At 62.7% G+C, this 113400-nt stretch carries 109 protein-coding genes, 4 tRNA genes, 2 pseudogenes and 1 riboswitch (2 of these 116 only partly in view); of the genes and pseudogenes, 86 read left to right on the forward strand and 29 right to left on the reverse strand.

The features are described 5' to 3' along the window. Positions 1-495 carry the 5' portion of a type I methionyl aminopeptidase gene (map, locus tag C4Q27_RS17780; protein WP_003252286.1) on the reverse strand. It extends 288 nt beyond the left edge of the window, so the window shows 495 of its 783 coding nt (coding positions 1-495); the start codon lies at positions 493-495; its stop codon lies off the left edge, out of view. 346 nt (positions 496-841) lie between these two features. Here map and rpsB point away from each other — a divergent pair, with 346 nt between their 5' ends. From rpsB to ispD, 23 genes are all read left to right on the forward strand, one after another. Further along, a complete protein-coding gene (gene rpsB / locus C4Q27_RS17785; RefSeq protein WP_003252287.1) occupies positions 842-1579 on the forward strand; it encodes a 30S ribosomal protein S2 in 738 nt (245 codons plus the stop codon). Positions 1580-1764: 185 nt separating this feature from the next. Beyond that, complete coding sequence (tsf, locus tag C4Q27_RS17790; RefSeq protein WP_010952674.1) at positions 1765-2628, forward strand: translation elongation factor Ts; 864 nt, start codon at positions 1765-1767, stop codon at positions 2626-2628. A 181-nt stretch (positions 2629-2809) separates the two neighbouring features. After that, entirely contained in the window at positions 2810-3553 is a 744-nt protein-coding gene (gene pyrH, locus C4Q27_RS17795; RefSeq protein WP_003252294.1) for a UMP kinase, read from the forward strand. Continuing rightward, positions 3550-4107, forward strand: a complete 558-nt coding sequence (gene frr, locus C4Q27_RS17800) for a ribosome recycling factor (protein ID WP_003252296.1) — start codon at positions 3550-3552, stop codon at positions 4105-4107. Before pyrH ends, frr begins: the two co-directional genes overlap by 4 nt. 15 nt (positions 4108-4122) lie before the next feature. Next, positions 4123-4878, forward strand: a complete 756-nt coding sequence (uppS, locus tag C4Q27_RS17805) for a polyprenyl diphosphate synthase (RefSeq protein ID WP_003252299.1) — start codon at positions 4123-4125, stop codon at positions 4876-4878. Continuing rightward, positions 4878-5693, forward strand: coding sequence for a phosphatidate cytidylyltransferase (locus C4Q27_RS17810; RefSeq protein WP_104887134.1), 816 nt, complete (start codon positions 4878-4880; stop codon positions 5691-5693). Before uppS ends, C4Q27_RS17810 begins: the two co-directional genes overlap by 1 nt. Then, a complete protein-coding gene (gene ispC, locus C4Q27_RS17815) occupies positions 5690-6880 on the forward strand; it encodes a 1-deoxy-D-xylulose-5-phosphate reductoisomerase (RefSeq protein WP_049587431.1) in 1191 nt (396 codons plus the stop codon). The genes C4Q27_RS17810 and ispC overlap by 4 nt, the downstream gene beginning before the upstream one ends. Before the next feature lie 71 nt (positions 6881-6951). Then, positions 6952-8304: an RIP metalloprotease RseP gene (rseP, locus tag C4Q27_RS17820; RefSeq protein ID WP_064493154.1), complete on the forward strand. Its 1353-nt coding sequence runs from the start codon at positions 6952-6954 to the stop codon at positions 8302-8304. 73 nt (positions 8305-8377) lie between these two features. After that, positions 8378-10738: an outer membrane protein assembly factor BamA gene (gene bamA, locus C4Q27_RS17825; protein ID WP_003252308.1), complete on the forward strand. Its 2361-nt coding sequence runs from the start codon at positions 8378-8380 to the stop codon at positions 10736-10738. Between the two features lie 44 nt (positions 10739-10782). Further along, positions 10783-11286, forward strand: coding sequence for an OmpH family outer membrane protein (locus tag C4Q27_RS17830; protein WP_003252311.1), 504 nt, complete (start codon positions 10783-10785; stop codon positions 11284-11286). Between the two features lies 1 nt (position 11287). Beyond that, positions 11288-12343 (forward strand): UDP-3-O-(3-hydroxymyristoyl)glucosamine N-acyltransferase, encoded by a 1056-nt coding sequence (gene lpxD / locus C4Q27_RS17835; protein WP_104887135.1) that lies wholly within the window; start codon positions 11288-11290, stop codon positions 12341-12343. Positions 12344-12457: 114 nt separating this feature from the next. Then, positions 12458-12898, forward strand: a complete 441-nt coding sequence (gene fabZ, locus C4Q27_RS17840; protein WP_003252314.1) for a 3-hydroxyacyl-ACP dehydratase FabZ — start codon at positions 12458-12460, stop codon at positions 12896-12898. Next, positions 12895-13671 (forward strand): acyl-ACP--UDP-N-acetylglucosamine O-acyltransferase, encoded by a 777-nt coding sequence (lpxA, locus tag C4Q27_RS17845; RefSeq protein WP_104887136.1) that lies wholly within the window; start codon positions 12895-12897, stop codon positions 13669-13671. Before fabZ ends, lpxA begins: the two co-directional genes overlap by 4 nt. A gap of 1 nt (position 13672) precedes the next feature. Beyond that, complete coding sequence (gene lpxB, locus C4Q27_RS17850; RefSeq protein WP_064490981.1) at positions 13673-14800, forward strand: lipid-A-disaccharide synthase; 1128 nt, start codon at positions 13673-13675, stop codon at positions 14798-14800. Position 14801: 1 nt separating this feature from the next. Next, on the forward strand, positions 14802-15425 hold the full coding sequence (rnhB, locus tag C4Q27_RS17855) for a ribonuclease HII (RefSeq protein WP_104887137.1): 624 nt from the start codon (positions 14802-14804) through the stop codon (positions 15423-15425). A gap of 186 nt (positions 15426-15611) precedes the next feature. Further along, entirely contained in the window at positions 15612-19136 is a 3525-nt protein-coding gene (dnaE, locus tag C4Q27_RS17860; protein ID WP_010952683.1) for a DNA polymerase III subunit alpha, read from the forward strand. Positions 19137-19242: 106 nt separating this feature from the next. After that, positions 19243-20190: an acetyl-CoA carboxylase carboxyltransferase subunit alpha gene (locus tag C4Q27_RS17865; RefSeq protein WP_003252323.1), complete on the forward strand. Its 948-nt coding sequence runs from the start codon at positions 19243-19245 to the stop codon at positions 20188-20190. Between the two features lie 172 nt (positions 20191-20362). Next, on the forward strand, positions 20363-21646 hold the full coding sequence (tilS, locus tag C4Q27_RS17875; RefSeq protein WP_104887138.1) for a tRNA lysidine(34) synthetase TilS: 1284 nt from the start codon (positions 20363-20365) through the stop codon (positions 21644-21646). Between the two features lie 267 nt (positions 21647-21913). Continuing rightward, positions 21914-23542: a CTP synthase gene (locus C4Q27_RS17880; RefSeq protein WP_012270851.1), complete on the forward strand. Its 1629-nt coding sequence runs from the start codon at positions 21914-21916 to the stop codon at positions 23540-23542. A 3-nt stretch (positions 23543-23545) separates the two neighbouring features. After that, complete coding sequence (kdsA, locus tag C4Q27_RS17885) at positions 23546-24391, forward strand: 3-deoxy-8-phosphooctulonate synthase (RefSeq protein WP_010952685.1); 846 nt, start codon at positions 23546-23548, stop codon at positions 24389-24391. Positions 24392-24545: 154 nt separating this feature from the next. Further along, on the forward strand, positions 24546-25835 hold the full coding sequence (gene eno / locus C4Q27_RS17890) for a phosphopyruvate hydratase (RefSeq protein WP_064490979.1): 1290 nt from the start codon (positions 24546-24548) through the stop codon (positions 25833-25835). Between the two features lie 168 nt (positions 25836-26003). Beyond that, the gene (gene ftsB, locus C4Q27_RS17895) at positions 26004-26285 is read left to right on the forward strand and encodes a cell division protein FtsB (RefSeq protein WP_004576849.1); all 282 of its coding nucleotides are present in this window, start codon (positions 26004-26006) and stop codon (positions 26283-26285) included. Then, positions 26282-26989 (forward strand): 2-C-methyl-D-erythritol 4-phosphate cytidylyltransferase, encoded by a 708-nt coding sequence (gene ispD / locus C4Q27_RS17900; RefSeq protein WP_064490978.1) that lies wholly within the window; start codon positions 26282-26284, stop codon positions 26987-26989. The genes ftsB and ispD overlap by 4 nt, the downstream gene beginning before the upstream one ends. Positions 26990-27394: 405 nt before the next feature. Here the strand turns inward: ispD and C4Q27_RS17915 are convergent, their stop codons facing one another. After that, on the reverse strand, positions 27395-28291 hold the full coding sequence (locus C4Q27_RS17915; RefSeq protein ID WP_064493437.1) for a LysR substrate-binding domain-containing protein: 897 nt from the start codon (positions 28289-28291) through the stop codon (positions 27395-27397). 107 nt (positions 28292-28398) lie between these two features. Between C4Q27_RS17915 and C4Q27_RS17920 the strand changes: the two genes are divergently transcribed. The 8 genes from C4Q27_RS17920 (at position 28399) to rpoS (ending at position 35637) form a co-directional block, all read left to right on the forward strand. Next, positions 28399-29511 (forward strand): S-(hydroxymethyl)glutathione dehydrogenase/class III alcohol dehydrogenase, encoded by a 1113-nt coding sequence (locus C4Q27_RS17920; protein ID WP_014592131.1) that lies wholly within the window; start codon positions 28399-28401, stop codon positions 29509-29511. Between the two features lie 8 nt (positions 29512-29519). After that, positions 29520-30374 carry an S-formylglutathione hydrolase gene (gene fghA / locus C4Q27_RS17925; RefSeq protein ID WP_104887140.1) on the forward strand — a complete coding sequence of 285 codons (855 nt, stop codon included), beginning with the start codon at positions 29520-29522 and terminating at the stop codon, positions 30372-30374. A 112-nt stretch (positions 30375-30486) separates the two neighbouring features. Then, positions 30487-30960: a 2-C-methyl-D-erythritol 2,4-cyclodiphosphate synthase gene (ispF, locus tag C4Q27_RS17930; protein ID WP_016501146.1), complete on the forward strand. Its 474-nt coding sequence runs from the start codon at positions 30487-30489 to the stop codon at positions 30958-30960. Then, positions 30957-32015 (forward strand): tRNA pseudouridine(13) synthase TruD, encoded by a 1059-nt coding sequence (gene truD, locus C4Q27_RS17935; protein ID WP_064493438.1) that lies wholly within the window; start codon positions 30957-30959, stop codon positions 32013-32015. Before ispF ends, truD begins: the two co-directional genes overlap by 4 nt. Then, positions 32003-32752, forward strand: a complete 750-nt coding sequence (gene surE / locus C4Q27_RS17940; protein WP_010952690.1) for a 5'/3'-nucleotidase SurE — start codon at positions 32003-32005, stop codon at positions 32750-32752. Before truD ends, surE begins: the two co-directional genes overlap by 13 nt. Positions 32753-32787: 35 nt before the next feature. Then, positions 32788-33426: a protein-L-isoaspartate(D-aspartate) O-methyltransferase gene (locus C4Q27_RS17945; RefSeq protein WP_003252348.1), complete on the forward strand. Its 639-nt coding sequence runs from the start codon at positions 32788-32790 to the stop codon at positions 33424-33426. A 237-nt stretch (positions 33427-33663) separates the two neighbouring features. After that, positions 33664-34521 (forward strand): peptidoglycan DD-metalloendopeptidase family protein, encoded by an 858-nt coding sequence (locus C4Q27_RS17950; protein ID WP_049588177.1) that lies wholly within the window; start codon positions 33664-33666, stop codon positions 34519-34521. A 108-nt stretch (positions 34522-34629) separates the two neighbouring features. Next, the gene (rpoS, locus tag C4Q27_RS17955) at positions 34630-35637 is read left to right on the forward strand and encodes an RNA polymerase sigma factor RpoS (protein ID WP_003252351.1); all 1008 of its coding nucleotides are present in this window, start codon (positions 34630-34632) and stop codon (positions 35635-35637) included. A 535-nt stretch (positions 35638-36172) separates the two neighbouring features. Here rpoS and fdxA read toward each other — a convergent pair. Then, positions 36173-36496, reverse strand: coding sequence for a ferredoxin FdxA (fdxA, locus tag C4Q27_RS17960; RefSeq protein ID WP_003252355.1), 324 nt, complete (start codon positions 36494-36496; stop codon positions 36173-36175). A gap of 140 nt (positions 36497-36636) precedes the next feature. Then, entirely contained in the window at positions 36637-39210 is a 2574-nt protein-coding gene (mutS, locus tag C4Q27_RS17965) for a DNA mismatch repair protein MutS (RefSeq protein WP_010952693.1), read from the reverse strand. Between the two features lie 184 nt (positions 39211-39394). Between mutS and C4Q27_RS17970 the strand changes: the two genes are divergently transcribed. The 4 genes from C4Q27_RS17970 (at position 39395) to recX (ending at position 42663) form a co-directional block, all read left to right on the forward strand. Beyond that, positions 39395-40462, forward strand: coding sequence for a hypothetical protein (locus tag C4Q27_RS17970; RefSeq protein WP_064493440.1), 1068 nt, complete (start codon positions 39395-39397; stop codon positions 40460-40462). Between the two features lie 55 nt (positions 40463-40517). Then, positions 40518-41000, forward strand: coding sequence for a CinA family protein (locus C4Q27_RS17975; RefSeq protein WP_010952695.1), 483 nt, complete (start codon positions 40518-40520; stop codon positions 40998-41000). A gap of 103 nt (positions 41001-41103) precedes the next feature. Next, the gene (gene recA / locus C4Q27_RS17980; RefSeq protein WP_003252365.1) at positions 41104-42171 is read left to right on the forward strand and encodes a recombinase RecA; all 1068 of its coding nucleotides are present in this window, start codon (positions 41104-41106) and stop codon (positions 42169-42171) included. 21 nt (positions 42172-42192) lie between these two features. Then, positions 42193-42663, forward strand: coding sequence for a recombination regulator RecX (recX, locus tag C4Q27_RS17985; protein ID WP_064493441.1), 471 nt, complete (start codon positions 42193-42195; stop codon positions 42661-42663). A 521-nt stretch (positions 42664-43184) separates the two neighbouring features. Here the strand turns inward: recX and C4Q27_RS17990 are convergent. Next, positions 43185-44303 carry an LOG family protein gene (locus tag C4Q27_RS17990; RefSeq protein WP_019436650.1) on the reverse strand — a complete coding sequence of 373 codons (1119 nt, stop codon included), beginning with the start codon at positions 44301-44303 and terminating at the stop codon, positions 43185-43187. Positions 44304-44463: 160 nt separating this feature from the next. On the opposite strand from C4Q27_RS17990, the gene C4Q27_RS17995 reads away from it, so the two are divergent. Continuing rightward, positions 44464-44673 (forward strand): hypothetical protein, encoded by a 210-nt coding sequence (locus C4Q27_RS17995; RefSeq protein WP_064493442.1) that lies wholly within the window; start codon positions 44464-44466, stop codon positions 44671-44673. A gap of 14 nt (positions 44674-44687) precedes the next feature. On the opposite strand, the gene C4Q27_RS18000 is transcribed toward C4Q27_RS17995, so the two are convergent. Then, entirely contained in the window at positions 44688-45107 is a 420-nt protein-coding gene (locus tag C4Q27_RS18000; protein WP_003252372.1) for a quorum-sensing-regulated virulence factor family protein, read from the reverse strand. Positions 45108-45323: 216 nt separating this feature from the next. Between C4Q27_RS18000 and C4Q27_RS18010 the strand changes: the two genes are divergently transcribed. From C4Q27_RS18010 to C4Q27_RS18020, 3 genes are all read left to right on the forward strand, one after another. Then, positions 45324-46034, forward strand: a complete 711-nt coding sequence (locus tag C4Q27_RS18010) for a tRNA-uridine aminocarboxypropyltransferase (RefSeq protein ID WP_004574842.1) — start codon at positions 45324-45326, stop codon at positions 46032-46034. A 179-nt stretch (positions 46035-46213) separates the two neighbouring features. Continuing rightward, positions 46214-46864 carry a response regulator transcription factor ErdR gene (gene erdR / locus C4Q27_RS18015; RefSeq protein WP_010952699.1) on the forward strand — a complete coding sequence of 217 codons (651 nt, stop codon included), beginning with the start codon at positions 46214-46216 and terminating at the stop codon, positions 46862-46864. A gap of 73 nt (positions 46865-46937) precedes the next feature. Beyond that, positions 46938-47303 (forward strand): diacylglycerol kinase, encoded by a 366-nt coding sequence (locus C4Q27_RS18020; protein WP_010952700.1) that lies wholly within the window; start codon positions 46938-46940, stop codon positions 47301-47303. On the opposite strand, the gene finR is transcribed toward C4Q27_RS18020, so the two are convergent. Then, complete coding sequence (finR, locus tag C4Q27_RS18025) at positions 47300-48226, reverse strand: LysR family transcriptional regulator FinR (protein ID WP_004574844.1); 927 nt, start codon at positions 48224-48226, stop codon at positions 47300-47302. The two genes, C4Q27_RS18020 and finR, sit on opposite strands and share 4 nt — an antisense overlap. Positions 48227-48343: 117 nt before the next feature. Between finR and fpr the strand changes: the two genes are divergently transcribed. Then, positions 48344-49123: a ferredoxin-NADP reductase gene (fpr, locus tag C4Q27_RS18030; protein WP_003252381.1), complete on the forward strand. Its 780-nt coding sequence runs from the start codon at positions 48344-48346 to the stop codon at positions 49121-49123. A gap of 186 nt (positions 49124-49309) precedes the next feature. Here the strand turns inward: fpr and C4Q27_RS18035 are convergent, their stop codons facing one another. Both C4Q27_RS18035 and C4Q27_RS18040 read right to left on the reverse strand, forming a co-directional pair. Continuing rightward, the gene (locus C4Q27_RS18035) at positions 49310-49804 is read right to left on the reverse strand and encodes a SprT family zinc-dependent metalloprotease (RefSeq protein WP_003252383.1); all 495 of its coding nucleotides are present in this window, start codon (positions 49802-49804) and stop codon (positions 49310-49312) included. A 131-nt stretch (positions 49805-49935) separates the two neighbouring features. Further along, the gene (locus C4Q27_RS18040) at positions 49936-50535 is read right to left on the reverse strand and encodes a Yip1 family protein (protein ID WP_003252385.1); all 600 of its coding nucleotides are present in this window, start codon (positions 50533-50535) and stop codon (positions 49936-49938) included. A gap of 263 nt (positions 50536-50798) precedes the next feature. Here C4Q27_RS18040 and ttcA point away from each other — a divergent pair, with 263 nt between their 5' ends. The 3 genes and pseudogenes from ttcA to C4Q27_RS30050 form a co-directional block, all read left to right on the forward strand. Beyond that, a complete protein-coding gene (ttcA, locus tag C4Q27_RS18045) occupies positions 50799-51623 on the forward strand; it encodes a tRNA 2-thiocytidine(32) synthetase TtcA (protein WP_014592121.1) in 825 nt (274 codons plus the stop codon). Between the two features lie 4 nt (positions 51624-51627). Further along, positions 51628-52299, forward strand: a complete 672-nt coding sequence (locus tag C4Q27_RS18050) for a DNA-3-methyladenine glycosylase I (protein ID WP_010952703.1) — start codon at positions 51628-51630, stop codon at positions 52297-52299. A 149-nt stretch (positions 52300-52448) separates the two neighbouring features. Beyond that, a pseudogene (locus tag C4Q27_RS30050) lies at positions 52449-52529 on the forward strand (DNA-3-methyladenine glycosylase I); the annotation flags it as partial. Between the two features lie 103 nt (positions 52530-52632). On the opposite strand, the gene C4Q27_RS18065 reads toward C4Q27_RS30050, so the two are convergent. From C4Q27_RS18065 to arsC, 3 genes are read right to left on the reverse strand one after another with little or no spacing between them, the layout of a single operon-like run. Then, positions 52633-53046 carry a DUF2069 domain-containing protein gene (locus C4Q27_RS18065; protein WP_104887141.1) on the reverse strand — a complete coding sequence of 138 codons (414 nt, stop codon included), beginning with the start codon at positions 53044-53046 and terminating at the stop codon, positions 52633-52635. Next, a complete protein-coding gene (gene wrbA, locus C4Q27_RS18070) occupies positions 53039-53644 on the reverse strand; it encodes an NAD(P)H:quinone oxidoreductase (RefSeq protein WP_003252400.1) in 606 nt (201 codons plus the stop codon). The genes C4Q27_RS18065 and wrbA overlap by 8 nt, the downstream gene beginning before the upstream one ends. Then, positions 53641-53994, reverse strand: a complete 354-nt coding sequence (arsC, locus tag C4Q27_RS18075) for an arsenate reductase (glutaredoxin) (protein ID WP_014592117.1) — start codon at positions 53992-53994, stop codon at positions 53641-53643. The genes wrbA and arsC overlap by 4 nt, the downstream gene beginning before the upstream one ends. Before the next feature lie 85 nt (positions 53995-54079). Here arsC and C4Q27_RS18080 point away from each other — a divergent pair, with 85 nt between their 5' ends. After that, complete coding sequence (locus C4Q27_RS18080; RefSeq protein ID WP_003252403.1) at positions 54080-54544, forward strand: peroxiredoxin family protein; 465 nt, start codon at positions 54080-54082, stop codon at positions 54542-54544. A 112-nt stretch (positions 54545-54656) separates the two neighbouring features. On the opposite strand, the gene C4Q27_RS18085 is transcribed toward C4Q27_RS18080, so the two are convergent. The 4 genes from C4Q27_RS18085 to C4Q27_RS18100 form a co-directional block, all read right to left on the reverse strand. Then, positions 54657-55061: an META domain-containing protein gene (locus tag C4Q27_RS18085; protein ID WP_104887142.1), complete on the reverse strand. Its 405-nt coding sequence runs from the start codon at positions 55059-55061 to the stop codon at positions 54657-54659. Continuing rightward, positions 55058-55495 carry a hypothetical protein gene (locus tag C4Q27_RS18090; protein ID WP_014592115.1) on the reverse strand — a complete coding sequence of 146 codons (438 nt, stop codon included), beginning with the start codon at positions 55493-55495 and terminating at the stop codon, positions 55058-55060. The genes C4Q27_RS18085 and C4Q27_RS18090 overlap by 4 nt, the downstream gene beginning before the upstream one ends. A gap of 31 nt (positions 55496-55526) precedes the next feature. Then, positions 55527-56516 carry a 2-hydroxyacid dehydrogenase gene (locus C4Q27_RS18095; protein WP_104887143.1) on the reverse strand — a complete coding sequence of 330 codons (990 nt, stop codon included), beginning with the start codon at positions 56514-56516 and terminating at the stop codon, positions 55527-55529. A gap of 76 nt (positions 56517-56592) precedes the next feature. After that, positions 56593-59346, reverse strand: coding sequence for a response regulator (locus C4Q27_RS18100; RefSeq protein WP_104887144.1), 2754 nt, complete (start codon positions 59344-59346; stop codon positions 56593-56595). A gap of 193 nt (positions 59347-59539) precedes the next feature. Between C4Q27_RS18100 and C4Q27_RS18105 the strand changes: the two genes are divergently transcribed. The 10 genes from C4Q27_RS18105 to C4Q27_RS18150 all read left to right on the forward strand — a co-directional run bounded on the left by C4Q27_RS18105 (position 59540) and on the right by C4Q27_RS18150 (position 72317). Then, positions 59540-60259 carry a response regulator transcription factor gene (locus C4Q27_RS18105; protein ID WP_104887145.1) on the forward strand — a complete coding sequence of 240 codons (720 nt, stop codon included), beginning with the start codon at positions 59540-59542 and terminating at the stop codon, positions 60257-60259. 3 nt (positions 60260-60262) lie between these two features. Continuing rightward, complete coding sequence (locus C4Q27_RS18110; RefSeq protein ID WP_104887146.1) at positions 60263-61702, forward strand: cell wall metabolism sensor histidine kinase WalK; 1440 nt, start codon at positions 60263-60265, stop codon at positions 61700-61702. A gap of 94 nt (positions 61703-61796) precedes the next feature. Further along, positions 61797-62696 carry a cysteine synthase CysM gene (gene cysM, locus C4Q27_RS18115; protein WP_010952713.1) on the forward strand — a complete coding sequence of 300 codons (900 nt, stop codon included), beginning with the start codon at positions 61797-61799 and terminating at the stop codon, positions 62694-62696. Then, a complete protein-coding gene (gene rlmD / locus C4Q27_RS18120; RefSeq protein WP_104887147.1) occupies positions 62697-64055 on the forward strand; it encodes a 23S rRNA (uracil(1939)-C(5))-methyltransferase RlmD in 1359 nt (452 codons plus the stop codon). It abuts the gene before it with no gap. A 96-nt stretch (positions 64056-64151) separates the two neighbouring features. Further along, the gene (gene relA, locus C4Q27_RS18125; RefSeq protein ID WP_010952715.1) at positions 64152-66392 is read left to right on the forward strand and encodes a GTP diphosphokinase; all 2241 of its coding nucleotides are present in this window, start codon (positions 64152-64154) and stop codon (positions 66390-66392) included. A 123-nt stretch (positions 66393-66515) separates the two neighbouring features. Then, positions 66516-67349, forward strand: a complete 834-nt coding sequence (mazG, locus tag C4Q27_RS18130; RefSeq protein ID WP_003252422.1) for a nucleoside triphosphate pyrophosphohydrolase — start codon at positions 66516-66518, stop codon at positions 67347-67349. A 26-nt stretch (positions 67350-67375) separates the two neighbouring features. Next, the gene (locus tag C4Q27_RS18135) at positions 67376-67915 is read left to right on the forward strand and encodes a DUF2058 domain-containing protein (RefSeq protein ID WP_003252424.1); all 540 of its coding nucleotides are present in this window, start codon (positions 67376-67378) and stop codon (positions 67913-67915) included. A gap of 310 nt (positions 67916-68225) precedes the next feature. Then, a complete protein-coding gene (locus C4Q27_RS18140; RefSeq protein ID WP_104887148.1) occupies positions 68226-69566 on the forward strand; it encodes a cytochrome C in 1341 nt (446 codons plus the stop codon). Between the two features lie 4 nt (positions 69567-69570). After that, positions 69571-70062, forward strand: coding sequence for a sorbitol dehydrogenase (locus C4Q27_RS18145; RefSeq protein WP_020192005.1), 492 nt, complete (start codon positions 69571-69573; stop codon positions 70060-70062). Then, positions 70059-72317 carry a GMC oxidoreductase gene (locus C4Q27_RS18150; protein WP_104887149.1) on the forward strand — a complete coding sequence of 753 codons (2259 nt, stop codon included), beginning with the start codon at positions 70059-70061 and terminating at the stop codon, positions 72315-72317. Before C4Q27_RS18145 ends, C4Q27_RS18150 begins: the two co-directional genes overlap by 4 nt. A gap of 100 nt (positions 72318-72417) precedes the next feature. Here C4Q27_RS18150 and C4Q27_RS18155 read toward each other — a convergent pair whose 3' ends face one another. The 4 genes from C4Q27_RS18155 to purM all read right to left on the reverse strand — a co-directional run bounded on the left by C4Q27_RS18155 (position 72418) and on the right by purM (position 75230). Continuing rightward, positions 72418-72600 carry a hypothetical protein gene (locus C4Q27_RS18155; RefSeq protein WP_003252431.1) on the reverse strand — a complete coding sequence of 61 codons (183 nt, stop codon included), beginning with the start codon at positions 72598-72600 and terminating at the stop codon, positions 72418-72420. A gap of 199 nt (positions 72601-72799) precedes the next feature. Next, positions 72800-73510, reverse strand: coding sequence for a DUF3108 domain-containing protein (locus tag C4Q27_RS18160; protein WP_104887150.1), 711 nt, complete (start codon positions 73508-73510; stop codon positions 72800-72802). 8 nt (positions 73511-73518) lie between these two features. Next, positions 73519-74172 (reverse strand): phosphoribosylglycinamide formyltransferase, encoded by a 654-nt coding sequence (gene purN, locus C4Q27_RS18165; protein WP_014754253.1) that lies wholly within the window; start codon positions 74170-74172, stop codon positions 73519-73521. Then, positions 74172-75230, reverse strand: a complete 1059-nt coding sequence (gene purM / locus C4Q27_RS18170; RefSeq protein ID WP_003252437.1) for a phosphoribosylformylglycinamidine cyclo-ligase — start codon at positions 75228-75230, stop codon at positions 74172-74174. Before purM ends, purN begins: the two co-directional genes overlap by 1 nt. Positions 75231-75550: 320 nt before the next feature. Between purM and C4Q27_RS18180 the strand changes: the two genes are divergently transcribed. The 20 genes from C4Q27_RS18180 to C4Q27_RS18270 all read left to right on the forward strand — a co-directional run bounded on the left by C4Q27_RS18180 (position 75551) and on the right by C4Q27_RS18270 (position 93100). Then, entirely contained in the window at positions 75551-76618 is a 1068-nt protein-coding gene (locus tag C4Q27_RS18180; protein ID WP_104887152.1) for a DUF2066 domain-containing protein, read from the forward strand. Between the two features lie 12 nt (positions 76619-76630). Then, on the forward strand, positions 76631-77704 hold the full coding sequence (locus tag C4Q27_RS18185) for an AI-2E family transporter (RefSeq protein WP_104887153.1): 1074 nt from the start codon (positions 76631-76633) through the stop codon (positions 77702-77704). A 239-nt stretch (positions 77705-77943) separates the two neighbouring features. Then, positions 77944-78651 (forward strand): DnaA regulatory inactivator Hda, encoded by a 708-nt coding sequence (hda, locus tag C4Q27_RS18190; protein ID WP_003252443.1) that lies wholly within the window; start codon positions 77944-77946, stop codon positions 78649-78651. A 127-nt stretch (positions 78652-78778) separates the two neighbouring features. Then, positions 78779-79417 (forward strand): C40 family peptidase, encoded by a 639-nt coding sequence (locus C4Q27_RS18195; RefSeq protein ID WP_020193409.1) that lies wholly within the window; start codon positions 78779-78781, stop codon positions 79415-79417. Between the two features lie 140 nt (positions 79418-79557). Beyond that, positions 79558-80091 carry a C40 family peptidase gene (locus C4Q27_RS18200; RefSeq protein WP_014592098.1) on the forward strand — a complete coding sequence of 178 codons (534 nt, stop codon included), beginning with the start codon at positions 79558-79560 and terminating at the stop codon, positions 80089-80091. A gap of 122 nt (positions 80092-80213) precedes the next feature. Further along, positions 80214-80435, forward strand: a riboswitch (cobalamin riboswitch). A gap of 119 nt (positions 80436-80554) precedes the next feature. After that, entirely contained in the window at positions 80555-81166 is a 612-nt protein-coding gene (gene cobO, locus C4Q27_RS18205) for a cob(I)yrinic acid a,c-diamide adenosyltransferase (protein WP_003252448.1), read from the forward strand. Then, positions 81163-82458 carry a cobyrinate a,c-diamide synthase gene (locus C4Q27_RS18210; protein WP_104887154.1) on the forward strand — a complete coding sequence of 432 codons (1296 nt, stop codon included), beginning with the start codon at positions 81163-81165 and terminating at the stop codon, positions 82456-82458. Before cobO ends, C4Q27_RS18210 begins: the two co-directional genes overlap by 4 nt. Next, a complete protein-coding gene (gene bluB, locus C4Q27_RS18215) occupies positions 82455-83105 on the forward strand; it encodes a 5,6-dimethylbenzimidazole synthase (protein WP_064491177.1) in 651 nt (216 codons plus the stop codon). Before C4Q27_RS18210 ends, bluB begins: the two co-directional genes overlap by 4 nt. Next, positions 83102-84010 carry an adenosylcobinamide-phosphate synthase CbiB gene (gene cbiB / locus C4Q27_RS18220; RefSeq protein ID WP_064491176.1) on the forward strand — a complete coding sequence of 303 codons (909 nt, stop codon included), beginning with the start codon at positions 83102-83104 and terminating at the stop codon, positions 84008-84010. The genes bluB and cbiB overlap by 4 nt, the downstream gene beginning before the upstream one ends. Next, positions 84003-84995, forward strand: a complete 993-nt coding sequence (cobD, locus tag C4Q27_RS18225; RefSeq protein WP_064491175.1) for a threonine-phosphate decarboxylase CobD — start codon at positions 84003-84005, stop codon at positions 84993-84995. The genes cbiB and cobD overlap by 8 nt, the downstream gene beginning before the upstream one ends. Continuing rightward, positions 84992-86446: a cobyric acid synthase gene (locus C4Q27_RS18230; RefSeq protein WP_104887155.1), complete on the forward strand. Its 1455-nt coding sequence runs from the start codon at positions 84992-84994 to the stop codon at positions 86444-86446. Before cobD ends, C4Q27_RS18230 begins: the two co-directional genes overlap by 4 nt. Position 86447: 1 nt before the next feature. Beyond that, complete coding sequence (gene cobU, locus C4Q27_RS18235; RefSeq protein WP_003252463.1) at positions 86448-86969, forward strand: bifunctional adenosylcobinamide kinase/adenosylcobinamide-phosphate guanylyltransferase; 522 nt, start codon at positions 86448-86450, stop codon at positions 86967-86969. Then, complete coding sequence (gene cobT / locus C4Q27_RS18240; protein WP_104887156.1) at positions 86966-88021, forward strand: nicotinate-nucleotide--dimethylbenzimidazole phosphoribosyltransferase; 1056 nt, start codon at positions 86966-86968, stop codon at positions 88019-88021. Before cobU ends, cobT begins: the two co-directional genes overlap by 4 nt. Continuing rightward, positions 88018-88584 carry a histidine phosphatase family protein gene (locus C4Q27_RS18245; RefSeq protein ID WP_104887157.1) on the forward strand — a complete coding sequence of 189 codons (567 nt, stop codon included), beginning with the start codon at positions 88018-88020 and terminating at the stop codon, positions 88582-88584. Before cobT ends, C4Q27_RS18245 begins: the two co-directional genes overlap by 4 nt. A 1-nt stretch (position 88585) precedes the next feature. Beyond that, complete coding sequence (locus C4Q27_RS18250; RefSeq protein ID WP_104887158.1) at positions 88586-89308, forward strand: adenosylcobinamide-GDP ribazoletransferase; 723 nt, start codon at positions 88586-88588, stop codon at positions 89306-89308. 227 nt (positions 89309-89535) lie between these two features. Beyond that, a complete protein-coding gene (locus tag C4Q27_RS18255; RefSeq protein ID WP_104887159.1) occupies positions 89536-90651 on the forward strand; it encodes a glycoside hydrolase family 5 protein in 1116 nt (371 codons plus the stop codon). Between the two features lie 62 nt (positions 90652-90713). After that, positions 90714-91118, forward strand: coding sequence for a MarR family winged helix-turn-helix transcriptional regulator (locus tag C4Q27_RS18260; protein WP_104887160.1), 405 nt, complete (start codon positions 90714-90716; stop codon positions 91116-91118). A gap of 62 nt (positions 91119-91180) precedes the next feature. Then, on the forward strand, positions 91181-92383 hold the full coding sequence (locus C4Q27_RS18265) for an MFS transporter (protein WP_064491169.1): 1203 nt from the start codon (positions 91181-91183) through the stop codon (positions 92381-92383). Continuing rightward, entirely contained in the window at positions 92380-92502 is a 123-nt protein-coding gene (locus tag C4Q27_RS29835) for a hypothetical protein (protein ID WP_010952738.1), read from the forward strand. Before C4Q27_RS18265 ends, C4Q27_RS29835 begins: the two co-directional genes overlap by 4 nt. Positions 92503-92548: 46 nt before the next feature. Further along, positions 92549-93100, forward strand: a complete 552-nt coding sequence (locus C4Q27_RS18270) for a glutathione peroxidase (protein ID WP_014860995.1) — start codon at positions 92549-92551, stop codon at positions 93098-93100. A gap of 143 nt (positions 93101-93243) precedes the next feature. Here C4Q27_RS18270 and C4Q27_RS18275 read toward each other — a convergent pair whose 3' ends face one another. Continuing rightward, entirely contained in the window at positions 93244-93504 is a 261-nt protein-coding gene (locus C4Q27_RS18275) for a DUF2798 domain-containing protein (protein ID WP_020189978.1), read from the reverse strand. A 113-nt stretch (positions 93505-93617) separates the two neighbouring features. Here C4Q27_RS18275 and C4Q27_RS18280 point away from each other — a divergent pair, with 113 nt between their 5' ends. Further along, complete coding sequence (locus C4Q27_RS18280; protein ID WP_064491166.1) at positions 93618-94547, forward strand: LysR family transcriptional regulator; 930 nt, start codon at positions 93618-93620, stop codon at positions 94545-94547. 42 nt (positions 94548-94589) lie between these two features. On the opposite strand, the gene C4Q27_RS18285 is transcribed toward C4Q27_RS18280, so the two are convergent. The 3 genes from C4Q27_RS18285 to C4Q27_RS18295 form a co-directional block, all read right to left on the reverse strand. Next, positions 94590-95870 (reverse strand): OmpP1/FadL family transporter, encoded by a 1281-nt coding sequence (locus C4Q27_RS18285; RefSeq protein WP_014592083.1) that lies wholly within the window; start codon positions 95868-95870, stop codon positions 94590-94592. Between the two features lie 146 nt (positions 95871-96016). After that, positions 96017-96499: a hypothetical protein gene (locus C4Q27_RS18290; protein ID WP_003252489.1), complete on the reverse strand. Its 483-nt coding sequence runs from the start codon at positions 96497-96499 to the stop codon at positions 96017-96019. 249 nt (positions 96500-96748) lie between these two features. Next, the gene (locus C4Q27_RS18295; RefSeq protein ID WP_010952743.1) at positions 96749-96973 is read right to left on the reverse strand and encodes a hypothetical protein; all 225 of its coding nucleotides are present in this window, start codon (positions 96971-96973) and stop codon (positions 96749-96751) included. A 950-nt stretch (positions 96974-97923) separates the two neighbouring features. Between C4Q27_RS18295 and C4Q27_RS18300 the strand changes: the two genes are divergently transcribed. Together C4Q27_RS18300 and rmuC are read left to right on the forward strand one after the other, a co-directional pair. Then, positions 97924-98343 carry a tetratricopeptide repeat protein gene (locus C4Q27_RS18300; RefSeq protein WP_014592081.1) on the forward strand — a complete coding sequence of 140 codons (420 nt, stop codon included), beginning with the start codon at positions 97924-97926 and terminating at the stop codon, positions 98341-98343. A 672-nt stretch (positions 98344-99015) separates the two neighbouring features. Next, complete coding sequence (gene rmuC, locus C4Q27_RS18315) at positions 99016-100389, forward strand: DNA recombination protein RmuC (RefSeq protein WP_177410041.1); 1374 nt, start codon at positions 99016-99018, stop codon at positions 100387-100389. Here the strand turns inward: rmuC and C4Q27_RS18320 are convergent. Both C4Q27_RS18320 and C4Q27_RS18325 read right to left on the reverse strand, forming a co-directional pair. Then, positions 100361-103840: a PAS domain-containing hybrid sensor histidine kinase/response regulator gene (locus C4Q27_RS18320; RefSeq protein WP_064491466.1), complete on the reverse strand. Its 3480-nt coding sequence runs from the start codon at positions 103838-103840 to the stop codon at positions 100361-100363. The two genes, rmuC and C4Q27_RS18320, sit on opposite strands and share 29 nt — an antisense overlap. Positions 103841-103966: 126 nt before the next feature. Further along, positions 103967-105145, reverse strand: coding sequence for an MFS transporter (locus C4Q27_RS18325; RefSeq protein WP_010952748.1), 1179 nt, complete (start codon positions 105143-105145; stop codon positions 103967-103969). A 181-nt stretch (positions 105146-105326) separates the two neighbouring features. Between C4Q27_RS18325 and C4Q27_RS18330 the strand changes: the two genes are divergently transcribed. The 4 genes from C4Q27_RS18330 (at position 105327) to C4Q27_RS18345 (ending at position 110321) form a co-directional block, all read left to right on the forward strand. Further along, positions 105327-106058 carry a GntR family transcriptional regulator gene (locus C4Q27_RS18330; protein WP_020189988.1) on the forward strand — a complete coding sequence of 244 codons (732 nt, stop codon included), beginning with the start codon at positions 105327-105329 and terminating at the stop codon, positions 106056-106058. 95 nt (positions 106059-106153) lie between these two features. Then, a complete protein-coding gene (locus C4Q27_RS18335) occupies positions 106154-107428 on the forward strand; it encodes an MFS transporter (protein ID WP_014754228.1) in 1275 nt (424 codons plus the stop codon). Positions 107429-107452: 24 nt separating this feature from the next. After that, positions 107453-108286 carry an amidohydrolase gene (locus C4Q27_RS18340; protein ID WP_064491467.1) on the forward strand — a complete coding sequence of 278 codons (834 nt, stop codon included), beginning with the start codon at positions 107453-107455 and terminating at the stop codon, positions 108284-108286. Between the two features lie 157 nt (positions 108287-108443). After that, a complete protein-coding gene (locus C4Q27_RS18345) occupies positions 108444-110321 on the forward strand; it encodes an MFS transporter (protein WP_064491468.1) in 1878 nt (625 codons plus the stop codon). 3 nt (positions 110322-110324) lie between these two features. On the opposite strand, the gene sugE is transcribed toward C4Q27_RS18345, so the two are convergent. Continuing rightward, entirely contained in the window at positions 110325-110642 is a 318-nt protein-coding gene (gene sugE, locus C4Q27_RS18350; RefSeq protein ID WP_010952753.1) for a quaternary ammonium compound efflux SMR transporter SugE, read from the reverse strand. Between the two features lie 311 nt (positions 110643-110953). Beyond that, positions 110954-111874: a recombination-associated protein RdgC gene (gene rdgC / locus C4Q27_RS18360; protein WP_003252510.1), complete on the reverse strand. Its 921-nt coding sequence runs from the start codon at positions 111872-111874 to the stop codon at positions 110954-110956. A 216-nt stretch (positions 111875-112090) separates the two neighbouring features. Between rdgC and C4Q27_RS18365 the strand changes: the two genes are divergently transcribed. The 4 genes from C4Q27_RS18365 (at position 112091) to C4Q27_RS18380 (ending at position 112592) form a co-directional block, all read left to right on the forward strand. Next, positions 112091-112166 (forward strand) — tRNA-Val (locus tag C4Q27_RS18365). A 13-nt stretch (positions 112167-112179) separates the two neighbouring features. Continuing rightward, positions 112180-112256 (forward strand) — tRNA-Asp (locus C4Q27_RS18370). Positions 112257-112426: 170 nt separating this feature from the next. Further along, positions 112427-112502 (forward strand) — tRNA-Val (locus C4Q27_RS18375). Between the two features lie 13 nt (positions 112503-112515). After that, positions 112516-112592: transfer RNA gene (locus C4Q27_RS18380), tRNA-Asp, on the forward strand. Between the two features lie 161 nt (positions 112593-112753). Here C4Q27_RS18380 and C4Q27_RS18385 read toward each other — a convergent pair. Beyond that, positions 112754-112935: pseudogene (locus C4Q27_RS18385) on the reverse strand (type I methionyl aminopeptidase); the annotation flags it as partial. 341 nt (positions 112936-113276) lie between these two features. Between C4Q27_RS18385 and C4Q27_RS18390 the strand changes: the two are divergent. Next, a protein-coding gene (locus tag C4Q27_RS18390) for a bifunctional nitrate reductase/sulfite reductase flavoprotein subunit alpha (RefSeq protein ID WP_104887162.1) crosses the window boundary here: on the forward strand, positions 113277-113400 show its 5' portion. The gene runs 3902 nt beyond the window's last position; 124 of the gene's 4026 nt are visible here — the first part of the coding sequence; the start codon lies at positions 113277-113279; its stop codon lies off the right edge, out of view.

Raw genomic sequence — 113400 nt, forward strand, 5'->3', positions numbered from 1 at the left:
GCGTACCACCGAGAAACCGTTCTTTTCCGCGTGCTTCTGGATCACTTCACCGATGTCGCCCAGGCGGCAGCCCGGCTTGACCAGCTCGATGGCCTTGTACATGCATTCCTGGGTGACCTTGGACAGGCGCTCGGCCCAGACCGGCACGTTACCGACGTGGAACATGCGGCTGGTGTCGCCGTGGTAGCCGTCCTTGATCACGGTGACGTCGATATTGAGCGTGTCACCGTCCTTGAGCGGCTTGTCGTTGGGGATGCCGTGGCAGACCACATGGTTGATCGAGGTGCAGATCGACTTCGGGTAGCCCTTGTAGTTGAGCGGTGCCGGGATGGCCTGCTGAACGTTGACGATATAATCGTGGCACAGGCGGTCGAGCTCTTCGGTGGTGACACCGGGCTTGACGTGTTCTTCGATCATTTCCAGCACTTCGGCGGCCAGGCGGCCAGCGATGCGCATCTTCTCGATGTCTTCTGCGGTCTTGATGGTGACGGTCATTACAGGCTCTCTACGGCGCCGTGCACGGCGCGAACAAACGGGAAAGGCCGGATTCTAGCAGAGCAGGGCGCCGATCGGTCGGGATAAAGGCGGTCATGCTGTTGTCTACAGCTCGCATTCTGGCGCGAAAGCCGGGGTGCTGCAAAAAGTGCTGACAGACGCAACAGTATCCGGGTTCCGTTCGCTCGCGGTCTGTGGTATAAAATGCGCCGCTTTCGGGGACGACCCCGTCAGCACTTAACCCACACACGTGTCGACACGATGACCTGGGTGCCCCGAGTTGCAGAATTCGCGGGTTGGTCATTGGGATACGTGGAGGCCCAACCCGACTTATCAAGGAACTATCATGTCCCAAGTCAACATGCGCGATATGCTGAAGGCCGGTGTGCACTTCGGCCACCAGACCCGTTACTGGAACCCGAAAATGGGCAAGTACATTTTCGGCGCGCGTAACAAGATCCACATCGTCAACCTGGAAAAAACCCTGCCAATGTTCAACGACGCTCTGTCGTTCGTAGAGCGCCTGGCCCAGGGCAAGAACAAGATCCTGTTCGTCGGCACCAAGCGTTCCGCCGGCAAGATCGTCGCCGAGCAAGCCGCTCGTTGCGGTTCGCCGTACGTTGACCACCGTTGGTTGGGCGGCATGCTGACCAACTACAAGACCATCCGCGCTTCGATCAAGCGTCTGCGCGACCTGGAAACCCAGGCCGAAGACGGCACTTTCGCCAAGCTGACCAAGAAAGAAGCCCTGATGCGCTCCCGCGACCTGGAAAAACTGGATCGCAGCCTGGGTGGCATCAAGGACATGGGCGGTCTGCCAGACGCTCTGTTCGTTATCGACGTTGATCACGAGCGCATCGCGATCACCGAAGCCAACAAACTGGGTATCCCGGTCATCGGCGTTGTCGATACCAACAGCAGCCCGGAAGGTGTTGACTACATCATCCCAGGTAACGATGACGCCATTCGCGCTATCGAGCTGTACATGACTTCGATGGCTGACGCAGTCATCCGCGGCCGCAACAACGTTGCCGGCGGCACCGAAGTTTACGCTGAAGAAGCGGCTGCACCTGCTGCTGAGTAATAGGCGCTAGCGTCTACTTGGCACGCAAAAAGGGGGCTTTGCCCCCTTTTTGCCACCTTGAAATCCTGCTGTCAGCATCGGCCCCGCATCATGGGCCTGCTGAAATGAAAACAGCGGATTAGCAGAATTGAACGCCCGTGATTGACGGGTGGAATGGTTGAAAAACTTTCCAAGAGGATTTTGAAATGGCAGCAATTACTGCAGCGCTGGTAAAAGAACTGCGCGAGCGTACCGGCGAAGGCATGATGGATTGCAAAAAGGCCCTGGAAAAGGCCGGCGGCGACATCGAGAAAGCCATTGACGACATGCGTGCCTCGGGCGCCATCAAGGCCGCCAAGAAGGCTGGCAACGTCGCTGCTGAAGGCGCTATCGCCGTCAAGACCGACGGTACTTCCGCCGTCCTGCTGGAAGTGAACTCGCAGACCGACTTCCTGGCCCTGCAAGACGACTTCAAGAACTTCGTGGCCGAAAGCCTCGAAGAAGCCTTCGCCCAGAAGCTGACCGACGCCGCTCCGCTGATCGCCTCGCGTGAAGCTGCTCGTGAAGCCCTGGTTGCCAAGTGCGGCGAGAACGTCAACATCCGTCGCCTGGTGCGCGTTGAGGGTGACGTTGTCGGTGCCTACCTGCACGGCAACAAGATCGGCGCTGTCGTCGTTCTGAAAGGCGGTGACGTGGAGCTGGCGAAGAACATCGCCATGCACGTTGCAGCTTCGAACCCTGAGTTCCTGGATTCGTCGGAAATCTCCGCCGAGGCCATCGAGCGCGAGAAGAATGTCTTCCTGCAGCTGAACGCCGACAAGATCGCCGGCAAGCCGGAAAACATCGTTGAGAACATGATCAACGGTCGTATCACCAAGTTCAAGGCCGAAGCCTCGCTGAAAGAGCAAGCCTTCGTCATGAACCCGGAAATCAAGGTTGGCGAGCTGGCCAAGAAAGCCGGTGCTGAAATCGTTTCCTTCACCTACTTCAAAGTAGGCGAAGGCATCGAGAAGCCAGTCGACGACTTCGCTGCTGAAGTTGCCGCTCAGGTCGCTGCTGCCAAGCAGTAAGACAGCCCCGTCTGTCGCCCCAAAGAGGCTGCCCGCTCACGCGCGCAGCCTCTTTGTCAAAACGGGGAGGGGTTTATACGACTCCCTCTTCGCTGGCACCGAAGCGGTGCCACGCTACAGTTAGCAGGCTGCAAACAGCCCGCACGAATTTTCTAAAAGTACGCCGCAGGAGAGACTCGCAATGGCTCAGCAGGTGAGTGGTCGCCAACCTCGCTATAAACGCATTTTGCTCAAACTTAGCGGCGAGGCCCTGATGGGCTCGGAAGACTTCGGGATCGACCCGAAAGTGCTGGATCGCATGGCGCTTGAAGTTGGCCAGCTGGTAGGGATCGGTGTCCAGGTCGGCCTGGTGATCGGTGGTGGCAACCTGTTCCGCGGCGCCGCGCTCAGCGCAGCCGGCATGGACCGCGTCACGGGTGACCACATGGGGATGCTGGCTACCGTGATGAACGGCCTGGCCATGCGCGATGCGCTGGAGCGCTCGAACATCCCGGCCCTGGTCATGTCGGCCATTTCCATGGTGGGTGTCACCGATCATTACGATCGCCGCAAAGCTATTCGTCACCTCAACTCCGGGGATGTGGTAATTTTCTCCGCCGGTACCGGCAACCCGTTCTTCACCACCGACTCCGCGGCCTGCCTGCGCGCCATCGAAATCGATGCTGACGTGGTGCTGAAGGCGACCAAGGTCGATGGCGTGTACACTGCCGATCCATTCAAGGACCCGCATGCCGAGAAATTCGATCACCTGACCTACGATGAGGTTCTGGATCGCAAGCTGGGTGTGATGGACCTGACCGCAATCTGCCTGTGCCGTGACCACAAGATGCCATTGCGGGTATTCAACATGAACAAGCCTGGCGCCCTGCTGAACATCGTGGTGGGTGGCGCTGAAGGCACACTGATCGAGGAAGGCCAAGCATGATCAACGACATCAAGAAAGACGCGCAGGAGCGCATGGGCAAGTCCATCGAAGCCCTGTCCCGCAACCTGGCTGCAATCCGCACCGGTCGCGCTCACCCAAGCATCCTGGACAGCGTCAAGGTTACCGCCTGGGGTAGCGAAATGCCGCTGAACCAGGTCGCCGCGATCACCGTCGAAGATGCCCGCACCCTGAAGATCGTCGCTCACGACAAGAACCTCAGCGCTGCCATCGAAAAGGCCATCCTCACCTCCGATCTGGGCCTTAACCCGTCCAGCGCCGGTACCACCATCCGTGTGCCGATGCCGGCCCTGACCGAGGAAACCCGCAAGGGCTACACCAAGCAGGCCAGCGGTGTTGCCGAGGATGCCAAGGTAGCCGTGCGCAACGTGCGCCGCGACGCCCTGGCTGACCTGAAAAAGCTGACCAAGGACAAGGAAATCAGCGAAGACGAAGAGCGTCGCGCCGCGGACGAGATCCAGAAGCTGACCGACAAGTTCGTCGCCGAAGTGGATGCTGCCTTCAAAGCCAAGGAAAAGGACCTGATGGCCGTCTAAGGCCGGGGTTTTTTAATGGAAAAGACCAAGCCAGCGGCGCCGTCCTCGGTGCCGCGTCATGTCGCGATCATCATGGATGGCAACAATCGCTGGGCGAAAAAACGCCTGCTGCCCGGCGTGGCCGGGCACAAGGCGGGTGTGGACGCCGTTCGCGCGGTCATCGAAGTCTGTGCCAAATCCGGGGTCGAGGTACTGACCCTGTTCGCCTTCTCCAGCGAGAACTGGCAGCGCCCTGCCGAAGAGGTCGGTGCGCTGATGGAGCTGTTCTTCTCGGCGCTGCGCCGTGAGGCCAAGCGCCTTGACGAGAACAATATCAGCCTGCGCATCATCGGCGACCGATCGCGTTTCCATCCTGAGCTGCAGGCCGCCATGCGCGAAGCCGAGGCAGTGACCGCCGGCAACAACCGCTTCATTCTGCAGATAGCAGCCAACTACGGTGGCCAGTGGGACATCGCCCAGGCTGCCCAGCGGCTGGCGCGGGAAGTGCAAGCCGGGCACCTGCGCCCCGAAGACATCACCCCGGGCCTGCTGCAGACCTGTCTGGCAACCGGCGAGCTGCCGTTACCAGACCTTTGTATTCGCACCGGTGGCGAGCACCGCATCAGCAATTTCCTGTTGTGGCAGCTGGCCTATGCCGAGTTGTACTTCTCCGACCTCTACTGGCCGGACTTCAAACACGAGGCCATGCGCAATGCCCTGGCCGATTTCGCTTCGCGCCAGCGCCGCTTCGGTAAGACCAGCGAGCAGGTCGAGGCTGGAGCTCGTGCTTAATGCTTAAACAACGCATCATTACTGCGCTGATCCTGCTGCCGGTCGCGCTGGGTGGTTTCTTCCTGCTCAATGGCGGGGATTTCGCCCTGTTCATCGGCTTCGTAGTGACCCTCGGTGCCTGGGAGTGGGCGCGCCTTGCAGGGCTGATGGCCCAGCCGCTGCGCATTGCCTATGCAGCGGTGGTCGCGGGGGCGCTGATGCTGCTGTACATCCTTCCGGAACTGGCGCCCTGGGTGCTGGGCGCTGCCGTGATCTGGTGGGGGTTGGCCACCTGGCTGGTGCTTACCTACCCGCGCAGCAGCGACCTGTGGGCCAGTGCTGCCTGTCGGTTGTTGATCGGCCTGCTGGTCTTGCTGCCCGCCTGGCAAGGGCTGGTGCTGCTCAAGCACTGGCCCTTGGGAAACTGGCTGATCCTGTCGGTCATGGTGCTGGTGTGGGCCGCCGACATCGGTGCGTACTTCTCTGGCCGGGCATTCGGCAAGCGCAAGCTGGCTCCGCAGGTCAGCCCGGGCAAGAGTTGGGAAGGCGTGTACGGTGGCCTGGCGGTCAGCCTGTTGATTACCCTGGGTGTCGGCATCAGTCGCGACTGGGGCTTTGGTCAGATCCTGCTGGGCCTGTTGGGCGCTACGTTGCTGGTGATGTCCTCGGTGGTCGGTGACCTGACCGAGAGCATGTTCAAGCGTCGCTCCGGCATCAAGGACAGCAGCAATCTGCTGCCCGGGCATGGGGGTGTGCTCGATCGCATTGACAGCCTGACTGCCGCAATCCCGGTCTTCGCCGTGCTGTTGTGGGCTGCCGAATGGGGTGTGATGTGAGTCGCCCGCAACGTATTACCGTGCTCGGGGCCACCGGCTCCATTGGCCTGAGCACGCTGGATGTGATTGCGCGTCATCCTGACCGTTATCAAGCGTTCGCCCTCACTGGCTATTCGCGCATCGACGAGCTGTTGGCGCTATGCGTGCGTCATCGTCCGGCCTTCGCTGTGGTGCCGAGCACTGAGGCGGCGGTGAGGTTGCGTGCGAGTCTGGCTGCGGCCGGTTGCACCACCGAGGTGCTGGAAGGTGAGGCCGGGCTTTGCCAGGTGGCGTCGGCCGCTGAAGTGGATGCAGTGATGGCAGCCATTGTCGGTGCTGCCGGCCTGCGCCCCACGCTGGCGGCGGTCGAGGCGGGCAAGAAGGTGTTGCTGGCCAACAAGGAAGCACTTGTGATGTCCGGCGCACTGTTCATGGAGGCGGTGCGGCAAAAGGGTGCCGTGCTGCTGCCGATCGACAGCGAACACAACGCTATCTTCCAGTGCATGCCAGGCGACTACGCCCGTGGCCTGAGTGCCGTCGGTGTGCGCCGGATCCTGCTTACCGCGTCCGGCGGGCCGTTCCGCGAAACGCCGGTCGAGGCGCTGCTGGACGTGACTCCGGAGCAAGCCTGTGCGCACCCCAACTGGTCCATGGGGCGCAAGATCTCCGTGGATTCGGCCAGCATGATGAACAAAGGCCTCGAGTTGATCGAAGCCTGCTGGTTGTTCGATGCCGTGCCGTCCAAGGTTGAGGTGGTGGTGCACCCGCAGAGCGTGATCCACTCGCTGGTCGACTACGTGGACGGTTCGGTACTCGCGCAGTTGGGCAACCCGGACATGCGTACGCCAATCGCCAACGCGTTGGCCTGGCCGGAACGGATCGATTCCGGGGTTGCCCCTCTGGACCTGTTCGCCATCGCCCGTCTGGATTTCCAGGCGCCCGACGAACAACGCTTCCCTTGCCTGCGCCTTGCGCGGCAGGCTGCCGAGGCCGGCAACAGCGCGCCTGCCGTGCTCAATGCGGCCAACGAAGTCGCGGTCCAGGCATTTCTTGAACGGCGCATCCGCTTCCCGGAGATCGCGGGTATGATCGAACAGGTACTCGACCAGGAACCCGTCGTACCGCTGCCGTCGCTGGATGCGGTATTTGCCGCCGATCAGCGTGCCCGGGAGCTTTCCCGTGAGTGGCTGAGGCGTCACGGCCGCTGATGCAGGCCCGCCAAGGTTCGTGAGGGGGCTGGGCAGGATGCCGGCCCGCTGAACATCATTCGGAGATGGACATGACAGCGCTCTACATGATTATCGGCACCCTCGTGGCTCTGGGTGTGCTGGTCACTTTCCACGAATTCGGTCACTTCTGGGTGGCGCGCCGCTGCGGCGTCAAGGTGCTGCGTTTCTCGGTGGGGTTCGGTACACCGCTGCTGCGGTGGCATGACCGCCACGGCACCGAGTTCGTTGTTGCGGCCATTCCTCTGGGTGGCTACGTCAAGATGCTCGACGAGCGCGAAGGCGATGTGCCGCCGGCGCTGGCCGGGCAGTCGTTCAACCGCAAGTCGGTGCGCCAGCGGATTGCGATTGTCGCGGCAGGCCCGATCGCCAATTTTCTGCTGGCTATCCTGTTTTTCTGGGTGCTGGCGATGCTGGGTACCCAGCAAGTCCGCCCGGTTATCGGCGTGGTCGACAGTGGCAGCCTGGCAGCATCTGCAGGGCTGACCGCAGGTCAGGAAATTGTTTCTGTAGATGGCAAGCCGACCAACGGTTGGTCGGCGGTCAATTTGCAGCTGGTTCGTCGTCTGGGCGAGAGCGGTACCTTGCAGATTGGCGTGCGCGATGAGGGCGCCAGCGCCGAGCGCCAGCTGCAGGTCAAGCTGGACAATTGGCTCAAGGGCGCCGACGAGCCGGACCCGATTCAATCCCTGGGGCTGCGCCCTTGGCGCCCGGCGATCACCCCGGTGCTGGCCGAGATCGATCCGAAGGGGCCGGCTGCCGCTGCGGGCTTGAAAACCGGTGACAAGCTGCTGGCTCTGGATGATGTGGCAGTGACCGAATGGCAGCAGGTAGTCGACCGCGTGCGCGCCCGTCCGGATGCCAAGGTCATGGTGCGAGTGGAGCGCGACGGCGCTGCCCTGGAGCTGCCGGTGACCTTGGCCCGCAAGGGGGAGGGCAAGGCAGTCGGTGGCTATCTTGGCGCTGGTGTCAAAGGTGGCGAATGGCCTGCCAACATGCTCCGCGAAATCAGCTACGGCCCGCTGGATGCGGTGGGTGAGAGCTTGTCGCGTACCTGGAACATGAGCGTCCTGACCCTTGAATCGCTGAAGAAAATGCTGTTCGGGGAGCTCTCGGTAAAAAACTTGAGTGGACCGATAACCATTGCTAAAGTGGCGGGCGCTTCAGCCCAGTCCGGCGTGGGGGATTTCCTGAATTTCCTGGCCTACCTGAGCATAAGCCTGGGGGTTCTTAACCTGCTGCCCATTCCAGTACTGGATGGGGGGCATTTGCTGTTTTACCTGGTCGAGTGGGCGCGCGGTCGTCCGCTGTCGGATCGGGTGCAAGGTTGGGGGGTTCAGATCGGTATCAGTTTGGTCATAGGGGTGATGTTGCTCGCCCTGATCAACGATCTGGGTCGACTATAAAGCTTCGCTCAATTGCGAACCTGCCGTTCTGTGACGGCAGGTTGTTTATTGCCAGTTGGAATAAAAGGACTTCATGAAACGTCTGCTGCTAACTGCGGTCATGTCCGCACTGATGATCGCTGAAGTTCACGCCGAGTCCTTCACCATCTCCGATATTCGCGTCAACGGCCTGCAGCGGGTTTCCGCCGGCAGTGTGTTCGGTGCCTTGCCACTGAACGTTGGCGACCAGGCTGACGACCGCCGCCTGGTGGACTCGACTCGTTCCCTGTTCAAGACCGGGTTCTTCCAGGACATCCAGTTGAGCCGCGATGGCAATGTGCTGATCATCAACGTGGTCGAGCGCCCGTCGGTGTCGAGCATCGAGATTGAAGGCAACAAGGCGATCAGCACCGAAGACCTGATGAAGGGCCTGAAGCAATCGGGCCTGGCCGAAGGCGAGATCTTCCAGCGTGCCACCCTCGAAGGTGTGCGTAACGAACTGCAACGCCAGTACGTGGCCCAGGGGCGCTACTCGGCCGAGGTCGACGCCGAAGTGGTGCCGCAGCCGCGCAACCGTGTGGCGCTGAAGATCAAGATCAACGAAGGCACCGTCGCCGCCATCCAGCACATCAACATCGTGGGCAACAACGTATTCGATGATGAGACCCTGGGTCAGCTGTTCGAGCTGAAGACCACCAACTGGCTGTCGTTCTTCAAGAACGACGACAAGTACGCCCGTGAAAAACTCTCCGGTGACCTGGAGCGCCTGCGTTCCTACTACCTGGACCGCGGCTACATCAACATGGACATCGCCTCCACCCAGGTGTCCATCACGCCGGACAAGAAGCACGTCTACATCACCGTCAACATCAACGAAGGCGAGAAATACACCGTTCGCGACGTGAAGCTGTCCGGTGACCTCAAGGTGCCGGAAGACCAGGTCAAGTCGCTGCTGCTGGTGCAGCCGGGGCAGGTATTCTCGCGCAAGGTGATGACCACCACGTCCGAGCTGATCACCCGCCGGCTGGGTAACGAAGGCTACACCTTCGCCAACGTCAACGGCGTGCCGCAACCAAACGACCAGGACCACACGGTCGACATCATGTTCGTGGTCGACCCGGGCAAGCGTGCCTACGTCAACCGCATCAACTACCGCGGCAACACCAAGACCGAAGACGAAGTGCTGCGTCGCGAAATGCGCCAGATGGAAGGCGGCTGGGCGTCGACCTACCTGATCGACCAGTCCAAGACCCGTCTTGAGCGCCTGGGCTTCTTCAAGGAAGTCAACGTCGAGACCCCGCAGGTGCCTGGCACCGACGACCAGGTCGACGTCAACTACAGCGTCGAAGAGCAGGCCTCCGGCTCGATCACCGCCAGCGTCGGTTTCGCCCAGAGCGCCGGCCTGATCCTGGGTGGTTCGATCAGCCAGAGCAACTTCCTCGGTACCGGTAACAAGGTATCCATCGGCCTGACCCGTTCGGAATACCAGACCCGTTACAACTTCGGTTTCGTTGATCCCTACTTCACCGCCGATGGCGTCAGCCTGGGCTACAACGCCTTCTACCGCAGCACCGATTACGACGACCTCGACGTCGACGTTGCCAGCTATGCGGTGGACAGCTACGGTGCCGGCGTCAGCCTGGGCTACCCGATCAGCGAAACCTCGCGCCTGACCTACGGCCTGAGCGTGCAGCAGGACAAGATCAAGACCGGCAAATACACCGTCGACGAGATCTTCGATTTCCTCGAGCAGGAGGGTGACAACTTCCTGAACTTCAAGGCCTCGATCGGTTGGTCCGAGTCGACCCTGAACAAAGGCGTACTGGCCACCCGTGGTCACTCGCAAAGCCTGACCCTGGAGTCCACCGTTCCGGGCAGCGACCTGTCGTTCTTCAAGCTTGACTACCGTGGCCAGCTGTTCAAGCCGATCACCAGCGACTACACCCTGCGCCTGCATACCGAGCTGGGCTATGGTGATGGTTACGGCAGCACCTCCGGCCTGCCGTTCTACGAGAACTATTTCGCGGGTGGTTTCAACTCCGTCCGTGGCTTCAAGGACAGCAGCCTGGGCCCGCGCAGTACCCCGAGCATCGGCGAGGCCGCAGGTGGCAAGCCAGGCACCATCGCCGACCCGGATCAGGATCCGTTGCCGTTTGGTGGTAACGTGCTGGTGCAAGGCGGTGCCGAACTGCTGTTCCCGCTGCCGTTCGTCAAGGATCAGCGTTCACTGCGCACCTCTGTGTTCTGGGACGTGGGTAACGTGTTCGACACCAATTGCGGCAACAAACCTGATTGCGAGAAGGTCGGGTTCTCGGGCATGGCCAGTTCGGTCGGCCTGGGCGTGACCTGGATTACCGCACTGGGCCCGCTGAGCTTCAGCCTGGCAATGCCGGTCAAGAAGCCGGACGATGCCGATACCCAGGTGTTCCAATTCTCTCTGGGCCAGACCTTCTAAGGTCGGCCCTTGCTTAATGACAACGGTTTATCCAGGAGTGCATCGTGCGTAAATTGGCTCAATTGGCCGTAGTGGCCGCGGCGCTGGTCGCCACCCCGGCTTTCGCCGAAATGAAGGTTGCCGTCCTGAACTACCAGATGGCCCTGCTCGAGTCGGATGCCGCCAAGAAGTATGCGGTTGATGCCGAGAAGAAATTCGGTCCGCAACTGACCAAGCTGAAAAGCCTGGAAAGCAGTGCCAAGGGCATCCAGGACCGCCTGATCAAGGGCGGCGACAAGATGCAGCAGCAGGAGCGTGAGCGCCTGGAGCTCGAGTTCAAGCAAAAGGCCCGCGATTTCCAGTTCCAGTCCAAGGAACTGAACGAAGCCAAGGCCGTTGCTGATCGCGACATGCTCAAGCAACTGAAGCCGAAGCTGGATGGTGCTGTCGAGGAAGTGATCAAGAAGGGCGGCTACGACCTGGTCCTCGAGCGTGGTGCGGTCATCGATGTCAAACCTCAGTACGACATCACCCGCCAAGTCATCGAGCGCATGAACCAAGCCCGTTGATATGAGTGTGACCATGACGCTAGGCCAGCTGGCCGAGGTGCTCGGAGCTACCCTCAAGGGGCCCGAGGCGCTGCAGATTACCGGGTTGGCCACCTTGCAGGAGGCTGGCCCGACGCAGTTGAGCTTCCTCGCCAACCCGCAGTACCGCAAGTACCTGGATAACAGCCAGGCCGGCGCGGTGCTGCTCAAGGCTGCGGATGCCGAAAGCTTTGCCGGCAATACCCTGATCGTGGCGGACCCGTACCTGGCTTACGCGCGGATTTCCCACCTGTTCGATCCCAAACCCAAGGCTGAGGCGGGAATACATCCCAGCGCCGTGGTGGCGGAAGATGCCCAGGTGGACGCCAGCGCCAGCATCGGGCCGTTCGCGGTCATCGAAAGTGGTGCGCGCATCGGCGCCAACGTCAGCATCGGCGCACACTGCTTCATCGGTGCCCGCAGTGTGGTCGGTGAAGGTGGTTGGCTGGCACCGCGGGTCACGCTGTATCACGACGTGACCATCGGTAAGCGTGTGGTCATCCAGTCGGGTGCCGTGATCGGCGGCGAGGGCTTCGGCTTTGCCAACGAGAAGGGCGTCTGGCGCAAGATTGCGCAGATCGGCGGTGTCACCATTGGTGATGACGTGGAGATCGGCGTCAATACTGCTGTTGACCGTGGCGCGCTGTCCGACACCCGGATCGGCGACGGGGTCAAGCTGGATAACCAGATCCAGATCGCTCACAACGTGCAGATCGGTGATCACACTGCCATGGCCGCTTGCGTCGGAATCTCCGGCAGCACGCGCATCGGCAAGCACTGCATGCTGGCCGGGGGTGTGGGGCTGGTTGGGCACATCGATATTTGCGATAACGTTTTCGTTTCCGGAATGACCATGGTTACCCGTTCGATCACTGAACCGGGTTCCTATTCTTCCGGCACTGCCATGCAGCCGCTGGCTGACTGGCGCAAGAGCGCCGCGCGTATCCGCCACCTGGACGACATGGCCAAGCGTCTCCAGCAGCTGGAAAAACGCGTCGATACCGTGACCTCAGGTGGCCTGCCGACATCAGAAGGCTGATACCATTCCCTGAGCAAGAGTGAACAGTCGCTAGCTGGCTCCTCTTTGGATTGCAAAAGGAGCGTGTGGTCAGCACCTGCGCTCCCTATTCTTATTACAGGCTTCCCCACCGAAATGATGGACATCAACGAGATTCGCGAATACCTGCCTCACCGCTACCCGTTTCTGCTGGTAGACCGTGTGACGGATCTGGACTTCGAGGCCCAGAGCATTCGTGCCTACAAGAATGTCAGCATCAATGAGCCGTTTTTCAATGGCCACTTCCCGGCACACCCGATCATGCCGGGTGTCCTGATCATCGAAGCCATGGCCCAGGCGGCCGGCATCCTTGGTTTCAAGATGCTCGATGCCAAGCCGGCCGATGGCACCCTGTACTACTTTGTCGGTTCCGACAAACTGCGTTTCCGTCAGCCGGTTCTGCCGGGTGACCAGCTTGTGCTGGAAGCCAAGTTCCTCAGCCGTAAAAGCATGATCTGGAAGTTCGAGTGCCGCGCCCTTGTCGATGGCAAGCCGGTCTGCTCGGCAGAAATCACCTGCGCGGAACGCTCCCTATGAATTCGATTGATCCTCGGGCCATTATCGATCCGTCGGCCAAGCTGGCCGACGGCGTCGAGGTCGGCCCTTGGTCGATCGTTGGCCCTGATGTAGAAATCGGGGAGGGCACCGTTATCGGCCCGCATGTTGTGCTCAAAGGCCCGACCCGCATCGGCAAGCACAACCGTATCTTTCAGTTTTCCTCTATCGGTGAAGACACCCCGGACCTTAAGTACAAGGGTGAGCCGACGCGCCTGGTGATCGGCGATCACAATGTGATTCGCGAAGGGGTGACCATCCACCGCGGTACTGTTCAGGACCGCGCGGAAACCACCGTGGGTGACCATAACCTGATCATGGCCTATGCCCACATTGGCCACGACAGTGTCATCGGCAACCACTGCATCCTGGTCAACAACACGGCGTTGGCAGGTCATGTACATGTGGGTGACTGGGCGATCCTGTCCGGTTACACCCTGGTTCACCAGTACTGCCATATTGGCGCCCACGCGTTTTCCGGCATGGGCACGGCCATTGGCAAGGACGTTCCGGCCTTCGTTACCGTGTTCGGCAGCCCCGCCGAAGCCCGCAGCATGAACTTCGAGGGCATGCGCCGCCGCGGTTTCAGCGACGAGGTGATCCATGTGCTGCGTCGTTGCTACAAGATTGTCTACCGTCAGGGCCTGACCGTCGAAGACGCGATCAAGGAGCTGGCCGAACCGGCCACGCAACACCCTGAGGTCGAGCTGTTCCGTCAGTCGATCCTGAGCTCCGCTCGCGGCATCACGCGCTGATATGGCCCAGCTTTGCGTAGCGCTGGTCGCCGGTGAGGCCAGTGGCGATATCCTTGGTTCAGGCTTGATGCGTGCCCTCAAGGCGCGCCACCCCGACGTGCGTTTCATCGGGGTTGGCGGCCCCTTGATGGAGGCCGAGGGCCTGCAATCCTATTTCCCCATGGAGCGCCTGGCCGTCATGGGGCTGGTCGAGGTACTGGGGCGCCTGCGCGAGCTGCTCAAGCGCCGCAAGCTGCTGATCCAGACCCTGATCGAAGAAAAGCCCGACGTATTCATCGGCATCGACGCCCCTGACTTCACCCTCAACATCGAGCTGAGGCTGCGCCAGGCCGGGATCAAGACCGTGCACTATGTCAGCCCGTCAGTGTGGGCCTGGCGGCAGAAGCGCGTGCTGAAGATCCGCGAAGGCTGCGACCTGATGCTGACGCTGCTGCCGTTCGAGGCGCGGTTCTACGAAGAGCAGGGTGTGCCAGTGCGTTTTGTCGGCCACCCGCTGGCAGACACCATACCGCTTGAAGCCGACCGCCCGGCCGCGCGCGCCGCGCTGGGCCTGGGCGAGGGGCCGGTGGTGGCGCTGATGCCGGGCAGCCGGGGTGGCGAAGTAGGGCGCCTGGGCGCGTTGTTCCTTGACGCCGCCGAGCGCCTCAGCCAACAAGTGCCGGGTGTGCGCTTCGTGTTGCCCTGCGCCAACGCCACGCGGCGCGCCCAGATCGAACAGATGCTTGAAGGGCGCCAACTGCCGCTGACCCTGCTCGATGGCCAGTCACACCAGGCCCTGGCGGCCTGTGACGCGGTGCTGATCGCCTCGGGCACCGCCACCCTCGAGGCGTTGCTGTACAAGCGGCCGATGGTGGTGGCGTACCGCCTGGCGCCCTTGACCTTCTGGATTCTCAAGCGTCTGGTGAAAAGCCCTTACGTGTCATTGCCGAACCTGCTGGCCCAGCGAGAGCTGGTGCCCGAGTTGCTGCAGGACGACGCTACCAGCGAAGCGCTGGCCAACACCCTGGCGCCGCTGGTGCGCGATGGAAGCCAGCAGACCGAACGTTTCGACGAAATTCACCGCACCCTGCGCCGTGACGCCTCCAATCAGGCGGCCGAGGCGGTACTGGCCCTGCTCAAGGACCGCTGACATGCAAATTGGACTGGACTTCAACCTGGTAGAAGACCTGGTCGCCGGCGTTGACGAAGTGGGCCGTGGCCCGCTGTGCGGCGCGGTGGTAACGGCGGCAGTGATTCTTGATCCCGCGCGGCCGATTCTCGGTCTGAACGATTCGAAGAAACTCACCGAAATCAGGCGTGAGGCGCTGTTCGACGAGATCTGCGAAAAGGCCTTGAGCTTCTGCATCGCCCGCGCCGAAGTCGAGGAAATCGACAGCCTGAACATCCTGCAAGCCACCATGCTGGCCATGCAGCGGGCAGTGGAGGGCTTGCACATTACGCCGAAGCTGGCCCTGATCGATGGCAATCGCTGCCCGAAGCTGGCGGTGCCGGCAGCACCGGTGGTCAAGGGGGATAGCCAGGTGCCGGCCATTGCGGCGGCATCGATCCTGGCCAAGGTGACCCGTGATCGGGAGATGAGTGCGTTCGAACTGATCTACCCGGGTTATGGCATTGGCGGGCACAAGGGCTACCCGACCCCGGTGCATCTCGAGGCCTTGGCGCGCCTTGGGCCTACGCCCATTCATCGGCGTTCCTTCGCCCCGGTGCGGGCGGCTTGGGAAGCGCGCGAAGGCGTCACCGATTCCCTGATCTGACCTATTGGGGCCGCTTCGCGGCCCTTGGCGGGCACGCCCGCTCTCACAGGATTCATCGGTCTGAGCGGCGGGGCCGTACCTGTGGGAGCGGGCGTGCCCACGAAGGGCTGCAAAGCAGGCCCAAAAAAAGCCCCTAGTTAGGCTACAATCCCGCCCTTGTCGTTAAGCTCTGCTACAGGATCTTCCATGTCGGTTCCCTTCGTTCACCTGCGCGTCCACTCCGAATTCTCGCTGGTCGACGGCCTGGTGCGGATCAAACCGCTGGCCAAGGCGCTGACCGGGATGAACATGCCGGCGGTCGCGATCACCGATCAGAGCAACATGTGCTCGCTGGTGAAGTTCTACAAGACTGCCATGGGCGCCGGCATCAAGCCGATCTGCGGTGCCGACCTGTGGCTGGCCGGTGCCGACCCGGAAGCCCCGCTGTCGCGCATCTGTTTCCTGGCCATGGACCCCAAGGGCTATCGCAACCTCACCGAACTGATCTCGCGCGGCTGGACCGATGGCCAGCGCAACGGCCTGGTCATCCTCCAGCGTGAATGGATCGCCCCGGCCAGCGAGGGCCTGATTGCCCTGTCCGCGGGCAAGGAAGGCGACATTGGCATGGCGCTGCTGGCGGGTCGGCAAGACGAAGCCGAAGCGCTTCTTCAAGACTGGATGGGCATGTTCCCCGAGCGCTTCTACGTTGAAGTGCAGCGCACCAATCGCGCACGCGACGAAGAATACGTGCACGCGGCGGTGGCATTGGCCGACAAGCTTGGCGCCCCGCTGGTGGCTACCAACGACGTACGTTTCATCAAGCAGGCGGACTTCGACGCCCACGAGACCCGCGTCTGTATCGGCGAGGGCTGGACCCTCGACGACCCGCGACGTCCGCGTTGCTACAGCGACCAGCAGTACCTGAAGTCGGCCGAGGAAATGGCCGAGCTCTTCAGTGACCTGCCCGACGCCATCGCCAACACCGTTGAAATTGCCAAGCGCTGCAACATCCAGGTGCAGCTGGGCAAGTACTTCCTGCCTGACTTCCCCACGCCCAACGGCATGGGCATCGACGACTACCTGCGGCATGTGGCCCACGAAGGCCTGGAAGAGCGCCTGGCCGTGCTGTGGCCGAAAGAAACCACGCCCAATTACGAAGAAAAGCGTCAGGTTTACCTGGACCGCCTGAAGTTCGAACTGGACATCATCATCCAGATGGGCTTCCCCGGTTACTTCCTGATTGTTATGGACTTCATCAAGTGGGCCAAGAACAACGACGTACCGGTTGGCCCGGGCCGCGGTTCGGGCGCTGGCTCGCTGGTGGCCTATGTACTGAAGATCACCGATCTCGACCCGCTGGCCTACGACCTGCTGTTCGAGCGCTTCCTCAACCCTGAACGTGTTTCCATGCCCGACTTCGACGTCGACTTCTGCATGGACGGCCGTGACCGGGTGATCGACTACGTGGCCGAGGCGTACGGCCGTAATGCGGTGAGCCAGATCATCACCTTCGGTACCATGGCCGCCAAGGCGGTGGTGCGTGACGTGGCGCGGGTGCAAGGCAAATCCTATGGCCTGGCCGACCGCCTGTCGAAGATGATCCCCTTCGAAGTGGGCATGACCCTGGAGAAGGCCTACGAGCAGGAAGAAATCCTGCGTGACTTCCTCAAGGGCGACGAAGACGCCCGTGAAATCTGGGACATGGCCCTGAAGCTGGAGGGTGTGACCCGGGGTACCGGCAAGCACGCCGGTGGTGTGGTTATCGCACCGACCAAGCTCACCGACTTTTCGCCGATCGCCTGTGATGAAGAGGGTGGTGGCCTGGTAACCCAGTTCGACAAGGATGACGTCGAGGCCGCCGGCCTGGTGAAGTTCGACTTCCTCGGCCTGCGTACCTTGACCATCATCAAGTGGGCGATGGAGATCATCAACCGCGAGCAGGCCAAGAAGAACCTGCCCGACCTCAACATCGACTTCATCCCGCTGGACGACCGCAAGACTTACGAGCTGCTGCAGAAGGCCGAAACCACGGCGGTGTTCCAGCTTGAATCGCGTGGCATGAAGGAGCTGATCAAGAAGCTCAAGCCCGACTGCCTGGAAGACCTGATCGCACTGGTTGCGCTGTTCCGCCCGGGCCCGCTGCAATCGGGCATGGTGGACGACTTCATCAACCGCAAGCACGGCCGCGCCGAGCTGGCCTACCCGCACTCCGACTACCAGTACGAAGGCCTCAAGCCGGTACTGGCGCCGACCTACGGCATCATCCTGTACCAGGAACAGGTGATGCAGATCGCCCAGGTCATGGCGGGTTACACCCTGGGTGGCGCCGACATGCTGCGCCGGGCCATGGGTAAGAAAAAGCCCGAGGAAATGGCCAAGCAGCGCGGTGGTTTCATCGAAGGTTGCGTAGCCAACAATATCGATGCGGACCTCGCCGGTAACATCTTCGACCTGGTAGAGAAGTTCGCGGGCTACGGCTTCAACAAATCCCACTCCGCCGCCTATGGCCTGGTGTCGTACCAGACCGCCTGGCTGAAAACCCACTACCCGGCGCCGTTCATGGCTGCGGTCCTGTCGGCGGATATGCACAACACCGACAAGGTAGTGGTGCTGGTGGAGGAGGTGCGCAGCATGAAGCTGCGCCTAGACGCGCCGGACGTGAACTTTTCGGACTTCAAGTTCACCGTCAACAACGACGGCCGTATCGTCTACGGCCTTGGCGCCATCAAGGGTGTCGGCGAAGGCCCGGTGGAGGCGATTGTCGAGGCGCGTGCCCAAGGCGGTCCGTTCAAGGACCTGTTCGATTTCTGTGAACGCATCGACCTCAAGCGGGTCAACAAGCGTACCCTTGATGCGCTGGTGCGCAGTGGCGCGCTGGACCGCCTTGGCCCGCACTTCCATGACGAGATCAAGGCCTACCACGCCAACATCGACATCAACCGGGCAACCTTGCTGTCGGCGCTGGGCGAGGCCATCAAGGCAGCCGAGCAGGCTGCGCATACCGCTGACAGTGGTCATGTCGACCTGTTCGGCAGCATGTTCGACGCGGCAGATGTCGACGTCTATGCCAACCATCGCAAGGTGCGCGAGCTCACCCTCAAGGAGCGTCTGAAGGGGGAGAAAGACACCCTTGGCCTGTACCTCACCGGCCACCCGATCGACGAGTACGAGACCGAGATCCGCCGCTTCGCCCGCCAGCGCATCGTCGACCTCAAGCCGTCGCGCGAAACCCAGACCATCGCGGGCATGATCATTGCCTTGCGGGTGATGAAGAACAAGAAGGGCGACAAGATGGGCTTCGTCACCCTGGATGACCGTTCCGGACGGATCGAGGCATCGCTGTTTGCCGATGCCTTCATGGCGGCACAGTCCTTGCTGCAGACCGATGCCATGGTGGTGGTGGAAGGCGAGGTCAGCAATGACGACTTCTCCGGGGGCTTGCGTCTGCGGGTGAAGCAGGTGATGACCATGGAAGACGCACGCACCAAGCTGGCCGAGAGCCTGCGCCTGAAGGTGGCGCACGACGCACTGAAGGGCGACCGGCTGAAGTGGCTGGGCGAGCTGATCACCCGCCATCGCGGTGCTTGCCCGATCACGCTGGAGTACACCGGCAGCGACGCCAAGGCCATGCTGCAGTTTGGCGAGCAGTGGGCGATCGACCCGGCCGATGGGCTGATTCAGGCGCTGCGTGACCAGTTCGGGCGTGAGAACGTCTTCCTGCAATATCGTTGAACCGACAAAAATTTAATCTCGACCTGAATGCGCCTGATCCCTTAAGGTATGGCGCCAAACGGATCAACCGGCCGGCCGCCTGGCCGTAGACCCAAGACGGATGACTATGAACCCGAATTTCCTCGACTTCGAACAGCCGATTGCCGACCTGCAAGCCAAGATCGAAGGCCTGCGCCTGGTGGGCAACGACAACTCGCTGAACATCAGCGATGAAATTGCCCGTCTGCAAGACAAGAGCAACACCCTGACCGAAAGCATCTTCGGCAACCTGACCAGCTGGCAGATCGCCCGCCTGGCCCGTCACCCGCGTCGTCCTTACACCCTGGACTACCTGGAGCACATCTTCACCGAGTTCGAAGAGCTGCACGGGGACCGTCACTTCTCTGACGACGCCGCCATCGTGGGTGGTACTGCGCGTCTGGACGGCAAGCCGGTCATGGTCATTGGCCACCAGAAGGGCCGTGAAGTGCGCGAGAAAGTGCGTCGCAACTTCGGCATGCCGCGCCCGGAAGGCTACCGCAAGGCCTGCCGCCTGATGGAAATGGCCGAGCGCTTCAAGATGCCGATCCTGACCTTCATCGACACGCCGGGCGCCTACCCGGGCATCGACGCCGAAGAGCGCAACCAGAGTGAAGCCATCGCCTGGAACCTGCGGGTCATGGCACGCCTGAAAACCCCGATCATCGCTACCGTGATTGGTGAGGGTGGTTCCGGTGGTGCACTGGCCATTGGCGTGTGCGACCAACTGAACATGCTGCAGTACTCCACCTACTCGGTTATCTCGCCGGAAGGCTGTGCCTCGATTCTGTGGAAAACTGCCGATAAAGCAGCAGACGCGGCCGAGGCCATGGGCATCACCGCCGAGCGTCTGAAGAGCCTGAACATTGTCGACAAGGTCATCCAGGAGCCGCTGGGCGGCGCCCACCGTGACCCGGCCAAGATGTCCGAAAGCATCCGTGCCGATCTGGTGCAGCAGTTGGACATGCTCGGCAAGTTCGACAACGATGCGCTGCTGGCTCGTCGCTACGAGCGCCTGATGAGCTACGGCCTCTGATTCTGATTTGCCCCGGGGGCCGTTTTGCGGTCCTTGTGATTGATGGCACCGGCTTCGCCGGTGTTCGCGGGTAAACCCGCTCCTACAGGTATTGCGCTGCCCTTGAGGCTTGCGCCGTACGTGTGGGAGCGGGCATGCCCGCGAATGCTTTCTGGAATCGAGCGAGGGCTAGATGATCAACCTCACTCCTTGGCTCAACGCCCCCACCTGGTACGTCGCCTTCTCCGGCGGCCTCGATTCCACCGTCCTCCTGCACCTGCTGGCCGAATACGCCCGCAACCACGCATCCCCCCCGCTGCGCGCCATCCATATCCACCACGGCCTGCAAGCTGCTGCCGACGCCTGGCCCGCCCACTGCCAGGCCATCTGCGACAATTTCGACGTTGAACTTCAGGTCATCCACGTCCAGGTCTCCCCAGGCGCCAGCCTGGAACAGGCGGCCCGAGATGCCCGCTATGCCGCCTTCAGGCAAGTGCTCGGCCCGGGCGATATCCTGTTCACCGGCCAGCACCGCGACGACCAGGCCGAGACCCTGCTGTTCCGCCTGTTGCGCGGTGCCGGCCTGCGGGGCCTGGCGGCAATGCCGGGGCAGCGGGCGCTGGGGCAGGGCAGCCTGGTCAGGCCGTTACTGGCCTGTTCCCGGCAACATTTGCAGGATTATGCGCAAGCCCAAGGGCTGACCTGGATCGAAGACCCGTCAAACCTCGACACACAATTCGCCCGCAACTACCTGCGCGGCGAAGTGATGCCGCACTTGCAGCAACGTTGGCCACAGGCCAGCCAGAACTTAGCCCGTGCAGCAGAGCATCTGGGCGAGGCGCTGGGTTTGCTGGACGAACTGGCCCAAGAGGATCTGGCGCTTGCGGGCAAGGGGGCGCCCATCGCCTGGCCGGGGCTGGATTCCCTCGACCTGGCCGCCCTGCTGGCGTTATCGCCGGCCCGTCAGCGCAATGCCTTGCAGTACTGGCTGAGCCAGCGCACCCGTTTGCCCGATACCCGGCACTGGGCCGGCTGGGCAGACCTGCGCGATGCCGCTGCCGATGCCCGGCCAGTCTGGCGGCTTGCCGATGGACGGTTGGTGCGTAGCCACGGGCGCATCTGGTGGCTGAGCGGTGATTGGCTACAGCAACCGGCTGGCTCGCTGGCCTGGCCCGACCCTGATGGGCCGTTGCGGTTGCCGGGCAATGGTTGCGTGCGTCTTGTTGGCGCAGCCGTGCCGAGCGGGTTGCGCATTGCCTACCGTCAGGGTGGTGAAATGCTAGAGGTTCCCGGCCGTGGCCGGCGGGACCTCAAGCGCCTGCTCAACGAACAGCAGGTACCGCATTTCCTGCGCTCGCGCCTTCCGTTGCTGTATCACGGCGAACGCCTGCTGGCGGTGGCCAACCTGCCCGGGCTGGTGCAGGCGGATTGCCAACTGCACTGGCAGTTACCGACGAACGCGCAAGGTTTGAGCTGAAGGGTACATTCCGGTAGACTACCCTCCCTTCTTGATACAACTTCTGTGGGTTCCGCGAAAACACAGGAGTTGCCGATTACCAAGCAGTTTTTTGCCGAGCTGATTCTGGAAATGACGAGCGAACGCCATGCCGGGTATAACCTGGCTGTACAGACGCGGCAGTTTTTCGAGATGCACTGTGATTGACGCAGGTGATCGGGGGCTTCGGCCTTCCTTCGCTTTCTCCGGCGGCGCTGGCCGCCTTAACGCAGACTTCTAGGGTTTTTCATGACGCGCTACATATTCGTCACGGGCGGTGTTGTTTCTTCATTGGGGAAAGGCATTGCCTCGGCTTCCCTGGCGGCCATCCTGGAAGCGCGGGGCCTGAAGGTCACCATGCTCAAGCTGGATCCGTACATCAACGTCGACCCGGGCACCATGAGCCCGTTCCAGCACGGTGAAGTGTTCGTCACCCACGATGGCGCCGAGACCGACCTCGACCTGGGTCACTACGAGCGGTTCATCCGCACCACCATGACCCAGAACAACAACTTCACCACCGGCCGTATCTACGAGCACGTGCTGCGCAAAGAGCGTCGTGGTGATTACCTGGGCGCGACCATCCAGGTCATCCCGCACATCACCGACGAAATCAAGCGTCGCATCATCAAGGGTGCCGGCGATGCCGACGTGGCCCTGGTGGAAATCGGCGGTACCGTGGGTGATATCGAGTCGCAGCCGTTCCTCGAGGCGATTCGCCAGCTGCGTGTCGAAGTGGGTTCCAAGCGTGCCATGCTGATGCACCTGACCCTGGTCCCGTACATCGCCACCGCTGGCGAAACCAAGACCAAGCCGACCCAGCACTCGGTCAAGGAGCTGCGCTCCATCGGCCTGCAGCCTGATGTGCTGATCTGCCGCTCCGACCACCCGGTCGATGCTTCGTCGCGTCGCAAGATCGCGCTGTTCACCAACGTTGAAGAGCGTGCGGTGATTTCGCTGGAAGACGTCGACACCATCTACAAGATCCCGGGCGTGCTGCATGCTCAGGGCCTGGACGACTTCGTCGTCGAGCGCTTCGGCCTGCAGTGCAATGGCGCCGACCTGTCCGAGTGGGACAAGGTGGTCGATGCCAAGCTCAACCCGGAGCACGAAGTGACCATCGCCATGGTCGGCAAATACATGGAGCTGCTGGATGCGTACAAGTCGCTGATCGAAGCGATGAGCCACGCCGGCATCACCAACCGGACCAAGGTCAACCTGCGCTACATCGATTCGGAAGACATCGAGAACCAGGGCACCAGCCTGCTCGAAGGCGCCGATGCCATCCTGGTACCGGGCGGTTTCGGCCTGCGCGGTGTGGAAGGCAAGATCACTGCGGTGCAATACGCCCGTGAGAACAAGGTACCGTACCTGGGTATCTGCCTGGGCATGCAGGTGGCCGTCATCGAATTCGCCCGTAACGTGATGGGCTGGAAAGACGCCAACTCCACCGAGTTCGACCGTAACAGCGGCCACCCAGTGGTCGGCCTGATCACCGAGTGGGCCGATGCCACCGGTGCCGTCGAGACCCGCGACGAGGCTTCCGACCTGGGCGGCACCATGCGCCTGGGCGCACAGGACTGCCAGCTGGCTGCCGGTTCCAAGGTGCACGACTGCTACGGCAAGGACGTGATCACCGAGCGTCACCGTCACCGCTACGAAGTGAACAACAACCTGCTGCCACAATTGGTGGACGCTGGTCTGGTGGTTTCCGGCCGTTCCGAAGACGGCGCGCTGGTGGAAGTGGTCGAGTCCAAGGATCACCCGTGGTTCGTCGCTTGCCAGTTCCACCCGGAGTTCACCTCCACCCCGCGTGACGGCCACCCGCTGTTCAGTGGTTTCGTCAAGGCAGCCCTGGCTCAGAAGAACAAGGCCTGATCGATGACCCAGAAGATCATTCGCGTCGGTAACATCGAGATCGCCAACGACAAGCCGTTCGTCCTGTTCGGCGGCATGAACGTTCTGGAATCCCGTGACCTGGCGATGAAGGTCTGCGAAGAGTACGTGCGGGTTACCGAGAAGCTCGGTATCCCGTACGTGTTCAAGGCCAGTTTCGACAAGGCCAACCGTTCGTCGGTAACGTCCTACCGTGGCCCTGGCATGGAAGAGGGGCTGAAGATCTTCGAAGAGATCAAGCGCACCTTCAACGTGCCGGTGATCACCGACGTGCACGAGCCTTACCAGGCCGAGCCCGTCGCCAAGGTATGCGACATCATCCAGCTGCCGGCTTTCCTGTCGCGGCAGACTGACCTGGTGGTGGCCATGGCCAAGACCGGCGTGGTGATCAACATCAAGAAGGCTCAGTTCCTCGCACCTCAGGAAATGAAACACATCCTGGCCAAGTGCGAAGAGGCCGGTAACGACCAGTTGATACTCTGCGAACGTGGTTCGAGCTTCGGCTACAACAACCTGGTGGTCGACATGCTGGGCTTCGGCATCATGAAGCAGTTCGAGTACCCGGTGTTCTTCGACGTGACCCACGCCCTGCAGATGCCGGGTGGCCGCGCCGATTCCGCCGGCGGTCGTCGGGCCCAGGTCACTGACCTGGCCAAGGCCGGCATGAGTCAGGGCCTGGCCGGGCTTTTCCTCGAAGCCCACCCCGACCCGGACAACGCCAAGTGCGATGGCCCATGCGCCCTGCGCCTGGATAAACTGGAGCCGTTCCTGGTCCAGCTCAAGCAATTGGACGACCTGGTGAAAAGTTTTCCGACGGTAGAAACCGCGTAAAGCTCATTTCTCGGGTAAAGTACCGCCCGATCCACCCCTGACCAGTCGGTCAGGGGCTCCCTTCATCAGGCCTGCCCAAAGCAAGTTCGCCCGGTGAACGGCAAGAATTTCCTAAGCTAAGTTGTTTTCGTCAAATTCTGGAGTGCTTACAACAATGGCAAAAATCGTCGACATCAAAGGTCGTGAAGTTCTCGATTCGCGTGGCAACCCCACTGTGGAAGCCGATGTACTGCTCGACAACGGCATCATCGGCAGCGCTTGCGCGCCGTCCGGTGCTTCTACCGGCTCGCGCGAAGCGCTGGAGCTGCGTGATGGCGACAAGAGCCGTTACCTGGGCAAGGGCGTGCTGAAGGCTGTCGCCAACATCAACGGTCCGATCCGTGACCTGCTGCTGGGCAAGGATCCTTCCGACCAGAAGGCTCTGGACCGCGCCATGATCGAACTGGACGGTACCGAGAACAAGGCCAAGCTGGGCGCCAACGCCATCCTGGCTGTTTCCCTGGCTGCCGCCAAAGCTGCTGCCCAGGACCTGGACCTGCCGCTGTACGCGCACATCGCCAACCTGAACGGCACCCCGGGCCAGTACTCGATGCCGGTTCCGATGATGAACATCATCAACGGTGGCGAGCACGCCGACAACAACGTCGACATCCAGGAGTTCATGGTTCAGCCGGTTGGCGCCAAGACCTTCTCTGACGGCCTGCGCATGGGTACCGAAATCTTCCACCACCTCAAGGCCGTCCTGAAGGCCCGTGGCCTGAACACCGCCGTAGGTGATGAAGGTGGTTTCGCCCCTAACCTGGCATCCAACGAAGACGCCCTGGGAGCCATCGCTGAAGCTGTCGAAAAAGCCGGCTACAAGCTGGGCACCGACGTGACCCTGGCCCTGGACTGCGCGGCTTCCGAATTCTACGAAGACGGCAAGTACAACCTGTCCGGCGAAGGCAAGTCGTTCGACGCCGAAGGCTTCGCCGACTACCTGAAAGGCCTGACCGAGCGTTTCCCGATCATTTCGATCGAAGACGGCCTGGACGAGTCCGACTGGGCTGGCTGGAAAATCCTCACTGACAAGATCGGTGAAAAAGTCCAGCTGGTCGGTGACGACCTGTTCGTGACCAACACCAAGATCCTCAAGGAAGGCATCGAGAAGGGCATCGGTAACTCGATCCTGATCAAGTTCAACCAGATCGGCTCGCTGACCGAAACCCTGGAAGCCATCCAGATGGCCAAGGCTGCTGGTTACACTGCAGTGATCTCGCACCGTTCCGGTGAAACCGAAGACTCGACCATTGCCGACCTGGCTGTGGGTACTGCTGCTGGCCAGATCAAGACGGGCTCGCTGTGCCGTTCCGACCGCGTTTCCAAGTACAACCAGCTGCTGCGCATCGAAGAGCAACTGGGCGCCAAAGCGGTTTACCGCGGTCGTGCCGAGTTTCGCGGCTAAGCAAGAGATGGTAAAAAGGCAGCAGCCGGAGTTGTAGGAACGTTCGTACTGAACTTTCCTACGTACTAACGGGTTTCTGTCGACGAAGCCTGGCCTCGGCCAGGCTTCGTGCTATTCGAGGCCCCGAAGTAAAAAGTACGCGGCAGCCTTTTTAACCTGGATAACGTGATGCGCAGTCCCTATTGGTTGTTCCTCGTTCTGCTCTTGCTGTTGGGTGGCCTGCAGTACCGCCTGTGGGTGGGTAACGGCAGCCTGGCGCAAGTGACCGAACTGAAGCAGCAGATTGCCGATCAGCATGCCGAAAACGAGCGCTTGCTCGAACGTAATCGTGTGCTCGATGCTGAAGTGCTAGAGCTCAAAAAAGGCATGGAGACCGTTGAAGAACGGGCCCGCCATGAATTGGGGATGGTCAAAGAGGGCGAAACCCTCTTCCAGTTGCCACAGAAATGATCGATACCTTACCGGCCTTCTGGGCCGTGATCCCTGCGGCGGGTGTAGGTGCCCGCATGGCTGCCGACCGCCCCAAGCAATACCTGGAGCTGGCTGGGCAGACCCTTCTCGAGCACAGCCTCGACTGTTTTCTTGGCCACCCGGCGCTTAAGGGCGTGGTGGTCAGCATTGCCGAAGACGACCCGTACTGGCCTGGCCTGCGCTGCGCCAGCGACCCACGCATCCAGTGCGCGGCGGGCGGGCGTGAACGCGCTGACTCGGTGCTTAACGCCTTGCTGGTGCTGCATGCCCAGGGGGCGGGGGATAGCGACTGGGTGCTGGTGCACGATGCTGCGCGGCCGAACCTGGCGCGCAGCGACCTGGACAAGCTGTTGTCGGAGCTGGCGGACGACCCGGTGGGTGGCCTGCTGGCGGTGCCGGCGCGCGACACCCTCAAGCGTGCCGACAGCCATGGCCGGGTGAGTGCTACCGTGGACCGCAGCACGATCTGGCAGGCGTACACACCGCAGATGTTCCGCCTTGGAGCGTTGCACCGGGCGCTGGCTGAGTGCCTGGTGTCGGATGTGGTGGTGACCGATGAAGCTTCGGCCATCGAATGGTCCGGTCAGGCGCCGCGGCTGGTGGAAGGGCGCAGTGACAACATAAAGGTGACCCGGCCCGAAGATCTCGAATGGTTGCGCCAGCGCTGGGCGGGTAAACGCTGAGCGCTCTCCTGGGCTGGCCTTTTCGCGGGTAAACCCGCTCCTACACTGGATTGCATCGGTGGTTGGACACAGACCGTCGTAGGAGCGGGTTCACCCGCGAAAGGGCCGGGCCTGCTGGCCAATCCCCACCCGCCGTTCCCCGTTGCCGCCGCCGCCGTATTCGCGGGTAAACCCGCTCCTACACAGGCTTCGGTGGTTGGACACAGACCGTCGTAGGAGCGGGTTCACCCGCGAAAGGGCCGGGCCTGCTGGCCAATCCCTACCCGCCGTCCACCGTTGCCGCCGCCACCGTATTCGCGGGTAAACCCGCTCCTACACGGTGGTAGACACACACCGGTGGTTGGACGCAGGCCGTCGTAGGAGCGGGTTCACCCGCGAAGAGGCCAGTACATGCAGCACATCCCGTCAGCCGAAACGATATTCCGGCAACCCCGCCAACCCCTCCTTCAGGTAATCCACCAGCCGCCTTACCTTCGGCGACAGGTGCCTCTGCTGCGGATACAGCGCCCACACCGCCGTATTCGGCGGTTGGTGCGACTCCAGCAGCGACACCAGCGCACCACTGTTCAGGTGTTCCAGCACGTAGTAATCCGGCAACTGGCACAACCCGATCCCTTGCAGCGCCGCATCCAGCACTGCCTGGCCACTGTTGCAGCGCCAGTTACCCTGTACCCGCTGGCTGATCTCACGGCCATCCTGCTGTAGCGCCCACAAGTCCGAACTCCCCACCAGGCAATTGTGCCGCGCCAGCTCCGACAGGCTGTGTGGCCGGCCATAGCGCTCAAGATAGGCCGGCGAGGCACACAGGTACATGCGCCTTGGCGCCAGGCGGGTAGCCACCAAGCGAGAGTCGGCCAGGCGGCCCAGGCGGATGGCCAGGTCCATGCCTTCATGCAGCAGGTCGAGGGTGTGGTTGCTCAGCTCCACATCCACGCGCAACTGCGGGTACAGCGCCATGAATCGCGTCACCAGCGGCACGATGAAGCGCTCGCCGTAGGCCACTGCGCACGTCATGCGCAACAAGCCCTTGGGTTCGCTGGCCAGGTCGCCCATGGCGCGCAGCGCTTCCTCACGGCCATCCTGCAAGCGTTGGCAATGCTGCAGGAAGGTCTGCCCCGCTTCGCTCAGGGCTACACGGCGGGTGCTGCGATACAGCAGACGCGTTTGCAGGCGGTCCTCCAGCCGGGCGATCTGCCGGCTGATGTGCGATGAGGAAACCCCCAGGCGTTCGGCGGCGGCAGTGAACTGGCCCGATTCGGCCACGGCGACAAATTCGTCGATGCCTTCCCATCGGCTGCTCATCGATTATCCCTGTGTGGCAATAATGTTTTGTCTTTGGCCTGATTATTCATCAAAAGGCGCTGAATTACACTGCATGACTGAATCGATCCACTGTCTGGAGACCTTTGATGATCAAGTCCCGTGCTGCCGTAGCCTTCGAAGCCAAGAAACCCCTGGAAATCGTCGAAGTCGACGTGGCCATGCCAAAGGCCGGTGAAGTGCTGCTGCGCGTGGTCGCCAGCGGTGTCTGCCACACCGATGCCTATACCCTCTCCGGTGCTGACCCGGAAGGTATCTTCCCGTCGATCCTCGGCCACGAAGGCGGTGCCATCGTCGAAGCGGTAGGCGAGGGGGTGACCTCGCTCGCCGTGGGTGACCACGTCATCCCGCTGTACACCCCGGAATGCGGCAAGTGCAAGTTCTGCCTCTCGGGCAAGACCAACCTGTGCCAGGCCATCCGCGCCACCCAGGGCAAGGGCCTGATGCCGGACGGCACCACGCGCTTCTCGTACAAGGGCCAGCAGCTGTTCCACTACATGGGCACCTCGACGTTCTCCGAATACACCGTGCTGCCGGAAATTTCCGTGGCCAAGATCCAGAAAGAAGCACCCCTGGAAAAGGTCTGCCTGCTGGGTTGCGGCGTCACCACCGGTATCGGCGCGGTGCTCAACACTGCCAAGGTCAAGCCCGGTGATACCGTGGCCATCTTCGGCCTCGGTGGCATCGGCCTGTCGGCCGTGATCGGTGCGGTCAAGGCCAAGGCCTCGCGTATCATCGCCATCGACATCAACCCGGCCAAGTTCGAAATCGCCCGCCAGTTGGGTGCCACCGATTGCGTCAACCCGAAAGACTACGATCGCCCGATCCAGGAAGTGATCGTCGACCTCACCGATGGTGGCGTGGACTTCTCCTTCGAGTGCATCGGCAACGTTCAACTGATGCGCGCCGCCCTGGAATGCTGCCACAAGGGCTGGGGTGAGTCGGTCATCATCGGTGTGGCCGGTGCCGGCCAGGAAATTTCCACGCGTCCGTTCCAGCTGGTTACCGGTCGGGTTTGGCGTGGTTCGGCGTTCGGCGGCGTGCGTGGCCGCAGCGAGCTGCCGAGCTACGTGGAAATGTCCGAGAAAGGCGAGATCCCGCTGGACACCTTCATCACCCACACGATGGGTCTGGAAGACATCAACAAGGCCTTCGACCTGATGCATGAAGGCAAGAGCATCCGTAGCGTGATCCACTTCTGAGGTCTGCCATGAGCCTGGATAACATCTCCTGCCAGAAGAGCTTCGGCGGCTGGCACAAGCGTTACCGGCATCAGTCCAAGGTGCTGGGTTGCGATATGGTGTTCGCGGTGTACCTGCCGCCGCAGGCCGAGCAGGGCGAAAAGCTGCCGGTGCTGTACTGGCTCAGCGGCCTCACCTGCACCGACGAGAACTTCATGCAGAAGGCCGGCGCCCAGCGTCTGGCCGCCGAGCTGGGGCTGATCATCGTTGCCCCCGATACCAGCCCGCGTGGCGAGCAGGTGCCGGGCGACCCGGACGGCGCTTGGGACTTCGGCCTGGGTGCTGGCTTCTACCTCAACGCCACCCAGCAACCCTGGGCCCAGCACTACCGCATGCACGACTACGTGGTGGAGGAGTTGCCAGCCCTGATCGAGGCGCACTTCCCGGCGTCGGGCGAGCGCAGCATCAGCGGCCACTCCATGGGTGGGCATGGCGCGCTGGTGTGCGCCTTGCGCAATCCGGGGCGCTACCGCTCGGTGTCGGCATTCTCGCCGATCAGCAATCCGATGGATTGTCCGTGGGGCGAGAAGGCCTTCAGCCGCTACCTGGGTGAAGACCGTGGACGCTGGCGTGAGTGGGATGCCAGTGTGCTGCTGGCCGAAACCCCTGCTGGCCAATGCCCGCCGTTGCTGGTGGACCAGGGCGACCGTGACGACTTCCTCGAGAAGCAACTCAAGCCTGAAGCGCTGGAGCAGGCGGCACGCAAAGGTGGCCATGAAATGACCCTGCGTATGCAGCCGGGTTATGACCATAGCTACTACTTCATTGCCAGCTTCATCGAGGAACACCTGCGCCATCATGCGGTGGCACTGGGGCGGGTTTAACGCCTCCTGTGGGAGCGGGCGTGCCCGCGAAGGGCTGCACAGCAGCCCCAATCCCACAAATCCCCTGCAAAGCAGGTAGAATCACGCCCTGACTCATTCAGGGCGTTTTCTTATGCGTATTGGCCACGGCTACGATGTGCACCGTTTTTGCGACGGTGATTTCATTACCCTGGGCGGGGTGCGTATCCCCCACAAATACGGCCTGCTGGCCCACTCCGACGGTGACGTGCTGCTGCACGCCCTGAGCGATGCCTTGCTTGGCGCTGCGGCGCTGGGCGACATCGGCAAGCACTTCCCTGACACTGACCCGCAGTTCAAGGGGGCTGACAGCCGCGTGCTGCTGCGCCATGTGGTCGGCATCGTCAAGGCCAAGGGCTGGAAGGTCGGCAACGTTGACGCCACCATCGTCGCCCAGGCACCGAAAATGGCCCCACACATCGAAACCATGCGCCAGCTGATCGCCGAAGACCTGCAGGTCGAGCTCGACCAGGTCAACGTCAAGGCCACTACCACAGAGAAGCTTGGCTTTACCGGCCGCGAGGAGGGCATTGCCGTGCATTCGGTCGCCCTGCTGCTGCCAGCATGACCGAACTGGAACTGCTGGGCCCGCGCGCATCGGGCGAACCCCTGGGCACCGCCATCCTCAAAGCGGTCGCCGAAGACTTTCAGGTTGACGAAGTCCTGGATATACCGCTATCGGGCCAAGGCGAGCACCTGTGGCTGTGGGTCGAGAAGCGTGATCTGAACACTGAAGAAGCTGCCCGGCGCCTCGCCCGCGCCGCTGGCGTGCCGGTGCGCAGCATCAGCTACGCCGGCCTGAAGGACCGCCAGGCGCTGACCCGCCAGTGGTTCAGCCTGCACCTGCCGGGCAAGGCCGACCCGGATCTGTCGCGTGCCGAGGATGCCAGCCTGCGTGTGCTCAAGCAGGTGCGTCACCAGCGCAAACTGCAGCGCGGCGCGCATTCGGCCAACGGGTTCACCTTGCGCCTGACCGCCCTGGCTGCCGATCACCAGGCGGTGGATGCCCGCCTGGAGCAGCTGAGGCAGCAAGGTGTGCCCAACTATTTCGGCACCCAGCGCTTCGGGCACGGGGGTGGCAACGTCCATGAGGCCCTCGATTGGGCCGCGCGCAAGGCTTTGCCTGAACAGCGCAACGTGCGTTCGCGGCTGCTTTCGGCCGGGCGCAGCTACCTGTTCAATCAGTTGCTGGCTGCGCGTGTGGCTGACGGTAGCTGGGCCCGAGCCCAGGTCGGCGACCTGCTGGCGTTCACCGACAGCCGCAGTTTCTTCCCGGCGGGTGAGGCGGAATGTGCCGACCCGCGCCTGGCGATTCTCGACTTGCATCCAACCGGCCCGATGTGGGGGGAGGGCGCTTCACCTGCTGGCGGTGCGCCTGCGCAGCTGGAAAACGCTATCGGCGCACGTCAGCCGGCACTTTGCCAGTGGCTGGCCCAGGCGGGCATGGATCACGAACGGCGAATTCTGCGGCTCCCTATTGGCGGCCTGACGTGGCATTATCCCGAGCCTGATATCCTGCAACTGGAATTCGTCCTGCCGGCCGGATGCTTCGCCACCGTGGTGGTGCGTGAAGTCGTGGATCTGGTGTCGGCAGGGCAGACGGACAGCCCATGCGTATTCTGATTTCGAATGACGACGGTGTTACCGCACCTGGCATCGCCGCGCTGCACGCTGCGCTGGCGGATTATGCCGAGTGCGCGGTGATCGCCCCGGATCAAGACAAGAGCGGCGCCAGCAGTTCGCTGACGCTGGACCGGCCACTGCATCCGCAGACCTTGGCCAATGGCTTCATCAGCCTCAACGGCACGCCGACCGACTGCGTGCACCTGGGGCTCAATGGGCTGTTGCCGCAGATGCCGGACATGGTCGTGTCGGGGATCAACCTCGGTGCCAACCTGGGCGATGACGTGCTGTATTCGGGAACGGTCGCTGCGGCGCTGGAAGGCCGCTTCCTCGGCGGTACCTCGCTGGCGTTCTCGCTGTTGTCGCGCCAGCCGGACAACCTGCCGACTGCGGCCTATATCGCCCGTCGTCTGGTCGAGGCACAGTCGCGCCTGGTGTTGCCGCCACGCACCGTACTCAACGTCAATATTCCCAACTTGCCGCTGGAGCACATCCGTGGCATCCAGCTCACCCGTCTCGGTCACCGGGCGCGGGCGGCGGCGCCCACCAAGGTGGTCAACCCGCGTGGCAAGGAAGGCTACTGGATTGCCGTGGCCGGTGATGCCGAGGACGGCGGCCCGGGCACCGACTTCCACGCGGTGATGCAAGGCTACGTATCGATTACCCCGTTGCAGCTCGACCGCACCTTCAATGATGCCTTCGAGCAGCTCGATGGATGGCTGGAGGGCCTGCTTTGATGCGTGAGGACGATATGCTGCGGCGTGGCATCGGCATGACCTCTCAGCGTACCCGGGAGCGGCTGATCCAGCGCTTGTGCGAAGAGGGGGTTTCGAACACCAAGGTGCTCGACGTGATCCGTCGTACGCCGCGCCACCTGTTCGTCGACGAGGCGCTGGCGCATCGGGCTTACGAAGACACCGCGCTGCCGATCGGCCACAACCAGACCATCTCCCAGCCGTTCATGGTTGCTCACATGAGCGAGTTGTTGCTCGAGGCCGGGCCGCTGGACAAGGTGCTGGAGATTGGCACCGGTTCGGGCTACCAGACGGCGATCCTGGCCCAGCTGGTCGAGCGAGTGTTTTCGGTAGAGCGCATCAAGGTACTGCAGGACCGGGCCAAAGAGCGCCTGGTGGAGCTTAACCTGCGCAACGTGGTCTTCCGCTGGGGTGACGGTTGTGAGGGTTGGCCGGCGCTTGCGCCGTACAACGGCATCATCGTCACCGCCGTGGCGCCGGAAGTGCCACAGGCACTGCTCGACCAACTGGCACCCGGTGGGCGCATGGTCATCCCGGTAGGGCCGGCCGGCGAAGCGCAGCAACTGATGCTGATCGTGCGCGAGGAGCATGGATTCTCCCGTCGGGTACTGGGGGCTGTGCGTTTCGTGCCGCTGCTCAATGGTCCCCTGGCCTGAGGCCTGTTGATCCGAGCTGTGCGGGCATGAGGCGCGGTGTATTTTTGTGCCGGTGGCGAATTCTTGTCGCTTCGCCCTGTCTATCAGGCGGTGCGAAGCGCTGACGCACAGCGTGCACCGGGGTTTTATGCCCGTCTTTTGTACCCGTCTGCCATTACCGGCTGGCTTGGTTATAATTGCAACAATATTGCATTTCTTGTCTTCATATCGATTTTCGGCACCATGAGGGGAGCGCGGGTGGGTCACACAGTCATTCGGCAGCGCAAGGACGGGTCGGGTTTCAAGCTTCTGGTGATTGCATTGGCCATGGGCTCGCTTCTGGTGGGTTGCTCAAGCACCAGCAGCAACAGCGCGCGGGTGGTCGACCGCAACAACACCGTGCCCAAGCGCCCGGCGGTGACTTCTGGGCAATACATCGTCAAGCCAGGCGACACCCTGTTCTCCATCGCCTTCCGTTATGGCTGGGACTACAAGGAGCTGGCTGCACGCAATGGCATTCAGGCGCCTTATACCATCCGCCCGGGCCAAGCGATTCGTTTCAGCAGCGGTTCCAGCAGCCGCACCACGGTGGTGTCCAGCCCGTCCTCGTCAAGCCGCACCACGGTCACGCGGCGGCCTGTGGGCAGCACTGCCACGGCGCCTGCCAGCACCAGCAAACCGGCCACGTCGGCGCCTTCCGCCCCTGCCCCTGTGGTTGCTACCGTACCAGCCGCAGAGCGCGCGGTAGGTGGGTGGACCTGGCCTGCCAACGGTGTACTGATTGGAAAATTCGCTTCAAACGGTAGTTTGAATAAAGGCATTGATATCGCCGGTGATTTGGGACAGCCTGTTTTTGCTGCGTCTGATGGTGCGGTGGTTTATGCCGGGAGTGGTTTGAGGGGCTACGGCGAGCTGATCATCATCAAGCACAGCGACACCTACGTCAGTGCCTACGGTCATAACCGCAGGCTGTTGGTTCGGGAGGGGCAGCAGGTCAAGGCAGGGCAGTCGATTGCTGAAATGGGGTCTACGGGCACAGATCGGGTGAAGCTGCATTTCGAGATTCGCCGCCAGGGCAAACCCGTCGATCCACTCCAGTTCCTGCCACGTCGTTGACCGTTGTACCCAGCCTGTTCCTGTGATGTAGAGGGGACAGGCTCAAGCGCTGCCAGGGAGAAAGGTGCCGCTCGAGTCTGAGTTCGAACTCAGCAAAGGATTATAACAATGGCTCTCAGTAAAGAAGTGCCGGAGTTTGACATCGACGATGACGTCCTCCTGATGGAGACGGGTATCGTTTTGGAAACGGATGTGGTGTCAGACGAACCTGCTGTATCTTCGGTTCGGACGAGGGCCAAATCGGGCTCTTCGCTCAAGCAACACAAGTACATCGATTACAGCAGGGCGCTCGATGCCACCCAGCTGTATCTCAACGAGATTGGTTTCTCGCCGCTGCTTTCGCCGGAAGAAGAAGTGCATTTTGCGCGCTTGTCGCAAAAGGGTGACCCTGCCGGCCGCAAGCGCATGATCGAAAGCAACCTGCGCCTGGTTGTCAAAATTGCCCGTCGTTACGTGAACCGTGGCCTGTCGTTGCTCGACCTGATCGAGGAGGGCAACCTGGGGCTGATCCGGGCGGTCGAGAAGTTCGACCCGGAGCGTGGTTTCCGTTTTTCGACCTATGCGACCTGGTGGATTCGCCAGACCATCGAACGGGCGATCATGAACCAGACCCGCACCATTCGCCTGCCGATCCACGTGGTCAAGGAACTGAACGTCTACCTGCGCGCCGCGCGCGAGCTGACGCAGAAACTCGATCACGAGCCCTCGCCGGAAGAAATCGCCACCTTGCTGGAAAAGCCGGTCGCCGAGGTCAAGCGTATGCTCGGCCTGAACGAGCGGGTGTCTTCGGTAGACGTGTCGCTTGGCCCGGATTCGGACAAGACCCTGCTCGATACCCTGACCGACGACCGCCCGACCGACCCGTGCGAACTGCTGCAGGATGACGACCTGTCGCAGAGCATCGATCAGTGGCTGGGTGAGTTGACCGACAAGCAGCGTGAAGTGGTTGTACGCCGCTTTGGCCTTCGCGGCCATGAAAGCAGTACCCTGGAGGATGTTGGGCTGGAGATCGGCCTTACCCGTGAACGCGTGCGGCAAATCCAGGTGGAAGGGCTCAAGCGCTTGCGCGAGATCCTTGAAAAGAATGGTCTGTCCAGCGAGTCATTGTTCCAGTAGCTAGCGCTGTAACAAAAGACGCCCCGATCATCTCGGGGCGTTTTTGTTTGTGGCGAAAAGCGAGTTGCCCTTCAGATTGCCCGAGGCGCATGGCGCCCATACGCTACCTGGCAAGACATCTATCAAATGTGTACCGCGCTACCCCGGTAACATCGCGTGTAAGCCTTTGCTTACTCGTTGTGTAAGCTTTCCATGCAACCTTCAGTAAATCAAAGTCGTTTCCAAAGGCTGCCTTTTTACAACCCATTGAAAAGCATGGTTTATTCACCGGTGAGTAAATGTGTCCGCGGAAATACCTTGCAAGGTCCATCGCTTGCTCGCCGGGCTGAACCCGCTAGTATTCGAACTGTGCACAGGGACATGCACAGGCTTTCAGGATGAAGGCCAGGGACATCGCAAGAAGCGATTTCATCAGGATGATGTTTGGGACAAGCAGGGACTACGGAAAAAATGTGGGCGGGTCAAACCGCCCCTTTTTTTTGCCTGTAGGAAAACAAAAAAGGCCCCGAAGGGCCTTTTTCGCGTCTGGGCGCTATCAGCGCTCCAGGTCGGCAATCTTGCCAGGCTTGCCATCCCATTCTTCAGCGTCCGGCAGGGCGTCCTTACGCTCGGTGATATTAGGCCAGATTTCCGCCAGCTCGGCGTTCAGCTCGATGAAGTTTTCCATGCCCGAAGGCACTTCGTCTTCCGAGAAGATGGCTTGCGCTGGGCACTCCGGCTCGCACAAGGCGCAGTCGATGCACTCGTCCGGGTGGATGACCAGGAAGTTCGGGCCTTCGTAGAAGCAGTCCACCGGACAGACTTCCACGCAGTCGGTGTATTTGCATTTGATGCAGTTGTCGGTGACGACGAAGGTCATTTCTAATTCTCTCCTCAGGCGACGGCGGCGGCCCTTCCTCTCAGGGCCGCGCGGTTTACGGGTATGTGGCTGCAGGCCAGGCTAATAACCTGCAGCACCAGCAAACCGCGGCGGATTCTACCAGCTTGTAATGGGCGCCGTTATAACAGGTTCTTTAGTTGATATAGCATTTCGATAGCTTGACGCGGGGTCATGTCGTCCAGTTGCAGCTTGCCCAGCTTCTCGATGGCTGGATGAGGCAGGCTGGCAAACAAGTCGCTCTGGTGCGGCACTTGCGGCGCGTCCTTGGCCTTGTGGGCCGCAGGCTGCTCATGGGGCAGGCTGGTGGTTTCCAGCCGGCCAAGGTGCTCGCGGGCACGCTGGATCACTGCCGTCGGTACGCCGGCCAGCTGCGCAACGGCCAGGCCGTAGCTTTGGCTGGCAGGGCCGGGTAGCACGTGGTGCAGGAACACGATGCGTTCATTGTGCTCGGTGGCGTTCAGGTGCACGTTGGCCACCAGCGGCTCGCTCTCCGGCAGCACGGTCAGTTCGAAGTAGTGGGTGGCGAACAAGGTGTAGGCACGCAGCTGGGCCAGGCGCTCAGCGGCAGCCCAGGCCAGCGACAGGCCGTCGAAGGTGCTGGTGCCGCGGCCCACTTCGTCCATCAGCACCAGGCTGCGGTCGGTGGCGTTGTGCAGGATGTTGGCGGTTTCGCTCATCTCCACCATGAAGGTCGAGCGCCCGCCGGCCAGGTCGTCACTGGAGCCGATGCGGGTGAAGATGCGGTCGACCAGCGACAGCTCGCAGCTGGCTGCCGGCACGAAGCTGCCGATGTGCGCCAGCAGCACGATCAGGGCGGTCTGGCGCATGTAGGTCGACTTACCGCCCATGTTCGGGCCGGTGATGATCAGCATGCGCGTACTGTTGTCCAGGCCCAGGTCGTTGGCCACGAACGGCGTGGTCAGCACCTGCTCCACCACCGGGTGGCGGCCCTGCTCGATGCGCAGGCAAGGCTCGTCGACGAAGCGTGGGCAGTTAAGGTCGAGGTTCAGTGCGCGCTCGGCCAAGTTGCTGAGCACATCCAGCTCGGCCAGCGCGGCGGCGCTGTCCTGCAGCGGCGCCAGGTGGCTGATCAGGGTTTCCAGCAGCGCGTCGTAGAGCATCTTCTCGCGGGCCAGGGCGCGGCTCTTGGCCGACAATGCCTTGTCCTCGAACGCCTTCAGCTCCGGGGTGATGAAGCGCTCGGCGCCTTTGAGGGTCTGGCGGCGGATGTAGTCGCCCGGGGCCTGTTCGGCCTGCTTGGTCGGCAGTTCGATGAAGTAGCCGTGCACGCGGTTGTAGCCGACCTTGAGGTTGGCCAGGCCGGTGCGAGCCTTTTCTCGGGCTTCCAGGTCGATCAGGAACTGGCCGGCGTTCTCGCTGATTGCCAGCAGCTCGTCCAGTTCGTTGTCATAGCCGGCCTTCAGTACGCCGCCGTCGCGGATCACCGCCGGCGGGTTATCGATGATCGCCCGCTCCAACAGGCTGGCCAGCTCCGGATAGGTACCGGTAATGGCCGCCAGACGCGCCAGGTGCGGTGCTTCGAGCTCGGTCATGGCGTTCTGCAGCTCTGGCAACGCACCCAGCGCATCGCGCAGGCGTGCCAGGTCGCGCGGGCGGGCATTGCGCAGGCCAATCCGGGCGAGGATCCGCTCGATATCGCCAATTTCCTTCAACTGCGGCTGCAGCTTCTCGAAGCGGTAGCTGTCGAGCAGGCAGCGGATCGAGTCCTGGCGTGCTTGCAGCACCTTGAGGTCGCGCAGCGGGCGGTTCAGCCAGCGGCTCAGCAGGCGGCTGGCCATGGCGGTCTGGCAGCGGTCGATCACCGATTGCAGGGTGTTGTCGCGCCCGCCGGCCAGGTTGATGTCCAGCTCCAGGTTGCGCCGGCTGGCCCCATCGAGGATGACCGTATCGTCCAGACGCTCGTGGCGCAGGCTGCGCAGGTGCGGCAGGGCGGTGCGCTGGGTTTCCTTGGCGTAGGTCAGCAGGCAGCCGGCGGCGCCGATGGCCAGGGTCAGTTTGTCGCAGCCGAAGCCCTTGAGGTCCTTGGTCGCGAACTGCTGGCACAGGGCCTTGCGTGCCGAGTCGCGGTCGAAGTCCCAGGGTGCGCGGCGGCGGGCGCCTGGGCGTTTCTCCGCAGGCAGGTCCCGTGGCCAGTCGTCGGGGATCAACAGCTCGACCGGGTTCAGGCGCTCGAGTTCGGCCAGCAGGTTTTCCCAGCCCTTGATCTCCTGCACGCTGAAATTGCCGCTGGTGATGTCCAGTACCGCCAGGCCGAACAGGCGCTCGTCACCGAGCAATGCTGCAATAAGGTTGTCGCGGCGCTCGTCGAGCAGTGCCTCGTCACTGACCGTACCCGGGGTGATGATGCGCACCACCTGGCGCTCCACCGGGCCCTTGCTGGTGGCGGGGTCGCCGATCTGCTCACAGATCACCACCGACTCGCCGAGCTTGACCAGCTTGGCCAGGTAGCCTTCCAGCGAATGGAACGGAATCCCGCACATGGGGATGGACTGGCCGGCCGACTGACCGCGGGCGGTCAGGGTGATATCCAGCAGTTTCGCGGCCTTTTTCGCATCTTCGTAGAAGATCTCGTAGAAGTCGCCCATGCGGTAGAACATCAGCTGGTCCGGGTGCTGGTTCTTCAGCTTCCAGTACTGCTGCATCATCGGGGTGTGTGCGGAAAGATCTGACATTCAGGGCCTTACAGGGGGGATCTGGTTGGCGATGGTAAACCCGTAATGGTACAGGCTTTTTCGTTGCGATGCAGGCGCGTGCTTTGGGGCATGCGCGCAGTCTGGCGGGCAATGGTGGAGCTGGGCCGCGTAACCCTCTAGAATGCGCGCCCCTCGATGAATGCCCCTAGCCGTGACCTGCACGATGAATGTGTCCAGCCCTGTCCCTTATGTAACGCAACAGCTGATCTACCTCCTTTATGGCGAGCGCCGGATCTATCAGCTGGAGGCAAAACTCAGCATCCTCACCGCCCTGGCCCGTTGCAAGCCGGCTGAGCTGCCGGTGATCCGCGTGCTTACCGACCAGCCACAGGCTTTTGCCGGCTGGCCGGTGGAAGTGATCGCACTGGACGAGCAGACCTTGCAGGCCTGGGCCGGCGACGGCGGCTACACCCATCGGCGCAAGGCCTGCGCCATTGCCCAGGCCGGGCAGTGGGCGGACAAGACCGTGTTCATCGATACCGATACGGTATTTCTGCAGTCGCCGCAAAAGCTGTTCAGCCAGGTCGATGTCGGGCAATTCTTGGTCGACGAGGTGGAAATGAGCTGGGCCGAGGCCTCGCGCAGCAGCTATTACCGCAGCTTCGTCGAGGGGCTTGCGGAGTCGGGCGAAGCACCGGCCGATGCCCTGCGGCTGTGTAACAGCGGTGTGATGGGCTTTACCCGCGACAACGTTGGCATCGCCGAGCGCGCCATCGTCCGGATTGACGACTGGACGCCGTATGCCCGTGACTTGCATACGATCGAGCAGATCGCCTTTTCCTTCGAATTGCATGGCGCGCCGATCAACGAGGCGCGCGGCGTGATCAGCCATTACTTTGCGATGAAGCAGTACGTGCATGCCATTCTAGAAATCTTCTTTGCCCGGCATGGCGAGCATTTTCATTCGAAGATGCCAGGTCTGGCCCTGAAGGTGCCGGCGCATCGCCCGGTGCCCTCGTGGTTGGCTCGGCTCTCGGTAAAATGGAGCCTCAAGCATGTACCCCGGGAGTTGCGTGGCATCGGCCGCAAGTTGCTCTACGGCAGTGTGATGAGTGGTGATGATTACCAGCGCGCGTGCAAGGTGGTCTGGTGGCGTTCGGCAATCGAGGACATGCGCACGCTGGGCGGCTTCGACTGGAGCCGGGAGTGGCCTGAGGGGCTGCCGCGGTTGGGGCAGCGTGACGAACTGGCGTTCAGCGAAATCGCCCGGGCCAGCCTGAAAGTTTCCTGAGCCAGAGCCCGAAGCAGGGTGATAGGGTAGAGAGCCGCCCTCAAGGAGCACCCACATGGACCCGATCACCACGCTCGCCACCCGCCTGGGTGAACACCTGCGCCGATTCAATGCGCAGGTGACTACCGCCGAATCCTGCACCGGTGGTGGCATTGCTGAAGCCATTACCCGCATACCTGGCAGCTCGGCCTGGTTCGAAGCCGGATACGTCACCTATTCCAATGCCCAGAAAACCCGCCAGCTGGGGGTGCCTGAAGCGTTGTTCGGTCAGGTGGGGGCAGTCAGCCAGGAAGTGGTCGAAGCCATGGTTCGTGGGGCTCAGGCCGCCAGTGGCGCACGCTTCGCCGTGGCGGTGAGTGGTGTGGCCGGGCCGGACGGCGGCTCGCCAGCCAAACCGGTGGGCACTGTGTGGCTGGCCTGGGGTGATGGCGACCGGGTATTCAGCGAACGTCGGCAGTTCGACGGTGACCGCGAGGCGGTGCGCCGACAGACGGTGATCGCCGCGTTAGACGGCTTGTTACAGCTTGGTGCCGAGTAAATCGACGACAGGGGTTTGCGCGGGCGTCTGCCTGTGGAATAATACTGGCTACTTATACAGGTATTCCGGCCGTCAGGGCCAAGTCGAACACGTGAGGATTTCAATGGACGACAACAAGAAGCGCGCCTTGGCTGCGGCCCTGGGTCAGATCGAACGCCAATTCGGTAAAGGCGCGGTCATGCGCATGGGTGACCATGAGCGTCAAGGCATTCCGGCCATCTCCACCGGCTCGCTGGGGCTGGATATCGCACTGGGCATCGGCGGTCTGCCAAAAGGCCGTATCGTCGAGATCTACGGCCCGGAATCGTCGGGTAAGACCACGCTGACCCTGTCTGTCATCGCTGAAGCGCAGAAGAACGGTGCTACCTGCGCCTTCGTCGACGCCGAACATGCCCTTGACCCTGAGTACGCCGGCAAGCTGGGCGTCAACGTCGATGACCTGCTGGTTTCGCAGCCGGACACCGGTGAGCAGGCCCTTGAAATCACCGACATGCTGGTGCGTTCCAACGCGGTCGACGTGATCATTGTCGACTCCGTTGCGGCGCTGGTACCGAAGGCCGAGATCGAAGGCGAGATGGGTGACATGCATGTGGGCCTGCAGGCCCGCCTGATGTCCCAGGCGCTGCGTAAGATCACCGGTAACATCAAGAACGCGAACTGCCTGGTCATCTTCATCAACCAGATCCGTATGAAGATCGGTGTGATGTTCGGCAGCCCGGAAACCACTACCGGTGGTAACGCCCTGAAGTTCTATGCTTCGGTCCGTCTGGACATCCGCCGTACCGGCGCGGTCAAGGAAGGCGACGAAGTGGTCGGCAGCGAAACCCGCGTCAAGATCGTCAAGAACAAGGTCTCGCCTCCGTTCCGTCAGGCTGAGTTCCAGATTCTTTATGGGAAAGGTATCTACCGTAACGGCGAGATCATTGATCTGGGGGTATCTCAGGGCTTGGTCGAGAAGTCCGGCGCCTGGTACGCCTACCAAGGCAACAAGATCGGTCAAGGCAAAGCCAACGCTGCCAAGTACCTGGCTGAGAACCCGGCTATTGGTGCCGAGATCGAGAAGCAGATTCGTGAGAAGTTGCTGAAAGCGGGTGCTGCTGCTGAAGCCGGCAAAGCTGCTGCTGCCGAAGCTGATGCCGATGACATGGCCGACGCTGACGCCGGTTATTGATTGCGCAGTAGATAGCCCAATATGTCTGCCGTACTCGACACCCCCGTCGCCATCCGGCGGACAGCCATGGACCTGCTCGCACGACGTGAGCACGGTCGAGTCGAGCTGACGCGCAAGTTGCGTCAGCGCGGCGCTTCGGACGAGTTGATCGAGCCTGAACTCGATCGCCTCGCCGAAGAAGGGCTGCTTAGTGAAGCCCGCTACCTCGAGAGTTTCATTCGTTATCGTTCCGGCTCTGGCTATGGCCCTGCGCGTATTCGCGAAGAGCTGTGTCAGCGTGGTTTGGCGCGTGCAGATATCGACCAGGCCCTGCGTGAAAGCGAGGTGAATTGGGGCGAGCGTATGTGCGACGTGTGGCAGCGCAAGTTTGCCGGGCAGCGCCCGCAAGATCCGCGCAGCCGCGCCCAGCAGACCCGGTTCCTGGCTTACCGTGGGTTCCCTATGGACATGATCGGTCGTCTGCTCAGCGGGCGTGATCTCGACGATTATTGACGCTCTAAACCACAGTGGCACGTGCCCGTAGCGGATAATCTGTTTTGCCAAATGCCCCAGGCTGTCTCCATTCCATTGTAGGAGCGGGTTCACCCGCGAATGCGGTGGCGGCTGCGACGGTGAATGACCAGGGAAATTGGCCAGCAGGTCAGGCCTTTTCGCGGGTAAACCCGCTCCTACGACGGTCTGAGTCCAACCACGGGGTAGGAGCGGGTTCACCCGCGAATGCGGTGGCGGCTGCGACAGCGAATGACCAGGGAAATTGGCCAGCAGGTCAGGCCCTTTCGCGGGTAAACCCGCTCCTACGACGGTCTGCGTCCAACCACTGGTAGGAGCGGGTTCACCCGCGAATACGGTGGCGGCTGCGCCGGTGAATGACCGGGGAGATTGGGCAGCAGGTCAGGCCCTTTCGCGGGTAAACCCGCTCCTACGAAGGTCTGCGCCCAACAACCGATCATGTGCAGGAGCAAACAGCCTAAGGTTGCTCCTGCAGGTATCACGCGAGCTGTTATAGAAAAGCATCAACTCACTTTCAGCGCCTGCCTGGCCCTCTGCGTGGTATGCATGGGTTGTGGCTTGGCCCAGTTCTCCGGCAGGTTGATGAAATCCACCAGCTCACGCAAGCGGCCCTGATCCCGGCCGTTGAAGGCGAATGACAGGCGGGTCAGGTGGCTGTAATTGCCAACTTCGTGCTCGGCGCTGCTATCCGCTTGCTGGTGATATTTGCCACTCAGGCGCAAATCGGCAAACCCTTCCTGAATGTCATACAACGCCGCCTCGCTGAGCGCATGGTGCATGCGGATCACGAACTGGCTCTTCAGCCAGCGGCTGGAGTGGTAGTTGCTGTAGAACTGGTTGATTTCCTCAACCGCCTCGTCAGCGCTGTGCACCAGGCGCACCAGCTTCAGGTCGCTGGGCAGGATGTAGCGGTTTTCTTCCAACTGGCGGCTGATGAAGTCCAGGCAGTCGTGCCAGAAGCTCCCGCCCGGCGAATCCAGTAGCACCACCGGCACCAGTGGGCTCTTGCCGGTCTGGATCAAGGTCAGTACCTCCAGCGCTTCATCCAGGGTGCCGAAGCCGCCAGGGCACAGCACCAGGCCATCGGCCTCCTTGACGAAGAACAGCTTGCGAATGAAGAAAAAGTGGAACGGCAGTAGTTTGTCGGTACCGTTCACCGTCGGGTTGGCATGTTGTTCGAAGGGTAAGGTGATGTTGAAGCCCAGGCTGTGCTCGCTGCCGGCGCCTTCGTGGGCGGCCGCCATGATGCCGCCGCCGGCGCCGGTGATAACCATCAGGTCGGAGCGCGCCAGAGTGGCGCCCAGCTCGCGGGCCAGGGCGTACATCGGATGCTCCAGCGGGGTGCGTGCCGAGCCGAACACGGTCACTTTGCGTCGGCCCTTGTAGCGCTGCAGGGTCCGGAACGACTGGTCCAGTTCGCGCAGGGCCTGCAGGGTGATCTTGGCGCTCCAGCGGTCGCTGTCGTCATGGGCCATGCGCAGGATGGTCAGCATCATGTCGCGGTAGAGCGGCAGGTTGGGGCTGTTGGGGGCAACCAGTTGCAGTTGTGCTTCGATATTGCTCAGGTCGATATTGTTGTCGCGGAAGTGGCTGAACAGCAGTTCATTCGAATGGTAAGGCATGCGACGTCTCCTTCTGCACCAATACCTCTGACCTCAATCTAGACCCTTGCGCCCGATCGTGCCGAGGTGTTCGGCGCAGCCGCCTGTCGGCCTGCGGCCATCGGCAGCACGGGTTTGGTTAACTGGTAGAGTGAAACGTGTCGATGCAGGAGGTGGCGGTATGCATCGCTTGGTCATCGAAGTGGACTGGCAGCTCTACCAGCAGCTGGAGAATGCGGCCCAGGTGCATCACCTGAGCCTTGAAGCCGAGTGCCGCCGCAGGCTGTCGGGGCTGGAGTGCCGGTCGCGATACTTGCAGGCGCTGTTGGCGGAGATGCGCGCCGATGACGTTGAAGGGCGCTGGCACGCTCATGAGGACGAAAAGGCGTAGCGTCGTCGCTGTGCTTACTTCTTCTTGTTGCCGGCCACGCAGCTGGCGTTGTCGAAGGCCTGGTCCATGACGGGCTGGTTGGTCTTGTAGACCGTGAAGCGGTAGACCATGACGGCACCCTTGGACATCAGGTTGCGGAAGCCGTTGTTGCGGCACACGCTGTCGCCGAGCTGGCTGCGCACCTGCTCAGGGTTGGCCTGCATGCGCGCTGCGTGGCTCTGGCGTACGCTCAGATGGTTGACCAGTGCCTTGCCTTCAACGGTGTAACCCTGATCGAGAATGTCCTCGTTGATTGCGCGTGGGGTGCCGACGCTGCTCTCTTTGGCGACCTTCTGCAGCAGGGTGTTCAGGTCGTAATCCTGCTTGGATGCCGCCTGGGCTGCCAGAGGCAGGGCGAGCAGCAGGCTCAGGGCGGGGGCGATAAGGCGCAGCATGAATCTCTCCTGGTTCGATGACTGGCGCTTTGACATGCGCGGGTCAACGGTGTTCCGTAAAATTGCGCGTGGCGAGGACCGGCACGGTAGAAACCCGATTATAAGGAGCGCATTGCCGGCTGCACAGCAATTGCCACCTGTTCTGGTAGACTGGCCGCCTTGTTTTCTCCGAGTCATCCTTGTGCCCATTTTCAATCTGTCCAGAGGCCTGCCGGCATGAGCCATGCGGTAGCGCGTCTGCGCGCCGAACGCCTGGCCCGCAGCAACAAGCCTTTCATCGCCCGTGGCTCGCGTGCCGAGCGTTGCCCGGATTGCCGGGTCATCGCCACCCATTGCCTGTGTGCCTGGAAGCCTAGGGTGCAGGCTGACGCGGGTGTGTGCCTGCTGATGCACGACACCGAGCCGCTGAAACCCACCAACACCGGCTGGTTGATTGCCGACCTGATTGAAGACACCTGGGCCTTCGGCTGGTTGCGCACCGCGGTTGACGAGCGCCTGCTGGCCTTGCTCGATGACCCGCGCTGGCAGCCCTATATCGTTTTTCCGGGCGAATTCGTTGCCCAGGAGCGGGTGGTCAGCGAGGTGGTGCGCGAGCCGGGCAAGCGTCCACTGTTCATCCTGCTGGATGCCACCTGGACCGAAGCGCGCAAGATGTTCCGCAAAAGCCCGTACCTGGACCGCTTCCCGGTGTTGAGCCTGCAAGCCGAGCAGATGTCGCGCTACCGCCTGCGGCGCTCCAAGCGCGATGATCATTTCTGTACGGCAGAAGTTGCGGCCATGTGCCTGGACCTTGCTGGCGATAGCCAGGCTTCGCAGGCGCTGGATGCTTATCTGGATGTGTTCAGCCTGCATTACCTGAGTGGCAAACGGCGGCTGCCGCTTGACGAGCAGGACGACACCCACCAGCGTTTGCATACCTTCCTATAGTCCAAGGGGCACAACCCCTGCTTTGGTTCATAATGACGGAGCTGGCAGCCAGGGTGGGCGAGACGGCAGGGCGATTGGCTTGATCTCCCTTGACCGTGCTCGGCCTCCTTGGCGCCGATTCCCCGCCGGGCGCTTCCCTTCCACTCGAGTGCCTGGCACAGAACAGGATCCTTAGATCGATGGCCACATACGAAATCCTGATTGCCGATGACCACCCACTGTTCCGTGGCGCCCTGCGCCAGGCCGTTACCCTCGGGCTTGGCTCCGATGTGCGTCTGGTCGAAGTCGCAAGCATTGCCGAACTGGAAACCCGCCTGAGCGAAAAAGCCGACTGGGACCTGGTGCTGCTGGACTTGAACATGCCGGGTGCCTACGGTTTTTCCGGTCTGGTGCTGCTCCGCGGGCAGTACCCGCAGATCCCCGTGGTGATGGTTTCGGCACAGGAAGAGGCCGCCGTGGTGGTCAAGTCCCGCGAGTTCGGCGCCAGTGGTTTCATTCCCAAGTCCAGCACCCTGGAAGTGATCCAGGATGCGGTGCGCAAGGTGCTCGACGGCGAGGTCTGGTGGCCGCCGCAGGCGTTCGAAAAGGTCGATGTTTCGGCCGAGGCCAAGGCCGCCAGCGAAGGCTTGGCCAGCCTCACGCCGCAGCAGTTCCGCGTACTGACCATGGTCTGCGAAGGCTTGCTGAACAAGCAGATCGCCTATGAGCTGAGCGTGTCGGAAGCGACCATCAAGGCCCACGTAACCGCGATCTTCCGTAAACTGGGCGTGCGTACCCGGACCCAGGCTGCACTGCTGCTGCAACAACTTGAATCGGTTGCCAGCAACTGACTGCGTGTGGCTTCACGCTTTTTTGACCCGAGCCGGTCTAGTCTGCTGGCCTTTCTGCTGTGAAGTGACTCACATGACATCGCCATTCAAGGGCCAGACCGGCCTCAAACGCATCTTCAACGCCGCTGGCTACTCGCTGGACGGCCTGCGTGCCGCCTTCAAGGGCGAGGCCGCATTCCGCCAGCTGGTGCTGCTCAACGTGCTGCTGATCCCGATCGCCTTCTGGCTGCCGGTCAGCCGCGCCGAGCGGGCCATCATGATCGCCGTTTGCCTGCTGGGGCTGATCGTCGAGCTGTTCAACTCGGCGGTGGAGGCGGCCATCGATCGCATTTCGCTGGAGCGCCACCCGCTGTCGAAAAATGCCAAGGACATGGGCAGCGCCGCACAGTTGGTGGCACTGACCATGGTGGCGCTGGTGTGGGGAGTGATCCTGCTTTAAGCGATCGGCGGCAGCACGATCTCGTCACTGCGGGTAAAGCCCGCAGTGAAGCTGCGGCATAGCTCGAGAAACTCACGCATGGCCGAGGTCTGGTACTTCTGTTTGTGCCAGATGAAGTAGAACTGGCGCAGCAGGTCCAGCTCCGGTGTTTCCACAGGTACCAGGCTGCCGCGGCGGAAGGCGTCACGCAGGGCCAGGCGTGAAATGCAACCGATGCCCAGGCCTGACTCCACCGCGCGCTTGATCGCTTCGGTGTGCTCCAGCTCCAGGCGAATATTAAGGTTGGCGCGGTGATGGCGCATGGCCTGGTCGAAGGTCAGGCGCGTGCCTGAGCCTTGTTCGCGCAGGATCCACGCCTCCTGCGAGAGGCTTTCGATATCGGCGCGGCCCAGTTTCGCCAGTGGGTGCTGTGGCGCACAGAACACCACCAGTTCGTCCTCGACCCACGGCTGAACTTCCAGGTCGGGGTGGTTGCAGTCACCTTCGATTAGACCCAGATCAATTTCGTAGTGCGCGACCTGTTGCACGATATGCGCAGTATTTTGGACATGCAGTTTTACCTGGCTTTCCGGGTGTGTCTGCATGTAGTTGCCGATCAGCAGGGTGGCCAGGTAGTTGCCGATGGTGAGGGTGGCGCCGACCGCCAGTGAGCCGAAACCGGATTTGCCGTTGAGCAGGTCTTCGATTTCCTTGGCCTGGTCAAGGAGGGCTACTGCTTGTGGCAGCAATTGATGGCCCAGGGCATTGAGGGCCAGGCGTTTGCCGGCACGGTCGAACAGCTGGCAGCTCGATTGCCGCTCCAGTTCCGTGATAGAGGTACTGGCGGCCGACTGCGACAGCGCCAACAGGCTGGCGGCCCGAGAGACGCTTTGGTGCTGGGCGACGGCGACGAAGACTTGCATTTGACGGAGTGTGAATCGCATATCGATATAACCGATAACACATATCTTGATAATCCAGTTAACAGATATTGTCGCTGCCCCTAAACTATTGCGCAACTGTGCGCTTTGCGCGCGCGTTTTTCTTCAGGAGCCCCATCGATGAGCAACATGAACCACGAACGTGTCCTCAGTGTGCACCACTGGAACGACACCCTGTTCAGCTTCAAGTGCACCCGCGACCCGGGCCTGCGCTTCGAGAACGGTCAGTTCGTGATGATCGGCCTGCAGCAGGACAACGGCCGTCCGCTCATGCGTGCCTACTCCATCGCTTCGCCAAACTGGGAAGAGCACCTTGAATTCTTCAGCATCAAGGTGCCGGACGGCCCGCTGACCTCGCAGCTGCAGCACCTGAAGGAAGGCGATGAGATCATCATCAGCAAGAAGCCTACCGGCACCCTGGTGCTCGACGACCTGAATCCTGGCAAGCACCTGTACCTGCTGAGCACCGGCACTGGCCTGGCGCCGTTCATGAGCGTCATTCAGGACCCGGAAACCTACGAGCGCTTTGAAAAAGTGATCCTGGTGCACGGCGTGCGCTATGTGAACGAAGTGGCCTACCGCGAGTTCATCACCGAGCACCTGCCGCAGAACGAGTTCTTCGGTGAGTCGGTTCGCGACAAGCTGATCTACTACCCGACCGTGACCCGCGAGCCGTTCGAAAACCAGGGCCGTCTGACCGACCTGATGCGCAGCGGCAAGCTGTTCAGTGACATCGGCCTGCCGCCGATCAACCCGCAAGACGACCGCGCGATGATCTGTGGCAGCCCGAGCATGCTCGACGAGACCAGCGAAGTGCTGGACAGCTTCGGCCTGAAGATCTCCCCGCGCATGCGCGAGCCGGGTGACTACCTGATCGAGCGTGCCTTCGTCGAGAAGTAAGGCGCAGGCGGGTACAGGAAGGCGACTCTCGGGTCGCCTTTCTCATGCCTGGGATTTGTGCATGGCCTGTTCCGGCCCTTTCGCGGGTAAACCCGCTCCTACGGGTGCAGCGCACGTCCCGGGAATTGCACGAAACCCGTAGGAGCGGGCTTGCCCGCGAAAGGGCCGGTGCAAGCGACCCCCGATCTATTCGACCCGCGTCTCGCCGCTGTACACCAAGATTTCCCGGCACCGCTTGCACAGGTATCGCCGCCCTTGGTGCACCAGCTTGTGCCGCTGCGCGGTAAACGGGAAGTCGCTTTGCGGGCACGGGCAGCGGTAGATGTAGCGGGTCACTGCGCGCCGTTGCACGTCATAGTTGTGGCAACGATTGGGCGGCAGTTCATACACCCCGCGCATGATCAACTGCCACTCTTCACCATGGGCCTGGATGCGGTCGCCAAACAGCTGGTGGGCAACCAGGTGTGCCACTTCATGGGCCACGGTCTGGCGCAGGAAGTCTTCCTGGTTTTCGCGGTAGAGCTGCAGGTTGAAGCGCAGCAGATTCTCGTGCAGGTGGGCGACGCCGGCTTTTTGCCCGCGCAGTTTGAAGCTGACTTCGGGGCGCGGGAAGCGGCGTTTGAAAAAGGCTTCGGCTTGCTGGTAACAGGTTTCGACGCGTTGTTTGAGCTGCTCGGGCATGGCGGGGCGGTTCTCCTGACCAGGCATTATGCCGCAAGCGCAGGTGGCTTGCCGAGTCACCGGTCAGCGCACAGCCAGAGGCCGCCTTGCGGCGGCCCCTGGTTGATGCCCCAGTGTTGGTTCGGTCTGTTCTAGTTGGTGTAGACGGGCCCCACGCCCAGTCCCCAGATAATCACGGTAGCGGCCATGATAGCCACCAGTACCACCAAGCCCACTGCCAGCACCGAGCTGGAGAACAGGAAGCCTTCATCCGACGGTATGTTCATGAACGTCGGCAAGCCGACATACAGCAGGTACACCGTGTAGCAGATGGCGGCAGTGCCGATCAGCATGCCCAGCCACAGGTGGGGGTAGAGCGCCGCCAGGCCACCGATGAATAAGGGGGTAGCGGTGTAGGTGGCAAAAGCGATGCATTGCGCCATGGACGGGTTGGCATCGTAGGTGCGGGCCATCCAGTGGATGAACGCGCCCATTACCGCCACCCCGGCGAGCATGGCCAGGTAGGACATGATGCTCATCCAGATTGCGCTTTCCATGGTCAGCATCACTGCTGGCCGGTCACCGATCACCCAGCCCACCTGGGTAGTGCCGATAAACGCCGAAACGGCAGGAATCGCCGCGAGGATCAGGGTGTGTGTCAGGTACATGTGGCTGATGGTTTCTTCTTCGCCACGAATCTCCCGCCATTCCTGATCGGGATGGGTAAACAGCCCCACAACGTGATGAATCATGCCGATCACTCCTCTCAATGTTGCCAAACGCCCCCCAATATGGAGCGCAAGCGGCCCGAGGCCCTAACACCGATGCAAGCGGTAATGTGGCCTTATGTCGCAGTATAGGAAGCCGTTACCCACATAAACCGCGCTTTTTAGAGCAAATTGCGCTTTAAGCCGTGCTGTTGATTGCAATGAAGTCTTTATCGGAATGCCTACAGCGGCATCGCGTTTGTGCGTAAAATAGTCGGCTTTTGTCACACCTCGCGGATCCAAGCGCTATGGGCACCCTCTCGGTCAACCAGAACAAACTGCAAAAACGCCTGCGTCGTCTCGCTGGCGAAGCCATCACCGACTACAACATGATCGAGGATGGCGACAAGGTCATGGTCTGCCTGTCCGGCGGCAAGGACAGCTACACCATGCTCGACGTTCTGTTGCACCTGCAGAAGGTGGCACCGATCACGTTCGAGATCGTTGCGGTGAACATGGACCAGAAACAGCCGGGCTTCCCTGAGCACGTATTGCCGGCTTACCTCAAGGAACTGGGGGTCGAGTACCACATCGTCGAGAAGGATACCTACTCGGTGGTAAAGGAGCTGGTACCCGAAGGCAAGACCACTTGCTCGCTGTGTTCGCGCCTGCGCCGCGGTACCCTGTACACCTTCGCCGACGAAATCGGCGCTACCAAGATGGCGCTGGGGCACCACCGCGACGACATCGTCGAAACCTTCTTCCTCAACATGTTCTTCAACGGCGCGCTCAAGGGCATGCCGCCGAAGCTGCGCGCCGACGATGGCCGCAACGTGGTGATCCGCCCGCTGGCCTACTGCAGCGAGAAGGACATCCAGGCCTACTCGGACATGAAGGAATTCCCGATCATCCCGTGCAACCTGTGCGGCTCGCAGGAAAACCTGCAGCGCCAGGTGGTCAAGGACATGCTGGTGGAGTGGGAACGCAAGCACCCGGGCCGTACCGAGAGCATCTTCCGTGCCCTGCAGAACGTGGCACCGTCGCAGCTGGCCGACCGGAATCTGTTTGACTTCACCAGCCTGAAGATCGACGAAAACGCTACCCCGCGTTTCCTCGACGTGCTGAACATCTGAGCCCATGCGTGATTACCAGTGGTTGCATGAGTATTGCCTGAACCGCTTTGGTTCGGCCCAGGCGCTGGAGGCTTTCCTGCCGCAGCCGCGCACGCCGGCGCAACTGCGCGACATCAGTGACGACCGCTACCTGTCGACATTGGCCCTGCGCGTGTTCCGCGCGGGGCTCAAGCACAGCCTGGTGGATGCCAAGTGGCCGGCGTTCGAGCAGGTGTTCTTTGGCTTCGACCCGGAGAAAGTGGTGCTGATGGGCGCCGAGCATCTGGAGCGGTTGATGCAGGATGAGCGCATTATCCGCCACCTGGGCAAGCTCAAGAGCGTGCCGCGCAATGCGCAAATGGTGCTGGATATCGCCAAGGCGCATGGCAGTTTTGGTGCGTTCATCGCCGACTGGCCAGTGACCGACATTGTCGGCTTGTGGAAGTACCTGGCCAAGCACGGCAACCAGTTGGGCGGGTTGTCGGCGCCACGATTCTTGCGCATGGTCGGCAAGGACACGTTCATCCCGACCGATGACATGGCAGCGGCGTTGATTGCGCAGAAGGTGATCGACAAGCAGCCAACCAGCCAGCGCGACCTGGCTCTGGTGCAGCAGGCATTCAACCAGTGGCATGCAGAGAGCGGGCGGCCGCTGTGCCAGTTGTCGGTGATGCTGGCGCACACCGTCAACCATTGAGTCTTGTGTTGCTCCCATTCGCGGGCACGCCCGCTCCCACAGGAATCGCACCGCACTTAAGGCCTGTGCAGTACCTGTGGGAGTTGATTGCGCAGAAGGTGATCGACAAGCAGCCAACCAGCCAGCGCGACCTGGCTCTGGTGCAGCAGGCGTTCAACCAGTGGCATGCAGAGAGCGGGCGGCCGCTGTGCCAGTTGTCGGTGATGCTGGCGCACACCGTCAACCATTGAGTCTTGTGTTGCTCCCATTCGCGGGCACGCCCGCTCCCACAGGAATCGCACCGCACTTAAGGCCTGTGCAGTACCTGTGGGAGCGGGCGTGCCCGCGAAAAATCTAACTGCCTTCGCCTGCCATGCGCCGTTCATGCTGGAACTTCCAGCGCACGTACAGTAGCCCGGCAATGAACAGCCCCAGGCTCCCCAGCACTTCAAGCCAGCCGAATACCGCCCGCGACGGGTCGAACGCTGCCAGCACGCCCTTGATGAAATAGATATTCACCACGAAGCAGGTCCAGGCATGCGCCCGGGCGCTGCCTTTCAGCATGCCTGGCAGCAGCAACAGCAACGGCACCAGCTCGATCGCCAGGATCACCTCGACCCTGGCCCCATGCAGGTTGGCGAACCACAGGTTGTTCACCACCAGCAGGGCGATCAGGCCGAAGAAGCATGCCAGGCTCAATGCCCGCGTCAGGCGCAGGCGTGGTACCAGCCATTGGACCGGCGGCAATGCCTTGGGCTTTCTAGCCACGCGCCGCCTCCAGGGCCTTGGCCGTGGTCGCCAGGCGTTGGCCCAGGGCGCGGCACAGGGCGATTTCGTGTGGGTCGAGTTCGCGCTTGCCATCGGCGCCTGCGTGGTGGCTGGCGCCATAAGGCGTGCCGCCGCCACGGGTCTCGAGCAGTGCCGACTCGCTGTAGGGCAGGCCCATCACCAGCATGCCGTGGTGCATCAGCGGCAGCATCATCGACAGCAGGGTGGTTTCCTGGCCGCCGTGCAGGCTGGCGGTGGAGGTGAACACGCCAGCCGGTTTGCCGACCAGCTCACCGCCTAGCCAAAGGCTGCTGGTGCCATCGAGGAAGTACTTGAGTGGCGCTGCCATGTTGCCGAACCGGGTCGGGCTGCCCAGTACCAGGCCAGCGCAGTGGCGCAGGTCGTCAAGGGTGGCGTACAGCGCGCCACTGGCCGGAATATCCGGGGCCACCGCTTCGCATTCGGTGGAAATAGCTGGCACCGTGCGCAGACGCGCCTCCATGCCGGCCAGCTCGATACCGCGGGCGATGTGCCGGGCCATTTCGCTGGTCGCGCCATGGCGGCTGTAATACAGCACCAGGATGTAGGGCGCGCTCACGGCAGGATCTCCAGCACTTTTTCCGGCGGGCGACCGACCACGGCCTTGTCACCGGCTACCAGGATCGGCCGCTCGATCAGTTTGGGGTGCTGGGCCATGGCCTCGATCAGTTGCGCGTCGGTCAGTGCCGGGTCAGCCAGGTTCAGCGCTTTGTATTCGTCCTCGCCGCTGCGCAGCAACTGACGCGGGGCGATGCCCAGCTTGCCGAGCAGGGCCTTGAGGGTGTCCGCGTCGGGCGGAGTTTCCAGGTAGCGCACGATGGTCGGGGCCAAGCCGCGGGCTTCGAGCAGTTCCAGGGCGCCGCGGGATTTCGAGCAGCGCGGGTTATGATAGAGCGTGAGATCAGTCATGTCGGGTCGCATCCAGCTGGGTGTGGCGGCTATTCTAACCGCAGCGACTGACCAATTTGCTTTAAAACTCGAGAAGGATTGACCCATGGCAAGGCGTCTGGCAGCAGTACTGGCCATCACCGCGAGCCTGTTGCTCGGTGGTTGCGGTGCCGATTACGGCGTGGACCAACACGGTAATACGGTTAAGGCCGAACAGATCGAAGGGCACTGGCTGGTGCTCAACTACTGGGCTGAATGGTGCGGACCGTGCCGTACCGAAATCCCGGAACTGAATGCGGCGGCCAAGCAATGGGCGGCTGAGGGCATCAAGGTGGTGGGGGTGAACTTCGACGGTTTGCAGGGGCAGGACCTGAAGCAGGCTGCCGAAACCCTGGGTATCGGTTTCACCGTGCTTGCCCAGGACCCGGCCGAGCGCTATGACCTGCCGCGCAGCGAGGCCTTGCCGGTGACCTACATCATCGACGACAAGGGCAAGGTGCGTGAGCAGTTGATGGGCGAGCAGACCCTTGAAGGGTTGCAGGCCAAGATCAAGGCCCTGAAAGGCGCCTGATGCATTCGGGCCGCTTTTGCGGCCCTTTGCGGGCAGGCCCGCTCCCACAGGGGGGTATAAACTGTGGGAGCGGGCGCGCCCGCGAAGGGCCGCAAAGCGGCCCCGGCAATCCTCAGCCTTCCTCAGGCCAGAAGCGCAGCGGCTTGCCTTCGGCCGGCCAGAAGCGCATCTGCTCCACCGGTGACACATCCCAACGCTCTACCGTTTCCAGCGCCTGCAGGAAGCGTTTTTCCTGTTCCATCAGCGCGGGTGAGCACAGCTTGCGGGTCTTGCCGACCTTGCCGAAGCTCAGGTGCTCGCCATCGAGCGTGTAAGGCGCAAACCAGTGGTTGCAGCCGCCGTTGCCATAGGCACGGCCGTCGCTGGCCAGGGTCAAGGTCAGGTGGCTGTAGTCGATCAGTGGTCGTTCGCCAATCCACTCCAGCACGTAGCTGCGTTCCTGCTGCAGCCTGGAAGGTTCAGTGGCGCAGCCGAGCAGGCCGGTTGCAATCAGCACGCCGGTCAGCAGATTCTTCACTCGGCGCTCTCCTGGCAACGCGGGCACAGGTGTTTTTCGCCACGGCTGGCCCAGCCCAGCTCTGCGATACGGGCGCTGGCAGCCGGTTGACGAGCTGCCTTGCCGAGCTTGGCGTCTACTGCGAACTCGAAGCCCAGCACCGCATCGCAGCGATCGCATTCGACCTGCCAGGTGAGGATTTCCAGCTCGTTGAATACCGGGCCACTCGCCACGGCCACCCACTGGCCGCGTGGGTTGATCAGGTGGCGCACGCTTTCCACGGTCAGGCGCATGGACAAATCCTTGCTGCCCTTGAGCGTGACCAGCAGGCTGTCGCCTTTTTGCATCGAACCGCCGTTGCCCGTGACCTGATAGCGGCCCGGCACCAAAGCGCGGCACTCGATCAGGGTGTGTTGCGGGTTGAAAAGGGTGTAGCGAAAATCGTGTTCGACCATGGGTCCTCCAGAAATGCCGCGTATCCTAGCATTAACCCATCACCAGGTTCTGTGGATTGCCTGCCGCCCAGCGGTTGATGTTGTCCAGTGTGGTCGCGGCAATGGCATCCAGCGCCTCGCGGGTGAGGAAAGCCTGGTGAGCGGTGATGATCACGTTGGGGAAGGTCAGCAGCCGAGCCAGCACATCGTCTTGCAAGGGCAGGTCGGAGCGGTCTTCGAAGAACAGTTGGGCTTCTTCCTCGTAGACGTCCAGGCCCAGGTAGCCAAGCTGGCCGCTTTTCAGTGCGTCAATCAGCGCCGGGGTGTCGACCAGCGCACCGCGACCGGTGTTGATCAGCATGGCGCCGGGCTGCAACTGGGCCAGGCTTTGCGCGTTGATCAGGTGGCGAGTGTGTTCGGTCAGCGGGCAGTGCAGGCTGATGATGCGGGCTTCGCGCAACAGCTCGGGCAGGGGCATGTAGCGGGCGCCAAGGGCCAGCAGCTCTGGGTTGGGGTAGGGGTCGTACGCCAGCAGCTGGCAGCCGAAACCGGCCATGATGCGAGCAAAGGCGGCCCCGATCTGGCCGGTACCGACCACCCCGACGGTTTTGCCGTGCAGGTCGAAGCCGGTCAGCCCGTGCAGGGTGAAGTCACCTTCGCGGGTGCGGTTGTAGGCCCGATGCAGGCGCCGGTTGAGTGCCAGGATGAGCGCCACGGCGTGCTCGGCAACGGCGTGTGGCGAGTAGGCCGGCACCCGCACCACGGCCAGGCCCAAGCGCTGGGCTGCGGCCAGGTCGACGTGGTTGTAGCCGGCCGAGCGCAGGGCGATCAACCGCGTGCCCGCATCGGCCAGGCGCTGCAGCACCGGCGCGTCGAGTTCGTCATTGATGAAGGCGCAGACCACCTCAAAGCCCTCTGCCAGGGCGGCGGTGTCGAGGGTCAGGCGGGCGGGCTGGAAATGCAGCTCCAAGGGGGTGCCGCTGGCAGCCTTGGTGAAGCTTTCCTGATCGTAGTGCTGGCTGCTGAACAACAGGGCGCGCATGGTGGAACTCCTTTGCAATGCATGTCTTGGTTGGGTCGCTGCCTGTCAAGGCATACCCAGCGTGGCCCAGAGCCACTCAAGCGCTCAATCTGGCCTGTGCCGCCAGCCGGCTGATCGCGCTGTCCAGTTCATCCAGGGCTTGCTGCGCCTGGGGATTGTCCTGCTTCAGCAAGGTCTCGCTGCGTTGGCACGCTGCCCGTAACTGCGGCACGCCGCAATAGCGTGAGGCACCGTTCAGACGGTGTACCTGCTCGATCAGGCCGTTGCGGTCATCGGCGGCGCGGGCGGCGCGTATGGCTTCGCGGTCTGCATCCAGCGAGGCCAGCAGCATGCTCAGCATGTCAGCCGCCAGATCTGCCTTGCCAGCGGCCAGGCGCAGGCCCTCTTCGGGGTCGAGTACCTTCAGTTCGTCGCCGTTGGTCAGCAGCTCGGCCTGTGCCTGCTGCGGTGTGCCCAGGCTCAGGCCGGTCCACTTCATCACCACCTGGGCCAGTTGCCGTTCGCTGATCGGTTTGGTCAGGTAGTCGTCCATGCCGCTGTGCAACAACGCGCGTTTTTCGTTGGCCATGGCATGGGCAGTGAGGGCGACGATCGGCAGCGGGTTGCCGCTCTGGGTGTTTTCCCACAGGCGGATCTGTTCGGTACAGGCGCGGCCGTCCATGCCGGGCATCTGCACATCCATCAGCACCAGGTCGAACAACTCTTCCTGCACGGCCTGTACCGCCGCATAACCATTGTTGACGGCCAGTACCTCGGCACCCAGGTCTTCGAGCAGGGTTTTTACCAGCAGCAGGTTGGCGGCATTGTCGTCGACGCAGAGTATTTTCGGTCGTCGCTGGCCGTTGGGGTTGCTCCCCTCGGCCAGCGGACGGCGAGGTTGTACCAGCTCCAGCAAGAGGCGCCGCAGCTTGCGGGTGCAGGTCGGCTTGGACAGCAACTGGCCATGGCCGTTGGGCAGGTACGGGTGGTACAGCGCCTGCTCGGTGGTCGGGCACAGCACCACGCATTGGCAGTGGTAACGCTCGAGCTGCTGATGATAACGGCCCAGTTGCTCGGGCGACAGGTTGCCCAGGTTGGCCCCGAGCACCGCGAACTCGAAGGGCAGGCCGGCCTGGCTGGCGGCCTGCACCCCCTGCAGCAACTGGTCGTAGGAGGCGAACAGGCTCACGCTGAGGCCGCAGTCTTCCAGCTGGTGCTCCAGTGCCTGGCGCGCCAGTTCGTGGCCATCGACAATGGCAGCACGGCGGCCCAGCAATGGCTGCGGTGGCAGCGCTTCGGCATCGTCATGAGCCTTGGGCAGGTTGAGGCTGATCCAGAACTGCGAACCTTCGCCCGGGGTACTGTCGACACCGATCTCGCCGCCCATCTGTTCGATCAGGCGCTTGGAAATCACCAGCCCCAGACCGGTGCCGCCGGGCTGGCGGGCCAGTGAGTTGTCAGCCTGGCTGAAGGCCTGGAACAGTGTGCGCACATCCTGTGGTGACAAGCCGATGCCGGTGTCCTGCACGCTGATGCGCAACTGCGCGCAGTCTTCGTGCTCGTCTTCCAGCATGGCGCGCACGACGATGGTGCCTTCGCGGGTGAACTTGATGGCGTTGCTGACCAGGTTGGTGAGGATCTGCTTGAGCCGCAACGGGTCGCCCACCAGCGAAGCAGGCGTGTCGCGGTAGATCAGGCTCAGCAATTCCAGCTGCTTGGCGTGGGCGGCCGGAGCGAGGATGGTCAGGGTGTCCTGGATCAGGTCCCGCAGGTTGAACGGTATGCTGTCGAGCACCAGCTTGCCGGCCTCGATCTTGGAGAAATCGAGGATCTCGTTGATGATTCCCAGCAAGTTGTCAGCAGACTTCTCGATGGTGTTCAGGTAGTCGAGCTGGCGCGGTGTCATCTCGCTTTTTTGCAGCAGGTGGGTAAAGCCGAGGATGCCATTGAGCGGGGTGCGGATTTCGTGGCTCATGTTGGCCAGGAACTCCGACTTGATGCGGCTGGCCTCAAGGGCCTCTTTGCGCGCCATGTCCAGCTCGATGTTCTGGATTTCGATGGTTTCCAGGTTCTGGCGCACGTCTTCGGTGGCCTGGTCGATGCTGTGTTGCAGTTCTTCGTGGGCGTTCTGCAGGGTTTCGGCCATGCGGTTGATGCCGTGGGCCAGTTCGTCCAGCTCATGGCTGCCCATGGTCGGCAGGCGTTCTTCGAGGTGGCCGTCCTTGAGCTGATTGACCGCGTGCTTGATGCGTTCGATGGGGTCGTTGATGGTGCGGCTCATGCGCAGCGCCAGCAGGCCACTGAGTGCCAGGCAGGCGAGAATCAGCAACAGGCTGGTGAACAGGTTGCGGTAGCCGCGCAGCAGCGTGCCGTCGTGCGACAACTCGATCTCTACCCAGCCCAGCAGCCGCTCGGCTTCGGCCGGCACGGCGTCGGTCGCCAGGTCGCGGTGGTGACCGAACACAGGCATCAGGTAGCGGGTGGCGTCGTTGCCACTGCGCTGCAGGAGTTGGGTGCCGGTACCGCCGCTGGGCGGCAGGTTGAGCATGCTCGGGCCGGCGTGGGCCAGGCGCGTGCGGTCCGGGGCCAGAAACGCCACTGCGCGCACATCGGCCTGCTCCAGGGTTTGTGCGGCAATTCTCTCCAGTTGCGCAGGCGCGAGCCGGGCCATGGCGGGTGCAGCCAGGGGCGCCAGTTGTTCGGCGATCATCTTGCCGCGCTGCAGCAGCTGGGTGCGCAGGTCGTTCTGTTGCAGCCAGGTGAAATAGCTACCCAGCACCAGGGCCATCAAGCCGGCCGGTAGCAGTGCCAGCAGCAGTACCCGGCTGCGGATTCCCAAGCGATCGAGCACACTCGCCTCCTCTGATGTGCCTGGATGCCGTCAAGTGGTAACGGCCAAGCCGCGAAGTTACTCCGCCTGCCGCACCATTGCATCTCTTTAGTACGTGTTATGCGCCGTTGCCGGGGCATTGGTCGCAGTGCGGTTGCCTGGCAGGTGGCGAATGCTCAATAATCACGTAATTGAGAATGCATGGCAGTTGCCAATGAATCCTGTATCTATTTACAAGACCAACATCCTTGCCATCGAGGACGACCCGGTGCTTGGCGCCTATCTGCAGGAAGAGCTGCAGCGTGGAGGCTGCCAGGTCACCTGGTGCCGCAATGGCCTGGAGGGCCTGGAAACGGCTGGCCGCCAGGCTTTCGATGTGGTGCTCATGGACATCCTGCTGCCCGGGCTTGATGGGCTGGACGCCTTGGCGCAGTTGCGCAGGCACAGCACCACACCGGTGATCATGATGTCGGCGCTGGGGGCCGAGGCGGATCGTATCAGCGGCTTTCAGCGCGGCGCCGACGATTACCTGCCCAAGCCATTCAGCATGGCCGAGTTGCAGGTGCGCATCGAGGCGATTCTGCGCCGCGTGGCCCTGGAGCGGCGGCATCAGGGCCCGCTGGAGCAAGCCGGCTGCGGCGAGTTGCAGTTCGATGAGGGGCTGTGTGACGTGCGCCTGAATAGCCGCCTGGCAGGCCTGACCCCCAGCGAATACCGCCTGCTGGACATCCTCAACCGCAACCTCGACGAAGTCCTCAGCAAGCCATTCCTGTACCAGCACGTGTTGCAGCGCGGCTATTCACGGCATGACCGCAGCCTGGACATGCACGTCAGCCAGATCCGTCGCAAGCTCAAGGGCATCGGTTATCACGAACGGCAGATCCGCACCGTGTGGGGCAAGGGTTACGTGATCAGTGCCAGCGAGGCGGAGTGAGCCATGCTCGACCGCCATTCGCTGTTCTGGAAGCTGGCCATCTTGCTGGTGGGCTTTTGCCTGCTGATGATCGGCCTCAGTTATACCTGGGGCCGGCACATGGAAACCCAGAATGCCTTCCTCTCGGAGCCGGCACGGCAGACCTTGCGGGGTTATGCCGCCGAAGCTGAGCAGGCCTGGCGCAGCGGCGGGCGGGCAGGGCTGGACCAGTGGGTGGCGGCCATGCATCAGCGCGAACGGGGCTGGGTCGGCGTGCTCGACATCAACCTGCGCCCGCTCGACAGCGCCACCCTCAACCCACAGATCATGCAGCGTCTGACACGCCTGCGCGGTGTCGATTGGCCGATGAGTCGGCGCAGTGTCGACCAGCCGTGGGTGCGCATACCATTCCCGGGGGCGCCGGAGCAGGGCATGCTGGTGATCGAACTGCCGCAGCGCTTCAATCCGGGGCAGCACCGCTTGCTGTGGCGCATTGTCACCAACGGCATCATCCCGGGGCTGTTCACCTTGCTGTTGTGTGTAGGCCTGTACCGCATGTTGATCGTGCCGCTGAACCAACTTCGCGAGCAGGCCAATGCCTGGCGGGCCGATCAGCTGTCGGCCCGGCTGGACTCGCGCACCATCGCCCGGCATGACGAGCTGGGCGAACTGGCGCGTGCCTTTGACCAGATGGCCGAGCGGCTGCAAGGCACGGTGGCTATGCAGCAGCAGTTGCTGCGCGACCTGTCCCACGAAATGCGCACGCCGCTGAGCCGGTTGCGGGTGGCCTGCGATGGTGAAACCGACCTGCAGCGTTTGCGTGACCGCCTGATCCGTGAAGTGGACTGCATGCAGCAACTGGTCGAAGACACCCTGCAACTGGCCTGGCAGGACGCCGAGCGTGCGCCGATGAACCTTGAGCCGATCGAGGTCCACGCCTTGTGGGAGTTGCTGGCCGAAAATGCCAGCTACGAGAGCGGCTGGTCGCCTGCGCAACTGCGCTGCGAAGTACCGGCCGACTGCTGGGTGCAGGGCAACCTCAACCACCTGGCTCAGGCGCTGGAGAACATCTTGCGCAATGCCATTCGCCACTCGCCGGCCGAGGGTGTGGTGCGGTTGGGTGGGCAGCGTGAGGGCAGCTATTGGTGGTTGTGGCTTGAGGATGAGGGTGGCGGGGTCGCTGAAGAAGACCTGGAACGGATCTTCGCGCCGTTTTCGCGGTTGGACGGTTCGCGGCCCGGGGATGGTGGCTTCGGCCTGGGGCTGAGCATCGCCCGCAGTGCCATCCAGCGCCAGGGCGGCACCTTGTGGGCGCAGAATGGCAAACGCGGGTTGCGCTTGTGGATGAGGTTGCCGTTGCATGTGCCGGCCGCTTCGCGGGTAAACCCGCTCCTACAGGCTAGCGGATCCCCTGTAGGAGCGGGTTCACCCGCGAAGAGGCCAGCACATGTCACACCGTTATAGCTTGTAGCTATATGCACTACAGATTGCGTGATATGGCCGCGAAGGGTTTGCCGGTATGATAGGCACCCCCGCCGTCCGGATTGCGAAATACGCCATGACCTTGCAGTACCCAACCATCGCCGATTGCGTCGGCAATACGCCACTGGTTCGCCTGCAGCGCATCGCTGGCGAAACCAGCAATACCCTCCTGCTCAAGCTCGAAGGTAACAATCCTGCCGGCTCCGTGAAAGACCGCCCGGCCCTGTCGATGATCGCTCGCGCCGAATTGCGGGGCCAGATCAAGCCAGGCGATACCCTGATCGAAGCCACCTCCGGCAACACCGGCATCGCCCTGGCGATGGCGGCGGCGATCAAGGGCTACAAGATGATCCTGATCATGCCCGACAACTCCACCGCCGAGCGCAAGGCCGCCATGACGGCCTATGGCGCCGAGCTGATCCTGGTGACCAAGGAGGAGGGGATGGAAGGCGCCCGTGACCTGGCCGAGAAGCTGCAGGCCGAAGGCCGTGGCCTGGTGCTCGACCAGTTCGCCAACGGCGACAACCCGATCGCCCACTACAACAGCACCGGCCCGGAGATCTGGCAGCAGACCCAGGGCACCATTACCCATTTTGTCAGCTCCATGGGGACCACCGGTACCATCATGGGCTGCTCGCAGTACCTCAAGGAACAAAACCCTGCGGTGCAGATCATCGGCCTGCAACCGATGGAAGGCTCGGCTATTCCAGGCATTCGCCGCTGGCCCGAGGAATACCTGCCGAAAATCTTCGACGCCACCCGCGTCGACCGCGTGGTCGACATGTCGCAGCAGGAAGCCGAAGACACCACCCGTCGCCTTGCGCGTGAAGAGGGCATTTTCTGCGGCGTGTCTTCTGGTGGTGCGGTCGCGGCCATGTTGCGCCTGTCCCGCGAAGTGGAAAATGCCGTAATGGTCGCGATCATTTGCGACCGCGGCGACCGTTATCTGTCCACCGGCCTGTTTGATCCACGCTAAATGTCCAAGAAAAAAAGCAACAGCGGCCTGCGCTTCCAGCCGGCCGGCGGCAATCGCACCCCCCAGGTCCCAGTGGGCAAGAAGCAGCGCCTGGACATCGAGCGCCTGGCCGGTGACGGCCGTGGCATTGCCTTCCTCGACGGGCGTACCTGGTTCGTCAGCGGTGCCTTGGCCGGTGAGGCCGTGGAGGCGCGGGTGCTCAACGCCCGTGGCAAAGTGGTCGAGGCCCGCCTGGAGCGGTTGCTGCAGGCCGCGCCCGAGCGCCGTGAGGCGCCATGTCGCTACTACGACCGCTGCGGTGGCTGCAACCTGCAGCACCTGCCGCACGAAGCGCAACTGGCGCTGAAGCAGCGCACCCTCGCCGAGCAGCTGCAGCGGGTGGCCAGTGTGCAACCCGAGGCGTGGGCCGCCCCCCTGAGCGGGCCGGAATTCGGCTACCGGCGCCGGGCCCGTGTGGCCGTGCGCTGGGACGTCAAGGCGCGTCAGCTGGAGGTGGGTTTCCGCGCCGAAGCCAGCCAGGACATCATTGCCATCGACGATTGTGCAGTGCTGGTACAACCCTTGCAGTCCATTTTGCGCCACTTGCCGACTGTGCTGCGTTCGTTGAGCAAGCCGCAGGCGCTGGGCCATGTAGAGCTGTTCAGTGGCACCGCCGAGGCGGTTCTGGTGCGCCACGTCGCGCCATTGCCGGCTGAGGACCAGGCCAGGTTGCAAGCGTTCTGCGAGCAGGCCAACGCCCAGCTGTGGCTGCAAGGCGAAGGTGAGCCGGCGCCAGTGGACCCAGCGGCGCAGTTGGGCTTTGCCCTGGCACCCTGGCAGCTGGAGCTGGCCTGGCGCCCGGGCGATTTCGTGCAGGTGAATGCCCAGGTCAATACAGCGATGATCGAGCAGGCCCTGGCCTGGCTCGCTCCACAAGCCGACGAGCGTGTGCTGGACTTGTTCTGCGGTCTGGGCAACTTTGCCCTGCCGCTGGCCCGCCAGGCGCGTGAGGTGGTGGCAGTGGAAGGTGTACAGGCCATGGTCGATCGGGCCGCGGCCAATGCCCGGAACAACAATGTGCATAACGCACGGTTTTTTCAGGCCGATTTATCGCAGCCTTTGGCAGGCACCGGATGGGCCGCCGAGGGCTTTTCTGCGGTACTCTTGGATCCACCGCGCGACGGTGCTTTCGAGGTGGTGCAAGGCATCGCCCGCCTCAAGGCCAGAAGGCTGGTCTACGTATCGTGCAACCCGGCCACGCTGGCGAGAGACGCCCAAGTGCTGGTCGGCCAGGGGTACCGGTTAAAAAGGGCCGGGATTCTCGACATGTTTCCTCAGACGGCGCATGTCGAGGCCATGGCGTTATTCGAAGCGGGCTAGCTGACTGGCCCCTTGGTGCGGTTGCCACGGAAGGGCGGCCGCACGGTGATCGCCAGCACACCCGTATGGTGTGCTGCATGGAAAGGTAAAACAAAGATGGTACAGGTGAGAGTGCACCAGCCGGTCAACACCGACGGCAGTATCAATCTCGAAGCATGGTTGGACCATGTGGTAAGCGTCGATTCGGCACTGGATCGCGCAGCGCTGAAAGAAGCCTGCGAGTTTGCCCTTGAGGTAGAGAAAAAGGGCAACCCGGCCAAGCATTCCTGGGCGGATGGTACGTCCAGCTTCCAGGCAGGCCTGGAAATCGCCGAAATTCTGGCTGACCTCAAGCTCGACCAGGACTCTCTGGTGGCTGCGGTCATCTACCGCTCGGTGCGCGAGGGCAAGGTCACCCTCGCCGAGGTCAGCCAGCGGTTTGGCCCGGTGGTGTCCAAGCTGATCGACGGCGTGCTGCGCATGGCCGCCATCAGTGCCAGCCTCAGCCCACGACAGTCGCTGGTGCTGGGCTCGCAGGCGCAGGTCGAGAACCTGCGCAAGATGCTGGTGGCCATGGTCGACGACGTGCGCGTGGCGCTGATCAAGCTGGCCGAACGCACGTGCGCAATCCGGGCGGTGAAGTCCGCCGATGACGAGAAACGCCTGCGTGTCGCGCGTGAAGTGTTCGACATCTACGCGCCGCTCGCGCACCGCCTGGGTATCGGTCACATCAAGTGGGAGCTGGAAGACCTGTCCTTCCGCTACCTGGAGCCCGACCAGTACAAGCAGATCGCCAAGTTGTTGCATGAGCGGCGGCTGGACCGCGAGCGCTTCATCAGCGACGTGATGAACCAGTTGCAGAACGAGTTGCTCGCTACTGGCGTGAAGGCCGACATCAGCGGCCGGGCGAAACATATCTATTCGATCTGGCGCAAGATGCAGCGCAAAGGCCTGGAGTTCAGCCAGATCTACGACGTGCGTGCGGTGCGCGTGCTGGTGCCGGAAATCCGCGACTGCTACACCGCGCTGGGCATCGTGCACACCTTGTGGCGGCATATTCCCAAGGAGTTCGACGACTACATCGCCAACCCCAAGGAGAACGGCTACCGCTCGTTGCACACTGCGGTAATCGGCCCCGAGGGCAAGGTGCTGGAGGTGCAGATCCGCACCCACGGCATGCACGAAGAGGCCGAACTTGGCGTATGCGCCCACTGGCGCTACAAGGGCACCGACGTCAAGCCCAGCTCCAACCACTACGAAGAAAAGATTTCCTGGTTGCGCCAGGTGCTGGAATGGCACGAAGAGCTGGGCGACATCGGTGGCCTGGCCGAGCAGTTGCGGGTCGACATCGAGCCTGACCGGGTTTATGTGTTCACCCCCGACGGCCACGCCATCGACCTGCCCAAAGGCGCCACGCCATTGGACTTTGCCTACCGCGTGCACACCGAGATCGGCCACAACTGCCGCGGCGCCAAGATCAACGGCCGTATCGTGCCGCTGAACTACAGCCTGCAGACTGGCGAGCAGGTGGAGATCATCACCAGCAAGCACGGCAACCCTAGCCGTGACTGGTTGAACTCCAACCTGGGCTACGTCACCACCTCGCGGGCGCGGGCCAAGATCGTCCACTGGTTCAAATTGCAGGCCCGCGACCAGAACGTTGCTGCCGGCAAGACCTTGCTTGAGCGCGAGCTCAGTCGTCTGGGCCTGCCGCAGGTTGATTTCGAGCGCCTGGCCGAGAAGACCAACGTCAAGACCGCCGAGGACATGTTTGCCTCGCTCGGTGCTGGCGACCTGCGCCTGGCTCATCTGGTCAACGCTGCCCAGCAGTTGCTGGAGCCTGAGCGTATCGAGCAGATCGAGCTGGTGCCGCGCAAGCCTACCGGGCCGCGTACCGGCAAGCGTGGCGACATTCAGATCCAGGGTGTCGGCAACCTGCTGACACAGATGGCCGGCTGCTGCCAGCCGCTACCGGGCGATGCCATTGTCGGTTACATCACCCAGGGCCGTGGCGTGAGCATTCACCGCCAGGACTGCGCCTCGGTATTGCAGCTGGCAGGCAAGGAGCCAGAGCGCATGATCCAGGTGAGCTGGGGGCCGATCCCGGTGCAGACCTACCCGGTCGACATCGTCATCCGCGCCTACGACCGCCCGGGCCTGCTGCGCGATGTGTCGCAGGTGCTGCTGAACGAGAAGATCAACGTGCTGGCGGTGAACACTCGTTCGAACAAGGAAGACAACACCGCGCTGATGTCGCTGACCATCGAGATTCCAGGCCTGGACGCGCTGGGGCGCCTGCTGGGGCGGATCTCGCAGTTGCCGAACATCATCGAGACGCGGCGTAATCGTACCCCTTGAGACCGGGGCGTCCGCTTCGCGGGTAAACCCGCTCCTACAGGATGGATGCAGGTTTGAAATCTGCACCGTACCTGTGGGAGCGGGCAAGCCCGCGAAGAAGCCACCACCGAAGGACCTGCCTGTATGACCTACACCCTTGACGACCTGCTGCACCTCATGGCCCGCCTGCGCGACCCGCAGTACGGCTGCCCGTGGGACCTGAAGCAGAACTACGCCAGCATCGTCCCTCACACCATCGAAGAGGCCTACGAGGTCGCTGACACCATTGAGCGCGGCGATTTCGAGCACCTGCAAGGCGAGCTGGGCGACTTGCTGTTCCAGGTGGTCTACTACAGCCAGCTGGCCCGCGAAGAAGGGCGTTTCGAGTTCGATGGCGTTGTCGACAGCATCACCCGCAAGCTCATCCGCCGCCACCCGCACGTATTCCCCACTGGCGAGCTGTACGCGCCGGTGGACACGCCCAGTCTGAGCGAAGCCCAGGTCAAGTCGCGCTGGGAAGAAATCAAGGCCGAAGAGCGCGCGGAGAAGAGCCAGCCCGAACAGCTGTCGCTGCTTGATGACGTGCCGGCAACCTTGCCGGCGCTGTCGCGGGCAGCCAAACTGCAAAAACGTGCGGCCACGGTCGGTTTCGACTGGCCGGCGGCGTTGCCGGTGCTGGACAAGGTCCGCGAAGAGCTGGATGAAGTGCTGCAGGCCATGGCCGACGGCGACGCCGATGCGCTGGAAGATGAAGTCGGCGACTTGCTGTTTGCTGCGGTCAACCTGGCCCGCCACCTCAAGCAAGACCCAGAGCATGCGCTGCGCCGCGCCAATCGCAAGTTCGAACGACGTTTCCGTTTTATCGAACAGGCATTGCGCGACAGTGGCCGCCCCATTGAAGATTGTGACCTTGACGAGCTGGATGCCCTTTGGGGGGAAGCCAAACGTCAGGAAAAGAACCTGCCCAGCTGCGGCTGAGCTGTTGCATAAGTGAGTGAATATTCATGAGCCTTTCCCTTCGCGACCAATTGCTCAAAGCCGGTCTGGTCAACCAGAAACAGGTCTCGCAGACCAACAAAGCTGAAAAGAAACAGAAGCGCATGGAGCACAAAGGCCAGGTCGAAGTCGACGACAGCCAGCAGCGCATGGCCAAGGAAGCCATGGCTGAAAAAGCCCGGCGTGACCAGGAGCTGAACCGCCAGCAGCAGGAAAAGGCCGAGCAGAAGGCCCGTGCCGCACAGGTCAAGCAACTGATCGAGGCCACTCGCCTGCCCAAGCTGAGCACCGAGGATTACTACAACTTCGTCGACGACAAGAAGGTCAAGCGCATTGCCGTCAACGCCCTGATGCGTACCAAGCTGAGCAACGGTGCGCTGGCCGTGGTAGCCCATGCCGGTGGTTACGAGGTTATCCCTCGTGAGGCCGCCTTGAAGATCCAGGAGCGCGACCCTGGCCGTATTCTGCTGCTCAACAGCCATGTCGAGGAAACGGACGAAGACGACCCGTACGCGGCTTACAAGATCCCTGATGATCTGATGTGGTAAGCACGAAAATCCCGCCTTGGCGTTAATGCGGTTATTCAAGATTGCAGGGCCGCTCTGCGGCCCTTTCGTGACACGCGCGTTCTCAAGAGGACGCTGGCCTTGTGTCGCGAAAGGGGGGCGTCGCTCGCCGAACCGGCGCAGTTAGTCAGTTGCACTATCGTCTTGGTTCCCTCCGTTCGTCGGACATTTCCTAGGGTTCCGGCACAACGGCTAGCCTCCAGCTTAGCGTCAGGGATAGCGCTGAACATTCGGTCCAGGAAGGGCCACTACGCCTCGTCGTCCCGACGCTTTATCTGCTGAGGAGACGACAATGAAAATAACCCTTAAACGGCTGGCGTGTCTGGGTGCAAGTTTCACCAGTGCGTTCGCCATGGCCGATGCGGCCAGCCCGCCGGTGCTGTCACCTGCGATTCCCTTCGATGTCACCGCCAATCCCCCCTTCACCCTGGACAACCTGCAACACGATTTCGACGTGCTGTCGTGGCAAACCTTCGTCGCCCTGAACTGGCCCGCCAATGCCGACGGCAGTGCCAACACCTCGGCGAAGATCGGCGCGCCCGGCAAGACCGTGTGGGAGTCGTGGAAAGAAAGCTACGAGATCTTCCTGCCCAAGGGTCAGAAGCCCGTCGCCTGGGACCAGCAGGCGCCCGTGCCTGAGGCCTGCCAAGGCAAGGGTGACTTGCCGGTGCTGCAACAGATGGGCAAGGTCGCCGGTGTGCTCGATGAGTTCATCCAGCCGTTCAAGACCGGCCCGCTGGTTGACCAAAGCGGCACCTACACACGCAACGCGATCATGGTCAACCAGCCGATGTTCGATGACATCGTCAACAATGGCCTTTACAGCAAGGAAGGCCAGCAAGCGTTTCTGAGCAAGGCCGACAACCGCATCGCTTTCGCCTGCGGTTCGCAAAAGGCCCAGCAGGTCGGCGCGATCATGGTCAAGTCGGCCTGGAAAGTGCTCGATGGCAGCGACAACCCGCAGGAGTTCCACGCCGTCGACGCGCTGGTCTACACCCCCGGCAACGCCGACCCGAACAAGGGGGCGGTGATCCCCGAGTCGTGCAATGCGCAGAAGGTCGGGCTAGTAGGCCTGCACATCGTGCACAAGACCGAAGGCGCACCACAGTGGGTATGGTCGACGTTCGAGCACGTGCGCAACGTGCCGGAAAAGACCACGCCAATGAACGAGCGCAAGGGGCCTTACCTGTTCTACGACGCCCAGGCCAGCGACCGCCCGGTGAACGAGCCGCCCGCGCCACCGTGGGACCCGTCGAAGAAGGCCATCCCCTCGCAGATCGTGCGTGAAATTCCCATCACCGCCGCTACCCAACAGCTCAACGCGCAGTGGCAAGGCGCGCTCAAGGGCACGGTGTGGGCCAACTACCACCTGATCAGCACCCAGTGGCCCACCGCCCCGGCCGATGACTGCCAGGTGCCGTCGCCGACCAACCCGCTAGGTACGCCTGCGCCGAACTTCCTGGCCAACGCCACCCTGGAGACCTACAACCAGGGCACTACCCCGCAGGCCTCGTCCAGTTGCATGGAGTGCCACAACAACGCGACCACCCGCGTGACCCAGTCACCGCGCACCAGCTTCGCCGATTTCACTTTCCTGCTTGAACGTGCCCAATCCACCGGCGCCAAGGAGTGATGCCATGAGCGACCAGAACCTGCAAAACTTCATCGGCTTGTCCGCCGTGCTCACTGGCCTGTCGGCCAAGCTGCTGGCGCCTTCCGTCGACCCGATCAACCTGCCGCCGGTGTTCTTCGCCACCGCCCAGCAAGGCATGGGCCTGGAGGCGTTCAGCAGCCTGCTGGAGCTGTACGCCAGCATCCAGAGCCAGCCGCCCGCGCAAATCGCCAGCGCCGTGCTCGATAACGCGAACCCGCAAATCGCCCAGGGCGCCCGCTCAATCATGAAGCTGTGGCTGCTCGGCAGTTGGTACCAACCCTACGACCTGGGCAGCGCCCGCAAGGGTGACACGCGTGTGGTCTCCGACCAGGCCTACAAGGAAAGCTGGGCGTGGAAGATCGCCCAATCCCACCCCATGGGCTACAGCCAGTTCCACTTCGGATACTGGGGTGAGCAGCCACCGACCCTCAAGCAATTCACCGGTGTCGACGCCAAGGAAGGGCAGCAGCCATGAGCAATGTACAAACCCAGAACATCGAAACCGCCGATGTGATCGTGGTGGGCGCCGGTATGGCCGGCAGTGTCATGGCCTACCAGTTGGGCCTGGCCGGGTTGAAAGTGCTGGTGCTCGAATCGGGCCCGGCCATTCCACCGAATCGCAGCGAGTACCTGGAGCGCTTCTACAACGCGGTGCTCAAGGCGCCCGAGTCGCCGTACCCGCCTGAGCAGAGCGAGCAGACCCCGGCCACGCAGTTCGCGCCACGGGCGACCATCCAGGACCTGATCACCGCAGGTAGCCAAGACCCGAACAAGGCGCAGAAAAGCTACCTGGTGCAGAAGGGACCGCACCTGTTCGCCAGCACCTACGAGCGGGTAGGCGGCGGCACCATGTGGCACTGGATGGGCACGGCCCTGCGCCTGTTGCCCAACGACTTTCGCATGCGCACTGCGTACAACGTCGGGGTCGACTGGCCGATCAGTTACGACGACCTGCAGACCGCCTACTGCCGCGCCGAGGAGGAGATGGGCGTGTCCGCCGATGTCGCCTCGCAGACCTACCTGGGCGTGACCTTCCCGCAGGGCTACAAATACAGCATGCATGGCATCCCGCCGTCGCTGGTCGACCAGGGCCTGGGCAAGCACGTCACGGGCACCGTGTACCAGAGCCCGGAGAAGGGGCCCGACGGCAAGCCGTACCCAGGTGTCACGCTCAACGTCCGGCAGACCCCGGCCGGGCGCAACTCGCAGAATGATAACGGCCGCCGGGTGTGCGCAGGCAACACCAGCTGCACGCCGATCTGCCCGATCCAGGCCAAGTACGACGCCACCGTGACCATGGCCAAGGCACTGGATACCGGCAACGTGCGCATCCTTTACCAGACCGTGGCGAGCCAGGTACAGGTCGATGCCAATGGGGTCACGGGCATCGATTTCATCCAGTACCAGAACAACGGTACGCGCCAGAACGGCACGGCCCAGGGCAAACGCTACGTGATCGCCGCCCACGCGATCGAAACGCCGAAGCTGCTGCTCAACTCCATCGGCCCGAACAGCCCTAAAGGGGTTGCCAACAGCAGCGGCCAGGTCGGCCAGGCATTGGCTGACCACCCGGTGTACCTGGCCTGGGGCCTGATGCCCGAAGGCAAGCCGCTGTTCCCGTTCCGGGGGCCGTTGTCCACCTCGGGGATCGAGGACATGCGCGATGGCCCGTTCCGCAGCCAGCGTGCCGCCTGGCGTATCGAAATCGGCAACGAGGGCTGGAACTGGTCGGTGAACGACCCCTACACCTCGGTCTGTGATTTCATCGACGGCACCAACCACGGCGGCGCTAACCCCAGCAATCTGGCGTTGTCCGGCCAGGCGCTGGTGCAGCAGCTCAACAGCGTGCTGACCCGCCAGTTCCGTCTGGGCTTCTTGGTCGAGCAGGTGGAGAAAGACCCCGATAATGCGCTGTGCCGGGTGGAGAGGAGTACGGAGTTCTCCGACGGATTGGGCCTGCCTCGGCCGCAGATCACCTACGAACTGTCCGACTACACCAAGGAGGGTTTCAAGCAGGCGCGCCTGGCCGCTACGTACATCATCACCGAGCTGATGGGCGCTACCGAGCTGACCGACCTGAACCCTAAGCTCGAGCCCGGCTCGCAAACGGTGTTCGAGTACGACGGCCAGAACTACGCGTTCTACGGCGCTGGCCACCTGATGGGCACCTACCGCATGGGCTCGGACCGCACCAAGTCGGTGGTGGACAAGGACCAGCGCAGCTGGGACCACCCCAACCTGTTCCTGGTCGGCGACGGCGTGTTCCCCACTACCGGCACCGCCAACCCGACCTTGACCATCACCGCGTTGACGTTCCAGGCCGCCGACGTGGTGGCCAGCGACCTGCTCAAGCGCACCGTGCAGGTGCAGGCCAACCAGGCATGGCAGGGCACGGGCATGCAGGTCAATGGGCAGAGCTGGCAGTTGGCGGTATGCACGGGCGGGCAGTGGACGGCGAACCCGGCCACCGGCATGGTTGGCGCGGCGGGCAACCCAAGGTTGATCGCCAAGCCCGGCTATGCCTTGCCTGGTCAACCGGAAGGGGCGTTGATCGGGCGTATCGGCAACAGCGGCGTGCCGTTCCTGGTCGGCAACCAGGTGCAATTGCCGCGTGGCCAGCAAGGTGAGTTGCAGCTGTGCATCAATGACGACCTGGACGGGCGTTACGGGGCTGGCCTGAGCGATAACCTGGGCAGCCTGTCGGTAGAGGTGCGTTTCGGGGCGGTGTAGGCCCTGTCATGGCAACCCCACGATGCTCCGGCAATGCCGCAGCATTGTGGGGTTGCTCACTCAGCCCAGGCGAGTCAGGGGTTCGCCGCAATGGGCAGGGTCATTGTGTGGCGCGCTGGTTTTCCAGGTCTTCAAGCTCAACGCGGTATTGGTGTGCTTCGTGTTCGTTATGGAACATGCCCACCAGTTGACCTTGTTGGTACACATCCCAGATCCGCACGCCAGCGGCCAGGCCTTCGTGGGACATTCTCGATTCGTCGCGTTCGGTTACTTGGACAGTCATCGGTAAACTCCACTTCTTCAAGATGGCTGCGACAGTGTGTCGCACGTCTTCTTTATAGAGTTTGTTAGCAGACTAAGTAAGTAAAACAGGCATGAAACAAGTTTCATGAAGCTCGAAGGGATGCTGCCTGGAGGGCTTCTTCGCAGCAAAGAAAAGCCCCGCACAGGGCGGGGCTTCAGGTGTTACAGGCAGTGCGCGATCAGTTGCCCTTCACCGGTTTGCCATCGACCGTGCCATCCTGCAGCACGATCACGTACTCCTTGCCATCGGTCTCTACCTGGCGCAGTTGCACCAGCAGGTAGTCCCAGTTCTTGGCAAACCACAGCTCGGTGATGCGCTTGCTCTGGCTGGGATCGCGCACGCGCTCGACCTTCACGGCATCGACCTGGCCGGTCTTGGTGGTGACCTTTTCGGTGCCCAGCACGCGGAAGTCGTAGGTGTCGATCTCGTCGCCGTCGACCACCTGGTAGGTCATGCTCTTCTTGCCTGCGGCCACGTCGTGCTGCAGGGCCAACTGGTAGGAGGACTTGTCCAGTACGCCGCGGTTCAATGGCAGGCTGACGGCATCGCCACGGTCGCTGCCGGTGATCTCCTTGGTGCTCCAGTCGAAGTCAAGGTCGACCTTCTTGGCCTTGCCCAGGCCGCCGCGCTCGAAGTGATACTTCTGCGGCAGCAGGGTGTCGTTTTCCAGGCGCAGGGTGCTTTGCTCGGTCAGGCTGGCGATCATCATGGAAGCCTTGAAGTTAAGGTCCCAGGTACCGTTGGCATTTTTGACCAGGCTGCGCTCGGCGGTGCCGCTCATGGGCAGCTGCTTCCAGTCGGCAGTGTAGCTTGCCGAGAACGGCTTCAGATCAGCTGCCTGGAGGGGCAGGGCGAGCACGGCGAGAGCCAAGAGCAGGGCGCGACGCATAAATTCTCCTAGGATCGAATCAAGTGACCGCTGGCCGCCAGTGGCTGGCCGTCCAGTAATGCACCCTGTTCGCCAAGACGCAAGCGCCCTTCAGCGAACCAGCGCACCGCCAGTGGGTAGATCAGGTGTTCCTGATGGTGTACCCGCTGTGCCAGGCTTTCGACGGTGTCATCAGACGCCACCGGTACCACAGCCTGTACGACCAGTGGGCCGCCATCGAGTTCCTCAGTCACGAAGTGTACGCTGCAGCCATGCTCGGCGTCGCCAGCTTCCAATGCCCGGCGATGCGTATGCAGGCCCTTGTACTTGGGCAGCAGCGACGGGTGGATGTTGAGCAGGCGGCCCTGATAGTGGCGCACGAAGCCGCCACTGAGGATGCGCATGAAACCGGCCAGCACGACCAGGTCCGGGGCAAAGCCGTCGATGCGCGCCATTAGCGCGGCATCGAAGGCTTCACGGCCGTCGAACTGGGTGTGGTCGAGCACGACGCTGTCGATGCCGGCCGCTGCGGCGCGTTGCAGGCCGTAGGCATCGGCGCGGTTGGAAACCACCGCGCGGATACGCACCGGGCTGTCCTGCCCTTGGCAGCTGTCGATCAGGGCTTGCAGGTTGCTGCCGGAGCCCGACAGCAGTACCACTACATTGCAGGTCTTGCTCGGCATCAGTGTGCCTTGAGGTTCTGCAGCTCGACCTGGGCAGCGCCTTCGGCGGCTTCGGCGATGTGGCCGATTACCCACGGTTGCTCACCGGCGGCGCGCAGTTCGTTCAGGGCGGCTTCGACCTGGTCCTGGGCCACGCAGATGACCATGCCCACGCCGCAGTTCAGTACGCGGTGCATTTCGTGCTCGTCGACGTTGCCCTTTTCCTGCAGGAAGTCGAACACCGCCGGGCGCTGCCAGCTGGCCACGTCAACCACGGCCTGGGCGTTTTTCGGCAGTACGCGCGGGATGTTGTCCAGCAGGCCGCCGCCGGTGATGTGGGCCATGGCCTTGACTGCGCCGGTGTTCTTGATCAGCTGCAGCAGCGGTTTGACGTAGATGCGGGTCGGCGCCATCAGCAGGTCGGTCAGCGGCTTGCCGTCCAGCTGGGTGTTCTCGATGTCGGTAGCCGACACTTCGAGGATCTTGCGGATCAGCGAGTAGCCGTTGGAGTGCGGGCCCGAGGATGGCAGGGCGATCAGCGCGTCACCGGTGGCAACCTTGGAGCCGTCGATGATTTCGGCCTTTTCCACCACGCCTACGCAGAAACCAGCCAGGTCGTAGTCTTCGCCTTCGTACATGCCAGGCATTTCGGCGGTTTCACCACCGACCAGCGAGCAGCCGGCCAGTTCGCAACCGGCGCCGATGCCGGTGACCACGGTGGCGGCCACGTCAACGTTCAGCTTGCCAGTGGCGTAGTAGTCGAGGAAGAACAGCGGCTCGGCGCCGCACACGACCAGGTCGTTGACGCACATGGCGACCAGGTCCTGGCCGATGCTGTCGTGCTTGTTCAGGTTCAGCGCCAGGCGCAGCTTGGTGCCGACGCCGTCGGTGCCGGAGACCAGCACCGGCTGCTTGTAGCCGGCCGGGATCTCGCAGAGGGCGCCGAAGCCGCCCAGGCCACCCATGACTTCAGGGCGTGCGGTGCGTTTTGCCACGCCCTTGATGCGTTCGACCAGTGCTTCGCCGGCGTCGATGTCTACACCGGCGTCCTTGTAGCTCAGGGAGGGTTGCTTGCTCATTGATCCAGGCCTTTAGGAGGGAGGGATTCTTAAAAACGACCATGACGGCCAAGGCCGGCTGATAAGCGGCGGCGGTCTGAAACGTCAGTGGTCTGTGAAGGCGCGCGATTTTATCAGGGTTGCCGGGCAGCGGCCATCCTCAGGCCGACGGGCAGGGCGGTAATTGTTGAAAAAAGCTGGAGGGTGGTTGATGTGGTTGCATGTGTATAAGCTGCAAGCAACGAGCTTTACGCTGCACGACAATGCAGCCCGGCACTCGGCCTGCTTTTTCTTGCAGCTTGAAGCTTACGGCTTGAAGGTCGACTGGACAGGAATCCTCCATGCGTTTGTTCAATATTCTGGCAGCTGGTTGCCTGGCCCTGATCTCGGCCACGGCCCTGGCTGAAAATGTCTCCGGCCTTTATCAGGTGCGCGAGCCGGTCACCGGGCCGGGTGCCGAAGCCCGTACCGCAGCCACAGTCAAAGCCCTGGACACGTTGGTGCAGCGTCTGACCGGTGACCCAAAGGCCGTGCAGAGCCCTGCATTGGCCGAGCTGCGCAAGGACCCACAGCAAATCATCAACCAGGTGGGCAGCGAAGCCGGCCCGCCCGAGTCAGTAGTGGTCGAGTTCGACCCCGGTAGCACCGAGCGGGCTTTGCGCAAGGCTGGCCTGGCTTTGTGGGGCAGTAACCGGCCCTCGATACTGGGGTGGTGGTTGAACGACACCGTTGAGGGCAGCAGCCTGGTCGGTGATGGCCAGGCCAGTGCCCAACCCCTGCGCCGCGCCGCCCAGCACCGTGGTCTGCCGTTGCGCTTGCCGCTGGCCGACTTGCAGGAGCAGCTGGTCGCCAATGCCAAGCAGATCGAAGGCAACGATCCGGCGCCGCTGCGCGAAGCTTCCGAGCGCTACGGCGCCGATGCTTTGCTGGCGGTACATGCCCAGGAAGCCGACGGCAAGTGGCAGGGCAAGTGGCAGCTGTGGCTGGGCGACCAGCGTGAGCAGGGCACTGCCGAGGGCGCCGACCAGGCCGCCTTGGCTGACGCGGTGATGATGGCGGTAAGCAGCCGCCTGGCGCCACGCTACGTTACCCGGCCGGGTGCCAGCAGCCAGTTGCAGGTGCAAGTGCAGGGCATGAATCTGCAGCGCTATGCCGAGCTGGCCCGCGTGCTGGAGCCCTATGGCCCACGCTTGCAGGCGGCTGAAGGCACTACCCTGACCTACGGGGTTACGGGCAATCGTGAACAGCTACGTGCCCAGCTTGGCCTGGCCAAACTGCAGGAAGTGCCGGTCGAGCAGGCACCGACGGTGCCGGCCATGCCAGCACCGGCAGTGGACGCCGCAGCCGCGAAGCCCGCGCCTGCGCAGCCAGTACCCAAGCCGTTCGACGGCTTGCGTTTTCGCTGGTAAGGGGCGCTTGCCGTGACTGACATGCGTCGCTGGATCTGGCTGGGCGCTGCACTGCTGATCGCTGTGCTGCTTTATAGCCTGCACAATATTCTTACGCCGTTCCTGGTCGGCATCATGCTGGCCTACCTGGCCGACCCGCTGGTCGATCGTCTCGAGCGCCTGGGGCTTTCGCGTACCTGGGGTGTGGTGGTGGTGTTCGGCCTGTTCACCCTGTTGCTGTTGGCGTTGTTGCTGGTGCTTGTGCCGATGCTGGCCAAGCAGTTGGTGCGCCTGTACGAATTGGCGCCGCAGATGCTCGACTGGCTGGAGCATGTCGCACTGCCGTGGGTACAGAGCCGCCTTGGCCTGGCCGATGGTTTCTGGAAATTCGACAAGATCAAGGCCGCCATCGGCGCGCACATGGGGCAGACCACCGATATCGTCGGCATGCTGCTGTCCCAGGCCACTGCCTCAAGCCTGGCGTTGGTGGCCTGGTTGGCCAACATGGTGCTGATCCCGGTAGTGGGCTTCTATCTGCTGCGCGATTGGGACTTGATGATGGGCAAGCTGCGCGGCCTGTTGCCGCGCCAGCGCGAGCCGCAGGTGATGGGCCTGGCAGGTGAATGCCATGAAGTGCTGGGGGCATTCGTGCGCGGGCAACTGATGGTGATGCTGGCCCTGGGCGTCATCTATTCAGCCGGCCTGATGCTGGTGGGGCTCGAACTCGGTCTGCTGATCGGCATGCTTGCAGGCCTTGCGGCCATCGTGCCGTACATGGGCTTCATCATTGGCATTGGTGCCGCGCTGGTGGCCGGCCTGTTCCAGTTCGGTGGCGACCTGTACCCGATGCTGGGCATCGTTGCGGTGTTCATGGTCGGGCAGGCGCTGGAGGGTATGGTGCTGACCCCTCTGCTGGTGGGCGATCGCATCGGCCTGCATCCGGTTGCGGTGATCTTTGCCATCCTCGCCGGTGGTGAACTGTTCGGCTTCACCGGTGTGCTGCTGGCGCTGCCGGTGGCGGCGGTGATCATGGTGCTGCTGCGGCATGTGCATGCCCTGTACAAGGAATCGGATATGTACGCTGGGAACATCGACCCGGAGCTTTGAACACCCTGTGTTTCGTCTTGAGCTGTTTCGCGCCCGCGAAATTGAGCGTCGCCTCGCGGCGCCCGATCTCGCGGGCGCTGAGCACGGTTTGTCCTGCATCCGCCGCTCGCTTGTGCTGCGCAACTTGTTGATTTTGCTTGCCCTATCTGCAGTCGAGATTGTGCGCCCCGCGTTGCGGGTATAGACTTTGCAGATTGTTCACCAAAGGCCCCCAGCGGTCCCGTCGACCGCCCGCGAGCATGAAACCACCGATCCAGTTGCCCCTGGGTGTGCGCCTGCGCGATGACGCCACCTTCATCAACTACTATCCGGGCGCCAATGCTGCGGCATTGGGTTACGTCGAGCGGCTATGCGAAGCCGACGCCGGCTGGACCGAGAGCCTTATCTACCTGTGGGGCAAGCAGGGTGTTGGCCGTTCCCACCTGCTGCAGGCCGCCACCCATCGCTTCCAGCAACGTGGCGAGCCCGCTGTCTACCTGCCGCTGGCGCAGTTGCTCGACCGTGGCGTGGAACTGCTCGACTACCTAGCCCAGTACGAACTGGTGTGCATCGACGATCTGCATGTGATCGCCGGCAAGGCGGATTGGGAAGAGGCCATGTTCCACTTGTTCAACCGCCTGCGCGACAGCGGCCGACGCTTGCTGCTGGCTGCCTCGGCATCACCGCGTGAGCTGCCGATCAAGCTGCCGGACCTGAAGTCGCGATTGACCCTGGCCCTGGTGTTCCAGATGCGCGGCCTGTCCGACGAAGACAAGCTGCGCGCCTTGCAGCTGCGAGCTTCGCGCCGTGGCCTGCACCTGACCGACGAAGTCGGCCATTTCATCCTCACCCGTGGCGCGCGGAGCATGAGCGCGTTGTTCGACTTGCTCGAGCGCCTCGATCAGGCGTCGCTGCAGGCACAACGCAAGCTCACCATTCCGTTTCTCAAGGAAACCCTCGGCTGGTAACCCCCTGAAAACCTTGGGCCAGAGCGGTAAAACAAAAAAGTCACATCTTTTTCGATAAAATTTGCAAATGGCCATGATAGAGGGCATAGTTTCACCCTTCTAAAGGATTACAGACACGGTCGTGCCCATGCTGAAGCGCTTCGCACCCCTCGTGCCACTCGCACTCGTGACCCTGCTTTTTGGCTGCGCGGCCCAAGGCCCGGTATCTCAGCCCCAGGATCACACCCCGATCACTGCACAATCGGCAATCAAGGCCAAGGCCTCTTCCTCGTCGGTATTCGGCGAGCCGGAAGAGCTGGCCACCGAAGATGACCTGGCGTCTTTCTCCGGCGGCAAGCCTTACCAATTGCCGGTTCTGGCTGACAGCATTCTCGAGCGCGGCATGTCGTTGATCGGCACCCGCTACCGCTTTGGTGGTACCTCGGAAAAGTCTGGCTTCGACTGCAGTGGCTTCATCGGTTACCTGTTCCGCGAAGAGGCGGGCATGACGCTGCCGCGCTCCACGCGTGAAATGATCAACGTCGATGCGCCGAAAGTGGCCCGCAACAAGCTCAAGCCAGGTGACTTGCTGTTCTTCAGCACCAATGGCCGCGGCCGGGTAAGCCATGCCGGCATCTACCTGGGTGACAACCAGTTCATCCATTCCAGCAGCCGCCGCAGTGGCGGTGTGCGCATCGACAGCCTCGGTGATCGCTACTGGAGCAAGACCTTCATTGAAGCCAAGCGCGCCTTGGCCATGGCGCCGACCAACATCGCGCGCAACTGATATCAAAATGATGTACCCTGCCGCGGCGGTGATGCTTTGAAAAAAAGCTCGCCGCCGTGCGCATTTACAGAAAGCGTCTAATCTAAACTCTCAACTCTTTTCGGCTGCAGCGCAGCGGTCTCAGACAGGATGTTCTGGCCATGGTAAAGATGGCGCGCTTCGCATTTCTCTCCTTGGCAGCCTTGCTGGCTGCATGCTCCAGCCGTGCGCCTGCGCCGGCCCCTGTGGTACAGCCGCAGGTTACCTATAGCCAGCCCAGTCCTTCACCGATTGCCGATGACGTGCTGATTCGCGCCATTGGTCTGGTAGGCACGCCCTATCGTTGGGGGGGCAATACCCCGGACTCCGGCTTCGACTGCAGCGGCCTGATCAAGTATGTGTACCGTGATGCTGCTGGCATCAGCCTGCCGCGCTCGACGCGAGAGATGATTGTCATGCGCGCACCGACGGTGGATGTCAGTTCGCTGCAGTCTGGTGACCTGGTGTTCTTCGCCACCAGTGGCGGCTCGCAGGTCAGCCATGCCGGCATCTATGTCGGGGACGGCCGCTTCGTACATGCACCTTCCACCGGTGGCACCGTGCGCCTGGACTACCTGTCAAACAGCTACTGGGCCAAGGCCTACCTGCAGGCCAAGCGGGTGATTCCGCAAGGGCATCTGGCACAGAACCCTTGATGTCCATGCCTGTCTAGCGGCCCCCTCGGGCTCGGGGCCGATACCGGCTGCCTGGATTCAAGGTGTTTTGCTCACCCGCCAGACCACCCGCTTCGATTGACGCTCCCGGTGCAACCCTCTAACCTTCGCGGCGTGTTTCAGGTGCCCTGCCAGCCCCGACTGGGCAGGGTGAAACTGGGAAGCCGGTGGGCGCCAGCATGGCGCGATTCCGGCGCTGCCCCCGCAACGGTGGATGAGTAAAAGGCCGCGCAGGGCCACTGGGTGCCAGCATCCGGGAAGGCGCGCAGGCCAGGGCCAAGGCCCACTCACAAGCCCGGAGACCGGCCTGATACTGCCAACGGCATCACGGAGGGTGATGCGCGGTGCACCGTGGCGCCCAGCCATGGCCTCTGCGCGTTCTCCGTTTGCCTGCCTATTACCTGTCGCCGCGCATTGCTGTGGTGCCAGCCAGCGGAGAACCCTGATGAGCGATTCCACCGAACGCGACGAACGCCACCTGGCGCGCATGCAGCGCAAGAAGGCGGTCATCGACGAACGCATCGCCAATTCCCCTAACGAATGTGGCCTGCTGCTGGTGCTGACCGGCAATGGCAAGGGCAAGAGCAGTTCGGCCTTCGGCATGCTCGCGCGCGCCTTGGGCCACGGCATGCAATGCGGTGTGGTGCAGTTCATCAAGGGCCGCAACAGCACCGGCGAGGAGCTGTTCTTCCGTCGCTTCCCCGAACAGGTGCGCTACCACGTGATGGGCGAGGGCTTTACCTGGGAAACCCAGGACCGCCAGCGTGACATCGCCGCTGCGCAAGCCGCCTGGGCGGTGTCGCGCCAGTTGCTGCAGGACCCGGGTGTACAGTTCGTGGTGCTGGACGAGCTCAACATCGCCCTCAAACATGGTTACCTCGACCTGGACCAGGTACTGTCCGACATTCAGGCCCGCCCGCCCATGCAGCATGTGATTGTCACTGGCCGCGCTGCGAAGCCCGAGATGATCGAACTGGCCGACACCGTGACCGAAATGGGCATGCTCAAGCACGCCTTCCAGGCCGGTATCCGCGCACAGAAAGGCGTCGAACTGTGAGTCGATCGCGGCACTGCCCCGCCGTGTTGATCGCGGCGCCGGCCTCTGGCCAGGGCAAGACTACCGTCACTGCTGCGCTGGCCCGCCTGCACCGCAACCTCGGGCGCAAGGTGCGGGTGTTCAAATGCGGGCCCGACTTTCTTGACCCGATGATTCTCGAACGGGCCAGTGGCGCGCCGGTGTATCAGCTGGATCTGTGGATGATCGGTGCCGAGGAAAGCCGTCGTCTGCTGTGGGAAGCTGCTGGCGAGGCTGACCTGATCCTCATCGAAGGGGTGATGGGGCTGTTCGACGGTACCCCGTCAAGCGCCGACCTGGCGCGCCACTTTGGCGTGCCGGTGCTGGCGGTGATCGACGGCACAGCCATGGCCCAGACCTTCGGCGCCCTGGCCCTGGGCCTGGCGCGGTACCAGGCCGATCTGCCGTTCGCCGGCGTGCTGGCCAATCGGGTAGGCAGCCTGCGTCATGCGCAACTGCTCGAAGGCAGCCTGACCGAGGGCTTGCGCTGGTATGGCGGCTTGTCCCGCGAGCGCGGCATCGAGCTGCCCAGCCGCCACCTGGGCCTGGTGCAGGCCAGCGAGCTGAATGACCTGGACACCCGCCTCGACGCTGCCGCCGAAGCGCTGGGCGCCAGTTGCGATGCGGCGTTGCCGCCGCCAGTCAGCTTTGCCGAGCCGGAACCGCAAGCCAGCGTTGCCTCGCTGGCCGGTGTGCGCATTGGCGTGGCGCGGGACGAGGCGTTCGCCTTCATCTATGGCGCTAACCTCGACCTGTTGCGCAACCAAGGTGCCCAGCTGGTGTTCTTCTCGCCGCTGCACGACCACGAACTGCCGGCGGTAGACAGCCTGTATCTGCCGGGTGGTTATCCTGAGCTGCATCACCATGCGCTGGCCGCCAACGCACCGATGTGCGAGGCGATCCGCGCCCACCACGCGCAGGGCAAGCCATTGCTGGCCGAGTGCGGCGGCATGCTGTACCTGCTCGATGCCCTGACTGATGTGGCCGGCGAACGTGCCGAACTTCTCGGCCTGCTGCCGGGTGAGGCGACCATGCAGAAGCGCCTGGCTGCCCTGGCGCTGCAGGCGGTGGAGCTGCCGGAGGGGACCTTGCACGGTCACACCTATCACCATTCGCTGACCAGCACTGCGCTGGAACCGATCGCCCGGGGTCTGAGCCCCAACGGCGGGCGGGGCAACGAGGCGGTTTATCGTCTGGGCCGGCTGACGGCCTCTTACGTGCACTTCTATTTCCCTTCCTGCCCGGATGCGGCGGCGGCGCTGTTGCGACCATGAATGATCACGCCTACAGCGACGCCGAGCGCGCCGCCATTTACCGGGTCATCGGCGAGCGCCGCGACATGCGCCATTTTGCGGGTGGCCAGGTGGCGCCCGAACTGCTTGGCCGCTTGCTGGCCGCCGCGCATCAGGCGCCCAGTGTCGGGCTTATGCAGCCGTGGCGCTTTATCCGCATCACCCAGCGTGACCTGCGCGGGCGCATCCAGGCCTTGGTGGAAGCGGAGCGGGTACGCACGGCCGAAGCGTTGGGCGAGCGATCCGATGCCTTCATGAAGTTGAAGGTGGAGGGCATAAACGATTGTGCCGAGCTGCTGGTGGCGGCCTTGATGGACAACCGCGAGCCACACATCTTCGGCCGCCGCACCCTGCCGGAGATGGACCTGGCCTCGCTGGCCTGTGCCATCCAGAACCTGTGGCTGGCCGCGCGTGGCGAAGGGCTGGGCATGGGCTGGGTGTCGCTGTTCGACCCGCAGGCGTTGTCCGCGCTGCTGGGCATGCCCGCCGGGGCCAAGCCGGTTGCGGTACTGTGCCTTGGGCCGGTCGCCGAGTTCTATCCGGTGCCGATGTTGGTGCAGGAAAGCTGGGCCGAAGAGCGGCCCCTGAGTGAAATGCTTTACGAAAACCAATGGGGAGAGCGTCAATGAGCGTGGCCTTGCTGACCGTGGCCGGGGTGGCCCTGGACGCTTTGCTGGGCGAACCACAGCGCCGCCACCCCTTGGTGGCGTTCGGCAACATGGCCGGCAACCTGGAGCGCCGCCTGAATGCGGGGGGGCGCGGCTGGCGCAGCCACGGCGTGAGCGCGTGGTTTCTGGCGGTGGTGCCGCTGACCCTGGTGGCGCTGGTCCTTTCGTGGCTGCCATATATTGGCTGGCTGGTTGATGTGCTGGCGCTTTACTGCGCGGTGGGGATGCGCAGCCTGGGCGAGCATGTGCTGCCGGTGGCCAATGCCTTGCGCCAGGGCGACCTGGCGGAGGCTCGGCGCCGGGTTGGCTACCTGGTCAGCCGCGAAACGCGCGAACTGGACGAGCCCGCGGTGGCCCGAGCGGCGACCGAGTCGGTGCTGGAGAACGGCAGCGACGCAGTGTTCGCCGCGTTGTTCTGGTTTGTGGTGGCCGGTGCGCCCGGTGTGGTGCTGTACCGCCTGAGCAACACGCTGGATGCCATGTGGGGCTACCGTAACGAACGTTTCGAGCGCTTTGGCTGGTGCGCGGCGCGCATCGACGATGTGCTCAACTATATACCTGCAAGGCTGGTGGCCCTGACTTATGCCCTGTTGGGCAAGACCCGTCTGGCCCTGGCCTGCTGGCGCAAGCAGGGCCCGCTGTGGGACAGCCCCAACGCCGGGCCGGTGATGGCTGCCGGCGCCGGCGCGCTGGGCGTCGAGCTTGGTGGCCCGGCGGTGTACCACGGCGAACTGCATGAGCGGCCGCGTCTGGGCGAGGGGCCAGTGGCCGATGCCGATGCCATCGAGCGCGGCTGGCAGCTGGTGCAGCGCGGCGTGTGGCTGTGGCTGCTGATGATCTGCCTGGGGGCCTATATCAATGCTTGAACATGGTGGCCGCCTGTTACGCGCGGTGCAGCAATACGGTATCCCCCGCGAGCAGTGGCTCGACCTGTCCAGCGGCATTGCGCCCTGGCCATTTCCTGTCCCGCCGATTCCCGTCGACGCCTGGGCCCGCCTGCCGGAAACCGAGGACGGCCTGGAGGACGCCGCGCGCTTGTATTACGGCGCCCGCCAGTTGCTGCCGGTAGCCGGCTCCCAGGCCGCGATCCAGGCCTTGCCGCTGCTGCGTACAACCGCCCGGGTTGGCGTGCTGACGCCGTGCTATGCCGAACACCCCTATGCCTGGCAACGGGCGGGGCATCAACTGCTGGCGCTGGATGAAGCGCAAGTCGAGGCTGCGCTCGACGGCCTCGATGTGCTGGTGCTGGTGAACCCCAACAACCCGACCGGCCAGCGGGTGTCGCGCGAACGCCTGCTGGCTTGGCATGCTCGCCTGGCTGCTCGCGGTGGCTGGCTGCTGGTCGACGAAGCATTCATGGACAACACCCCGGCGGACAGCGTGGTGGACTGCGCCGAACGCCCGGGGCTGATCGTGCTGCGCTCGTTTGGCAAGTTCTTCGGCTTGGCCGGCGTGCGCCTGGGCTTCGTTGCCGCCGAACACAGCTTGCTGCTGCGCCTGGCCGAGCTGCTCGGACCCTGGACCGTCAACGGCCCGACCCGGGTGCTGGCCCAGGCCAGCCTGTCTGATGAGACTGCCCAGCGCGCGCAGGCCGAACGCTGTGCTGCTGCCAGCGAGCGGCTTGCGCACGTATTGCGCAGTGCCGGCCTGGCGCCTAGTGGTGGCTGCGACCTGTTCCAGTACGTGCGTAGCGAGCATGCTGCGCGGCTGCATGAATTTCTCGCCCGGCGCGGCATCCTGGTACGGCTGTTCGAACAGCCAGCGGCAGTGCGCCTGGGGTTGCCTGCCTGCACGGCGGACGAACAGCGCCTGGCCCAGGCCCTGGCGGCTTATCAGAAGGAAACGGCATGACCACCCTCATGGTGCAAGGCACCACCTCCGACGCAGGCAAGAGCACACTGGTGACCGCGTTGTGCCGCTGGCTGTTGCGCCAGGGCGTCGCTGTGGTGCCCTTCAAGCCACAGAACATGGCGCTGAACAGCGCGGTGACGGCTGATGGCGGTGAAATCGGCCGGGCCCAGGCGGTGCAGGCCCAGGCCTGCCGGCTACAACCGCACACCGACATGAACCCGGTGCTGCTCAAGCCCAACAGCGACACCGGCGCCCAGGTCATCATCCACGGTCGCGCGGTCACCAGCATGAATGCAGTGGCCTACCACGACTATAAAACCACTGCCATGCAAGCGGTGCTGGCGTCTCACCAACGCCTGAGTGCCGCGTACCCGGTGGTCATGGTCGAGGGTGCGGGGTCGCCGGCAGAGATCAACCTGCGTGCCGGCGATATCGCCAACATGGGCTTTGCCGAAGCGGTGGACTGCCCGGTGATCCTGGTGGCCGACATCAACCGCGGTGGTGTGTTCGCCCACTTGGTGGGCACGCTGGAATTGCTGTCGACCAGTGAGCAGGCGCGGGTCAAAGGTTTTGTCATCAACCGCTTCCGTGGCGACATTGCCCTGCTGCAGCCAGGGCTGGACTGGCTGGAACAACGCACCGGCAAACCGGTACTGGGCGTCCTGCCTTACGTTACCGACCTGCACTTGGAAGCCGAAGACGGTATCGATGTGCGTCAAGGCGTCAAGCACGAGCGAGTGCTAAAGGTGATCGTGCCAGTGCTGCCGCGCATCAGTAACCACACCGACTTCGACCCGCTGCGCCTGCACCCGCAGGTGGACTTGCAGTTCATTGGCCCGGGCCAGCCGATTCCGGCTGCCGACCTCATCATCCTGCCAGGCTCCAAGAGCGTGCGCGGCGACCTGGCACAACTGCGCGAGCGCGGTTGGGACACGGCCATCGAGCGGCACCTGCGCTATGGCGGCAAGCTGATCGGTATCTGCGGTGGCCTGCAGATGCTGGGGCGGGAAGTGCATGACCCGCTGGGGCTGGAGGGGGCCGCAGGCTCAAGCCAGGGGCTCGGCCTGCTCGACTATGCCACGGTGCTCGAAGCCGAGAAGCAACTGCGCAATGTGGCCGGCACGCTGAGCCTTGAAGCGGCAACGGTAACCGGTTATGAAATTCATGCTGGCGTTACGACGGGGCCTGCGCTGGCGCAACCCGCGGTCCAACTGGCTGATGGCCGCCATGATGGTGCTGTCAGTGCCGATGGCCAGATCCTCGCCACCTACCTGCATGGCCTGTTCGAAGGCAGCCAGTCGTGTGCCGCGCTATTGCGCTGGGCCGGGCTGGAGAATGTGCAGGTTATCGACTACGAAGCGTTGCGCGAACACGACATCGAGCGCCTGGCCGATCTGGTGGAAAAGCACCTGGACACCGCGCAGTTGCGCCAACTGTGTGGGGTAGCCTGACATGCGTAACCTGATTCTCGGCGGCGCCCGGTCTGGCAAAAGCCGCCTGGCCGAACAACTGGCCAGCGCCAGCGGCTTGCCGGTGACCTACATCGCCACCAGCCAGCCGCTGGATGGCGAAATGAACGAACGCGTGTTGCTGCACCGTCAGCGCCGGCCGGATGACTGGGGGTTGATCGAAGAGCCCTTGGCCCTGGCCGCGGTACTGCGCGCCGAAGCGGCCGAAGGGCGCTGCCTGCTGGTGGATTGCCTGACCCTGTGGCTGACCAATTTGTTGATGCTGGAAGATGACCAGCGCCTGGCCGAGGAGCGTGATGCCCTGCTGGCATGCCTGGAACAGTTACCTGGCACCCTTATCCTGGTCAGTAACGAAACCGGCCTGGGCGTCGTGCCCATGGGCGAGCTGACCCGGCGCTATGTCGACCTGGCCGGCTGGCTGCACCAGGCCGTGGCCGAACGCTGTCAGCGTGTAGTGCTGACCGTGGCCGGCCTGCCCCTAATCCTCAAAGGACCTGCACTATGACCCAAGCCTGGTGGCGTGATGCCTGCCAACCCCTCGACAACGCCGCCATGGATCAGGCCCGCGCCCGGCAGCAGCAACTGACCAAACCAGCTGGCTCGCTCGGCCAACTTGAAAAGCTGGCGATTCAGCTGGCTGGCCTGCAGGGGCTTGAACGACCAATGCTGGATCAGGTAGCCATCAGCATTTTTGCCGGCGACCACGGCGTGGTCGAAGAGGGCATCTCGGCCTACCCGCAGGCGGTGACCGGGCAGATGCTACGTAACTTCGTCGGCGGGGGCGCGGCGATCAGTGTGCTGGCGCGGCAACTGCAGGCCAGCCTGGACGTGGTCGACCTGGGCACCATTGACGCGCAGCTGGAACTGCCCGGCGTGCGCCATCTGCGCCTGGGCACCGGTACTGCCAACTTTGCCCGTCAACCCGCGATGACCGAAAACCAGCTGCAAGCGGCCTTGCAGGCCGGTCGCGACAGTGCCCAGCGCGCCGCCGAACAGGGCGCACAGCTGTTCATCGGTGGCGAGATGGGCATCGGTAACACCACAGCCGCCGCAGCCTTGGCCAGTGTTCTGCTGGGGTGTCCGGCGTCGGAGCTGAGCGGCCCTGGTACCGGCCTGGATAACGCCGGGGTGCAGCACAAGGCTGAAGTCATCGAGAGGGCGCTGCGCCTGCATGGCCTGCGTGCTGAAGACCCGTTGCAGGCACTGGCTTGTGTTGGCGGTTTCGAGATCGCGGCGTTGGCGGGTGCCTACCTCGGTTGCGCGCAGGCGGGTGTCGCAGTGCTGGTGGATGGCTTTATCTGCAGTGTCGCTGCGCTCGTGGCAGTGCGCCTCCACCCGCAGTGTCGAGCCTGGCTGTTGTTCGCTCACCAGGGGGCTGAGCCTGGGCACAAGACCTTGCTTGCTGCGCTGCAGGCCGAGCCCTTGCTGGCCTTGGGCTTGCGCCTGGGTGAGGGCAGTGGCGCTGCCCTGGCGGTGCCGCTGTTGCGCCTGGCCTGTGCGCTGCATGGGCAGATGGCGACCTTTGCCGAGGCCGCGGTGGCGGACCGCCCGGCATGATCCTCGACTTGCTGCGCCATGGTGAAACGGGACAGGGCGGCCTGCGTGGCAGCCTTGATGATGCCTTGACCGACAAGGGCTGGGCGCAGATGCGCCGCGCCGTGGCCGACGCCGGCCCGTGGCAGGTGCTGGTCAGCTCGCCGCTGCAACGCTGTGGGCGTTTCGCCGATGAGCTGGGTGCGCAGTTGAACCTGCCAGTGCAGCGTGAGCCCGCCCTGCAGGAACTGCACTTCGGTGATTGGGAGGGCCAAAGTGCCGCGCAGATCATGGAGCACCAGGCTGATGCACTGGGCCGTTTCTGGGCCGACCCTTACGCCTTCACACCGCCCAATGGCGAGCCGGTCGAGGCGTTTGCCGAACGGGTGCTGGCGGCTGTCGAGCGTTTGCGCCTTCAGCATGCCGGCAAGCGCGTGCTGCTGGTGACCCATGGTGGCGTGATGCGGCTGTTACTGGCCCGTGCCCGTGGCTTGCCCAGGGAGCAGTTGCTGCAGGTCGAGGTTGGCCATGGCGCGTTGATGCGGCTGGTGCCGGGTGGCGATGGGCAACTGGTCGAGGCGCCCTGAGATGTTGCCGTTCTGGATCGCCCTGCAGTTTCTCAGCAGCCTGCCGGTGAGCCTGCCGGGCATGCCGGCACCGCGTGAGGTAGGGCGTTCGCTGCTGTACTACCCGCTGGTCGGGCTGCTGTTCGGCTTGTTGCTGTGGTTGGCCAGTCACCTGCTACAGGGTGCGCCGTCGCCGCTGCATGCGGCTTTGCTGCTGACGTTGTGGGTATTGCTCAGTGGTGCCTTGCACCTGGATGGCCTGGCGGACAGTGCCGACGCCTGGCTCGGTGGTTTCGGCGACCGTGAGCGCACCTTGCGGATCATGAAAGACCCGCGCAGTGGGCCGATTGCCGTGGTCACCCTGGTCTTGGTGTTGTTGCTGAAGTTTTGCGCATTGTGGGTGCTGGTCGGGCAGGGCATCGGGGCGCAATTGCTGCTGGCGCCGTTGATCGGGCGGGCGGCGATGTTGGGCCTGTTCCTTTGTACACCTTATGTGCGACCTGGCGGGTTGGGCCAGGCATTGGCCGAACATATGCCCCGCCGCGCGGCGGGGTGGGTATTGCTGGTTTGTGTGCTGTTCTGCCTCTTTCTGGGCGGATGGAGCGTGCTGCTGGCGCTGGCGGTGTTTGCCTGGTTGCGGCATCTGATGTGCCGGCGCCTGGGCGGGACCACCGGTGATACCGCCGGTGCGTTGCTGGAGCTGCTGGAGCTGGCCGTCGTGCTCGGGTTGGCGCTGGGGCTTTGAGCGCTTGATCTGGACGACCCTTTAGCGGCTGCTTTGCAGTGCTTTCGCAGCAGGCCATAGGTGTGGAGGGAGCCAGTAACTTCCAGAAACGGTCCGGTAGCGCCTGCCTCTTGCTTGTCGGCGTATCCTCAGCGTCCCCCAAGCAACCAGGTAGGCTTTCCGTGCGTCACTGGATCTTTGCCAGTCTATTGGTCCTGTCCACCCTCCCAGCCACTGCTGCAGATCTCATGGCGTTCTGGGACACCCCACGCCACGGCGGCAACAGCTTCAACCGGCTGCCACCCGATCAAGCCTACTTCGATGCCCTGAGGGGGTACGGCGCCACATGGGTGCGGCTGTCGTACGACAAATGGCAACCGGTGAGACGAGATTTCCTCCTTGGCAGCGCCGATACCTATGAAGGCCTGCCCGACGCCGACCTGGCTGTGCTGCGTGCCACCCTCGACCGGGCGCACCAGGCGGGGCTCAAGGTGGTCATCGCGCCACTCTCGCTACCGGGTATGCGCTGGTCGCAAAACAACCAGGGCCAGTTCGATGATCGCCTGTGGCAAGACAAACGCTACTGGTCCCAGGCTGCGGCGTTCTGGCGAGATATGGCGCGCGAACTGAAAAGTCATCCGGCCATCGCGGCCTACAACCTGATCAATGAGCCAGCACCGGAGAAACAGGGTGGCCTGGCTGAACATGCCGAACTTGGGCAGATGCAGCAGTGGTATGCGCAAGCGCAGGGCGGTGCGCGCGATCTGCCCTTGCTGTACCGGCAACTGATAGCGGCCATCCGCGAAGAAGACGCTGATACGCCGATCATGGTCGATGCCGGCTGGTATGCAGGCGCAGACGCGTTCGGCTACTGGCCGGCGCCGCTGGAGGACCCGCGAGTGCTGTACAGCGTGCACATGTATGAGCCCTATGCCGCAACCAGTGCGCCGAACATGGCGCGCAAACAGCCCATCGCCTATCCAGGCCCCGTATCTTTTGCCGGGCAGACACAGCTGTGGGATGGCCGGCGAGTTGAAGGCTACTTGCGCCAGCCGCTGGCATGGGCTGAGGCCGTGGGGCTACCGCTTTCTCGTCTGGTGGTGGGCGAGTTTGGCTGCATGCGCAGGCTGCCGGGTTGTCGGCAGTACCTTGAAGATGTACTCGTCGTGCTGGATCGCAACCGGTTGCACTGGGCGTTCTATAGCTTTCGTGAAGACAACTGGGATGGCATGGACTACGAACTGGGCACGGCGAAGGTGCCGTGGCGCTACTGGCAAGCGGTCGAGCAGGGCGCGCCAGACCCCTTGGCGCGCAAGGCCACGGTTGAGTTCGAGCCGATCCGCAGGCGCTTGAACCCGGACTGACGCTTCTCTATTCCTTGTGAAACTTCTTGCAACACTCCGTACGCGGGTATATACACGTATCCATGCTGACCAGTGAATGCATCTGTACCCACCTGCGTCGCGCCGCCCGCGGCGTGAGCCGGCATTACGACGAAGCCCTTGCCGGCTTCGGGGTCAATGTTGCCCAGTTTTCTCTGCTGCGGCACCTGCAGCGGCTCGACCGACCCAGCATCACAGCCCTGGCAGAAGCCATGGGGCTCGAGCGCAGTACCCTGGGCCGCAACCTGCGTGTGCTGGAGGCGGATGGGCTGGTAGCACTGGGCGAGGGCGACGACCAGCGTAGCCGCGTGGTGCTGTTGACCGCGGCGGGTAAGCAACTGCTGCACGTTGCCCACCCGGCCTGGGAGCAGGCCCAGAAAGAGCTGGTTGAACGGCTCGGGGTGGGGCAGCGGGATGAACTGGTGCGACTGCTGGAACAACTGGCCTGATTTGATACGACTATAAGCGGGTATATACCCGCAAACCTTGCGATGTGCTGGAGATAATGACAATGACTTCGGTGTGGCGAACCAGCGGATGGGTGTTGGTGGGGGCGGCCTTGATACTGGCGCTGTCTCTGGGCGTACGGCACGGCTTTGGCCTGTTTCTGGAGCCGATGAGTACTGATTTTGGCTGGGGGCGTGGGGTGTTTGCCTTCGCCATTGCCTTGCAGAACCTGATCTGGGGCCTGGCGCAGCCGTTCGCTGGCGCCTTGGCCGACCGGCTTGGCGCGGCGCGGGTGGTCATCATCGGCGGTATTCTTTATGCCGTCGGCTTGATCTTGATGGGCTTGGCTGATTCGCCCTGGTCGTTGTCGCTGAGTGCGGGCTTGCTGATCGGCATCGGCCTGTCCGGCACGTCGTTCTCGGTCATCCTCGGTGTGGTCGGGCGTGCAGTGCCGGCCGAAAAGCGCAGCATGGCCATGGGGATCGCCAGCGCCGCCGGGTCGTTCGGCCAGTTCGCCATGTTGCCGGGCACCCAAGGCCTGATTCAGTGGCTGGGCTGGTCGGCAGCGTTGCTGGTACTGGGCCTTTTGGTGGCGTTCATCGTGCCTTTCGTCTGTCTGCTGCGCGATCGCCCGTTACCCAGTCACGGTGCCGAGCAGACCCTGGGCCAGGCGCTGCGCGAGGCGTGCACGCACTCCGGCTTCTGGTTGCTGGCACTGGGCTTTTTTGTCTGTGGCTTCCAGGTCGTATTCATTGGCGTGCACCTGCCGGCCTACCTGGTTGACCAGCACCTGGCTGCGACCACCGGTACGACAGTGCTGGCGCTGGTGGGCCTGTTCAACATCGTCGGTACCTTCACCGCAGGCTGGTTGGGCGGGCGCATGTCCAAGCCGCGCCTGCTGACCGGGTTGTACCTGCTGCGTGCGGTGGTGATCGTGCTGTTCCTGTGGGCGCCGGTGAGCGAGTTCAGTGCTTACCTGTTCGGCATTGCCATGGGCCTTCTGTGGTTGTCCACGGTACCGCTGACCAATGGGACCGTGGCCACCGTGTTCGGGGTGCGCAACCTGTCCATGCTGGGCGGTATCGTGTTCCTGTTCCATCAGTTGGGTGCGTTCCTGGGGGGCTGGCTGGGTGGGATAGTGTATGACCGCACCGGTAGCTACGACCTGGTCTGGCAGATTTCCATCCTGCTCAGCTTGCTGGCCGCTGCCCTTAACTGGCCGGTGCGCGAACGCCCGGTTTCACGCCTGCAGGCCCAGGCTGTATGAACCGCTACCTGATACGCGGCCTGTTGGCTATTGCCGCTCTGTTGCTGCTGGCACTGGTGTGGTGGGGCTGGCATCAGGGTGGGATGGCGCTGATGCAACTGGGCATGAGTGTGTGTTAGGCGCTACCCTGCAAGCTCAAGGATTGTCATGCGGGAGAAACGAGTCATGCGTGCACATTGGTTGACGGTGCCGGTGCTGGCCCTGCTTGCCAGTACATCGAGCTGGGCTGCAGATTGCCCGGCATTGTTGCAGGGTAGCCTGCCGGAATTGCGCGGCAAGGGGCAGGTCGAGCTGTGCAAGCGCTTTGCCGGCAAGCCGCTCGTGGTGGTGAATACCGCCAGTTATTGCGGTTTTGCCCCGCAGTTCGAGGGGCTTGAAGCGACGTACAAGGAGTATCACGAGCAAGGCCTGGAAATGCTCGGCGTGCCGTCCAATGACTTCAAGCAGGAAGACGCCGACAGCGAGAAGACTGCCAAGGTTTGCTATGCCAACTACGGTGTCACCTTCACGATGACCAAGACGCAGGCGGTGCGGGGCAAGGATGCGATACCGCTGTTTGCGGAACTGGCCAGCCAGAGCAGTGCGCCGAAGTGGAATTTCTACAAGTATGTTGTCGATCGCAAGGGCAAGGTGATCGGTAACTTCTCCAGCCTGACCAAACCGGATGATCCCGCGTTCCGCGCCGCTATCGAAAAGGCCATCGCCTCACAGCAGTAACCAGGCTGCGCTTGCTGCGGCGTTTGCTTTTAAGCGCGAGGCAGTTCAGGCGACGCAGATTGCGACTTCAGGAGGCCGTACGTCGTCCTGCTGAAGTCGCGGGATCAAGATCAAGAACAGGAAGTGGCTGGCTGCTGGTCACTTCACCGTGCGTGCACGGTAATCGCCACCAACCGCACCACCACCGGCCGGACCAGCAGCACACACACAAATGCCACCGGCATCGCCAACTGATAGGCCTTGAGCACATTGCCCAGATACTCAGGGGTAAACCCGGCATTGGCCGCCGTGATCACGAAGCACATCAACAGCGCCATGATCGACGACATGTAGAACGCGAAAACGTAGGGAGTAGCGACCGGGTGCAATTTACGTCGACTGCGCGACCGGGACAGATTGCTCATGCGAACTCCTGAAAGCTGAGTGGAAGCGCAGATTAGCAACCTGCACCCTGCAGCTGTAGACCGGCAGCATTGAGTTCTTTATAAAGAAACACTTACGAATCCAAGCGCTCACCATGGACCTGCTCAACGCCATTCGCTGCTTCATCAAGGTGGTCGAGGCCGGTAGCATCGCTGCTGGTGCCCGTATCCTCGGCCTCAGTCCGGCAGCCGTCAGCCAGAACCTGGCGCGGCTGGAAGGCCACCTGCAAGTACGCCTGCTCAGCCGAACCACACGCAGCATGGCCCTGACGCCCTCTGGCGCCCAGTATTACGAGCGTGTAAAGCATATCGAGCGTGATCTGGCCCTGGCCGAACAGGCAGTGACAACACCCGACAGCGAGCCTCAGGGGCGGCTGTGCATCGCCTCGACCTCTGCCTTTGGGCGCCATGTGCTGGCGGCGTTGATACCTGCTTTCAGTGCCCGCTACCCTTTACTTTCGATAGAGTTGGTAACGACTGATCGTCGGGTCAACCATGCCCGTGAAGACGTTGACGTGAGCCTGCGCATTGCCCCGCAGCTCGAAGACCAGCTGCTGGCCCGGCGCATTGCCCGCATCCCGTTCATTTGTTGTGCCTCACCCGGTTACCTGCAAAGTGCTGGCGTACCTGCCACGCCCGAGGCCTTGCGCGGGCACCGTTGCCTTGTGTTTCGCTATCCGGTGGATGGCCGCTTCTTGCGCTGGGGCTTCATGCGGGACGGCCTGCGCTTCGAAGCGGAATTCGGCAGTGTATTGATCAGCGACGATATCGATGTCCTGACCCAGATGGCCTTGCACGATGGTGGCATCACCCGTCTGGCCGAGTTCATCGTGCGGCCGCACCTGGCGTCGGGGGCCTTGGTGCCGCTGTTCGAATACTGCGACAGCAGCCAGGCATACGCCCAGACCGAGCCCATGGACATCTACCTGTGCCTGGCCGATCGCTTTGCCATGACCACCAAGGTGCGCGCTTTCATGGACTACCTGCGCGAATGCCTGGGCGACAGCTGGCAAGTGCAGGCATGAAAAAAACCGCCACGAGGGCGGTTTTCATGTAACGCACAGGAATCAGAAGCGGTAGGTGAGGGATGCACCGATACCGTGAGCGCTGTTCTCGTACTTGGCCTGGTAGCTGCCTTTCAACAGCCCTTGTTGTTGCGAGCTTGGCAGGTTGTTGACCTTGGTATCCTCTTCCCACAGATACGAATAGGCAACGTCGATGGTCATGTCATCGTTCGGGCTCCAGCCGGCACCAAAGCTGACCGCTTTACGATCGCCAGTCGGAATGCGTGGCGAGCGATCATGGTTGTTGGTGGGCGACTGGTCGACGGAGAAGCCTGCGCGCAGGGTCCACTCCTTGTTCACCTTGTAGGACGCGCCAATGGCGTGGGCCCAGGTGTCGTGCCAGTTCTGCTCTTCGGTGATGGTCTTCAACGGGTAGCCTGCCGGCGCTTCGTTCTCGACGACGATGCTTTCCAGGCGGCTCCAGCGCGTCCAGGTGCTACCCGCATACAGTGTCCAATGGTCATCCAGTTCATGAGTGACCGAGAAGTCCACTGACTCTGGCGTCTTGATCTTCAGGCTGGCGTCGAACCTGCCGTTCAGGCCAAGCTGTGGAATCGGGTAGGAAACGCGGGTATTGCCTTCAAGCTTGTAGTCGACCATCGAGTGATAGGTCAGGCCCAGACGGGTACGGTCCGTAGCTTGCACCAGAACGCCGATGTTGTAACCAATCGCAGTGTCATCGCCCTTGATCTTGGTCTCGCCGTCAGGGCCATTGGGCCCCAGGAGGGCCTTGCTGCTCAGGTTCGAACCCAGTTCACCCTTGATACGGTTGATAGTCGGGCCAAAACCGATCGACACTTTGTCGTTGAAGGCGTAGCTGACGGTTGGCTGGAAGGTGACAACCTCGACCTTGCTCTTCTTGCCCCAGTAGCGTGCAGCGTCATCGCTACCGTAGTCGGTGATCAGGCCATATGGCACGTAAACGCCGAAGCCAACGCTCCAGTGATCATCAATCGGCTTGACGTAATAGCCCATGGGTACGCCAACGAGAGGCACCATGTCACCATCGGTTTCCCCCCCGAAGTTGCTACCTGGGCCCGATATGTCGGTCTTGGCGATGACGGCAGCGCCGCCCACGGTGAATTGTTCGCGCTTGAGGCGGGACATGCCGGCCGGGTTGCCATACACAGTGCTGGCATCGTCGGCAGAAGACGAGCGCCCAGCAAAACCGGTTCCCATGCCGCTGATACTTTGTTCGTTCAGCGCGAACCCGGCGGCGAGCAGTTGGCTGGAAGCAAGCGCAACGGCTACGCCGAGGGAGGTTTTGAGCATTACTTTTTTCATTATTAGAAAACTCCTTGGGTCTCCGGGGCGAAAAGCTACCAACAAATCACGCGCTGCGCTATAGGCTCAATCGCAGGAGTTAGAGCGGTTTTGTAGGACAATCCGACCAAAATTCCATTTTTTCCGGGTTACTTGTAGGACGCGTCTCAAGATGCCTGTGGCAATTTCTGATCTATGCAGGCATGCCAGGCATGGGTGAAGTCGCGCAGACGACCCTGGGGGTTGAAAATCTGTCGCCAGATACGCGCCAGTGCCAGCAGATCGTCCGCCGCAGGCAATGGGGTGGCCTGCTCTTCGATGAGCATCCAGGCAATGGCAGTGGAATAGCGCAGGTTGACGGTGAGCTCCAGGTGCGGGCCACCAAGGAAGGCGTGCTGACTGGCCAGGCCGCGGACCAGGCTGGCGAGGTCGGGGTCACGGGCCAGGTATTCGTCCCAGAGCGCCTGGTGACGATGTTCGCCGATGCGGTAGAGGCCGTGCCCGCGTCGGTCGTGCAGGGCTGAGCCGAGTGCTGACTGGCTGGCGGCGATACCCAGGAGCAAGGCTTCGGCGCTGGCGCAGTGACGGTTCAGGTAGACCAGGGTGGGTCGGATCACATACTGACACAATTCATTCGCCGCAATACCCATGATGCCCTCGAGCAGGTAAGGGCCGGACGGGCGCTGGAGCTTGGCAGCTGGTGAATGATCAGGCCCGCCGGGAGCGGAAAGCACCGCTCGAGTTGAAGTGTAGTGTGATAATCGTGGTGTAAAGAGCTGTTTTTAAATCGATTGCTGCCTGATGCTCCGGGCTATATGCCCTAAGGCAATTACGCCCAGAGCGTTCAGGCAGTCTTGCGATCGGAGGATTCAGCGCTTGAATACCTCGGTATTCGCCGGTCACGCGGTGAGCGACTGACGCGTCCGGGCGATCACCGCCTGCAGCGGTTCATGGCGGCTGTACTGTTCGTGGTACAGGCGTTCGGTATGGCAGGCAACGCCGTGTTCGTCTACCAAGGTAAAGCTGAAGCTGCCCTTGCGTGGGGCAACGATAAGGCACTTCAACGGCGAGAAGGCCTGGGAGAGGGTGCCAATGGCAGCCTGAATCTGATGATGAGTTTGCATATTGTTGGAGGTTCCTGCTTTAAACACGGGGGTTATGATCCGTGCATGATAGAAACGTTCCAGTGACGCCTTTATTAAGGGACGAACGAACCTGACTGGAACAGGGCAGCCAGAGGGGGCGCAATCAAATGTAGGCGCTTGGGCTGACTGGTAGGTACTTCGGAAGGCAGGCAGCACGCCGGGGCCAAGGTTCTAGGCCGTCGAGGTGGGATCCTGATCAATCTGTCATGTGATTCGTGCTTGCGCAGCGTAAGGCTGGCGAGTGAATCATTGAATGGGCCGGTCCTTGTTTCAGCAGGGACGCTCTTGGGGGGAGCGAGTCTGCAAGGACGCTTGCGGCCAGAATTGACTTTCAGCTTGGTACTAACGAGGGGCACCTTACCGGAAGTGCAGATGTTTGGCAAGCGCTACGTTTGTTCAGGTGAGCCGCGCAGTATGGCGCGAATTTTCGTTGCTGGGAAGAGGGGGTAAATGGCCCGAATGCCGGCCGATGTGCCCTTTTCGTGCACCCAAATGGAGGTTTATGGTGCACTTGTTCACATTCGGGGCAGCGCTTGTAACGGCCTGGTAACACCACCCGGCAGCCTCGCCAATGCCTTGACTGCGTGGTTAAGTCAATGAAAAAAAACACTATTTTTAGCTGGTGAAAAAATCGTCAGTTTGACCAAAGCCCCCAATTCACGGGGGTTTGAGGGGTGTGAGAGGGGGTTGTCCACCGAGTTATCCACAGGAACTGTGGATTGTCCCGAGCGCTTGCTCTAGCACGGGCGTGCCAGCAATGGGATGGACTGTCCGACAATTGCCATGCTCCAACAGACTGGTTGGTCATCCACCTGAAAACGTCAAGAAAAGATCATGGAATTTTTTTTCAATCCTCCAGAAATCGACAGGCCAGGGCGAAAAAAAAAGAGTAGAGTGGCGCGCCTTTCGAGTTACCAAACCTGTTGCTCATGAAGTTTCGCGGTAAAAACCTCGCCAGCCCTGCTGCATCGACACTTGCACCTCCCGCCAAACGCTTTTCCCTGAAAGTGGCCCTGTGGTTGCTCGACAGTCCGCGCCTGGGCGACAACCCTCAGGTCAAGCATCTGGCCGGGCGCTTGTTGAAGCAGCCGGCGCGCCAAGGTGTGGTTGTGGCGCAGAGCCGCCTGGGGCAGATGCTGTGCCGAGATTGTGGCAACGCCCGTGACCGGCGTATAGGCCATGAGCTGCTGCGTCAGGCTGCCCGCGCAGGGGATCGGCGGGCGCAGCTGGAATACGCCCGGCTGTGTCAGCACAACGAGCCGGAGCAGGCGCGCTATTGGCTTGAGCTTGCGGCAGGGCAGGGATCGCAGGAAGCGCGGCGGTTGTTGCGACAGTGGTTTCCTGCCTGAGCTTTTTTGCCTGCGCGGGCCCTTTCGCGAGCAATCACCTATGTGTGTTCACCACCGTGGTAGGAGCGGGTTTACCCGCGAATACGGTGGCGGCTGCGACGGTGAACGGCGGGTGGGGATTGGCCAGCAGGGCCGGCCCTTTCGCGGGTAAACCCGCTCCTACGGCGGCCTGTGTCCAACCCCCGATGCGTGTGTAGGAGCGGGTTTACCCGCGAATACGGTTGCGGCGGCAACGGTGAACGGCGGGTGGAAATTGGCCAGCAGGCCCGGCCCTTTCGCGGGTAAACCCGCTCCTACGGCGGCCTGTGTTCAACCCCCGATGCGTGTGTAGGAGCGGGTTTACCCGCGAATACGGTGGCGGCTGCGACGGTGAACGGCGGGTGGAAATTGGCCAGTAGGGCCGGCCTCTTCGCGGGTGAACCCGCTCCTACGGGCGACCGCGCGGGCTTTTCTTTCAGGCTTGCGCAGCGGGCTTGCCCGCGAAGAGGCGGATGCAGGCAACACACCCATCAGGCTGATAAGCTGCACTCAATTTGCATCAGAGCGTTCGGGGTAAGCATGACAGTGGATCTGGCCAGCATTCTGCTGGGCTTGGTGGCAGGCGCAATACCCTGCCTGGTGTGGGTCATGCAGGTGCAGCGCCGCCAAGGCGCCCGGCAAGCTGAGCAGGCCTTGCTCGAAGAACGCCTCAATGCAGCCCAGCTGGCCCAGGCCGGCCTGCAGGCGCAACTGGACGCCAGTCGCGACGAGGTCAGCGACCTCAGTGAGGCCAACGCCGTCAAGCAGGCCCAGTTGGCCGCCCAAAGCCGTGAGCTGGAGCTGCTGCAGATCGATCGCGACAACGCCCGTGACGCCGCCCACGCCTGGAGCCTTGAGCGCGCCAATCGCGAAGCCGAACTGCGTCGCCTGGAGGCGCAAACCGCGCGCCTGGACGCAGAACTGCGCGAACAGCAGGAAAGCCACCAGCAACGCCTGGAAGACCTGCAGGAGGCCCGTGACACCTTGCGCGCCCAGTTCGCCGACATGGCCACCAAGATCTTCGACGAACGCGAGCAGCGCTTCGCCCAGACCAGCCAGCAGCACCTTGGCCAGTTGCTCGACCCGCTCAAGGAGCGCATCCAGGCCTTCGAAAAACGCGTGGAGGAAAGCTACCAGCAAGAGGCCCGCGAGCGCTTCTCGCTGGGCAAGGAGCTGGAGCGCCTGCAACAGCTCAACCTGCGCCTGTCCGACGAAGCCACCAACCTTACCCAGGCCTTGAAGGGCCAGAAAACCCAAGGCAACTGGGGTGAGCTTATCCTCGAACGTGTGCTGGAACATGCCGGCCTGGAAAAGGGCCGCGAATACCAGACCCAGGTCAGCCTGAAAAGCGCCGACGGCGAGCGTTTCCAGCCGGATGTGCTGATCATGCTGCCCGGCGACAAGCAGGTGGTGGTGGACGCCAAGGTCAGCCTCACGGCGTACCAGCAGTTCGTTTCCGGCAACGACGAAGCTGCGCTCAAGCAGCATGTGCAGTCGCTGCGCAGCCACGTCAAAGGCCTGTCGAGCAAGGACTACAGCCGCCTCGAAGGCCTGCACAGCCTGGATTTCGTGTTGTTGTTCGTGCCCATCGAGGCGGCCTTTTCGGCGGCCCTGCAGGCCGAGCCGAACCTGTTCCAGGAGGCTTTCGACCGGCAGATCGTGATTGTCAGCCCTACCACGTTGCTGGCCACCTTGCGGGTTATCGACAGCCTGTGGAAGCAGGAGCGTCAAGGGCAGAACGCCCGCGAAATTGCCGAGCGGGCCGGCTGGCTCTACGACAAGTTCGTGCTGTTCATCCAGGACCTGGACGAGCTGGGCAGCCGCTTGCAGCAGGTAGACAAGGCTTATGCCGCCGCGCGCAACAAGCTGTGCGAAGGGCGTGGCAACCTGGTCAGCCGCAGCGAGCAGCTTAAGCTACTGGGCGCCCGTGCCAGCAAGAGCTTGCCGGCAGACCTGCTGGAGCGGGCGCTGTCCGATGAGGCGCTGCCCGAGGTAGCGGTTACTGAGCCAGGCTCAGATGGCGATTGAGCAGGGCGCGCAAGGCCGCGGGCTTGACCGGTTTGGCCAGGTAGTCCAGCCCTGATGCATGTACCAGAGCGATGGTTTCCTTGCTGCCGTCGGCGCTGATCACTACACCGGGTACCGGCTCACCCAGCCGTGCTCGAAGCCAGCCCATCAGCCCGGTACCGGTCTCGCCGTCGTCCAGGTGGTAGTCCACCAATGCCAGGTGCGGGCGCATGCCTTTGGCCAGCAGGGCTTCGCATTCGGCCTGGTTGCGCGCGGTCCATACCTGGCAACCCCAGCGGCTCAGCAGGCTGTTCATGCCGATCAGGATGCTGTCTTCGTTGTCCACGCAAAGCACTTGCAGCCCCGCCAGTGGCTGGCCGCCCTGTTGTTCTGCAGGCGCGCTTGGTGCCGCGGTGGCCTGGCGTGCAATCGGTACGCTGACGCGGAACACCGTGCCCTTGCCTGGCCATGAGCGCACTTCCAGCGGATGCCCCAGCACCCGACACAGACCGTCTGCAATGGCCAGGCCCAAGCCTAGCCCCTTCTCGGCACGGGTCTGGTGGCTGTCCAGGCGCTTGAACTCCTGAAAGATCACTTGCAGCTTGTCGTCAGCAATGCCCGGGCCACGGTCCCAGACCTCCAGCCACAGGCGCTCACCCTGTCGGCGCGCGCCTAGCAGGATCGGGCTCTTGCCGTAGCGCAGGGCATTGGTGAGGAAGTTCTGCAGCACCCGGCGTAGCAGTTTCATGTCGCTGTCCACCCTCAGGCGGCTGCCGCGCAGGCGGAACTCCAGGCCCTTCTCGGCCGCCAGCAACTTGAACTCGGCGCCCAGGGTGTCGAACAGCTCGTTGAGGGCGAAGGGTTTGGCATCCGGGGTGATCTTGCCGTTTTCCAGGCGCGAGATGTCCAGCAGGTCGCTGATCAGCTCTTCAGCCGAGCGCAGCGAGCTGTCCATGTGCTGTACCAACTGCCGGGCCTCTTCGTTCATGCCCTCGGCCTGTTGCGACAAGGCGGCAGAGAAAAGCCGTGCAGCGTTCAACGGTTGCATCAGGTCATGGCTGACGGCGGCCAGGAAGCGGGTCTTGGAGTTGCTCACCGCTTCGGCCTGGCTCTTGGCTTCGGACAGCGCCTGGTTCAACTGCGACAGTTCGTGGGTGCGCTCCGCCACGCGTTGCTCAAGGCGTTCGTTGGCATCGCGCAGGGCCTGCTCGGCCTCGCGGAACGGGGTGATGTCGGTGAAGCTCATGACAAAGCCACCGCCCGGCATCGGGTTGCCGATCAGCTCGATCACCCGGCCATTGGGGAACAGCCGCTCGGAGGAGTGCGCGCGGCCCTGGCGCATCCAGTGCAGCCGCCGCGCCACATGCACCTGTGCCTCGCCGGGGCCGCACAGGCCGCGCTCGGCGTTGTAGCGGATGATGTCGGCAATCGGTCGCCCTACACTGATCAGCCCGTCCGGGTAGTTGAACAGTTCAAGGTAGCGGCGGTTCCAGGCCACCAGGTGCAGGTTCTGGTCGACCACGCTGATGCCTTGGTTGATGTTCTCGATGGCGCCTTGCAGCAGGGCGCGGTTGAACTGCAGCACCTCACTGGCTTCGTCAGCGATGCGCACCACGTCTTCCAGTTGCATGTCACGGCCTTCGATGGCCGCCTTGACCACCGCGCGGGTCGACGAGGTACCGAGCACCCCGGCCAGCAGGCGCTCGGTGTGCTCGATCCAGTCGCCATCGGCGTTCTGGTTAGGGTTGAAGCCCTTGCCCTGGCGGTAGGCAAAGCGGATGAAGCTCTGCCGTGCGCGCTCTTCCCCGACAAAGCGCGAGGCCAGGGTCAACAGGTCGTCGATCTGCACCGCCAGCAGCGGCTTGCTGCTGGGCCGCGCGCTGGTCTGCTGGCCAATGAACCGGCCGGCCTGCCAGTGCTCGGAAACCCGTGTGCGCGACAGCACCGAGACCCAGGCGAACAGGGTGAAGTTGCCCGCCAGTGACAGCACCACACCTTGGGTCAGTGGACTGATCGGCAGGTTCAGCGGGTTGCCGTGCAGCCACGCCAGGCCAGGGAACAACTGCAACGACCAGCCCAGGCTGTGCGCGGCAATCGGCAGCACCAAGGTGTAGAACCACAGGAAAATGCCAGCGGCCAGGCCGGCGAACACACCGCGACGGTTGGCCTGCTTCCAGTACAGCGCGCCAAGCATGGCCGGGGTGAGCTGGGTCACAGCGGCAAAGGCGATCTGGCCGATGGTCGCCAGGCTGGCGGTGGAACCCAGCAGGCGGTAGCTGACATAGGCCAGCAGCAGGATCACCACGATGGTTACCCGGCGTACCGAAAGCATCCAGTGGCGGAACGCTTCGAAAGGCCGCTCGGCGTTATTGCGGCGCAGCAGCCAGGGCAGCAGCATGTCGTTGGACACCATGGTCGACAGCGCCACGGCCTCGACGATCACCATGCCGGTGGCCGCCGAGGCACCGCCGATGAACGCCAGCAGGGCAAGGCTCGGGTGCGCCTCGGCCAGGGGCAGGCTGATGACGAACGAGTCGGAGATCACCGTGCCGGGCAGCAGCATCTGCCCGGCCAGGGCAATCGGCACCACGAACAGCGCGGCCAGTGCCAGGTACATCGGGAATACCCAGCGCGCCAGGCGCAAGTCCTGCGGTTCGATGTTCTCCACCACGGTAACGTGGAACTGCCGGGGCAGGCAGATGATTGCCATCATCGCCACGGCGGTTTGCACCACCATGGAAGGCCAATTGATGGTTTCTTTCCAATAGTCCTGCAAGTGGATCGACTGGCGGGCCTGGCTGAACAGGTCGTCGAAACCGTCATACAGGTTGAAAACGATGAAGATGCCCACGGCAAGGAACGCCAGCAACTTGATCAGCGATTCGAAGGCAATTGCCAGGACCATGCCGCGGTGGTGCTCGGTCACATCCAGGCTGCGGGTACCGAAGACGATGGCGAACAGCGCCAGTACCAGCGATATCACCAGCGCGGTGTCCTGCACGCGGGTGCCGGTGGCGTCGGCGTTGGCGCCGATCAGCAGGTTCACGCCCAGTACGATGCCCTTGAGCTGCAAGGCGATGTACGGCAGCACGCCGACCAGGCAGATCAGTGCCACCACCACTGCCAGGGTCTGCGACTTGCCGTAGCGCGCGGCAATGAAGTCGGCGATCGAGGTGATGTTCTGCTGCTTGCTGATCAGCACCATCTTCTGCAGCACCCAAGGGGCGAAGATCAGCAGCAGTACCGGGCCCAGGTAGATGGGCAGGAACGCCCAAAGCTGTTCGGCGGCCTGGCCGACCGCGCCGAAGAAGGTCCAGCTGGTGCAGTACACGGCCAGCGACAGGCTGTACACCCAGGCACGCAGCTTTGGCGGCAATGGCGTGCTGCGGCGGTCGCCATAGAAGGCGATGGCGAACATGATGGCCATATAGGCCAGGGCGACCACGGCGATCAGCCCGCTGGACAACGACATGAAGACTCCGAAGCAAAAAGGTAACGCGGTCCCGATCAATCAGTCTGGCACGCAAGTGCCGCTTCGTCAGCGCAGACGATGGTTGTAGGAGCGGGTTCACCCGCGAATGGGCCGGAACAGGCAACATCAACCCCTGCGGGTGCCCAACCAATAGAACACCCCTGCCAGTATCACCGACAACACCAGCAGGTAGAAGACTGCCCCTGGCCACAGGTGTACCAGTGCAAACCCCACCATCACCGGCCCCAGCGCCGCCCCCAGGTTGGACAGGTTCTGCGCGCCGTAATACACCCCGCGCAAGTGCTCCGGTGCGATCAGGTCGATAAACATGTACTCGGCCGGGATCACGATGATTTCGCCCAGCGTGAACACCAGCATCGCCAGGCACCAGGCCAGTACCGAGCCCGCCAGCGCAAAACCCAGCAAGCCGGCGATGAACAGGCCCATGCCGGCCAACAGCCACGGCATCAGGCGCTGGCGGCTGATACGCCGGCCAATCAGGTACTGCAAGGCAATGACCGTCACGGCGTTGGTGGTGACCAGATAGCCGATCAGCCGTGCCGCTTCGGCCGGGTTGCTGGTGACCACCAGGTACTGGGACAGGTAGGCGGTGAACTGGCCGAACACCACCGCGCTCAGCACCCCACCCACGGTAAAGCACACCAGCCGACGATCCCGCGCCAGCCCCAGCGCCACTTGGCCGAAGCCGGCCGCAGGCTTGTCCGGCGCGCTGGCCTGCAGGCTGCGATCACCCAGGCGCCAATAAGCCAGGCACATGGCCAGGCCAAGCAGGGCAGAGGCGAGGAACGGCACATGGTCGTTCAGTTCAAGCATGGCCACGCCCAGCAACGGGCCGGCGGCGTAGCCGACGTTGCTGAGGGTGTACTTGATGGCGAACACCTCGGCCCGCTCATCCACCGGCAGTAACGCGCAGAAGCCTGCCTTGGCGGCGATATCGACCACTGCCAGGGCCAGGTTGATCAACACCAGACAGAAGAAGAACGGCAGTGCCGAACGGCTGGCGACCGCGCCGACGAAGGCCAGGGCGAACAGCAGGGTACTGGCGCTGACCAGCGTGTGGTTGCTCAAGGTGTCGACCAGATGACCACCGTAGAGACTCAACAGGGAGGCAACGATCAGCGCGCCACCGATCAGCAGGCCGATCTGGCTGATCGGCAGCTGGAAATTGTCGGCCAGGTAAACCACCAGGTAGGGCAGGGTGAGGGCGCGGGCGACGGTAAGCGTGAAGGTGGTGGTGAGCAGCAGGCGAACGGTGTGCGGATAGCGTTTTATGGCGGCGAGCATTGCCACGTCCTTGTTGTGCGGGTTTGCCGAGCACAAGCATAAGCCACATGCGGTCCTCCCGACACAAGGCCGTTTCGCCTACCAAAGGGCGACAGGCGGAGGATTGACAGCCCGCCAGGCTCAGGGAATACTCTCGAGAAATTCATATATATGTTTATATAACAAGACGAGAGCGAGACCCATGCACCCATTGACCGGTGATGCTCGACTGCCCCGCTACCAACAACTGCGCGATCACATGGTCGCGCAAATTGCCAACAACCGCTGGCGCCCGGGGGAAGCGATCCCCACCGAGGCAGCCTTGGCCACCGAATTCGACCTGTCGATCGGTACCGTGCGTAAAGCCGTCGATGTCCTGGTGGCCGAAGGCGTGCTGGAGCGCCAGCAGGGCCGCGGCACCTTCATTCGCCGCCCACAGTTCCAGTCGTCGCTGTTCCGCTTCTTCCGTTTCGAGGCCGCCAATGGCGAGCGCATAGTGCCGGAAAGCCGCATTCTCTCCATCGAGTCGCTGCCGGCGCCTTCCGCGGTGGCCGAGGCATTGGGCCTGGCAGGGGAGGCAGAAGTGATCCGCATCATTCGCACACGTCTGCTCGGCGCCCAGCCGGTGCTGGCCGAAGAAATCTGGCTGCCGCGCCAAACCTTCCAGCCGCTGCTGGACGTGGATCTGAACAGCGAGGGCCCGCTGCTGTACCCGATCTACGAAGCGCTGTGCGGTCAGGTGGTCGCCTACGCCGAAGAAACCCTGACCGCCGAAGCGGTCGACGCGGTGCATGGCCGCTTGCTGCAACTGCCGGCCGACAGCCCGGTGGTCGTGATCGAGCGCCTGGCCCGCGACTACGCCGGCAAACCTCTGGAATGGCGCCGCTCGCGCGGCCATGCGCAGCACTTCCGCTACCGCATCGACATTCGTTAAACCGGTCGCTTCACCTTTTTACCTGTCTGCGCCGTGCTGCCACGGCGCAGTGGCTTCGCCTGCCCGTCACACCCACGACTAGAAGGATAACAATCATGTTCAGCTGGTATCGCGAGATCACCTCACGGGAACGCAAGACATTCTGGGCCTGTTTCGGCGGCTGGTCGCTCGATGCGCTGGAAGTGCAGATGTTCGGCCTGGCCATCCCCGCGTTGATTGCCGCGTTCTCCCTGACCAAGGGCGATGCCGGCCTGATCAGTGGCCTGACCCTGGTGACCTCGGCAATCGGCGGCTGGCTGGGTGGCACACTGTCCGACCGCTATGGTCGCGTCCGTACCCTGCAATGGATGATTCTCTGGTTTTCGTTCTTCACCTTCCTTTCGGCGTTCGTCACCGGCTTCTACCCGTTGCTGTTCGTCAAGGCCATGCAAGGCTTTGGCATCGGTGGCGAATGGGCAGCCGGCGCTGTGCTGATGGCCGAAACCATCAACCCCAGGTATCGCGGCAAGGTCATGGGCACGGTGCAGAGTGCCTGGGCTGTGGGGTGGGGCCTGGCGGTGGCATTGTTTACGCTGATCTACTCGCTGGTGCCGCAGGAGTTTGCCTGGCGGGTGATGTTCTTCGTCGGTCTGCTGCCGTCGCTGCTGATCATCTGGGTACGCCGCAACGTGCCTGAGCCGGACAGCTTCCAGCGCCTGCAGAAAGAAAAGGCCATCCCTTCCAGCTTCTTGCAGTCGATGGCTGGCATCTTCCGCCCGGAACTGCTGCGTGTGACCCTGCTGGGCGGCTTGCTCGGCCTGGGTGCCCACGGTGGCTACCACGCGGTGATGACCTGGTTGCCGACCTTCCTCAAGACAGAGCGCAACCTTTCGGTGCTGAACTCGGGCGGTTACCTGGCGGTGATCATCCTGGCCTTCTGGTGCGGCTGCGTGGTCAGCGGCCTGCTGATCGACCGTATTGGCAGGCGCAAGAACATCCTGCTGTTCGCCCTGTGCTGTGTACTGACCGTGCAGGCCTACGTGTTCTTCCCGCTGACCAATACCCAGATGCTGTTCCTCGGCTTCCCGCTGGGCTTTTTCGCCGCCGGCATCCCGGCCAGCCTGGGTGCGTTTTTCAATGAACTGTACCCGGCTGACGTGCGCGGCGCCGGGGTGGGCTTTTGCTACAACTTCGGTCGCGTGCTGTCGGCCGTGTTCCCGTTCCTGGTCGGGCACATGAGCGAGTCGATGTCGCTGGGCAGTGCCATCGGCATCGATGCCGGCATCGCCTATGGCGTTGCGGTGATCGCAGCCCTGTGCCTGCCCGAAACCCGTGGCCGCAACCTTGAATCTGCACCTGCGCCGGAAACGGCCGGTGCCGTCGCCAAGTAATCTGAACCTGTTTGTATGAGAACCATGCCCGACGCACCCGCTTTGCACCTGACTGCCATCGACAGCCACGCCCACGTGTTCAGCCGTGGGCTGAACCTGGCCAGCCAGCGGCGTTATGCGCCCAGCTACGATGCGCCGCTGGGCGACTACCTGGGCCAACTGCGGGCCCATGGTTTCAGCCATGGCGTACTGGTCCAGCCCAGCTTCCTGGGTACCGACAACCGCTACCTGCTCAGCGCCTTGCAGACCGTGCCAGGGCAACTGCGCGGGGTGGTGATGCTGGAGCGGGATGTCGAGCGGGCGACCTTGACGGAAATGGCCCGGTTGGGAGTCAGGGGGGTACGCCTCAACCTCATGGGGCAAGACATGCCTGACCTGACCGGCGCGCAGTGGCGGCCCCTGCTGGAGCGCATCGGCGAGCAGGGTTGGCACGTGGAACTGCACCGTCAGGTGGCGGACATTCCAGTGCTGGTGCGGGCATTGCAGCCCTATGGGCTGGACATCGTGATTGACCATTTCGGCCGGCCAGATGCCCGCCTTGGCCTGGGCCAGCCGGGGTTTGCCGAACTGCTGACCCTGAGCGGTCGGGGCAAGGTGTGGGTGAAGGTGTCCGGCATCTACAGGCTGCAGGGCTCGCCGGAGGAGAACCTGGCATTCGCCCGTCAGGCGCTGTGCGCGCTGGAAGCCCATTACGGCGCAGAGCGGTTGATGTGGGGCAGTGACTGGCCGCATACCCAGCATGAGTCGGAGGTCAGTTTCGGCACCGCTGTCGAACAGTTCGAGGCCTTGGGTTGTTCAGCGCCGTTGCGCCAGGCACTGTTGCTGGATACCGCGCGGGCGTTGTTTGGCTTCGAGTGACCTAGCGCCAGTGCTGCAACTGCCAGCAGGTCCTTGAACGCAAGCTTGTGTGGTCATGCCTGAGCCGGTGCTTGCCAGCCAGCGCATTTCCCATGCAGATTTGTGGCCCGGCGCGCTTGGCGAGCCTCCAATTGAAAAGCCCTCAGGACCAAGGACGATGAGTCACTCTTCGCAATTCACCTTGCTCGGCAAGCGGCGTTTCCTGCCGTTTTTCATCACTCAGTCGCTGGGTGCCTTCAACGACAACCTGTTCAAGCAGTCGCTGATCCTGGCGATTTTGTTCAAGCTCAGCCTGGGCGATGGTGACCGATCGATCTGGGTCAACTTGTGTGCCTTGCTGTTCATCCTGCCGTTTTTTCTGTTTTCGGCGCTGGGCGGGCAGTTTGGCGAGAAGTTCGCCAAGGATGCGCTGATCCGGGCTATCAAACTGGCCGAAATCGTGATCATGGCGATTGGTGCGCTGGGCTTTGTCACCAACCATCTGTGGCTGATGCTGGTGGCGCTGTTCGGTATGGGGACCCACTCGGCGCTGTTCGGCCCGGTGAAATATTCGATCCTGCCGCAGGCCCTGCGCGAGGAAGAGCTGGTGGGCGGTAACGGGCTGGTGGAAACCGGCACCTTCCTCGCCATCCTCGCCGGCACCATCGGCGCGGGCATGATGATGTCGGCCGACAGCTACGCAACGGTGGTAGCCGGTGGCGTGGTCGGCACGGCGGTACTCGGCTACCTCGCCAGCCGCTGGATCCCTCGGGCGGCTGCCGCCTCGCCGCAAATGCCGCTGGACTGGAACATCTTCAAGCAGTCGTGGGTGATCTTGCGCATGGGCCTGGGCCAGCCGCCGGCGGTGTCGCGTTCGATCGTCGGCAACTCGTGGTTCTGGTTTGTCGGCGCCATCTACCTCACGCAGATCCCGGCCTACGCCAAGGATTGGCTGCACGGTGATGGCACGGTGGTGACCCTGGTGCTGACCCTGTTCTCGGTGGGCATTGCCCTGGGCTCTCTGCTGTGCGAGCGGCTCAGTGGACGCAAGGTGGAAATCGGCCTAGTGCCGTTCGGCTCGTTCGGCCTGACCCTGTTCGGCCTGCTGTGGTGGTGGCACTCCGGTGATGTACCGGCTGCAGCAGCGCCGCACGACTGGCTGGCGCTGCTGGGCATGAGCCAGGCCTGGTGGATCTTGCTGTCGATCATTGGCCTGGGTGTGTTCGGCGGCTTCTACATCGTGCCGTTGTATGCGTTGATCCAGGCCCGCACGGCCGAGGACGAGCGCGCCAGAGTGATCGCGGCCAACAACATTCTCAATGCCTTGTTCATGGTGGTGTCGGCGGTGCTCACCATCATCCTGCTAGGCGTGGCCAAGCTGAGCATCCCGCAGCTTTTCCTGGTGGTGTCGCTGCTCAATATCGCGGTCAACACCTATATCTTCAGGATCGTGCCCGAGTTCACCATGCGTTTCCTGATCTGGCTGCTCAGCCATTCGATGTACCGCGTGCAGCACCGAGACCTTGAGCGCATCCCCGACGAAGGTGCAGCGTTGCTGGTGTGCAACCACGTGTCGTTCGTCGATGCGTTGCTGCTGGGCGGGGCCATACGCCGGCCGATCCGCTTTGTCATGTACTACAAGATCTACAACCTGCCGGTGCTCAACTTCGTGTTTCGCACTGCCGGTGCCATCCCGATTGCCGGGCGTAACGAAGACCAGGCGACGTACGAGCGGGCCTTCGCGCGGATTGCCGAGTACCTGGCTGATGGCGAGCTGGTGTGCATCTTCCCGGAAGGCAAGCTGACGGGCGATGGCGAAATCGATGTTTTCAAGGGTGGGGTCAGCCGCATCCTCGAAGAAACGCCGGTACCGGTGATTCCGCTGGCCTTGCAGGGGTTGTGGGGTAGCTTCTTCAGCCGCGACCCGGCCAAGGGCTTCTTCAAGCGCCTGTGGTCGCGGGTGACCATCGTGGCAGGCGCCGCCATCCCGGTGGAGGCGGCGCAGCCCGAGGTGTTGCGCGAACAGGTCAGCCGCCTGCGCGGCCCTCTGCGATAGGGGTTAGCTGGCGCTGACTTTCAGGCCGACAAGGCCGCAGACGATCAGCGCCACACTGACCAGCCGCACCAGGGCCATGGACTCGCCGAACAGAATGATCCCGGCGATGACCGTACCGACTGCGCCTACGCCGGTCCAGATGGCATAGGCGGTGCCCAGCGGCAACTCCTTCATGGCCAGGCCCAGCAGGCCCAGGCTGATGACCATGGCGCCGACGGTAAGGACAGTGGGTAGCGGTCGAGTGAAACCGTCGGTGTATTTGAGGCCGACGGCCCAGCCAACCTCGAACAGGCCGGCGAAAAACAGGATGATCCAGGACATGAGTGTGTCTCCATCGTTTGAATGATGGGGCCGTCCCCGGAGTGGTCACGCGGTGCGTCGTGAGGTCGTCCTCACAGTGGGCACCATGGTGCCTGTCTGCGGCCTTCCGGGCAAGTCCACGCCTGCTGGCCAATTTCCACCCGTCGTTCACCGTTGCCGCCGCTACCGTATTCGCGGGTAAACCCGCTCCTACACCTGATCGGGGGGGCACACATTGGTGATTGGGCGCAGGCCGTCGTAGGCGCGGGTTTACCCGCGAAGAGGCCGGTGCTGGCAGAAACGCTTCAAGCCAGCACCGCAACTCATACCCGTCAGACCCCTTGCGGGATCTCTTCCCCACCCAGCGCCTCGAACAGCACCGGCAGGAATTCGGCAAAGGTCATCATCATCAACTGGAAGCTGGCATCGAACTGCTGCGCAGCCTCATCGCCACCGTCCTGCTCGGCCTGCTCCTGCAGCAGTTCTTCGAACTTCAGGCGCTTGATGACCATCTTGTCGTCGAGGATGAACGACAGCTTGTCTTGCCAGGCCAGGGCCAGCTGGGTCACCACTTTGCCGGTGCTCAGGTGCAGCTGGATCTCTTCGCCAGTCAGGTCCTGGCGCTTGCAGCGTACGATACCGCCATCTTCGGCGGTGTCGCGCAGCTCGCACTCGTCCAGCACATAGAAGCCTTCGGCGGCTTGCTGCGACTTGACCCAGTCGGTCATGGTGGCCACTGGCGCAATCTTCACCGTGGCCGGGCGCACGGGCAGCGAGCCCATCACTTCACGCAGGGTCGACAGCAGGTCTTCGGCGCGCTTGGCGCTGGCCGAGTTGACCAGGATCACGCCCAGGCGCGGGGCAATGGCAGCGAAGATCATCGAGCGGCGGATGAACGCACGCGGCAGGAACGCCTGGATGATTTCGTCCTTGATCTGGTCGCGTTCCTTTTTATAGACCTTGCGCATTTGCTCGGTCTCGATCTCTTCGACCTTTTCCTTGACCGCGTCGTTGACCACGCTGCTCGGCAGGATGCGTTCTTCCTTGCGCGCGGCAATCAGCAGGTACTCGCCGCTGACATGCACCAGGGGAGCGTCTTCGCCTTTGCCGAACGGCGCGACGAAACCATAAGTGGTCAGCTCCTGGCTGGCGCAGGGGCGGGCCGGCTTGCTGGCCAGGGCGGCTTCCAGCGCTTCAGGCTCGAACGGAACTTCCTGGGTCAGGCGGTAGGTCAGCAGGTTCTTGAACCACATGAGGGGCAATCTCTCCTTAATGCATAAGGCGGGCATTATTCTCCGAGCGGTGAATTGAGGCCAGCCCTGTCAGAGGGCCAGCAGTGGCTTATGCATGAAAGAATCGCCCGACAACGCTAGGTCTTTGAAAGGCCTGAGGTTTTTTTTGCAAAAAGTTTAAAAAGTGCTTGCCAGGGTGTGGGGCGCTCCGTAGAATGCGCGCCACACCGAGACGAAGGGTGATTAGCTCAGCCGGGAGAGCATCTGCCTTACAAGCAGAGGGTCGGCGGTTCGATCCCGTCATCACCCACCACTCGATGTATAGCGCAGCGGTAGTTCAGTCGGTTAGAATACCGGCCTGTCACGCCGGGGGTCGCGGGTTCGAGTCCCGTCCGCTGCGCCATATTCCACTTCCAGGGCCCACTGAACACCCGGAAGTAACAAAGAAAGCGACCTTAGGGTCGCTTTTTTTGTGCCTGATTTTTGGTGTTTGACCGAAGTGTGAAAAAACTTCGATAAGTGCTTGCCAGAGCGCCAAGTCGCCCGTAGAATGCGCGCCACACCGAGAGACATGGGTGATTAGCTCAGCCGGGAGAGCATCTGCCTTACAAGCAGAGGGTCGGCGGTTCGATCCCGTCATCACCCACCACTCGATGTATAGCGCAGCGGTAGTTCAGTCGGTTAGAATACCGGCCTGTCACGCCGGGGGTCGCGGGTTCGAGTCCCGTCCGCTGCGCCATATTCCACTTCCAGGGCCCACTGAACACCCGGAAGTAAAAAAGAAAGCGACCTTAGGGTCGCTTTTTTTATTTCTGCATCATGCGATCGTCTCCGCCCCTCTGCAACAAGGGGCTAGCTGCGCCACTCTTCTTCCCGCAGCGTCAGCACCTCAAACCCGTCCTCGGTCCCCGGCCGTGCCTTGAGCGTATCGACGATGAACGCCTCGGCGCGGTCGTTGATCTGCATCGTGGTCACATCGGGGCGGATGAAGCTGTCGAGTTTGGCAAACACCTGGGTCAGCAACTGACCGGCGCGGCGCGTCAGTCGAGTTGGGCGGGGGGCTTGAGGATCACCTGGGACATGGGGGGAGGGCAGTTGCTCATGCTGGAAATTGCCCCAGCAAAGCGCCTGGGAGCGTGAGGTTGCCACCGCATGGTGCGTAACCTGTGCAGGCCTCTTCGCGGGCACGCCCGCTCCTACAGGTACTGCGCCGCCCTCAGGCCTTGCGATATCCCTGTGGGAGCGGGCATGCCCGCGAAAGGGCCGGTATAGCTGGCCCATAAATTGCTGATCTACTCTCACCCCGGGCTGTCAACGTCGACAGCCCTCACCATTTCACGACAAAGGCGCCGTGTTGCCCCGCTTGCATATCAGCATGCCGGGGCAGCCGGCGCCTTTTTGCGTTTTCCACAGGAGCCCGCCCATGGCCAACAGCGAAGTACGCAGCGTCTGCCCCTACTGCGGCGTGGGCTGCGGCATCGTCATGAGCGTTGCCGATGGCAAGGTCGGCAAGATCAGCGGCGACAAGCTGCACCCGAGCAACTTTG

The organism is Pseudomonas sp. SWI36 (genome assembly GCF_002948105.1).
In the GTDB taxonomy this organism is placed as follows: Bacteria; Pseudomonadota; Gammaproteobacteria; order Pseudomonadales; family Pseudomonadaceae; genus Aquipseudomonas; species Aquipseudomonas alloputida.

Coding starts and splice junctions, on each gene's coding strand:
- lpxA (WP_104887136.1), top strand. CDS start 12,895: ATGAATTCGATTGATCCTCGGGCCATTATCGATCCGTCGGCCAAGCTG.
- fpr (WP_003252381.1), top strand. CDS start 48,344: ATGAGCAACATGAACCACGAACGTGTCCTCAGTGTGCACCACTGGAAC.
- C4Q27_RS17970 (WP_064493440.1), top strand. CDS start 39,395: ATGAATGTGTCCAGCCCTGTCCCTTATGTAACGCAACAGCTGATCTAC.
- recX (WP_064493441.1), top strand. CDS start 42,193: ATGTCTGCCGTACTCGACACCCCCGTCGCCATCCGGCGGACAGCCATG.
- C4Q27_RS18155 (WP_003252431.1), bottom strand. CDS start 72,600: ATGACTGTCCAAGTAACCGAACGCGACGAATCGAGAATGTCCCACGAA.
- relA (WP_010952715.1), top strand. CDS start 64,152: ATGGTACAGGTGAGAGTGCACCAGCCGGTCAACACCGACGGCAGTATC.
- recA (WP_003252365.1), top strand. CDS start 41,104: ATGGACGACAACAAGAAGCGCGCCTTGGCTGCGGCCCTGGGTCAGATC.
- cobU (WP_003252463.1), top strand. CDS start 86,448: ATGCGTAACCTGATTCTCGGCGGCGCCCGGTCTGGCAAAAGCCGCCTG.
- C4Q27_RS18245 (WP_104887157.1), top strand. CDS start 88,018: ATGATCCTCGACTTGCTGCGCCATGGTGAAACGGGACAGGGCGGCCTG.
- C4Q27_RS18150 (WP_104887149.1), top strand. CDS start 70,059: ATGAGCAATGTACAAACCCAGAACATCGAAACCGCCGATGTGATCGTG.
- C4Q27_RS29835 (WP_010952738.1), top strand. CDS start 92,380: ATGAACCGCTACCTGATACGCGGCCTGTTGGCTATTGCCGCTCTGTTG.
- ttcA (WP_014592121.1), top strand. CDS start 50,799: ATGGGCACCCTCTCGGTCAACCAGAACAAACTGCAAAAACGCCTGCGT.
- kdsA (WP_010952685.1), top strand. CDS start 23,546: ATGACCCAGAAGATCATTCGCGTCGGTAACATCGAGATCGCCAACGAC.
- C4Q27_RS18080 (WP_003252403.1), top strand. CDS start 54,080: ATGGCAAGGCGTCTGGCAGCAGTACTGGCCATCACCGCGAGCCTGTTG.
- rpoS (WP_003252351.1), top strand. CDS start 34,630: ATGGCTCTCAGTAAAGAAGTGCCGGAGTTTGACATCGACGATGACGTC.
- eno (WP_064490979.1), top strand. CDS start 24,546: ATGGCAAAAATCGTCGACATCAAAGGTCGTGAAGTTCTCGATTCGCGT.
- C4Q27_RS17880 (WP_012270851.1), top strand. CDS start 21,914: ATGACGCGCTACATATTCGTCACGGGCGGTGTTGTTTCTTCATTGGGG.
- rlmD (WP_104887147.1), top strand. CDS start 62,697: ATGTCCAAGAAAAAAAGCAACAGCGGCCTGCGCTTCCAGCCGGCCGGC.
- rseP (WP_064493154.1), top strand. CDS start 6,952: ATGACAGCGCTCTACATGATTATCGGCACCCTCGTGGCTCTGGGTGTG.
- C4Q27_RS17975 (WP_010952695.1), top strand. CDS start 40,518: ATGGACCCGATCACCACGCTCGCCACCCGCCTGGGTGAACACCTGCGC.
- C4Q27_RS18250 (WP_104887158.1), top strand. CDS start 88,586: ATGTTGCCGTTCTGGATCGCCCTGCAGTTTCTCAGCAGCCTGCCGGTG.
- ispD (WP_064490978.1), top strand. CDS start 26,282: ATGATCGATACCTTACCGGCCTTCTGGGCCGTGATCCCTGCGGCGGGT.
- C4Q27_RS17920 (WP_014592131.1), top strand. CDS start 28,399: ATGATCAAGTCCCGTGCTGCCGTAGCCTTCGAAGCCAAGAAACCCCTG.
- fdxA (WP_003252355.1), bottom strand. CDS start 36,496: ATGACCTTCGTCGTCACCGACAACTGCATCAAATGCAAATACACCGAC.
- C4Q27_RS17865 (WP_003252323.1), top strand. CDS start 19,243: ATGAACCCGAATTTCCTCGACTTCGAACAGCCGATTGCCGACCTGCAA.
- truD (WP_064493438.1), top strand. CDS start 30,957: ATGACCGAACTGGAACTGCTGGGCCCGCGCGCATCGGGCGAACCCCTG.
- mutS (WP_010952693.1), bottom strand. CDS start 39,210: ATGTCAGATCTTTCCGCACACACCCCGATGATGCAGCAGTACTGGAAG.
- C4Q27_RS18020 (WP_010952700.1), top strand. CDS start 46,938: ATGACATCGCCATTCAAGGGCCAGACCGGCCTCAAACGCATCTTCAAC.
- hda (WP_003252443.1), top strand. CDS start 77,944: ATGAAACCACCGATCCAGTTGCCCCTGGGTGTGCGCCTGCGCGATGAC.
- rpsB (WP_003252287.1), top strand. CDS start 842: ATGTCCCAAGTCAACATGCGCGATATGCTGAAGGCCGGTGTGCACTTC.
- bluB (WP_064491177.1), top strand. CDS start 82,455: ATGAATGATCACGCCTACAGCGACGCCGAGCGCGCCGCCATTTACCGG.
- C4Q27_RS18105 (WP_104887145.1), top strand. CDS start 59,540: ATGAATCCTGTATCTATTTACAAGACCAACATCCTTGCCATCGAGGAC.
- surE (WP_010952690.1), top strand. CDS start 32,003: ATGCGTATTCTGATTTCGAATGACGACGGTGTTACCGCACCTGGCATC.
- ftsB (WP_004576849.1), top strand. CDS start 26,004: ATGCGCAGTCCCTATTGGTTGTTCCTCGTTCTGCTCTTGCTGTTGGGT.
- C4Q27_RS18040 (WP_003252385.1), bottom strand. CDS start 50,535: ATGATTCATCACGTTGTGGGGCTGTTTACCCATCCCGATCAGGAATGG.
- cobO (WP_003252448.1), top strand. CDS start 80,555: ATGAGCGATTCCACCGAACGCGACGAACGCCACCTGGCGCGCATGCAG.
- C4Q27_RS18050 (WP_010952703.1), top strand. CDS start 51,628: ATGCGTGATTACCAGTGGTTGCATGAGTATTGCCTGAACCGCTTTGGT.
- C4Q27_RS18260 (WP_104887160.1), top strand. CDS start 90,714: ATGCTGACCAGTGAATGCATCTGTACCCACCTGCGTCGCGCCGCCCGC.
- cbiB (WP_064491176.1), top strand. CDS start 83,102: ATGAGCGTGGCCTTGCTGACCGTGGCCGGGGTGGCCCTGGACGCTTTG.
- purM (WP_003252437.1), bottom strand. CDS start 75,230: ATGAGCAAGCAACCCTCCCTGAGCTACAAGGACGCCGGTGTAGACATC.
- C4Q27_RS18200 (WP_014592098.1), top strand. CDS start 79,558: ATGGTAAAGATGGCGCGCTTCGCATTTCTCTCCTTGGCAGCCTTGCTG.
- C4Q27_RS18035 (WP_003252383.1), bottom strand. CDS start 49,804: ATGCCCGAGCAGCTCAAACAACGCGTCGAAACCTGTTACCAGCAAGCC.
- sugE (WP_010952753.1), bottom strand. CDS start 110,642: ATGTCCTGGATCATCCTGTTTTTCGCCGGCCTGTTCGAGGTTGGCTGG.
- tilS (WP_104887138.1), top strand. CDS start 20,363: ATGATCAACCTCACTCCTTGGCTCAACGCCCCCACCTGGTACGTCGCC.
- C4Q27_RS18110 (WP_104887146.1), top strand. CDS start 60,263: ATGCTCGACCGCCATTCGCTGTTCTGGAAGCTGGCCATCTTGCTGGTG.
- cobD (WP_064491175.1), top strand. CDS start 84,003: ATGCTTGAACATGGTGGCCGCCTGTTACGCGCGGTGCAGCAATACGGT.
- C4Q27_RS18160 (WP_104887150.1), bottom strand. CDS start 73,510: ATGCGTCGCGCCCTGCTCTTGGCTCTCGCCGTGCTCGCCCTGCCCCTC.
- C4Q27_RS18300 (WP_014592081.1), top strand. CDS start 97,924: ATGAAGTTTCGCGGTAAAAACCTCGCCAGCCCTGCTGCATCGACACTT.
- finR (WP_004574844.1), bottom strand. CDS start 48,226: ATGCGATTCACACTCCGTCAAATGCAAGTCTTCGTCGCCGTCGCCCAG.
- rnhB (WP_104887137.1), top strand. CDS start 14,802: ATGCAAATTGGACTGGACTTCAACCTGGTAGAAGACCTGGTCGCCGGC.
- C4Q27_RS18270 (WP_014860995.1), top strand. CDS start 92,549: ATGCGTGCACATTGGTTGACGGTGCCGGTGCTGGCCCTGCTTGCCAGT.
- C4Q27_RS18345 (WP_064491468.1), top strand. CDS start 108,444: ATGAGTCACTCTTCGCAATTCACCTTGCTCGGCAAGCGGCGTTTCCTG.
- C4Q27_RS18340 (WP_064491467.1), top strand. CDS start 107,453: ATGCCCGACGCACCCGCTTTGCACCTGACTGCCATCGACAGCCACGCC.
- C4Q27_RS17915 (WP_064493437.1), bottom strand. CDS start 28,291: ATGAGCAGCCGATGGGAAGGCATCGACGAATTTGTCGCCGTGGCCGAA.
- C4Q27_RS18255 (WP_104887159.1), top strand. CDS start 89,536: ATGGCGTTCTGGGACACCCCACGCCACGGCGGCAACAGCTTCAACCGG.
- C4Q27_RS18145 (WP_020192005.1), top strand. CDS start 69,571: ATGAGCGACCAGAACCTGCAAAACTTCATCGGCTTGTCCGCCGTGCTC.
- tsf (WP_010952674.1), top strand. CDS start 1,765: ATGGCAGCAATTACTGCAGCGCTGGTAAAAGAACTGCGCGAGCGTACC.
- frr (WP_003252296.1), top strand. CDS start 3,550: ATGATCAACGACATCAAGAAAGACGCGCAGGAGCGCATGGGCAAGTCC.
- erdR (WP_010952699.1), top strand. CDS start 46,214: ATGGCCACATACGAAATCCTGATTGCCGATGACCACCCACTGTTCCGT.
- rdgC (WP_003252510.1), bottom strand. CDS start 111,874: ATGTGGTTCAAGAACCTGCTGACCTACCGCCTGACCCAGGAAGTTCCG.
- C4Q27_RS18010 (WP_004574842.1), top strand. CDS start 45,324: ATGAGCCATGCGGTAGCGCGTCTGCGCGCCGAACGCCTGGCCCGCAGC.
- C4Q27_RS18285 (WP_014592083.1), bottom strand. CDS start 95,870: ATGAAAAAAGTAATGCTCAAAACCTCCCTCGGCGTAGCCGTTGCGCTT.
- C4Q27_RS18265 (WP_064491169.1), top strand. CDS start 91,181: ATGACTTCGGTGTGGCGAACCAGCGGATGGGTGTTGGTGGGGGCGGCC.
- C4Q27_RS18230 (WP_104887155.1), top strand. CDS start 84,992: ATGACCACCCTCATGGTGCAAGGCACCACCTCCGACGCAGGCAAGAGC.
- dnaE (WP_010952683.1), top strand. CDS start 15,612: ATGTCGGTTCCCTTCGTTCACCTGCGCGTCCACTCCGAATTCTCGCTG.
- uppS (WP_003252299.1), top strand. CDS start 4,123: ATGGAAAAGACCAAGCCAGCGGCGCCGTCCTCGGTGCCGCGTCATGTC.
- C4Q27_RS17945 (WP_003252348.1), top strand. CDS start 32,788: ATGACCTCTCAGCGTACCCGGGAGCGGCTGATCCAGCGCTTGTGCGAA.
- C4Q27_RS18330 (WP_020189988.1), top strand. CDS start 105,327: ATGCACCCATTGACCGGTGATGCTCGACTGCCCCGCTACCAACAACTG.
- purN (WP_014754253.1), bottom strand. CDS start 74,172: ATGCCGAGCAAGACCTGCAATGTAGTGGTACTGCTGTCGGGCTCCGGC.
- fabZ (WP_003252314.1), top strand. CDS start 12,458: ATGATGGACATCAACGAGATTCGCGAATACCTGCCTCACCGCTACCCG.
- cysM (WP_010952713.1), top strand. CDS start 61,797: ATGACCTTGCAGTACCCAACCATCGCCGATTGCGTCGGCAATACGCCA.
- C4Q27_RS18290 (WP_003252489.1), bottom strand. CDS start 96,499: ATGGGTATTGCGGCGAATGAATTGTGTCAGTATGTGATCCGACCCACC.
- cobT (WP_104887156.1), top strand. CDS start 86,966: ATGACCCAAGCCTGGTGGCGTGATGCCTGCCAACCCCTCGACAACGCC.
- C4Q27_RS17810 (WP_104887134.1), top strand. CDS start 4,878: ATGCTTAAACAACGCATCATTACTGCGCTGATCCTGCTGCCGGTCGCG.
- arsC (WP_014592117.1), bottom strand. CDS start 53,994: ATGACTGATCTCACGCTCTATCATAACCCGCGCTGCTCGAAATCCCGC.
- C4Q27_RS18320 (WP_064491466.1), bottom strand. CDS start 103,840: ATGTCGTTGTCCAGCGGGCTGATCGCCGTGGTCGCCCTGGCCTATATG.
- pyrH (WP_003252294.1), top strand. CDS start 2,810: ATGGCTCAGCAGGTGAGTGGTCGCCAACCTCGCTATAAACGCATTTTG.
- C4Q27_RS18195 (WP_020193409.1), top strand. CDS start 78,779: ATGCTGAAGCGCTTCGCACCCCTCGTGCCACTCGCACTCGTGACCCTG.
- fghA (WP_104887140.1), top strand. CDS start 29,520: ATGAGCCTGGATAACATCTCCTGCCAGAAGAGCTTCGGCGGCTGGCAC.
- C4Q27_RS18140 (WP_104887148.1), top strand. CDS start 68,226: ATGAAAATAACCCTTAAACGGCTGGCGTGTCTGGGTGCAAGTTTCACC.
- C4Q27_RS18000 (WP_003252372.1), bottom strand. CDS start 45,107: ATGCTGCGCCTTATCGCCCCCGCCCTGAGCCTGCTGCTCGCCCTGCCT.
- C4Q27_RS17995 (WP_064493442.1), top strand. CDS start 44,464: ATGCATCGCTTGGTCATCGAAGTGGACTGGCAGCTCTACCAGCAGCTG.
- lpxD (WP_104887135.1), top strand. CDS start 11,288: ATGAGTGTGACCATGACGCTAGGCCAGCTGGCCGAGGTGCTCGGAGCT.
- bamA (WP_003252308.1), top strand. CDS start 8,378: ATGAAACGTCTGCTGCTAACTGCGGTCATGTCCGCACTGATGATCGCT.
- C4Q27_RS18090 (WP_014592115.1), bottom strand. CDS start 55,495: ATGGTCGAACACGATTTTCGCTACACCCTTTTCAACCCGCAACACACC.
- C4Q27_RS18135 (WP_003252424.1), top strand. CDS start 67,376: ATGAGCCTTTCCCTTCGCGACCAATTGCTCAAAGCCGGTCTGGTCAAC.
- lpxB (WP_064490981.1), top strand. CDS start 13,673: ATGGCCCAGCTTTGCGTAGCGCTGGTCGCCGGTGAGGCCAGTGGCGAT.
- C4Q27_RS18335 (WP_014754228.1), top strand. CDS start 106,154: ATGTTCAGCTGGTATCGCGAGATCACCTCACGGGAACGCAAGACATTC.
- C4Q27_RS18280 (WP_064491166.1), top strand. CDS start 93,618: ATGGACCTGCTCAACGCCATTCGCTGCTTCATCAAGGTGGTCGAGGCC.
- C4Q27_RS18275 (WP_020189978.1), bottom strand. CDS start 93,504: ATGAGCAATCTGTCCCGGTCGCGCAGTCGACGTAAATTGCACCCGGTC.
- C4Q27_RS17990 (WP_019436650.1), bottom strand. CDS start 44,303: ATGCCTTACCATTCGAATGAACTGCTGTTCAGCCACTTCCGCGACAAC.
- C4Q27_RS18095 (WP_104887143.1), bottom strand. CDS start 56,516: ATGCGCGCCCTGTTGTTCAGCAGCCAGCACTACGATCAGGAAAGCTTC.
- C4Q27_RS18295 (WP_010952743.1), bottom strand. CDS start 96,973: ATGCAAACTCATCATCAGATTCAGGCTGCCATTGGCACCCTCTCCCAG.
- C4Q27_RS18180 (WP_104887152.1), top strand. CDS start 75,551: ATGCGTTTGTTCAATATTCTGGCAGCTGGTTGCCTGGCCCTGATCTCG.
- ispF (WP_016501146.1), top strand. CDS start 30,487: ATGCGTATTGGCCACGGCTACGATGTGCACCGTTTTTGCGACGGTGAT.
- C4Q27_RS18325 (WP_010952748.1), bottom strand. CDS start 105,145: ATGCTCGCCGCCATAAAACGCTATCCGCACACCGTTCGCCTGCTGCTC.
- mazG (WP_003252422.1), top strand. CDS start 66,516: ATGACCTACACCCTTGACGACCTGCTGCACCTCATGGCCCGCCTGCGC.